This window comes from Actinomadura geliboluensis, from assembly GCF_043197915.1.
Taxonomy (GTDB): domain Bacteria; phylum Actinomycetota; class Actinomycetes; order Streptosporangiales; family Streptosporangiaceae; genus Spirillospora; species Spirillospora geliboluensis.
Map to the genome: position 1 here is coordinate 1 of NZ_JBICUA010000002.1, position 89,762 is coordinate 89,762.

General features: G+C 72.5%; 85 protein-coding genes and 2 rRNA genes. 53 read left to right on the top strand and 34 right to left on the bottom strand.

The genetic code is table 11. The annotated features are described in order from the left end of the window. Positions 1-200, top strand: a 23S ribosomal RNA gene (locus ACGFI1_RS05565); the annotation flags it as partial. 154 nt (positions 201-354) lie between these two features. Beyond that, positions 355-471 (top strand): 5S ribosomal RNA (gene rrf / locus ACGFI1_RS05570). A 76-nt stretch (positions 472-547) separates the two neighbouring features. On the opposite strand, the gene ACGFI1_RS05575 is transcribed toward rrf, so the two are convergent. Further along, positions 548-1,045: an FBP domain-containing protein gene (locus ACGFI1_RS05575; protein WP_392783368.1), complete on the bottom strand. Its 498-nt coding sequence runs from the start codon at positions 1,043-1,045 to the stop codon at positions 548-550. Positions 1,046-1,128: 83 nt separating this feature from the next. On the opposite strand from ACGFI1_RS05575, the gene ACGFI1_RS05580 reads away from it, so the two are divergent. Then, complete coding sequence (locus ACGFI1_RS05580; RefSeq protein WP_392783371.1) at positions 1,129-1,728, top strand: TetR/AcrR family transcriptional regulator; 600 nt, start codon at positions 1,129-1,131, stop codon at positions 1,726-1,728. Here the strand turns inward: ACGFI1_RS05580 and ACGFI1_RS05585 are convergent. The 4 genes from ACGFI1_RS05585 to ACGFI1_RS05600 form a co-directional block, all read right to left on the bottom strand. Further along, positions 1,725-3,377 carry a DNA repair helicase XPB gene (locus ACGFI1_RS05585; RefSeq protein WP_138638990.1) on the bottom strand — a complete coding sequence of 551 codons (1,653 nt, stop codon included), beginning with the start codon at positions 3,375-3,377 and terminating at the stop codon, positions 1,725-1,727. The genes ACGFI1_RS05580 and ACGFI1_RS05585 overlap by 4 nt on opposite strands. A 273-nt stretch (positions 3,378-3,650) precedes the next feature. Further along, positions 3,651-4,055, bottom strand: a complete 405-nt coding sequence (locus ACGFI1_RS05590; protein ID WP_392783374.1) for a hypothetical protein — start codon at positions 4,053-4,055, stop codon at positions 3,651-3,653. Between the two features lie 114 nt (positions 4,056-4,169). Further along, the gene (locus ACGFI1_RS05595) at positions 4,170-6,545 is read right to left on the bottom strand and encodes a helicase-associated domain-containing protein (RefSeq protein WP_392783377.1); all 2,376 of its coding nucleotides are present in this window, start codon (positions 6,543-6,545) and stop codon (positions 4,170-4,172) included. 106 nt (positions 6,546-6,651) lie between these two features. After that, positions 6,652-7,269 (bottom strand): TetR/AcrR family transcriptional regulator, encoded by a 618-nt coding sequence (locus tag ACGFI1_RS05600; RefSeq protein ID WP_171069226.1) that lies wholly within the window; start codon positions 7,267-7,269, stop codon positions 6,652-6,654. A gap of 236 nt (positions 7,270-7,505) precedes the next feature. Between ACGFI1_RS05600 and ACGFI1_RS05605 the strand changes: the two genes are divergently transcribed. After that, entirely contained in the window at positions 7,506-7,988 is a 483-nt protein-coding gene (locus ACGFI1_RS05605; RefSeq protein WP_240808174.1) for a GNAT family N-acetyltransferase, read from the top strand. A gap of 23 nt (positions 7,989-8,011) precedes the next feature. Here the strand turns inward: ACGFI1_RS05605 and ACGFI1_RS05610 are convergent, their stop codons facing one another. Beyond that, positions 8,012-8,389, bottom strand: coding sequence for a hypothetical protein (locus ACGFI1_RS05610; protein ID WP_387071273.1), 378 nt, complete (start codon positions 8,387-8,389; stop codon positions 8,012-8,014). A gap of 232 nt (positions 8,390-8,621) precedes the next feature. Between ACGFI1_RS05610 and ACGFI1_RS05615 the strand changes: the two genes are divergently transcribed. Together ACGFI1_RS05615 and ACGFI1_RS05620 are read left to right on the top strand one after the other, a co-directional pair. Further along, positions 8,622-9,263, top strand: a complete 642-nt coding sequence (locus ACGFI1_RS05615; protein ID WP_392733198.1) for an HAD family hydrolase — start codon at positions 8,622-8,624, stop codon at positions 9,261-9,263. 190 nt (positions 9,264-9,453) lie between these two features. Next, positions 9,454-9,849 (top strand): cold-shock protein, encoded by a 396-nt coding sequence (locus ACGFI1_RS05620; RefSeq protein ID WP_138638985.1) that lies wholly within the window; start codon positions 9,454-9,456, stop codon positions 9,847-9,849. Positions 9,850-9,870: 21 nt separating this feature from the next. Here ACGFI1_RS05620 and ACGFI1_RS05625 read toward each other — a convergent pair whose 3' ends face one another. Then, a complete protein-coding gene (locus tag ACGFI1_RS05625) occupies positions 9,871-11,280 on the bottom strand; it encodes an MFS transporter (RefSeq protein ID WP_392783380.1) in 1,410 nt (469 codons plus the stop codon). Positions 11,281-11,461: 181 nt separating this feature from the next. On the opposite strand from ACGFI1_RS05625, the gene ACGFI1_RS05630 reads away from it, so the two are divergent. After that, complete coding sequence (locus tag ACGFI1_RS05630; RefSeq protein WP_364554333.1) at positions 11,462-12,319, top strand: DUF3027 domain-containing protein; 858 nt, start codon at positions 11,462-11,464, stop codon at positions 12,317-12,319. A 2-nt stretch (positions 12,320-12,321) separates the two neighbouring features. Beyond that, positions 12,322-15,294 (top strand): sacsin N-terminal ATP-binding-like domain-containing protein, encoded by a 2,973-nt coding sequence (locus ACGFI1_RS05635; RefSeq protein ID WP_392783383.1) that lies wholly within the window; start codon positions 12,322-12,324, stop codon positions 15,292-15,294. Here ACGFI1_RS05635 and ACGFI1_RS05640 read toward each other — a convergent pair. Then, complete coding sequence (locus ACGFI1_RS05640) at positions 15,291-15,575, bottom strand: DUF2530 domain-containing protein (RefSeq protein WP_138638982.1); 285 nt, start codon at positions 15,573-15,575, stop codon at positions 15,291-15,293. The two genes, ACGFI1_RS05635 and ACGFI1_RS05640, sit on opposite strands and share 4 nt — an antisense overlap. Before the next feature lie 121 nt (positions 15,576-15,696). Here ACGFI1_RS05640 and ACGFI1_RS05645 point away from each other — a divergent pair, with 121 nt between their 5' ends. The 3 genes from ACGFI1_RS05645 (at position 15,697) to thpR (ending at position 18,515) form a co-directional block, all read left to right on the top strand. Further along, entirely contained in the window at positions 15,697-16,164 is a 468-nt protein-coding gene (locus tag ACGFI1_RS05645; protein WP_138638981.1) for a MarR family transcriptional regulator, read from the top strand. Positions 16,165-16,581: 417 nt separating this feature from the next. Continuing rightward, positions 16,582-17,814: an MFS transporter gene (locus ACGFI1_RS05650; protein ID WP_301175581.1), complete on the top strand. Its 1,233-nt coding sequence runs from the start codon at positions 16,582-16,584 to the stop codon at positions 17,812-17,814. A gap of 68 nt (positions 17,815-17,882) precedes the next feature. Further along, positions 17,883-18,515, top strand: coding sequence for an RNA 2',3'-cyclic phosphodiesterase (gene thpR, locus ACGFI1_RS05655; RefSeq protein ID WP_138641218.1), 633 nt, complete (start codon positions 17,883-17,885; stop codon positions 18,513-18,515). On the opposite strand, the gene ACGFI1_RS05660 is transcribed toward thpR, so the two are convergent. The 3 genes from ACGFI1_RS05660 to ACGFI1_RS05670 all read right to left on the bottom strand — a co-directional run bounded on the left by ACGFI1_RS05660 (position 18,452) and on the right by ACGFI1_RS05670 (position 21,980). Continuing rightward, positions 18,452-20,629 carry a hypothetical protein gene (locus tag ACGFI1_RS05660; RefSeq protein WP_301175549.1) on the bottom strand — a complete coding sequence of 726 codons (2,178 nt, stop codon included), beginning with the start codon at positions 20,627-20,629 and terminating at the stop codon, positions 18,452-18,454. The two genes, thpR and ACGFI1_RS05660, sit on opposite strands and share 64 nt — an antisense overlap. Positions 20,630-20,757: 128 nt before the next feature. Continuing rightward, positions 20,758-21,777: a hypothetical protein gene (locus ACGFI1_RS05665; protein ID WP_392783387.1), complete on the bottom strand. Its 1,020-nt coding sequence runs from the start codon at positions 21,775-21,777 to the stop codon at positions 20,758-20,760. A 50-nt stretch (positions 21,778-21,827) separates the two neighbouring features. Continuing rightward, complete coding sequence (locus tag ACGFI1_RS05670) at positions 21,828-21,980, bottom strand: hypothetical protein (RefSeq protein ID WP_171069412.1); 153 nt, start codon at positions 21,978-21,980, stop codon at positions 21,828-21,830. On the opposite strand from ACGFI1_RS05670, the gene ACGFI1_RS05675 reads away from it, so the two are divergent. Then, positions 21,979-22,929 (top strand): class II glutamine amidotransferase, encoded by a 951-nt coding sequence (locus tag ACGFI1_RS05675; RefSeq protein WP_392783390.1) that lies wholly within the window; start codon positions 21,979-21,981, stop codon positions 22,927-22,929. The genes ACGFI1_RS05670 and ACGFI1_RS05675 overlap by 2 nt on opposite strands. A gap of 147 nt (positions 22,930-23,076) precedes the next feature. On the opposite strand, the gene serC is transcribed toward ACGFI1_RS05675, so the two are convergent. Together serC and ACGFI1_RS05685 are read right to left on the bottom strand one after the other, a co-directional pair. After that, positions 23,077-24,213, bottom strand: coding sequence for a phosphoserine transaminase (gene serC, locus ACGFI1_RS05680; protein WP_392783393.1), 1,137 nt, complete (start codon positions 24,211-24,213; stop codon positions 23,077-23,079). Between the two features lie 44 nt (positions 24,214-24,257). Next, positions 24,258-24,620, bottom strand: a complete 363-nt coding sequence (locus ACGFI1_RS05685; RefSeq protein ID WP_364546828.1) for a hypothetical protein — start codon at positions 24,618-24,620, stop codon at positions 24,258-24,260. 162 nt (positions 24,621-24,782) lie between these two features. On the opposite strand from ACGFI1_RS05685, the gene ACGFI1_RS05690 reads away from it, so the two are divergent. Continuing rightward, positions 24,783-27,668, top strand: a complete 2,886-nt coding sequence (locus ACGFI1_RS05690; protein ID WP_392783396.1) for an ABC transporter substrate-binding protein — start codon at positions 24,783-24,785, stop codon at positions 27,666-27,668. A gap of 100 nt (positions 27,669-27,768) precedes the next feature. Here the strand turns inward: ACGFI1_RS05690 and ACGFI1_RS05695 are convergent, their stop codons facing one another. Then, positions 27,769-28,872, bottom strand: coding sequence for a citrate synthase 2 (locus ACGFI1_RS05695; RefSeq protein ID WP_301175555.1), 1,104 nt, complete (start codon positions 28,870-28,872; stop codon positions 27,769-27,771). A 183-nt stretch (positions 28,873-29,055) separates the two neighbouring features. Between ACGFI1_RS05695 and pdxH the strand changes: the two genes are divergently transcribed. Both pdxH and ACGFI1_RS05705 read left to right on the top strand, forming a co-directional pair. Continuing rightward, entirely contained in the window at positions 29,056-29,721 is a 666-nt protein-coding gene (gene pdxH, locus ACGFI1_RS05700; RefSeq protein WP_301175556.1) for a pyridoxamine 5'-phosphate oxidase, read from the top strand. Beyond that, positions 29,718-31,133, top strand: a complete 1,416-nt coding sequence (locus tag ACGFI1_RS05705; RefSeq protein WP_392783401.1) for an MFS transporter — start codon at positions 29,718-29,720, stop codon at positions 31,131-31,133. The genes pdxH and ACGFI1_RS05705 overlap by 4 nt, the downstream gene beginning before the upstream one ends. A 33-nt stretch (positions 31,134-31,166) precedes the next feature. On the opposite strand, the gene ACGFI1_RS05710 is transcribed toward ACGFI1_RS05705, so the two are convergent. Further along, positions 31,167-31,871 carry a UdgX family uracil-DNA binding protein gene (locus ACGFI1_RS05710; protein ID WP_392783405.1) on the bottom strand — a complete coding sequence of 235 codons (705 nt, stop codon included), beginning with the start codon at positions 31,869-31,871 and terminating at the stop codon, positions 31,167-31,169. 98 nt (positions 31,872-31,969) lie between these two features. Between ACGFI1_RS05710 and ACGFI1_RS05715 the strand changes: the two genes are divergently transcribed. The 3 genes from ACGFI1_RS05715 (at position 31,970) to ACGFI1_RS05725 (ending at position 36,189) form a co-directional block, all read left to right on the top strand. Continuing rightward, positions 31,970-32,671, top strand: coding sequence for a metal-dependent transcriptional regulator (locus tag ACGFI1_RS05715; protein WP_138640743.1), 702 nt, complete (start codon positions 31,970-31,972; stop codon positions 32,669-32,671). A 192-nt stretch (positions 32,672-32,863) separates the two neighbouring features. After that, a complete protein-coding gene (locus ACGFI1_RS05720; RefSeq protein ID WP_386875346.1) occupies positions 32,864-35,191 on the top strand; it encodes an ATP-binding SpoIIE family protein phosphatase in 2,328 nt (775 codons plus the stop codon). A gap of 2 nt (positions 35,192-35,193) precedes the next feature. After that, entirely contained in the window at positions 35,194-36,189 is a 996-nt protein-coding gene (locus ACGFI1_RS05725) for a zinc-dependent alcohol dehydrogenase family protein (protein WP_392783409.1), read from the top strand. A 19-nt stretch (positions 36,190-36,208) separates the two neighbouring features. On the opposite strand, the gene ACGFI1_RS05730 is transcribed toward ACGFI1_RS05725, so the two are convergent. Further along, positions 36,209-37,057 (bottom strand): methyltransferase domain-containing protein, encoded by an 849-nt coding sequence (locus tag ACGFI1_RS05730; RefSeq protein ID WP_392733187.1) that lies wholly within the window; start codon positions 37,055-37,057, stop codon positions 36,209-36,211. Positions 37,058-37,193: 136 nt separating this feature from the next. Further along, positions 37,194-37,355 (bottom strand): hypothetical protein, encoded by a 162-nt coding sequence (locus ACGFI1_RS05735; protein WP_171069007.1) that lies wholly within the window; start codon positions 37,353-37,355, stop codon positions 37,194-37,196. Positions 37,356-37,556: 201 nt separating this feature from the next. Here ACGFI1_RS05735 and ACGFI1_RS05740 point away from each other — a divergent pair, with 201 nt between their 5' ends. The 10 genes from ACGFI1_RS05740 (at position 37,557) to ACGFI1_RS05785 (ending at position 49,536) form a co-directional block, all read left to right on the top strand. After that, positions 37,557-37,955: a hypothetical protein gene (locus ACGFI1_RS05740; RefSeq protein WP_392783411.1), complete on the top strand. Its 399-nt coding sequence runs from the start codon at positions 37,557-37,559 to the stop codon at positions 37,953-37,955. A 119-nt stretch (positions 37,956-38,074) separates the two neighbouring features. After that, positions 38,075-40,114 carry a DHA2 family efflux MFS transporter permease subunit gene (locus tag ACGFI1_RS05745; RefSeq protein WP_392783414.1) on the top strand — a complete coding sequence of 680 codons (2,040 nt, stop codon included), beginning with the start codon at positions 38,075-38,077 and terminating at the stop codon, positions 40,112-40,114. A gap of 125 nt (positions 40,115-40,239) precedes the next feature. Further along, positions 40,240-41,373, top strand: a complete 1,134-nt coding sequence (locus tag ACGFI1_RS05750; RefSeq protein WP_138636580.1) for an acetyl-CoA C-acetyltransferase — start codon at positions 40,240-40,242, stop codon at positions 41,371-41,373. 95 nt (positions 41,374-41,468) lie between these two features. After that, positions 41,469-42,263, top strand: coding sequence for an enoyl-CoA hydratase/isomerase family protein (locus ACGFI1_RS05755; protein ID WP_392783418.1), 795 nt, complete (start codon positions 41,469-41,471; stop codon positions 42,261-42,263). Between the two features lie 57 nt (positions 42,264-42,320). After that, the gene (locus ACGFI1_RS05760; RefSeq protein WP_392783421.1) at positions 42,321-43,115 is read left to right on the top strand and encodes an SDR family NAD(P)-dependent oxidoreductase; all 795 of its coding nucleotides are present in this window, start codon (positions 42,321-42,323) and stop codon (positions 43,113-43,115) included. Between the two features lie 95 nt (positions 43,116-43,210). After that, positions 43,211-44,626 (top strand): hypothetical protein, encoded by a 1,416-nt coding sequence (locus tag ACGFI1_RS05765; protein ID WP_392783424.1) that lies wholly within the window; start codon positions 43,211-43,213, stop codon positions 44,624-44,626. Positions 44,627-44,648: 22 nt separating this feature from the next. Next, on the top strand, positions 44,649-45,524 hold the full coding sequence (locus ACGFI1_RS05770) for a glutamate ABC transporter substrate-binding protein (protein ID WP_392783427.1): 876 nt from the start codon (positions 44,649-44,651) through the stop codon (positions 45,522-45,524). A gap of 13 nt (positions 45,525-45,537) precedes the next feature. Then, positions 45,538-47,571 (top strand): hypothetical protein, encoded by a 2,034-nt coding sequence (locus tag ACGFI1_RS05775; RefSeq protein ID WP_392783430.1) that lies wholly within the window; start codon positions 45,538-45,540, stop codon positions 47,569-47,571. Between the two features lie 63 nt (positions 47,572-47,634). Beyond that, positions 47,635-48,462, top strand: coding sequence for a maleylpyruvate isomerase family mycothiol-dependent enzyme (locus ACGFI1_RS05780; protein WP_392783434.1), 828 nt, complete (start codon positions 47,635-47,637; stop codon positions 48,460-48,462). A gap of 18 nt (positions 48,463-48,480) precedes the next feature. Next, the gene (locus ACGFI1_RS05785) at positions 48,481-49,536 is read left to right on the top strand and encodes a Gfo/Idh/MocA family protein (protein ID WP_392783438.1); all 1,056 of its coding nucleotides are present in this window, start codon (positions 48,481-48,483) and stop codon (positions 49,534-49,536) included. A 261-nt stretch (positions 49,537-49,797) separates the two neighbouring features. Here the strand turns inward: ACGFI1_RS05785 and ACGFI1_RS05790 are convergent, their stop codons facing one another. Beyond that, positions 49,798-50,553: a CPBP family glutamic-type intramembrane protease gene (locus tag ACGFI1_RS05790; RefSeq protein ID WP_392783441.1), complete on the bottom strand. Its 756-nt coding sequence runs from the start codon at positions 50,551-50,553 to the stop codon at positions 49,798-49,800. Between ACGFI1_RS05790 and ACGFI1_RS05795 the strand changes: the two genes are divergently transcribed. Beyond that, a complete protein-coding gene (locus ACGFI1_RS05795) occupies positions 50,536-50,997 on the top strand; it encodes a TetR family transcriptional regulator C-terminal domain-containing protein (RefSeq protein WP_392783444.1) in 462 nt (153 codons plus the stop codon). The two genes, ACGFI1_RS05790 and ACGFI1_RS05795, sit on opposite strands and share 18 nt — an antisense overlap. Before the next feature lie 221 nt (positions 50,998-51,218). Here the strand turns inward: ACGFI1_RS05795 and ACGFI1_RS05800 are convergent, their stop codons facing one another. From ACGFI1_RS05800 to ACGFI1_RS05810, 3 genes are all read right to left on the bottom strand, one after another. Beyond that, entirely contained in the window at positions 51,219-51,347 is a 129-nt protein-coding gene (locus ACGFI1_RS05800; protein ID WP_392784543.1) for a DUF397 domain-containing protein, read from the bottom strand. Between the two features lie 169 nt (positions 51,348-51,516). Then, on the bottom strand, positions 51,517-51,984 hold the full coding sequence (locus tag ACGFI1_RS05805) for an NUDIX hydrolase (protein WP_364546785.1): 468 nt from the start codon (positions 51,982-51,984) through the stop codon (positions 51,517-51,519). A gap of 23 nt (positions 51,985-52,007) precedes the next feature. Then, positions 52,008-53,369, bottom strand: a complete 1,362-nt coding sequence (locus ACGFI1_RS05810; protein WP_392783447.1) for a helix-turn-helix domain-containing protein — start codon at positions 53,367-53,369, stop codon at positions 52,008-52,010. On the opposite strand from ACGFI1_RS05810, the gene ACGFI1_RS05815 reads away from it, so the two are divergent. Genes ACGFI1_RS05815 through ACGFI1_RS05850 form a run of 8 tightly spaced genes read left to right on the top strand, consistent with a single transcriptional unit; the run spans position 53,362 to position 61,837 of the window. Further along, complete coding sequence (locus ACGFI1_RS05815; RefSeq protein WP_392784545.1) at positions 53,362-54,510, top strand: glycosyltransferase family 2 protein; 1,149 nt, start codon at positions 53,362-53,364, stop codon at positions 54,508-54,510. The two genes, ACGFI1_RS05810 and ACGFI1_RS05815, sit on opposite strands and share 8 nt — an antisense overlap. Continuing rightward, entirely contained in the window at positions 54,507-55,742 is a 1,236-nt protein-coding gene (locus ACGFI1_RS05820) for a methionine adenosyltransferase (RefSeq protein ID WP_392733177.1), read from the top strand. Before ACGFI1_RS05815 ends, ACGFI1_RS05820 begins: the two co-directional genes overlap by 4 nt. A 17-nt stretch (positions 55,743-55,759) precedes the next feature. Next, on the top strand, positions 55,760-56,659 hold the full coding sequence (locus ACGFI1_RS05825; RefSeq protein WP_392783451.1) for a sugar phosphate isomerase/epimerase family protein: 900 nt from the start codon (positions 55,760-55,762) through the stop codon (positions 56,657-56,659). Beyond that, positions 56,656-57,771 carry a Gfo/Idh/MocA family protein gene (locus ACGFI1_RS05830; protein ID WP_392783454.1) on the top strand — a complete coding sequence of 372 codons (1,116 nt, stop codon included), beginning with the start codon at positions 56,656-56,658 and terminating at the stop codon, positions 57,769-57,771. The genes ACGFI1_RS05825 and ACGFI1_RS05830 overlap by 4 nt, the downstream gene beginning before the upstream one ends. Further along, a complete protein-coding gene (locus ACGFI1_RS05835; RefSeq protein ID WP_392733175.1) occupies positions 57,768-58,796 on the top strand; it encodes a Gfo/Idh/MocA family protein in 1,029 nt (342 codons plus the stop codon). The genes ACGFI1_RS05830 and ACGFI1_RS05835 overlap by 4 nt, the downstream gene beginning before the upstream one ends. Further along, on the top strand, positions 58,793-59,701 hold the full coding sequence (locus ACGFI1_RS05840; RefSeq protein WP_392783457.1) for a hypothetical protein: 909 nt from the start codon (positions 58,793-58,795) through the stop codon (positions 59,699-59,701). The genes ACGFI1_RS05835 and ACGFI1_RS05840 overlap by 4 nt, the downstream gene beginning before the upstream one ends. Beyond that, complete coding sequence (locus ACGFI1_RS05845; protein ID WP_392783460.1) at positions 59,698-61,323, top strand: carbamoyltransferase family protein; 1,626 nt, start codon at positions 59,698-59,700, stop codon at positions 61,321-61,323. Before ACGFI1_RS05840 ends, ACGFI1_RS05845 begins: the two co-directional genes overlap by 4 nt. A gap of 49 nt (positions 61,324-61,372) precedes the next feature. Then, positions 61,373-61,837, top strand: a complete 465-nt coding sequence (locus ACGFI1_RS05850) for an NUDIX hydrolase (protein ID WP_392783463.1) — start codon at positions 61,373-61,375, stop codon at positions 61,835-61,837. Positions 61,838-61,944: 107 nt separating this feature from the next. Here the strand turns inward: ACGFI1_RS05850 and ACGFI1_RS05855 are convergent, their stop codons facing one another. Both ACGFI1_RS05855 and ACGFI1_RS05860 read right to left on the bottom strand, forming a co-directional pair. Further along, positions 61,945-62,220: a DUF397 domain-containing protein gene (locus ACGFI1_RS05855; protein WP_392783465.1), complete on the bottom strand. Its 276-nt coding sequence runs from the start codon at positions 62,218-62,220 to the stop codon at positions 61,945-61,947. Beyond that, positions 62,142-62,951: a helix-turn-helix domain-containing protein gene (locus ACGFI1_RS05860; RefSeq protein ID WP_392783468.1), complete on the bottom strand. Its 810-nt coding sequence runs from the start codon at positions 62,949-62,951 to the stop codon at positions 62,142-62,144. The genes ACGFI1_RS05855 and ACGFI1_RS05860 overlap by 79 nt, the downstream gene beginning before the upstream one ends. Before the next feature lie 117 nt (positions 62,952-63,068). On the opposite strand from ACGFI1_RS05860, the gene ACGFI1_RS05865 reads away from it, so the two are divergent. Together ACGFI1_RS05865 and ACGFI1_RS05870 are read left to right on the top strand one after the other, a co-directional pair. Continuing rightward, positions 63,069-63,575 carry an ATP-binding protein gene (locus ACGFI1_RS05865; RefSeq protein ID WP_392783471.1) on the top strand — a complete coding sequence of 169 codons (507 nt, stop codon included), beginning with the start codon at positions 63,069-63,071 and terminating at the stop codon, positions 63,573-63,575. A 36-nt stretch (positions 63,576-63,611) separates the two neighbouring features. Beyond that, positions 63,612-64,352 (top strand): hypothetical protein, encoded by a 741-nt coding sequence (locus tag ACGFI1_RS05870; RefSeq protein WP_386875378.1) that lies wholly within the window; start codon positions 63,612-63,614, stop codon positions 64,350-64,352. A 1-nt stretch (position 64,353) separates the two neighbouring features. On the opposite strand, the gene ACGFI1_RS05875 is transcribed toward ACGFI1_RS05870, so the two are convergent. Both ACGFI1_RS05875 and tnpA read right to left on the bottom strand, forming a co-directional pair. Next, positions 64,354-65,328 (bottom strand): DUF1152 domain-containing protein, encoded by a 975-nt coding sequence (locus ACGFI1_RS05875; RefSeq protein WP_392783474.1) that lies wholly within the window; start codon positions 65,326-65,328, stop codon positions 64,354-64,356. Between the two features lie 222 nt (positions 65,329-65,550). After that, entirely contained in the window at positions 65,551-65,979 is a 429-nt protein-coding gene (tnpA, locus tag ACGFI1_RS05880; protein WP_392783477.1) for an IS200/IS605 family transposase, read from the bottom strand. Between the two features lie 23 nt (positions 65,980-66,002). On the opposite strand from tnpA, the gene ACGFI1_RS05885 reads away from it, so the two are divergent. Continuing rightward, positions 66,003-67,163 (top strand): RNA-guided endonuclease InsQ/TnpB family protein, encoded by a 1,161-nt coding sequence (locus ACGFI1_RS05885; protein ID WP_386875384.1) that lies wholly within the window; start codon positions 66,003-66,005, stop codon positions 67,161-67,163. A 115-nt stretch (positions 67,164-67,278) separates the two neighbouring features. Here ACGFI1_RS05885 and ACGFI1_RS05890 read toward each other — a convergent pair whose 3' ends face one another. After that, positions 67,279-68,961, bottom strand: coding sequence for an LLM class flavin-dependent oxidoreductase (locus ACGFI1_RS05890; RefSeq protein WP_392783481.1), 1,683 nt, complete (start codon positions 68,959-68,961; stop codon positions 67,279-67,281). A gap of 126 nt (positions 68,962-69,087) precedes the next feature. Here ACGFI1_RS05890 and ACGFI1_RS05895 point away from each other — a divergent pair, with 126 nt between their 5' ends. Both ACGFI1_RS05895 and ACGFI1_RS05900 read left to right on the top strand, forming a co-directional pair. Continuing rightward, positions 69,088-70,119 (top strand): CaiB/BaiF CoA transferase family protein, encoded by a 1,032-nt coding sequence (locus tag ACGFI1_RS05895; RefSeq protein WP_392783484.1) that lies wholly within the window; start codon positions 69,088-69,090, stop codon positions 70,117-70,119. A 42-nt stretch (positions 70,120-70,161) separates the two neighbouring features. Next, positions 70,162-73,056: a helix-turn-helix transcriptional regulator gene (locus ACGFI1_RS05900; protein WP_392783487.1), complete on the top strand. Its 2,895-nt coding sequence runs from the start codon at positions 70,162-70,164 to the stop codon at positions 73,054-73,056. 306 nt (positions 73,057-73,362) lie between these two features. On the opposite strand, the gene ACGFI1_RS05905 is transcribed toward ACGFI1_RS05900, so the two are convergent. Next, a complete protein-coding gene (locus ACGFI1_RS05905; RefSeq protein ID WP_138638801.1) occupies positions 73,363-74,196 on the bottom strand; it encodes a class I SAM-dependent methyltransferase in 834 nt (277 codons plus the stop codon). Positions 74,197-74,388: 192 nt separating this feature from the next. Further along, positions 74,389-76,323, bottom strand: coding sequence for an acyl-CoA dehydrogenase family protein (locus ACGFI1_RS05910; RefSeq protein ID WP_392783490.1), 1,935 nt, complete (start codon positions 76,321-76,323; stop codon positions 74,389-74,391). A 122-nt stretch (positions 76,324-76,445) separates the two neighbouring features. On the opposite strand from ACGFI1_RS05910, the gene ACGFI1_RS05915 reads away from it, so the two are divergent. After that, positions 76,446-76,769, top strand: coding sequence for a helix-turn-helix domain-containing protein (locus ACGFI1_RS05915; RefSeq protein WP_138638803.1), 324 nt, complete (start codon positions 76,446-76,448; stop codon positions 76,767-76,769). On the opposite strand, the gene ACGFI1_RS05920 is transcribed toward ACGFI1_RS05915, so the two are convergent. After that, a complete protein-coding gene (locus ACGFI1_RS05920; RefSeq protein ID WP_392783493.1) occupies positions 76,766-76,975 on the bottom strand; it encodes a DUF4287 domain-containing protein in 210 nt (69 codons plus the stop codon). The genes ACGFI1_RS05915 and ACGFI1_RS05920 overlap by 4 nt on opposite strands. A gap of 113 nt (positions 76,976-77,088) precedes the next feature. Between ACGFI1_RS05920 and ACGFI1_RS05925 the strand changes: the two genes are divergently transcribed. Continuing rightward, positions 77,089-77,736: a winged helix-turn-helix transcriptional regulator gene (locus ACGFI1_RS05925; protein ID WP_392733163.1), complete on the top strand. Its 648-nt coding sequence runs from the start codon at positions 77,089-77,091 to the stop codon at positions 77,734-77,736. Positions 77,737-77,762: 26 nt separating this feature from the next. Here ACGFI1_RS05925 and ACGFI1_RS05930 read toward each other — a convergent pair whose 3' ends face one another. The 3 genes from ACGFI1_RS05930 to ACGFI1_RS05940 are packed head-to-tail and all read right to left on the bottom strand — an operon-like array spanning position 77,763 to position 80,109. Further along, positions 77,763-78,836: an ABC transporter permease gene (locus ACGFI1_RS05930; protein WP_392783496.1), complete on the bottom strand. Its 1,074-nt coding sequence runs from the start codon at positions 78,834-78,836 to the stop codon at positions 77,763-77,765. Further along, a complete protein-coding gene (locus ACGFI1_RS05935; protein WP_386875399.1) occupies positions 78,833-79,708 on the bottom strand; it encodes an ABC transporter ATP-binding protein in 876 nt (291 codons plus the stop codon). The genes ACGFI1_RS05930 and ACGFI1_RS05935 overlap by 4 nt, the downstream gene beginning before the upstream one ends. Further along, on the bottom strand, positions 79,705-80,109 hold the full coding sequence (locus ACGFI1_RS05940; protein ID WP_171069207.1) for a GntR family transcriptional regulator: 405 nt from the start codon (positions 80,107-80,109) through the stop codon (positions 79,705-79,707). Before ACGFI1_RS05940 ends, ACGFI1_RS05935 begins: the two co-directional genes overlap by 4 nt. Positions 80,110-80,241: 132 nt before the next feature. Here ACGFI1_RS05940 and ACGFI1_RS05945 point away from each other — a divergent pair, with 132 nt between their 5' ends. Beyond that, the gene (locus ACGFI1_RS05945) at positions 80,242-80,613 is read left to right on the top strand and encodes a DUF2255 family protein (protein WP_392783499.1); all 372 of its coding nucleotides are present in this window, start codon (positions 80,242-80,244) and stop codon (positions 80,611-80,613) included. Positions 80,614-80,646: 33 nt separating this feature from the next. Here ACGFI1_RS05945 and ACGFI1_RS05950 read toward each other — a convergent pair whose 3' ends face one another. Then, a complete protein-coding gene (locus tag ACGFI1_RS05950; RefSeq protein WP_392783501.1) occupies positions 80,647-81,156 on the bottom strand; it encodes a TerD family protein in 510 nt (169 codons plus the stop codon). Then, complete coding sequence (locus ACGFI1_RS05955) at positions 81,123-82,493, bottom strand: hypothetical protein (RefSeq protein ID WP_392783503.1); 1,371 nt, start codon at positions 82,491-82,493, stop codon at positions 81,123-81,125. Before ACGFI1_RS05955 ends, ACGFI1_RS05950 begins: the two co-directional genes overlap by 34 nt. A gap of 128 nt (positions 82,494-82,621) precedes the next feature. Here ACGFI1_RS05955 and ACGFI1_RS05960 point away from each other — a divergent pair, with 128 nt between their 5' ends. From ACGFI1_RS05960 to ACGFI1_RS05995, 8 genes are all read left to right on the top strand, one after another. Next, on the top strand, positions 82,622-83,110 hold the full coding sequence (locus ACGFI1_RS05960; RefSeq protein WP_301177763.1) for a SigE family RNA polymerase sigma factor: 489 nt from the start codon (positions 82,622-82,624) through the stop codon (positions 83,108-83,110). Next, on the top strand, positions 83,107-84,165 hold the full coding sequence (locus ACGFI1_RS05965; protein ID WP_392783506.1) for a hypothetical protein: 1,059 nt from the start codon (positions 83,107-83,109) through the stop codon (positions 84,163-84,165). Before ACGFI1_RS05960 ends, ACGFI1_RS05965 begins: the two co-directional genes overlap by 4 nt. Before the next feature lie 44 nt (positions 84,166-84,209). Next, on the top strand, positions 84,210-85,139 hold the full coding sequence (gene deoC, locus ACGFI1_RS05970) for a deoxyribose-phosphate aldolase (protein ID WP_392783509.1): 930 nt from the start codon (positions 84,210-84,212) through the stop codon (positions 85,137-85,139). A 2-nt stretch (positions 85,140-85,141) separates the two neighbouring features. After that, complete coding sequence (locus ACGFI1_RS05975) at positions 85,142-86,572, top strand: aldehyde dehydrogenase family protein (RefSeq protein ID WP_364546740.1); 1,431 nt, start codon at positions 85,142-85,144, stop codon at positions 86,570-86,572. After that, positions 86,565-87,419 carry an aldehyde dehydrogenase family protein gene (locus ACGFI1_RS05980; protein ID WP_392783512.1) on the top strand — a complete coding sequence of 285 codons (855 nt, stop codon included), beginning with the start codon at positions 86,565-86,567 and terminating at the stop codon, positions 87,417-87,419. Before ACGFI1_RS05975 ends, ACGFI1_RS05980 begins: the two co-directional genes overlap by 8 nt. Positions 87,420-87,501: 82 nt before the next feature. Further along, on the top strand, positions 87,502-88,419 hold the full coding sequence (locus ACGFI1_RS05985) for a hypothetical protein (RefSeq protein WP_392783515.1): 918 nt from the start codon (positions 87,502-87,504) through the stop codon (positions 88,417-88,419). Positions 88,420-88,421: 2 nt separating this feature from the next. Next, the gene (locus tag ACGFI1_RS05990; RefSeq protein WP_138636501.1) at positions 88,422-88,667 is read left to right on the top strand and encodes a DUF2630 family protein; all 246 of its coding nucleotides are present in this window, start codon (positions 88,422-88,424) and stop codon (positions 88,665-88,667) included. Then, entirely contained in the window at positions 88,664-89,647 is a 984-nt protein-coding gene (locus ACGFI1_RS05995; RefSeq protein WP_392783518.1) for an LLM class flavin-dependent oxidoreductase, read from the top strand. The genes ACGFI1_RS05990 and ACGFI1_RS05995 overlap by 4 nt, the downstream gene beginning before the upstream one ends. Positions 89,648-89,762 lie beyond the last annotated feature (115 nt).

Sequence of the window (89,762 nt, forward strand, 5' to 3'; positions counted from 1 at the left end):
CCAGGGGCACGGCTGGTTGGCTACGTTCGGTCGGGATAACCGCTGAAAGCATCTAAGCGGGAAGCCTTCCTCGAGATGAGTTCTCCCACCCCTTTTGTGGGTGTAAGGCCCCCGGTAGACGACCGGGTTGATAGGCCGGAGATGGAAGCGCGGTAACGTGTGGAGTCGACCGGTACTAATAGGCCGAGTGGCTTGAACACACTGAACGTTCAAAGTGAGTCGCTGTGTGAGAGTTGTTCGCGTCCCTGTGTGGTTCTCAGGAAACAACCTGGAACCGCAGTAGATAAGTGAAGATTTCTGAGCCTGTCGGCTTGGACGTTGATTTGCCCACCTACTGGGTGGTGCGTTGAGACGTTCGGTGGTTTTGGCGAAGGGGAAACACCCGGTCCCATCCCGAACCCGGAAGTTAAGCCCTTCAGCGCCGATGGTACTGCATGGGAGACCGTGTGGGAGAGTAGGACGCCGCCGGACACATATTGCAGGAAGGCCCCGCCGTTTTCGGCGGGGCCTTTCTCATTTGTGCGAGGGCTCTCATTAGTGCGGCGGCTCACTGGGTCACCTTCTCCAAGAACTTGTCCAGGTTGGCATGGACCCGGGCGATCTTCTCGTCCAGAGTGAGCGACTCCTCCAGCCCGCCGCCCGCGACGGACTGCTTCTTGCCCCGGACGTACAGCGAGCAGTCGAGGTCGACGCACATGTACTGCCCAACGGAGTTGCCCTGGCGGCCGGCCTCACCGCTCCGGCGCGCGGTCATCAGCGCGACGCCGCCGCCGGTGCGCGTGGTCAGGCACAGCGAGCACATGCTGCGCGCAGTGAAGCCGCGGGTCGCGCTGGGAGCCACCCGGAACGAGATGCCGATCGGACGCTCGTCGCGTTCGGCGATGAGGTAGGCGCGCCCAGGGGCGCCGGGGTCCTGCCAGCCGAGGAAGTCCAGGTCGTCCCACGGCTGGTCGGCGAGGTCCTTGGGCAGGTCGAGGCGCTTCGCCTCGCCCTTGGAGGCGTTGACGAAGGACCTGCGGATGTCGTGTTCGGTCAGCGGTCTCATGGGCGGCGAGCGTAGTCTTCCTAAGACTATTAGGCAAATGCCTTGCTAGGGTAGGCTGGACGGACACACGGAGGAGGGGGCCCATGGTTCGCGCGGGAGTGACCGTCGAGCGGGTGACGCTGGCGGCGGCGGAGCTGGCCGACGAGGTCGGCTTCGACAAGGTGACCGTCGCCGCGGTCGCGCGCCGCTTCGGCGTGCGGGAGGCCAGCCTGTACTCGCACATCAAGAACGCCCACGACCTGAAGACCCGGGTCGCGCTGCTCGCGCTCGCCGAACTCGCCGACGACGTCGCGGCCGCGGTGGCCGGACGCGCCGGCAAGGACGCTCTGGTGGCCTTCGCGAGCGCCTACCGGAGCTACGCCAAGCGGCACCCCGGCAGGTACGCGGCGGCCAGGATGGAGCTCGACCCCGAGACGGCGGTCAAGAGCGCGGGCGTACGGCACGCGGAGATGACGCGCGCGATCCTGCGGGCCTACGCGCTGCCGGAACCCGACCAGACGGACGCCGTGCGGATGCTGGGCGCCGTGTTCCACGGCTACGTCAGCCTGGAGACCTCCGGCGCCTTCCAGCACACCCCGCGCGACGTGGACGCCTCCTGGGCCAGGACCTTGGACGCCCTCGACAGCGCCCTCCGGAACTGGCCCACGGCGCCAACAGCGCCCGATGCGCCCTCCGCCTCCTAGAAATCGTCCCCTGCGAGGACGGTGTCGGCGTCGACGATGCGGTACGCGTAGCCCTGCTCGGCCAGGAAGCGCTGCCGGTGGGCGGCGTAGTCCTGGTCGAGGGTGTCGCGGGCGACGACGGCGTAGAAGCGGGCCCCGGCCCCGGACGCCTTGGGGCGCAGCAGCCGTCCCAGCCGCTGAGCCTCCTCCTGGCGCGACCCGTAGGCACCCGACACCTGGACGGCGACGGACGCCTCCGGCAGGTCGATCGAGAAGTTCGCCACCTTCGACACGACCAGGACGTCGATCTCGCCCGAGCGGAACGCGTCGAAGAGCCGCTCCCGCTCGCGGACCCTGGTCTCGCCCTTGATGACGGGGGCGTCCAGCAGCGCGCCGAGCTCGTCCAGCTGGTCGATGTACTGGCCGATGACGAGCGTCTGCTCGCCGCGGTGCCGGTCGACGAGCGCCTGGATGAGCTTGGTCTTGGTGTCGGTCGTGGCGCAGTACCGGTACCGCTCCTCGGGCTCGGCGGTCGCGTAGGCGAGGCGCTCGGCGTCGGTGAGGGTGACGCGGACCTCGACGCAGTCGGCGGGCGCGATCCACCCCTGGGACTCCATGTCCTTCCAGGGCGCGTCGTAGCGCTTCGGCCCGATGAGGGAGAAGACGTCGCCCTCGCGGCCGTCCTCGCGGACGAGGGTGGCGGTGAGGCCGAGCCTGCGGCGGGCCTGCAGGTCGGCGGTCATCCGGAAGATCGGCGCGGGCAGCAGGTGCACCTCGTCGTAGACGACCAGGCCCCAGTCGCGGGCGTCGAAGAGCTCCAGGTGCGTGTAGACGCCCTTCCGGCGCGTCGTCATGATCTGGTAGGTGGCGATGGTGACCGGCCGGATCTCCTTCTTCGTGCCGGTGTACTCGCCGATCTCGTCCTCGGTGAGGGACGTGCGCCGCAGCAGCTCCTGCTTCCACTGGTGCGCCGACACGGTGTTGGTGACGAGGATGAGCGTGGTGGCCTGCGCGCGCGCCATGGCGGCGGCGCCGACGATGGTCTTTCCGGCGCCGCAGGGCAGGACGACGACGCCGGAGCCGCCGTGCCAGAACGCCGACGCGGCCTCCTCCTGGTAGGAGCGCAGCTGCCAGCCGTCCTCGGCGAGGGAGATCGCGTGGGCCTCGCCGTCCACGTAGCCGGCGAGGTCCTCGGCGGGCCAGCCGAGCTTGAGCAGGGCCTGCTTGAGGGCGCCGCGCTCGCTCGGGTGGACGGCGACGGCGTCGTCCCCGACCCGGTCGCCGATCATGCCCTTGATCTTCTTGGCCCGCAGGACCTCCTCCAGCACCGACCGGTCGGAGGACGACAGGACGAGCCCGTGCACGGGGTCCTTCTCCAGCCGGAGCCGCCCGTACCGCGCCATCGTGTCGGCGACGTCCACCAGGAGGGCGTGCGGGACGGGGTAGCGGGAGAAGCGCAGCAGCGTGTCGACGACCTGCTCGGCGTCGTGCCCGGCGGCGCGGGCGTTCCACAGCGCGAGCGGCGTCACCCGGTAGGTGTGGACGTGCTCGGGCGCCCGTTCCAGCTCGGCGAACGGGGCGATCTCCTTGCGGCAGGCGTCGGCCAGTTCGTGGTCGACCTCCAGCAGCAGCGTCTTGTCGGACTGGACGATGAGCGGACCGTCGGACAAAGCAGCAGCCCTTCGTCGGGGTTCGATGATCGGTGCTCCGCGTTCGACCGCCGGGGCGCCGCAGCCGCACGCTACCCGAGCCGCGCCCCAGGATGGCGCGTTCCGAACCGGACCGCAGACTCTAACAACCCCCGCCGCCGCGTTTATTGCCTCGGCGGACGCGGCGCGTGCGGGGCGCCTGCGGCCTGCCGGGCGCGCCGGGCGCCGTGCGGTGTCGCGATCATGCCGTCCACATGCGGACGTTCCGGACGTCGCCCCGGACGGGCCCTGCTCCTAGATGCCGCCGGAGTCGTAGCCGGAGTCGCTGTTGACCATGACGATGACGTAGATGATGCCGAGGACGATGCCGCAGACGATGGACAGGGCGAACAGGACCCAGCCCGCGATCGTCAGCTTGCGGGCCGACTCGGGGTCGGTGTGGACGCGGCCCATCGCGAGCGCGGCGACGATCGCGCCGGGGATGGCCAGCAGGCCGCAGCACAGCACGACGCTGACGATGTTGCAGACCAGGCAGGCGGTCGTGTTGGCGTTGCTCTGCCGCTGGACGGGCACGCCGGGGGGACCGTAGGCGTAGCCGGGAGGCGGCTGGGTGCCGGGATACGGGGAACCGCTCCAGCCCTGGGACCCGGACCCGTAGGGGTCCTGCCAGCCGGGCGGGGTGCCGCCGTATCCGCTCACAGACGGCCTCCTCAACTCGCCGATGGGGCTCCAGACTAGGACGTCCGGACCCCGGCACGGGTTCCTTTTCGCGGCCGTAACACCCTGTCCATCCGTCCCGTCAGGGAAAGGGTGCTATGTGCCGGTCTCGTCGTCCAGTTCTGAGACGCCGGTGATGCGGTGGAGCGCGAAGCGGTGCACGGCGGCGCGGGTCGCGTCGTAGCCGGTGAGAAAGCCGCCCTCGACCCGGACGGGCGCCACGATGCGGCTGGACGCCTGGCCCTGCTGGTCGAGGTAGCCGATCCAGACGCGGCCGCCGCGCTCGACGGCGGCGCGGAGCCGCTCGATGGTGGCCATCGCGGGGGAGCGGGGCGGTTCCCCACCGGGGGCCGCGGCCTGCCGGGCGGCCTGCTCGGCGCCGTGCCGGGACGCCTCGTCGCCCGCGCGCACCGCCCGCACGGCGGCGGCGATCATCGAGGCGTCGGTGCGGTCGTCGGGGCGCAGCCGGACGATCTCGGCGGTCGGCGGCGGGTCGGCGCGCTGCGCGTCCGGCCGGGTCACGATCACGCCGCCGCCGGGCGCCTCGGCGACCGGCGCGAGGCCCATCCCGCGCAGGCCGTCGAGCAGGTCGGCGCGCTGCAGCCCGGACGCGAGGACGGTCGGCGCGAGCCGGTGCAGCCGCAGCGGCTCGGCGCGCCGGTCGGCGAGGATCTCGTCGAGGGTGGCGGCGGAGTCGGTGCGGACGTAGGAGGACAGCGCCCCGACGCGCAGGTGCCCGTGCCGCCGCGCGACGTCGTCGATGAGGTAGGTGAGCGGCTGCGGCAGCGGCGTCGCCGAGTGCCGGGTCAGCAGGTCGGTGATGTCGGCGGCGGACCGGCCGGCGTCGAGGGCGCGGCGGATCGACTCGGGCGTGAACCGGTAGACGGTGGCGCCGCCGGTGGACTCGACGTCGGCGGCGAGCGCGAGCTCCCGGGCGAGGTCGGTGACGAGCGGGCCCGGCGCGATCGCGGTCAGGTCGGCCTGGATGAGGATCTCGTCGACGGGCTCGGGAAGGTACTTCTCCAGGGCGGGCTCGGGGTCGTCGCCGGCGAGGAGGTCGCGGGCGAACGCGACCAGCTCCCCGAAGCCGGTGAGGCCGAGCGCGGCGGCCTCGCGCAGCGTCCAGCCGAGGAGCCGCTCCCGGGTCGGGCCGCCGCGGCGGGGCCGCAGCCAGGCCAGCCGGGTGCGGAGCGCGTCCTCGTCGACGGCGGTGCCGCGCCCGGCGCCGGCGAGGACCTCCAGGATCTCGCGGCGGGTGGCGGGGGCGCTGCTGCGCACCATCGCCTCGCTGAGCGCGTTGATCAGCCGGTCGCGGTCGTCGCGCTCCCCGGCGAGCCCGGCGACGCGGTCGGACTTCAGCCAGCCGCGGGCCAGCTCCGTCCAGCGGCCGGCGGTGTCGCGCATGAGCCACAGGTCGTAGGCGGGGGTGGGCAGCCACTCGCCGTCGAGGTCGCCGCTGCGGGTGAGCAGCCCGGCGGCGTAGGCGATCTCGACGAGCAGCGCCGCCTTCCACTCGGGGACGTCCAGCAGCGCCGCGGCGGCGCGCAGGTCGCGGACGGCGAGGCCGCCGCTGCGCAGCACCGGCGGCGGCTCCAGGCCCCAGCGCTCCAGCAGCTCCTCGATGAGCCGGACGGCGCCCGCCGCCTCGCCCGCGGCGGCGCGGACCACGACGTCCTCGCCGCGCGGCTCGCGCGCCGCGGCGGGCAGCGGCGGCGGTTCGGCGGGGACGTCCCGGAACAGCCGGCCGCCGCGCAGGTGCAGCGCGACCTCGCGGGGGAGCGTGACGGTGCGGTCGTCCTCGGCGGCGAGGAGGCCGCGGGCGAGCAGCCGCTCGATCGGCGTCGCCGCGGTGTCGACGCGGAGGGGGCGGCGCGCGTCGGCGACCCGTCCGAACGGCGGCCCCCAGGCGAGCTGGTCGAGGGCGGCCCGCGCGTCGGGCCCGGCGTCCTCGATGAGCGCGGCGGGGTCGGCGAGCAGATCGGAGAGCCGGCGCAGCAGCCGGGCGGAGTCGGGGAAGCCGCGCGGAGCCGCGCCTTCGAGGTCGGTGATCAGGTCGGTGAGCCGCTCGGCCGGGTAGCCCGCGAAGACCTCCTGGACGGGCGGGCCGAGCCCCGCCGGGTGCGGCAGCCCCTGCCGGACGCCGGGCGCGGTGGCCGGTGCCTTCTCGCCCCAGACCAGCCCGTAGCGGCGCAGCGTGCCGAGGGCGCCCTCGACCTGCGGGGGCGTCGCGTCGAGGGCGGCCGCGAGCGCGTCCGCGTCCGGCTCGGGCAGGACGAGGAGGGCTTCGAGGACGGCGAGGGTGAACCGGTCGAGCCGGTCGAGGGCGCGGGTGACCGCGGCGGGCGTCGCGGCGCGGGCGGCGAGCGCGGTCAGGTCGGCGGGGACGGGGGCGAGCAGTTCCGGACGCGCGGACAGCAGCGCACGAAGCTCGTCATCGCCTCGCGCGCGCAACCAGTCCGCATACGTGTCCATGCCGTTCCCCAACCTTATGTCGCGTGCACGCCGCTGGTACGCGGGTCCACAGGGTAGGAGCCCGCGGGGCGTGCCCGAAGCCGGCGAGGAACCAGGATGGCGCAGGTCAGGTGGCGGGTGTGCGCTCCAGGTGCACCAGCCCGAGGCCGAGCCGCGCCCAGCTCTCCACGAACCGCTTCTCGTCGATGCGGGTCGGCGGCTCGTACATCGACTCGTTCGCCAGCCAGTAGTTCACCACGGCGCCGCCGAGGATCGAGGCGATCGCGGGCCAGTCCTCGCGCGCGCCCTCGAACTCGGGCTGCGCGGCCAGCCAGGTCGCGATCCCGTCGTAGAGCGGGTTGACGATGCCCTCGCGCATCTCCGCGACCAGGTTCGGGAACTGGTCGAGGTCGCGGAACAGCACCCGGATGAGGTCCTGCTCCTCGCGCATCTTCGCGAGCCCGGCCTGGCACGTCATCCGCAGCCGCACCTCCAGCGGCCGCTCCTCGTAGGCGGCGGCCTGGACGAGGACGTCGCTGATCTGGCGGCGGGTCCGCTCGATGTGCTCGCGGATGGCGGAGGCGAGCACCTCCTCCTTGGACCGGAAGTGCCGGTAGAGCCCGCCGGCGCCCGGGGACAGGCCCGCCGCGGCCTCGATCTCCGCGACCGACGTCGCCGTGTAGCCCCGGTCGGCGAACAACCGGAGCGACTCGGACACGATGCGCTCGCGCGTGGATGGCGTCATGGTGATGAATTCCTCCGCAAGAACACTAAGGCATGTTCGGCCCGCGGGCCGCCGCCTCCTCGCACGGCACGCCCGAACCGGTCGCGCCGCGCGCCCCGGCCGGTCGTGCGGCGGGCCCGAACCGGTCGTGCGGCGCGCCCGAATCCGCGATGCTCCGCCTCCGGGGGCCGGGAGGACTAGAGTTCGTTGGCGCACGCCCCGTCGCCGGAAGGGGCGTCGCCCAGGAAAGGTCGACGATGTTCAAGTCTCCGCGGAAGGCGGTGGGCGGGGCCTTCCTGCCCGAGGACTTCGTGGTGCCCACGCTGGTGGCGGGGCCCGACTTCCAGATCCGCCCGATCACCGTGCACGACGTGGTGAAGGACTACGGCGCCGTGATCGGCAGCCTCGACCGGCTGGCCGGCCGGTTCGGCCCCGAGTGGGGGTGGCCCGACCACGAGTTCACCTTCGAGCAGGCCCTGATCGACGTCGCCTGGCTGCAGAAGGAGGGGCAGCTGCGGCGCTCGTTCAGCTACGTGGTGATCACGCCGGACGGGGAGCGGCAGCTCGGCCGCATTCATGTCGCGCCGTCCGACGACCCCGCCGCGGACGCCGTCGTGGTGTTCTGGGTCCGCGCGGACGAGGAGAACTCCGTCCTGGAGAAGGAGCTGGAGACGTTCGTCCGCCGGTGGGTGACGACGGCCTGGCCGTTCGACGAGGTCCGCTTCCCCGGCCGCGACTAGCAGGGCGCGCTGGCCCGGCCTGGTCAGGCCAGGCGGCGGACGAGGCCGACCACGATCCGGCCGATCACCAGGTACACGGCGGCCGCCAGTCCGTAGTTGACCGCCACGTCCGCCTTGTGGTTCGCGGGCTGGAAGACGTCCTTGAACTGCCAGCACAGGTCGGTGGCCCGGTCGCCGAACCAGCGGACGATGTCGTTCGCCGTGTTGGCCTCGAACGCGACGAACACGATGTGCACGGCCAGGACCGCCACGACGACCGTGGTCACGACGGAGACGGCCGTGGCGAGCGCTCCGACGAGTCGGCGGCGGGCCCCGGCGGCGCGGGCCGTGATCGGGCGCCGCCGCGGCGGCGCGCGGTGCTCGCCGCCCGGCTCGGTGCGGGTGGTGGGGTCGTCTGCCATCTGCGGCCTCCTTCACCGGGGGGCTGTGCCGGGGGCGGCCGGCGGAGTGATCGTCCTTGGCGCCGGGGTGACGTGTTCGGGTGCTGCGTTTTCCCTGGTCAGCTGGTTTGTGGTCGGGGGGTCGGGTATATCGCCATCACGGTCCCGCGTTCTCCTACTCGGATCCCGTCGCATCGCCACTACCAGGAGAGCGCGGGTCCTCTCATGTGTCCAGCCCCTTACCCTGTGGGGCGTGCTCGATCTCGAACCTCCCGCTTCGTCCGGCGCGTCCTTCACCGTCGGTTTCGACCTCGATCTGACCCTGGCCGACACGCGGGCCGCCATCGGCGCCGTGTACGCCGCCCTCGCAGCGGAGACCGGCGTCCCCATCGACACCGAGCAGGTGGTCGGGCGGATCGGGCCGCCGCTGGAGGAGGAGCTGGCCTACTGGTTCCCGGCGGACGAGGTGCCCGCGATGGCGGCCCGGTACCGGGCGATCTACCCGGATGTCGCGATCCCGGCGACCGGCCTCATGCCGGGCGCCGTCGCCGCGCTGGACGCCGTGCGCGCCCGGGGCGGGCGGGTGGTCGTCGTGTCGGGCAAGAACCAGGCCGACACCGAGCGCACCGTCCGGTTCCTCGGGCTGCGGGCGGACGCCGTGGTCGGCGGCCTGTTCGGCGCCGACAAGGGCACGGCGCTGCGCGCGCACGGCGCCGGCGCCTACATCGGCGACCACACCGGTGACGTGGACGCGGCGCGGGCCGCGTCGGCGGTGGCGGTGGCCGTCGCGACCGGTCCGTTCGACTCGGCGGCCCTCACCGCGTACGGCGCCGACGTCGTCCTGCCGGATCTGCTGGCGTTCCCGGGGTGGCTCGGCGGGTTCCGGACGGTCTGACACGGTCCTGACCGGCCCTGACCGGGGGCTGCGCGCGGCCCGATATTCGGGTGCCGTCCGCGGAGGTCCGGGATAGCGTCGGAGGCGTTGCCCCGTAGGCCCTCTCCGGGGGTACCCGGCGTGTACACCGGCCCGCGGCGAGGCACTAATCTTGGGGGCGATTCAGGACGATTACCGAACGAGGTCTCCGGTGCCGACTGGCAAGGTCAAGTGGTACGACTCCGACAAGGGGTTCGGCTTCCTCACCCGCGACGACGGCGGGGAGGTCTTCGTGCACTCATCGGCGCTGCCGGGCGGCGTCACCACGCTCAGGCCGGGGCAGCGCATCGAGTTCGGCGTGGTCGAGGGGCGCCGCGGGCAGCAGGCCCTCCAGGTGCGGGTGCTGGAGTCGCTGCCGTCGGTGGAGAAGACCATCGCCAAGCAGCGGCGCAAGAAGCCGGACGAGATGGTCGTGATCACCGAGGACCTGATCAAGCTGCTGGACGGGATATCCAACACCTACCGGCGCGGCAAGCACCCGTCCCCGGCGGAGGCGAAGAAGATCGCCACCGTGCTGCGGGCGGTCGCCGACGACCTCTCTCCCTGAGGATGCCGGAAGGGCATGCGGTCAGGCGCGCATCTCCGGATGCGCGTCTTTGATCGTCGTGGTGGGCGCGGCCGCGTCCGGGCGGCGGCGGCCGCGGCGGTGCGCCCCGGCCTGCCGGGTCAGCAGCAGGCCGAAGGCCAGCGCGAGCGCCGCCGCGACGGTCGCGAGCGCGACCCGGCCGTCCGCGACGATCGACATGCCGAGGCCGAGCAGCCCGCCGAGCACCCAGCTGAGCTGGTGCAGCGTCTCCGACACCGCGAACGTGGACGAGCGCAGCTCCTCGCCGATCTCGCGCTGGACGACCGCGTCCATCGACAGCTTGCCGAGGACCTGGCCGAGACCGGCGGCGGTCGCCACGGCGAGGGCCGCCCACAGCCCGAAGAACGCGGCGCCCGCGGCGGTGACGCCGGTGACGGCGGCGAGCGTCGCCGACACGATGAGCCGGGGCGCCCGCGCCTTCATGTAGGCGCCGAGCGCGGTGCCGAGCAGCCCGCCGGCGCCCGCGCACGCGGCCAGCAGGCCGAGCGCGACATGGTGGGACACCGGGTCGAACCGCTCCTGCCGCAGCAGGAACGCCAGGTAGATGATCAGGAAGCCGGAGAAGGCGCGCAGCACCGCGTTCGCCTCCATCGCCTCCACGACGAGGGGCCCGACGCGGGGCAGCGCCCGCCAGCGCCGCGCGCCCTTTTCGGCCGGTTCCGGCCGCGGGGCCTCCTCGGGGACGTCGACGTGCCCCGGCAGCCGCATGGTGAACAGCACGCCGAGCAGGAACACGGCCGTGCCGATGCGCAGCACCCAGGCCGGCCCGATGAGCAGGGCGAGCCCCGCCGCGGCCGGCGCGGTCACCGACGCCGTGATCAGCCCGGCGAACGAGGCGCGCGCGTTCGCCGTCACCAGCGTGATCTCGTCCGGCAGGACGCGCGGGGTGACCGACGCGCGCAGCACCCCGAACGCCTTCGACAGCACCAGCACGCCGAACGCGGCGGGCAGGAAGGTGACCTGGTCGCCGTGCGGGAGCGCGCTCGCCATCGCCCAGCACAGCAGGGCCCGCATCACGAACGTGCTGGCGATCGCGTAGCGGCGGACGTGCCTGGCCCGGTCCAGCGCGGGGCCGATCAGCGGGGCGACGAGCGCGAACGGCGCCATCGTGACGACGAGGTAGAGGGCGATCTGGCCGCGCGCCTGGTTGACGTCCAGGCCGAAGAACAGCGTCCCCGCCAGCGCGACCGTGACCATGGCGTCGCCCGCGGAGTTGATCGCGGACGCCTCGATCAGGCTGCCGAGGCCGCTGCGCCCGGCGCCCTGCGCGTGGGTGACGCGGCGGGTGAGCCGGCCCGTGCCGAGGACGGCCGAGCGCACGCCGCGGCCGGCGCGCGCCGCACCCCCGGTGACGGCGCGCAGGCTCCGTCCGGCCCTCGTCCCGTCCGCCATGCGCCCTGATCTCTCCCAGCGGCCGCGCCGGCTCGGCACCGGGGACGGCCATCGGAGTCGTTCGATTGAGGGTACGTTCCCCGCTGGAATGCGGGCTCACCCCACCGATTCGGCGGGCCCGGGCCGCCGCCCGCCTCCGGACGGTGCCCGGCCACGTCCTCCCATGGGCGAGAATTGAGGTGTGAGCCCACAGCGCCAGACCAGCCCCGCGCGTCCCGCCGCCGCGCGCACCACGTCCGGGCCCGCCCGCCGGACCCGCACACCCGCCGTCGACACCGCCTGCGCCGAGGCCGTCGACCTCGCCCGCGAGGCCGCCGAGGACACCGCCGGCGCCGCGCAGGTCGGCGAGCACCTCGGCCTGCGCCCCGAGGCCGACCGGGTGGTCACGCACTACTTCACGTGCCTCGACCCCGCCTACCGGGGCTGGCGCTGGGCGGTCACCGTGGCCCGCGCGTCCCGCGCGAAGAACGTCACGGTCAGCGAGTGCGTGCTGCTGCCCGGCGACGACGCGCTGCTGGCGCCGCCGTGGGTGCCGTGGCTGGAGCGGCTGCGCCCCGGCGACCTCGGCCCCGGCGACCTGCTGCCGACGGCGCCCGACGACGTCCGGCTCGCGCCCGGGTTCACCCAGGTCGACGACTCCACCGACCGCGAGGCCCAGTGGGAGCTCGGCCTCGGCCGCGTCCGGGTGCTGTCGCGGGAGGGCCGGGACGAGGCCGCGACCCGCTGGTACGAGGGCGTCGCGGGGCCCCGCGCGCCCATCGCCGCGTCCGCGCCCGCGCAGTGCTCCACCTGCGGCTTCTTCGTCGGGCTCGCGGGCGAGCTGCGGCAGGTGTTCGGGGTCTGCGCGAACGAGTACGCGCCGGACGACGGCCGCGTGGTCTCCGCCGACCACGGCTGCGGCGCCCACTCCGAGGCGGTCTCCATCCCGGCGGCGTCCGAGCACAACCCGCCGGTGATCGACGAGCTCGGGTACGAGGTCATCCCCGCCGGTGACGAGGACACCGCCTCCCTGGACGACGAGGCCCTCGGCCACAGCTGACCATGCCGGACACTCCGGATGATCTCCACGCCCGGGCCCTTCGCGAACGTGTGCTGAGGGCCTGGGCGGAGTCCCCGGCGCGCTTCCGTGAGGACGCCAACGCCGAAGAGGACTACGCCCTGGGCGGCTACCGCGACCGCGCGGTCATCGAGCTCGCCCAGAACGCCGCCGACGCCGCGCTGCGCGCCGGCGTGCCCGGCCGTCTCCGGCTGGCCCTGCGGACATCGCCGTCCGGCGGCGTCCTGACCGCCGCCAACACGGGGGCGCCGCTGGACGCGGAGGGCGTCGAGGCGCTGTCCACGCTTCGCGCCTCGTCCAAGCGGGACGAGACGGCCGCGACGGGGCGCTTCGGTGTGGGGTTCGCCGCCGTGGTCGCCGTGTCGGACGCGCCGTCCATCGCCTCGGCGCGTCCCGTCCCGGCGGGGGTCGAATGGTCGCGGGAGCGGGCTCGGGCCCTGGTGGAGGCGGTGCCCGCGCTCGCCGAGGAGGCCGCGCGGCGGCGCGGGCATGTGCCGCTCCTGCGGCTGCCGTTCGCGCTGGACGAGGTGCCGGACGTCCCGGACGGGTTCGACACCCTGGTGCGGCTGCCGCTGCTGGAGGACGCGGTCGAGTCCGTCCGGCGCCAGCTGGAGCAGGTGGGGGCGGCGCTGATGCTGGCCTTGCCGACGCTGGCGCGCGTTGAGATCGACGTTGACGGTGATGTGCGGGAACTGGTCGCCGAGCGGCGTCCGGGTGGCGAGGTCGTCATCAACGGCGGCGTGTGGCGGACGGCCGAGGCGCATGGGGAGATCCCGGGCGAGCTTCTGGCGGACCGTCCCGTGGAGGAACGGGCGCGCCCGTTCTGGCAGGTGCGGTGGGCCCTGCCAGAGGACGGCCTGCCCGAGGGCATGCCGCCGGTGGTGCACGCCCCCACGCCCAGCGACGAGCGGCTGGATCTGCCCGCTCTGCTCATCGCGTCGTTCCCGCTCGCCCCTGACCGGCGGCACGTCGCGCCAGGGCCGCTGACCGAGTACCTCGCGGAGCGGACCGCCGAGACGTACGTGCGGCTCCTCACCGGCCTGCCCGTGTCGCCGGGCGTGCTCGACCTCGTGCCGGGGCCGGTGGGCGCCGGGGAGCTCGACGCGCGGATCCGGCGCGGGATCCGGGAGCGGCTGCCCGAGGCTCCCGTGCTGCCGCACGGGACGCGCGGCCGGGACGCGATCGCGATCGACGCGCCCGCGCCGTTCGTCGGGCTGCTCGCGGCGGACGCCGTGGTCGGCGGGCTGCTGCCGGCGGAGTGGCCGGCGCGGAGCCCGGCGCTGGCGGCGCTCGGGGTCCGCCGGGTCGAGCTGGCCGACGTGATCGATGAGCTGGCCGCTGTGGACCGGGAACCAGCGTGGTGGCACCGGGTGTACGAGGCGCTCGGCGGGGCCGCCAGGGACGCGCTGGGCGCCCTGCCGGTGCCGCTGGCGGGCGCGGAGCCCCGGCTGATGCGCGGGCCGCGCGGGCTGCTGATCGCGGACGGCGTCGACCCGGCGGGCCTGGACGCGCTCGGGCTGCGGTTCGTCCACCCGGAGGCCGTGCATCCGCTGCTGTCCCGGCTCGGGGCGGTCGAGGCGGGCCCGCGCGCGGTGCTGGGCGACCCGGCCGTCCGGGTGGCCGTCGAGGAGTCGTTCGACGCCGACGACCCGGACGCGGTCGCCGAGGCCGTGCTGGGGCTGGTGGGGCCCGCGCACATCGACCCCGGTGACGAGCCCTGGCTGGCCGAACTCGCCCTCCCGGGCGACGACGGCGACCTCTACCCGGCCGGTGAGCTCCTCCTGCCGGAGAGCCCGCTGCGCAGCCTCATGGCCGACGACGCGCCGTTCGGCGTCGTGGACGGCGACCTCCTGGAGAAGTGGGGCGCCGAGACCCTCACCGCCGTCGGCGTCTTGGACGGCTTCGCCCTCGCCAAGAGCGAGGACGTGAACCTCATGGGGCTCGCCGACGAGGCCGAGACCCTCCACCTGGACGACGAGGACCTGTGGGCCGACGACGCCCTGCGGCGCATCGGCCCGCAAGACCTCCCACCGCTCGTGCCGGAGTTCGCGGCCGTCCGCGACCTGGAACTCGTCGCCGACTGGGCGGCGGCGCTCAAGGTCTTGGCCGGGCCTCCGTGGCGGGCCGCAATCGTTGACCCCGCCCATGTCACCTTGCACAACGGCAGGCGCGTGGCCGTCCCGTCGTACACGGCGTGGTGGCTGGGACGGCACCCGGTCTTGGACGGCCGTAGACCCGGCGAGTTCCGCCTACGCGGCGACGACTCACTGACAGGGCTCTACGACGTCGCACCAGACGGCCTTGACGAGCGGCTGCTGCTCGCTCTGGGCGTCCGCACGTCACTGGAAGAGCTGCTAGAGGAGCCCGGCGGAGCCCAGGAGCTGCTCGACCGGCTCAGTGACCCCGACCGCTCTGTGACCCGCGCCCGTCTGTCCGTCCTCTGGACGACCCTGGCGGACACCCCCGAAGTGGACATCGAGCCACCCGACCGTCTACGCGCCATCGTGGACGGCGAGGTCGAGCTTGTGGACGCGGGCGATGCCCTCGTCCTGGACAGCCCCGACCTCCTGCCCCTCCTGCAGGGGCAGCCGCTCATCATCGCCGCCCAGGGACGCGACGCCGCGCTGGCCGAACTGCTGGACCTCCCGCTGGCGGGCGACGAGATCCCGGGCGAGGTCGAGTCGCACGGCGAGAAACGCCCCGTCCCGACCGCCGTCAGGGCCGTCCTACCGGACGCCCCGGCCGGTTACCTCGCGCATGACCACCTCACCGTGGACGGACAGGACGTCCCCTGGTGGACGCGAGACGGCGAGATCCATGCGAGCGACGTGCACGGCCTGGCGCGGGCGCTCGCCTGGTCCACCGGCAACTGGGCGGACCGGCTGCTGATCGAGGCCGTCCTGCGCGACCCCTCGGCGGTGCCTACCCTCCTGGCCGAGGCCGACCTGGAGCCCTAGCCGGCGCTCTCCCGCTCCTCGTCCGCCGCCGCGGCCCGCCGCTCGGCGCGCTCGGCCTCCTGCCGGGCGCGCCCCGCCTGCAGCCGGGGCGTGTACCACATGGCGAACAGGCCGATCCCGATGCCGGTGCAGCACACCCACAGCCACCACCGATCCTCGGACGGCAGCCCGACGATGAGCAGCACCACGAGCGCGATCGCCCAGGCGCCGGTGCCCGCCGCCGCGATCCGGACGTCGTTGGTCTGCATCGGCGGGGGATCCGGGAGGCGGGTGCGGCTCATGGGTTCAGGCTACTGGGTGCGGGCTTCGCGGCCCCGGCCGCGCCGTCCTCCGCCGACCGCGGTGATGTGGGCCGACCTGCGGCGTGGCAGCATGGGCAGCAGACCCGGGAGAGCGAACACGATGACAACCCCACCGATCCGGGGCCGCACGGCGTCCGCGCCGGGGCTGGCCGAGGAGCTGCGCATCTCGATCGCGCGGCTCACCCGCCGCCTGCGCACGCTGCGCCCGCCCGCGGCGGGCGACGGCGGCCGTCCGCTGTCGCTCACGCAGTTCGCCGCGCTCGCCGCCATCGAGCGGCACGGGTCGATGACGCCGCGCGAGCTGGCCGACCACGAGAAGGTCCAGCCGCCCTCGATGACCCGCGTGATCGCGTACCTGGAGGAGCGGGGGCTCGTCGCGCGCCGCCCGCACCCGACCGACGGCCGCCAGGTCGTGCTGAACGCCACCGAGGCGGGCGCCGCCCTCCTCGCCGACGAGCGCCGCCGCAAGGAGGCGTGGCTCGCCCGCCGCCTCGCGGAGCTGACCGACGAGGAGCGCGAGACCCTCCGCCGCGCCGCCCCGATCATCGACCGCCTCAGCCGCTCCTAGGCCGCCCCCGCGCCCGCCCTTGCCGGAATAACAACGCTGGGATTAACGTTAGCTTTGGTAATGACTTCTGCTAACGAAAGCCCCGATGAACCGGAGGGGACCGCGACGCGCGGCCCGCGCGGCCGCCGCCGCGCGCACCCCGCCCGCCCGGTGACCCCCGCGTCCCCCAAGACCGCGGCGCCGGCCCGCCCCCGGCGCCGCCACGCCGTGAGGGTCGGCGACGGTGTGCGGGTCGGTGAGGGCGCGCAGCTTGGCGAGTTCGTGCGGGACGGTGCGTCCGTGCGGGCTGGGGAGGCTGCGCGGCTCGCGGACGCCGGTGACGGTGGGCGTGGCGTGAAGGGGGACGGAACGTTCCAAGAGGGCGGTTCCGAGGCCCCCGGCGCGGAGGCGGCCGACGGGGAGGCGCGCAGCGGCGGGATGTTCCGGTCGCTGCGGATCCGCAACTACCGGCTCTACGCGGCCGGGCAGGTCGTGTCCAACACCGGGACGTGGATGCAGCGCGTCGCGCAGGACTGGCTCGTCCTCGAACTCGCGCACGGGAGCGGGACCGCGCTCGGCATCACCACCGGGCTGCAGTTCCTGCCGATGCTGCTGTTCGGGCTGTGGGGCGGCGTCATCGCCGACCGGTATCCGAAGCGGCGCGTCCTGGTGCTCACGCAGATCTCGATGGGCGTGCTCGCGCTCGTCCTGGGCCTGCTCACCGTGTCGGGGAACGCGCAGGTCTGGCACGTGTACGTGCTGGCGTTCGGGCTCGGTGTCGCGACGGTCGTCGACAACCCGACCCGCCAGTCGTTCGTGGTCGAGATGGTCGGCAGGCGCGACCTGCCGAACGCGATCGCGCTGAACAGCGCCACGTTCAACGGCGCGCGGCTGCTCGGCCCGGCGGTCGCCGGGGTGCTCATCGCGCTGATCGGCACCGGGCCGGTGTTCCTGGTGAACGCGGCGTCGTTCGGCGCCGTGCTGTTCAGCCTGTGGGCGATGCGGGCGGACGAGCTGCACGACGCGCCGGCGGTCAAGCGGGCGAAGGGGCAGCTCCGCGAAGGGCTCCGGTACGTGCGCGGGCGCCGCGACCTCATGCTCGTGCTGATCCTCATCGGGTTCCTCGCGATGTTCGGCATGAACTTCAACACGACGGTCGCGCTGGTCGCCAAGGAGGTCTTCCACACCGACGCGTCGGCGTTCGGGCTCGCGTCCAGCATGCTGGCGCTCGGGGCGCTCAGCGGCGCGCTGCTGGCCGCGCGGCGGGTCGCCAAGCCGCGGCTGCGGATGCTGGTCGGGATGGGCCTGGTGTTCGGGACGCTGGAGGCCGTCACCGGGCTGATGCCGACGTACTGGCTGTTCCTGGCGCTGCTCGTCCCGACGGGCATCGCGATGATGACGATCACGACGGCGGCGAACGCGACGATGCAGCTCGGCGTCGCGCCGGAGATGCGCGGCCGGGTGATGGCGCTCTACATGCTGGTGTTCCTCGGCACGAACCCGCTGGGCGCGCCCGCGATCGGCTGGCTGGCCGAGCACTTCGGCGCCCGGACGAGCCTCGTCCTCGGCGGGGTCGTCTCCGCGCTGGCCGCGGTCGTGGTCGGGGCGGTCGCCGCGCGGGGGTCGGCGGTCCGGCCCGCGCTGCGCAGGGCCCGTCCCGCGGAAGGATGACGGGCCCGTCCGCGTGACAACGGTGCCGTCGGCTGAAAGGCTGGCCGGGTGGCCGTTCGGACGCTCCCATGAGGCTTTTCGTGGCGCTCGTGCCGCCGCCGGACGTCCTGGACGAGCTCGACGAGGCCGTCCGCCCGCATCTGGACGCGGTGCCGGAGCTGCGCTGGGTCCGGCGCGATCTGCTGCACGTCACGCTGACGTTCCTCGGCGAGGTCGACGACCGCACCCTCGACCGGCTGCTGCCCCGGCTGGAGCGCGCCGTCGGGCGGCATGAGCGGATGGACCTGTCGCTCGCGGGCGCGGGCGCGTTCCCCGGCAGCGGCGCGCACGCCCGTGTCCTGTGGACGGGACTGTACGGCGACCGCCGCCGGCTCGCACGGCTCGCCGCGTCCACCACGGCCGCCGGGCGGCGCGTCGGGACGCTGCCGGACAAGCACCGCGGGTTCCGCCCCCATCTGACGCTGGCGCGGTCGCGGCGGCCGGTGGACGTCCGGTCGCTGATCGAGGAGCTGTCGGCGTTCGCCGGCACCCCGTGGACGGCCGACTCGATCCAGCTCGTGCGCAGCCGCCTGCCCGGCAAGGACTGCGACCAGGTCACCTACGAGTCGCTGAAGACGTGGTCGCTGCGGCCGGGCGGTCAGAGCTCCGGCGGGGGCGGCGCGGGACGGTCGGCGTCGGGCGGCCCCCACGGGACGCCGTAGCGCTCGCAGGCGCGGCGCAGCTCGTCCAGGTCCGGCGGGAAGGTGATCTGGCGCAGCACCCGCCCGGACGGCGCCCACACCACCAGCCGCGGCATCCGGTCGGTGGACTCGTCGATGCCGACGCCGCCGACGCGGTCGCGGGTGAGCTCCCATTCGACCTTGCCGCGCCGGGTGACGACCGCGAGCCCGGCGGACGACACGCGGAGCTGGGAGCGGTTCCGGTCGTACAGCCAGTAGCCGAGGAGGCCGATCACCAGCCCGGCGGGCATCGACCAGCTCGCCGTCGCGTTGAAGCCGCCGAGGTCGGGGCCGAGCCAGACCGCGCCCAGCAGCGCCACCGCCTCGCACAGCAGCACGCTCATCGCGTACGTGCCGATGCGGGAGCGGCGGGTCGCGTCCAGGAGCGTTCCGGGGGCCGTGACGGGGCCGAGCGGCGCGGAGACGGCGAACATGACGTCCTGCCCGCCGGGGCCGCCCGGCGGGGGCGCGGGGACGTCCTGGACGCCGCCGTCCGGGCCGGTGGCGGGCGCGGGGAGCGCGGCCGGCGCCCGGTCGGGCTCGGGCGCGGCGAGCGTGGACACGGCCGAATGGAACGCGGCGCTCATGTAGGCGTCGTACTCGGCGTCGTTGACCGGCAGGCCGGCGCGGCGGGCGGAGTCGCGCAGGTCGGTGCGGGAGATCCGCAGCGCCGACAGCGGCGCGGCGAAGAACTCGTCGCCGTCGGAGTCGTACAGCCGGACCCACGCGTGCCCGCCGATGGTCAGCAGCTCGATGCCGCCGATGCGGTCCTCGGGCATCTTCAGCACGACGTCGCCGGCGGCGTCCGCCCAGCCGAGCCCGCCGTCGGCGACGACGAGCCGCCCGCCGGGCACCTGCGCGAAGATCTCCGGCAGCCCTTCCAGGCCGTAGTCGGGACGGCGCGGCGCCCGCGCCCCCGGCGTGATCACCCGGTAGCCGTGGTCGTCAAGGGCGTGCGCGAGCTGGAAGCCGTCCAGGCCGTGCGCGGGCAGCCGGGCGACCAGCTCCAGCCGGTGCCCGAACGCGAGCGCGGCGAGGTCGGCGCGGCGCGGCTCGCCGCTGACCGGGTCGAGGCGCAGGCCGGGGCCGACCACGACCGCGGCGACGTCCCCGGCGCGCAGGTCCTGGACTTCGCGGCGGCGGCCGGGGCGGGCCCGCACCAGCAGCCGCTCGGCGGTGATCGTCCAGCGGACCTGCGCGGCGCGCAGCAGCCGGCGCCGGGCGGTGAGGACGCCGGCGATCGCGGCGAGCGCCCAGCAGCCCGCGGCGAGCCGGGCGCCGAACTCGCTCGTCCCGTCCAGCGCGATCCGGACGATCATCACGGCGCCGAGCAGCGCGGTCAGCGCGCCGAGCGCCATGATCCGGCGGCGGCTCGGCAGCGGCTCGGGCGTGGCCAGCCGCTGCTCCCCGGCGCGCCTGCCCCGGCCGCGGCCCGCGCGGCCCCCGGCGGCCCCGGTGGACGGTGCGGTGGACGGTTCGGTGGTCGGCTCCGCGGGCGGCTCGTACGCCGCCGCCAGCAGCGCGGCCTCCTGGTCGAGCAGGCGCTTCTCGACCGCGTGGTCGCGCGGCAGCGGGCCGCCGCCCGGGATGTCGTCCTCCAGGCCGGACGCGCGCAGCGCCTCGTCGAGCGCCGGATCGAGGAGGTCGGTGGCCTCGCCGTCCAGCACGTGCATCGGGATGCCGAGGCGGCGGGCCGTCACGAACACGGCCAGCGGCTCCAGGCCCATCGCCGTCATGCCGCCCACGGCCGTCCGCCCGAACCGGTGGAAGACGGTCAGCACGCCGTCGCCGGTGGTGATGGCGAGGCCGTCGATCCGGGACCGCTCGTAGGACACCATGACCAGCCCGCCCCGGCCGATCCGCTCCAGGCCCGCCGCCGACAGCCGCCAGTACGGGCGGGGGCGCCGCCGGCGCGCGTCGGGGACGGCGCCGAGCAGCCACGGGACCGCGGCGACGGCGCCGATCAGCGCGGCCCACAGCCACACCGGACGGATCGGCAGCAGCGCCAGCGCCACCGCGAGGACGGTGAACGGGCCGGCGGCGACGGGGCGCCACCGGCCACCCGACCCCGCGAGGCCCACCAGCTCATGCTCCACAGTCCGCATCCTCACACGGGTCCCCGCGGGACCGTCGCCCCCTTCCGGGATCCGGTCGTCCTCCGAAAGCCTTTTCCATCGTGCCGGTCAGGTCGGACGGCCGCCCGCCGCCCCCCGCGCCCCACCCGTCACCGCCGTCGCCGCGTCAGGCCGTAGCCGACCGCGGCCGCGATCGCCAGCGCGAGGAACAGGCCGGCCCGGGTGCCGGGGGAGTCCCTGGTGCCGTTCTCGGGGGAGTCGGCCGCGCCCGCGTTCTTCGCCGCGGGCGACGGCGACGGCAGCGCCTCCTCCGGCAGCGGCAGCCGGTAGACCGGCTGGTTCTTGCCCTCGGAGCCCACCAGCAGCGATCTGCCGTCGGCCGTGTAGGTCAGCGACTCGCCCTGCGCCTGCATGGGCAGGTTGATCGACTTCAGCGTCTTCCCGGGCCTGCCGTCCGGCCCGACCGAGTACAGCCGGGCGCCGAAGTACGTCCGGATCACGCAGGTGCGGCCGTCGGGGGCGAACGCGCCGTCGGTCGCGATGGCCGGGGCGTCGCCGACCTTGCGCATGACGTTGAACCCGCTCGTCCGCAGCTTCGCCGGGGCCTCGTAGATCTTGCCGCCGAACAGCTTGCTCGCGATGTAGAGCCGGTTGGTGCGCGGGTTGATCATGACCGTCTCGGCGTTGCGCGGCCCGTCCTCGTACTTGATCTTGAACGCGGTGGCCCGCAGCGTCCGGCTGACCAGCCGGGACGGCTCCGGGATCCGGTACACGGTCACGTACGGCCAGGCGCCGCCGAGGTTGTCGCCGATGTCCGCCACGAAGATCGCCGGACGGCCGCGGCCGTCCTTGCCGAGCGCCATGCCCTCCCAGTCGCGGGCGTTCGCGCCGCCGAGCGTCAGCTCGGCCCGCACCCGCCCGTCCGGGCCGAGCGCGTAGATCTTCGGGACGCCGCCGGAGTCGTTGTGGGTGTAGACGACGCCCGGATGCCGGGCGCTCGCCGCGAGGCCGCTGGACTCGGTGATCCGCGGGTCCTTGATGGTGAACGCGACGCGCTCGTCCTTAGCGGCGGCGGGGGCGGCGTGCGCGGCGGGGGCGTACACGGCCGCGGACGCGCCGGCCAGGGCCAGCGCGGCGGTGGAGCGGGCGGCGACGCGGCGTGCTGACATGGCCTGATCATCCCCGTTCCGCGCCCCGTCGATCATATGACCCGCGCCGGTCAGCTCAGCAGCGCACCGACGACCACGGCGAGCACGAGCGCGGTCAGCACGGTGGGAAGCAGCCATCGGGGCGCGCGGTTCACGGGTCTGAGCTTATTCGGCCCGGTGGACGACTCGAACCGTCCGCCCATGATCTGCATCTCATCTGACATGTGCGGATTGTTCGGGATGGTGCGGTCGCCGTTCGACGAGGACCCGGGGCGGGCCTCGGACGTGTTCGTCACGCTGGGCATGCTCGCGGAGGAACGCGGCACGGACTCGGCGGGCCTCGCGCTGCTCGGCGCGTGGCCGGGCCTCGGCGGCCGGCCGGGCATCGCCGGGCCCTCCGGCGGCTGCCGCGTGGTGAAGGGCCGCGGGCGGTTCGCCGAGATCTGGCGGCCGGCCTACGTCCCCGAGCTGGACCGCTCGCCCGTCGCGCTCGGCCACACCCGCTGGGCGACGCAGGGCTCGCCGCTGGAGCCGCGCAACGCGAGCCCGATGGCCGTCCGGGACCTCGTCGCCACGCACAACGGCGACATCGACACCGCCGACCTGCGGGCCCGGTTCGCGCTGCCGCCCGCGTACGGCACGACCGACAGCGAGCCGCTCGTCCAGCTGCTCGCCGGCTGCCGGGAACCGGCCGAGGTCACCGCCGTCCTCGAAGCGGTGGTCGGACGGGTCGCGCTGGCCTGGGTGCACCGCGACCGCCCGACGGAGGTGCACCTGGCCCGGGGCGCGCTCAGCCCGCTGACCGTCGCCGTCGACACCGAGCAGAACATCTACTGGGCGTCCAACCCGCGCTGGTTCCGGGACGCCGAGCGGCACACGCGGGTCCGGTTCGCGTCCGTCGTGATGGTGCGCGAGGGCACCTACGTGAAGATCGGCATGGAGCGCCGCCCCGGCCGCCGCGACCTGCCCGAGGTGCTGGCCACGTCCCGCTTCCTGCCCACGGCCCGAGACTCCGACATGGACCCCCGAGTCTGGCGCGGCTTCACCCACGCCGACCGGGAAACCGACCGCGCGGGCCTCCGCCACCGCGCCATTGTCTGCCCAGGGGGGCGACCCCCTGGAACCCCCGTCACGAGCCGGTCGATCCTCACGCCACGGTTTCTGTCGCTGTGACCGTGCAGGGCGGCGACGTGTCGCTGCGGTCGCCCGGCTCGACGGGCAGGCCCGCTGCGCTCGCCGGCGCTCGCTCCGCGTGCCTGCCCGTGACCGGTGCATGAGGTCAAACCCTCAAAAAGCGCCACAGCGTGGCGATTACCAGTACTACAAGCGCTCGACGACGTAATCGACGCAGGCCGTGAGGGCTTCGACGTCGTCGGGGTCGATGGCCGGGAACATGCCGATGCGCAGCTGGTTGCGGCCCAGCTTGCGGTACGGCTCGGTGTCGACGATGCCGTTGGCGCGCAGCGCCTTCGCGACGGCCGCGGCGTCCACGTCGTCGTTGAAGTCGATGGTGCCGACGACCTGGGAGCGCTGCGCCGGGTCGACCACGAACGGCGTCGTGTAGGACGTCTTCTCGGCCCAGGTGTAGAGCCGCTGGGACGAGTCGGCCGTCCGGGACGTGGTCCACGCCAGCCCGCCCTGGCCGTTCATCCACTCGATCTGCTCGGCGAGCAGCAGCAGCGTGGCCACGGCCGGGGTGTTGTAGGTCTGGTCCTTGGCGGAGTTGTCCACGACCGTCTTCAGGTTGAAGAACTCGGGGACGTACCGGTCGGACATGGCGATCTCGTCGATGCGCTCCAGCGCCGCCGGGGACGCCAGCGCCACCCAGAGGCCGCCGTCGGCGGCGAAGCACTTCTGCGGCGCGAAGTAGTAGACGTCGGTCTCGGCGACGTCCACGGGCAGGCCGCCCGCGCCGGACGTGGCGTCCACCAAGACGAGCCCCTCGCGCGCGGTGGTGCCCGCCGGGCGCTTGATCGGCATGGCGACGCCGGTCGAGGTCTCGTTGTGGGTGAGCGCGTAGACGTCGACGTCCTCCTCGGCGGACGCCTCCGGGTGGGTTCCGGGCGGGCCGGAGATGACGGTCGGGTCCCCCAGCCAGGGCGCGCCCGTGGTGACCTTGGCGAACTTGCTGGAGAACTCACCGAACGTCAGGTGCTGGGAGCGCTGCCGGACGAGCCCGAACGCGGCCGCGTCCCAGAACGCGGTGGTGCCGCCGTTGCTGAGCAGGACCTCGTAGCCCTCGGGCAGGGAGAACAGCTGGGACAGGCCCTCCCGGACGCGTCCGACGAGGGACTTCACCGGCTTCTGGCGGTGCGAGGTGCCCAGGTAGGTCGAACCGGACTCGGCGAGGGCGGCCAGCTGCTCGGGGCGGACCTTGGACGGACCGCATCCGAAACGGCCGTCGGCCGGCTTGAGATCGGCGGGGATGTCAATGGTTGGATTCGCGCTGTCGGTCACTCGTAGGAGGCTATCTGACCTGCGGCGAAGATCGCGGTTCGGGTTCACATGCCGAGACGGCGGCGCCGCCACGCCCAGGTGAGCAGGGCCACCAGCGCCAGGGCGCAGACGGCGGCGATCACGGCGGGCGGATAGACCCAGTCGTCGCCCCGCGAGCGCGCCTCGACCGCCGTGCGGGCGGAGTCGTAGGTCAGGAAGCCGAGGAACAGCGCGGCGAGCGCCACGGCGATCCGGCCGGACACGGCGTTGGTGTGCCGGCGGCGCTCCTCGCGCTCCGCCTCGTACTGCCGCAGCTCCTCGGTGGCATCGGCCTTCACCGCCCCGGCGTCGGCCCGCGCGGGCCCCGCCCCGGGCGCGGACGCGGGGCCGATGTCGCCGTCGAGTGGCTCGTCGGGCTCTTGGCTCATGCGTCCAATAATGGCAAAGTCGCCCGCTTACCTGCGGGGCCGCCCGAACCGGGAAAAGTTTCGATCCAATCCAAGATCCATCGCGTCTGAACGTGAGAGGGCGGCCGCGCGGCGGCCGGGGGAGCGGGCGAGGAGAGGCGACCGGGGAAGCGGGGCGTTGACATGGCGGGCGACGGCGACCGGATCCTGAGCGAGGATCGGCTGCGCGGCGTGCTCGACCTGTTCGAACGGCTGCGGGAGCGGCCGCCGTGGCGGTGGCGGGAGCGGCTCCGGCCGCTGCTCCTGCTGCTCGGCCCGGGCCGCGCCACCGCGCACGCCGCCGAGATCCTCAAGACCCGCTGCGAGGACGAGCGCGCCCCCGTCTCGCACATCGCGGCCGACACGCCCGCCACCGACGTCGCGGGGGTGCTGCGGGAGGCCAAGCGGGAGCTGTCCCAGCCGAGCAGCCGCGCCCGCGGCGAGCCGGGCCTGCGGTTCCCGCTGCTGGAGATGGCGCTGTGGCTGCGCGACCTGCGGGAGATCCGGCTCGCCGGGGACCGCCCGCCGCCGCGCGGCGCGTCGGCCGCCGAGCGGGAGAACCACCAGCTGATCCGGCGGCTGACGCATCCGCCGGCCGGCGACAACGAGAACGCGCGGCGCCGCGAGCTGAACCGGGTGATCCGCCGCCGCGGCCGGGACGTCCTGCGCGACCTGGAGGAGGTGCGCAGCCGCCCCGCCACGTTCCTGTCGTTCCTGGAGCAGATCGCCCCGATCGGGATCGCGGTCGTCGCGCTGGTCAGCGCCGGGACGGCGGCGGCGCTCGACCTCGCGTCCGCGGTGCTCGCGGCCGTGATCGGGCTGGCGTTCGTGACCGTGCAGATCGTCGCCCGGACGCGCGGCTGGTACGGGGTGCGCCGGTTCGGCTGGTTCCTCCGCCAGCCCTACGTCGACCGCGACTCCACCGGGTTCCTCGGCTTCGCGCTCGGCGTGTTCGACCCGCGCCCGGTCGAGCCGGACGACCACGGCGAGCAGCTCGACCTGCTGCTCGTCGCCGCGTTCCTGGAGGACCTGCGGCGCAACTACCGGCGCGACTACCGCCGGGCGGCGTGGGCGCGCGTCCGCTACCCGGTGCTGATCTTCGAGCACCTGTCCGCGCGGCATCCCGGCACGGCGTTCGTGGAGCTGGCCGAGCGGGTCCGCGCGGACGTGCAGGCCGCCGACCGGCTGAGCGGCTTCGACCCGCTCATCGTCGTCGCGGGCGTCGACCCGAACGCGCCCGCCGACGACGACCCGAACGCGCCGTCCGGGCCGCGGCTCATCGACCGGCTGGCGCAGGCCGTCCGGGTGGACCTGTCGTCCGGCGAGCCGCAGAGCGTGATCGCCGCGCGCGGCCTGTGGGACCGCTACACCCGCGAGCAGCGCCGCGTCGGCGCGCTCGGCTCCCGCCGCGAGTTGCGCGTCGACATCACCCGCGACCCGGGCGGCGACCTGCCGCCCGTCCGGCCGGTGCGGCGCCGCCCGCGGCTCGCGCACCCGGCGCTGCCGTGGATCGCGATGGTCGCGGTCGCGGCGGCGTCCGTCACGGTCATCTCGGTGCAGGTGGTGAAGTACTGCTCGCCGTTCGGGATCAGGCGGATGCCGAACGGCGAGTGCGTCGGCGTCACCGATGGCTCGTACCGCTTCGGCGAGGAGTCCGGCGGCCGGAACAACGACAACCGGCTGAACAGGGTGCTGGACCGGATCGAGGCGCTGAACGACCATGTCAAGGCGTCCGGCAAGCCGTACGCGACGGTCGTCTACCTCGGCCCGGTCACCGCCGATCCGTCGATCAAGAACCGGCGGATCGACCTGCTCGCCGGGGTGCAGGGCGAGCTGATCGGGCTGGCGATCGCGCAGAAGCGGTTCAACGACGCGGCCGAGGGCGAGGACCTGCGGCTGCGGGTGCTGATCGCCAACGCGGGTGCCAAGTTCCGCTACGCCGTGCACGTCGCCGAGCAGATCCGCGAGCGCGCCCTGGAGGACCGCTCCATCGTCGCGGTGGTCGGCTTCGAGCAGAGCCGCCGGCAGACGCAGGAGGCGATCAGGCTGCTGGCCAAGTCGGCGCTGCCGCTGGTCGGCACCGCCAACAGCTACGACAAGACGGCGCTGCTGGACGGCGACGCCGGCTACTCGCCCTACTACTTCCGGCTCGCGTCGCCGAACGCGCGCACCGCCGAGCACGCCGCGTACTGGGCGCGGCACGGCGACGTCGGCGGCCGCAAGGTGGACGACGCCGTCGTCATCTACGACGGCGACCCAGACGACCTCTACAGCCGGAACCTCGCCGCCGACTTCGAGAAGGCGTTCCGCCCCGCGAAGGCGCTCATGCGCCCGTACCGGAACCCCGGCGAGCTGAACAAGTCCGTCCGGGAGGCGTGCCAGGACCAGCCGGACATGTTCTACTACGCCGGACGTTCCGACGAGTTCCGCTCGTTCGTCAACGTCCTCGAACTGTCGTGCCCCAAGCGGCCGCTGGTGATGGCGGACGACGAGATCGCCAAGTACGTCAGCGACAACGCCGACGAGCTCGGCCGCAAGAACACCTTCGACCTGTACTTCACCCCGCTCGCCGCGCGGGAGGCGTGGACGTGGCGCTGGATCGGCGACCAGGCGCCGCAGACCTTCTACTCCGACTACGACCCGGCCGTCCGGGAGATGACCTCGGGGGACGACGCGTCCGGGCGGCGGCCGTCGATCACCCGCGCCGCGGTGAGCTACGACGCCGCCACCCTCGTCGCGACCGTGGCGAGCCGGGTGTACTGGCAGGAGAAGGCGCTGCCGTCCGCCGGGTCGGTGTTCGCGGCGCTGAACGACCCGGACCACGACGTCCTGCGCAACGGGGCGAGCGGCGTCATCCGGTTCGGCTCCCGCGCCGGCGGCCACCAGGTCGTCGACAAGCCGGTGCTGCTGGCGACGATCCAGCCGGACGGCACCACCGAGGTCAGGCAGATCTGCGGCCGCCTGATCGCGGGCGGGCAGGGCCGGGCGTCCTGCCCGCCCGGCGATGCCGGGACGGCGGCGGCCCAGTAGGGGCGAGGGGAAACCAGAGGCCCCCGGGATCGTCCGGGGGCCTCGGCGGCGTCGTTGCGGGGGGGATAGGGGGAATGGTGTATCAGGCCGTGCGGGTGCCTCAGCCCTTGAGGACCTCGGCCGCTCCCGTGACCTCGCTGATCGCGCGGGTGCCGGGGCCGGTGTACTTGGCGCTCGGCCGGACGAGGCGCCCGGTGCGCTTCTGCTCCAGGATGTGCGCCGCCCAGCCGGCGGTGCGGCCGCAGGTGAACATGGCGGGCATCATCGCGGTCGGGACCTCGGCGAAGTCCAGGATGACCGCGGCCCAGAACTCGACGTTGGTCTCGATCGGGCGGTCCGGACGGCGCTCGCGCAGCTCGGCGAGGGCGGCGTCCTCCAGGGCCTTGGCGGCCTCGAAGCGGGGGGCGTTCAGCTCCTTGGCGGTGCGGCGGAGCACGCGGGCGCGCGGGTCCTCGGCGCGGTACACGCGGTGGCCGAAGCCCATCAGCCGCTCGCCGGAGTCGAGGATGTCGGTGACGACCTTGCGGGCGTCGCCGAGCTGCTCGACCTTCTCGATCATCGGGAGCACGCGGGCCGGGGCGCCGCCGTGCAGCGGGCCCGACATGGCGCCGATGGCGCCGGACATGCTGGCCGCCACGTCCGCCCCGGTGGAGGCGATCACCCGCGCGGTGAAGGTGGAGGCGTTCATGCCGTGCTCGGCGGCGGAGACCCAGTAGGCGTCGATGGCCCGGACGTGCTGCGGGTCGGGCTCACCGCGCCAGCGGACCATGAACCGCTCGGTGATGGTCGCGGACTCGTCGATGCGGCGCTGCGGCACCATCGGCACGCCGACGCCGCGCGCGGACTGCGCGACGAACGACAGCGCCGTCACCGACACGCGGGCGAGGTCGGCGCGGGCCTCCTCGTCGGAGATGTCGAGCAGCGGCCGCATGCCGTAGGCGGTGGCGAGGGTGGGGAGGGCGCTCTGCACGTCCACCCGGACGTCGCCGGAGGTGACCGGGAGCAGGTGGGGGTCGGCGGGGGCCAGGCCGGGGGTGAAGCTGTCGTCCACCAGCAGGCCCCAGGCGTCGCCGAAGGAGACGCGGCCGACGAGTTCCTCGATGTCGACGCCCCGGTAGCGGAGGGCGCCGCCCTCCTTGTCCGGTTCGGCGATCTCGGTCTCGAAGGCCACGACCCCCTCGAGACCAGGTTTGAAGTCGGACATGTCGTCCTGCCTTTCGTCCCCAAGAGTGATAAGGCGGTGCCGTGCCATTGAACCCTGTCCGCCTTACTGACCAGTACCCAGGGGCCATGTGAGTTGCACAAGGCCCAGGTGAGAGGCTCTGACGCTGTGGATTCCGCAACGCCCGATCCCGCACGGCTCCGCAGATCCTACGAGGCGGGCGAATTGTCCGAGTCGGCGCTCCCCGCCGATCCGCTCGCGCTGTTCGCCGCGTGGTTCGCCGACGTGCACGCCGCCGGCCTCGCCGAGCCGAACGCGATGGTGCTCGCGACCGCGTCCGCCGACGCCGTCCCGAGCGCCCGGCTCGTGCTGCTCAAGGGGTACGGCCCGCAGGGTTTCCGGTTCTTCACGAACCTGATGTCCGACAAGGCGCGCGATCTCGCCGCGAACCCGCGCGCGGCGCTGGTGTTCCCCTGGCATCCGCTGTACCGGCAGGTGCGGGTCGCGGGTCCGGTGACCGAACTGTCGCGGGACGAGTCGGCCGCCTACTTCCGGACGCGCCCGTACGGGTCGCGGCTCGGCGCGTGGGCGAGCGAGCACCAGTCGGGCGTCATCCCCGGCCGGGAGGTGCTGGAGCGCGGCTACGCCGAGGCCGCCGCGCGCTGGCCGGATCCGGCCGCCGGGCAGCCGCCGGGGGCGCCGGACGGGGACGGCACCGACGTCGTCCCGCTGCCCGACTTCTGGGGCGGCTACCGCCTGGTCCCCGAGTCGATCGAGTTCTGGCAGGGCCGCCGGGACCGGCTGCACGACCGGATTCGTTACCGCCGCGAAGTATCTCCGGGGGGTGCGGAGGAGCCGGGGGAGTGGACGGCGGAGAGACTGTCCCCGTGACATCGGAACAGCAGCCACCCCCCGCCGACACTCCTGACACCGCCGAGCGCTCCGGCACGGGCGCGGCATCCGGAGAGGAGCCGGCGGAACCCGGGGAACCCGCGAAACCCGGCGAGCGGGCGGGGCCGGAGGAGCCCGCCGCGCCGCGGCCGGGCGCCCGCGGCAGGCTGCGGCGGCTGGCGATCGACGTCCGGCCGCTGCGGCGGCCGGAGTACCGGCGGCTGTGGCTCGGGCAGGGCGTGTCGTTCGTCGGGTTCCAGGTCACCGCCGTCGCCGTGCCCGTCCAGGTGTACGACATGACGCGGTCGTCGCTGTGGGTCGGCGTGCTCGGTTTCGTCAACCTCGTCCCGCTGATCGTGTTCGGGCTGTGGGGCGGCGCGATCGCCGACCACATGGACCGGCGCCGGCTGCTGTTCGCGTCGTCCTGCGTGATGTGGGCGGCGACGCTGCTGCTGCTCGTCCAGGCGCTGCTCGGCGTCGAGAGCCTCACCCTGATCATGGCGGTGGTGGCGGTCCAGGCGATGGGGTTCGCGGTGGCCTCGCCGACCCGCAGCGCGATCATCCCCCGGCTGGTGGACCGGGACCTCGTCCCGGCGGCCAACACCCTCAACTTCACCGCCAGCCAGTTCGGGATGCTGGCCGGGCCGCTGTTCGCCGGCGTGCTGCTCGCGCACTGGCACTACGCGGCGGCCTACGCGCTGGACGCCGTGCTGTTCACCGTCGTCCTCTACGCGGCGCTGCGGCTGCCGCCGATCCCGCCGCTCGGCGACGTCACCGGCTCGCCGGGCCTGCGGTCGGTGATCGACGGGCTGAGCTACCTGGCGACGCAGCCGGTGCTGCTGATGTCGTTCGTCGTGGACATCATCGCGATGGCGATCGCGATGCCGCGCGCCCTGTTCCCGGAGGTGGCGGAGACCCGGTTCGGTGGGGAGGGCGCGGTCGGCTGGCTGTTCGCCGCGATCGCGATCGGCGCGTTCCTCGGCGGGCTGTCGTCCGGCTGGATCGGGCGGGTGCACCGGCAGGGGTTCGCCCTCGTGGCCTCCATCGTGGTGTGGGGGCTGGCCGTGGCGGCGGCCGGGCTCGCCGGCTCGCTGTGGCTCGCGGTGGTGCTGCTCGCCGTGGGCGGCGCGGCCGACCTGGTGTCGGCGGTCTTCCGCCAGTCGATGCTCCAGACGTACGCGCCGGACAAGCTGCGCGGCCGGCTCCAGGGCGTGTTCACCGTGGTCGTCGCGGGCGGCCCCCGGCTCGGGGACGTGCGGGCGGGCGCGACCGCGAGCGTCGCCGGCGCCACGGCGTCCTGGGTGGGCGGCGGCCTGGCCTGCGCCGCGCTGGTGGTCGTCGCGGCGGTCGCCGTCCCGGCGCTCGTCCGCTACGACACCCGTACGGCCGAGGCGGTCACGGTCGAGCCCTGACCCCGCGGCCCGGCGGATGTGTGCGCTGCGGGCTCAGCCGAGCGCGGACGCGACGATCTTCAGATCGTCCAGGAGGCCCGCGTAGACGGCGTCGCGGTCCTCGGCGCGCAGCACGGCGGACGGGTGGATCGTCGCGAGCAGCCGCGTGTCGGCCTCCTCCGGCGGCGCCTCGCCGAGCTCGCGCCCGGCGGCCGGGGTGCCGATCGTCTCCAGGTCGGGCAGCGCCATCAGGCGCCCGCGCTGCTTCGTCACCCGGAACGACGAGCCGAGCAGCGCCTTGCCCGCCGTGGCGCCGAGCACGACGACGACGTCCGGTTCCAGGATCCGCAGCTCGGCCAGCAGCCAGGGGCGGCACGCGCGCATCTCCCCGGCGTTCGGCGTCTCGTGGATGCGCCGCTTCCCGGCCGCCTGCCGCTTGAACTTGAAGTGCTTGACGGCGTTGGTGACGTAGACGTCGCCGCGCTCGATCCCGGCCTCCTCCAGCGCCCGGTCGAGGACGCGTCCGGCGGGGCCGACGAACGGGCGGCCCTTGCGGTCCTCCTGGTCGCCGGGCTGCTCGCCGACGAGCACGACCCGCCCGCCCGGCGAGCCCTCGCCGAAGACGGTCCGAGTGGCGTCGGCGTAGAGGCCGCAGCCTCGGCAGCCGTCCGCCGCGCGGCGCAGGGCGCCGAGATCGCCGCGCTCCTCGGGCGTGCTGGGCAGGAACGGTTCCGCGTCCTGGGAAGGTTTCGCGTTCATCTTGCGTTCCCCTTACCCGGCTTCAGGGGGATATTCGCGGGGCCCGGCGGGGCCGTGCCCGAGCAAGTAGACTCCTGCCCATAAGACTGGAGGGAGCTGTGACCTCACACGGCCTTATCGATACCACGGAGATGTACCTCCGGACGGTTTTCGAGCTCGAAGAGGAGGGGATCATTCCCCTTCGCGCGCGCATCGCGGAGCGGCTCTCCCAGAGCGGCCCGACGGTGAGCCAGACGGTCGCGCGGATGGAGCGCGACGGCCTGCTCAGGGTCGAGGGCGATCGGCATCTCGCACTGACCGAAAGCGGTCGCGGTCTCGCCACGCGCGTCATGCGCAAGCACCGGCTGGCCGAGTGCCTGCTGGTCAACGTCATCGGCCTGCCCTGGGAGGACGTCCACATCGAGGCGTGCCGCTGGGAGCACGTGATGTCGGAGGACGTCGAGCGCCGCCTGGTCGCGCTGCTGGACAACCCGACCACCTGCCCGCACGGCAACCCGATCCCCGGTCTGGACGAACTCGGCGGCCACGGCGAGGACGGCGACCCCGCGCCGCTGTCGGTGATGACCGCCGTCGCGAGCCCCGGCGGCTCGGGCGCGGTGATCCGGCGGATCAGCGAGCAGGTGCAGAGCGACAGCGACCTGATGCTTAGACTCAAGCAGATAGGGATACAACCGGGACGAGAGGTGATTCTCCGGGCGACCGATGACGGGGTACGGGTGATCAGTGACGACGAGGACGAGGGGCCCGCGACAGAGCTGCCGCGCGACATCGCCGAACACGTCTTCGTCAGCAGGCGCTGACACGATCGGCGTGCGAGCACCGGTTCCGACGGTCTATACCGAAGATCTCCATACCATCGCGCCTTTCGGGCGTATCCCGGCGCCGGGTTCGTCGTTCAATACGACGAGACGAACTCATGCGCCGGCCGTACCGCCACGCCCGGTGAACAGCAGGCCGGGGACGGCGGCCGCCGGCAGGATCGGGATGGGGAGATGAACCACTGGGGGGAAGCGCCTGACGAGGCGCGTCTGCCACCCGAGACCGTCCTCGGCCAGATGGAGATGGCGGTCATCGTCTGCGACCGCTTCAGCAACGTCATCTACGGCAACGCGTTCGCGCGGCAGCTGTTCGGGTTCGGCGGCGACGAGATCATCGGGCACTCCATCCTGTCCCTGGGCATCGCCGAGGAGGACCACGAGCAGGCGACCGAGCTCGCCAAGCACGTCCTCAAGGGCGGCGTGTGGGAGGGCACCTTCTGCAACCTGCGCGCGGACGGCACCACCGTCTACACGCGGGCGCACGCGGTGCCGCTGCGGCACCCGTCCGGCGCGGTCGACGGCGTGGTCATCTTCGCGCGCGAGGCGCTCCGCTCCAACCAGCGCGAGCAGGAGCGCTACGGGCTGATGGAGCGGATCGGCGAGCGGCTCGCCGGGTCGCTGGAGCTGGAGAGCACCCTGCGCCGCGTCGCCGACACGCTCGTCCCGCAGTTCGCCGACCACTGCTTCATCGACCTCTACAGCGGCGACCGGCTGTACCGGCGGGTGTCGCGGCACGCCGGCGACTGGGAGCCGCCGCCCGGCACCTGGGCGGAGGTCGGCGAGCCGGTCTCCTACCCGCCCGGCCACTTCAGCGCCAAGGCGATGGACCGGCGCGACGCCGTCCTCGTCGAGGACATGATCCAGCACCGGTTCGCGGCGCCGACCGAGTCGTCCCGGCGGCTCGGCGTCGAGATGGGCATCACCTCGGTGATCTCCGCGCCGCTGCTGGTGCGCGGCGAGCTGCTCGGCGTGATGAGCCTCGCCTTGTCGAACCTGTCCAAGCGGCCCGACCCGCACTACGACGGTTTCGACCGCGACCTGCTCGGCGCGATCGCCAGCCGGGTCGCGCTGGCCGTCGACAACGCGCTGCTGTTCGAGGAGGAGCGCGACACCGCGCTCGCGTTCCAGAAGCACCTGCTGCCCGGCGACCGGCCGCCCCACTTGGACGGCCTGCAGATCGCCTGGCGGTACGAGCCGGCCCGGCCGCTGGAGTCGCACGGGCACGGCATCCAGACGCAGGTCGGCGGCGACTGGTACGACGTCATCCCGCTCTCGGCGGGTCGGGTCGGCCTCGTCATCGGCGACGTCGAGGGGCGCGGGGCGCGCGCCGCCGCCGTCATGGGCCAGCTGCGCGCCGCGCTGCGCGCCTTCGCGCAGGACGACAAGCCGCCCGCCGACATACTGCGCAAGCTGGACGAGTGGGTCCGCACGATGACGCGCCCGGAGCGGATGCGCTCGGGGTGGAACAGCGACGACCTCGTCCGGCCGCCGCTCGTGTCCTGCACCTACTTCGTGTACGACGCCTGGTCGCGGGTGCTGGAGTTCGCCAACGCCGGGCACGACCCGCCCCTGCTCGTCGTCGACGGCGAGGTCCGGGAGCTGGAGTTCGAGAGCGAGGGCGGCATGCTCGGCCTGCGCGCCCCCGGCATGGGCGGGGAGATCCTCTTCAACGAGGAGACGACCGAGCTGAAGCCGGGCTCGACGCTCGTGCTCTACACCGACGGCCTCATCGACCGGCGGCCCAAGGACGACGGCGACTACTACACCCGCGAGGAGTCGCGGGAGATGGTCCGCGCCGCCGTCGCGAAGGCCGCGGGCGGCGGCGTCGAGGCGGTCGCCAACGCCGCCTACGACGCGGTGCCCGGCGACATCGACGACGACGTCGCGATCGTGGTGATCCGCACCGCGGGCGACGAGCTGGGCGTGGCGGAGCGCAGCTTCACCGCCGAGCCGATCATGGTGTCGGAGGCGCGCCGGATGGCCGCCGACACCTTCGCGGACTGGGGGATGCTCGACGAGCAGGCCGAGCTCGCGTGCCTGCTGGTCTCCGAGGTCGTCACGAACGTCGTGCTGCACGCCACGACCACGCCGACGCCGCGCCGCGAGATGGTCGTCCCGGTCGCGGCCGGGCCGCCCGGCCGCGGCGGCGAGCCGCTCGGCGCGCCGCCGCCCGTCCAGTTCAACACCGAGTTCGGCGCCGGGCTGGAGGGCGACCCGTTCGAGGGCGGCGCGTTCGACGAGGACGACTGGAACCTCGGCGCCGACCTCGGCCGCCGCGAGCCGCCGACCAAGGAGTTCCGGCTCCGGCTGCGGCGCGGCCACGACATGGTGTGGGTCGAGGTGTTCGACTCCGACATGCGGCTGCCGCGCATCCGCAGCGCCGGCGAGACCGACGAGGGCGGCCGCGGCCTCTACCTGGTCGACCAGCTCGCCACCCGGTGGGGCGCCCGGCCCACGGCCGATGGCAAGGCCGTCTGGTTCGAGCTGCCGCTGACGCCGTAGCGATGCGCGCCTGGGTGGTGGAGCGGCCGTCCCCGATCGCGTCGGGGCCGCTGCACCGCGCCGACCGCGAGGTGCCCTCGCCCGGCCCGGGCGAGCTGCTGGTCCGGGTGCTGGCGTGCGGCGTCTGCCGCACCGACCTGCACGTCGCGGAGGGCGACCTGCCCGTCCACCTGCCGGGGGTGACGCCCGGCCACGAGATCGTCGGCGAGGTCGCCGACGCGGGCCCCGGCTGCCTGCACCGTCCCGGCGACCGGGTCGGGGTGGCGTGGCTGCGCGGGACGTGCGGCGCCTGCCGGTTCTGCCGCCGCGGCGCCGAGAACCTGTGCCCGGCGTCGGTCTACACCGGCTGGGACGCGCACGGCGGCTACGCCGAGTACGCGACGGCCGTCGACGCCTACACCTACGCGCTGCCGCCCGAGCTGGACGACGTCCGTGCCGCGCCGCTGCTGTGCGCGGGCATCATCGGCTACCGGGCGCTGCGCCGCGCGGCCCTGCCGCCGGGCGGGCGGCTCGGCATCTGGGGGTTCGGCGGCTCCGCGCACCTGGCCGCGCAGGTCGCCCTCGCCGAGGGTGCCGACGTGCAGGTCTTCACCCGCAGCCCGGCCGCGCGGGAGCTGGCCCGCGAGCTCGGGGCGTCCTGGGCGGGCGACTCCTTCGACACGGCGCCCGCTCTGCTCGACGCGGCGATCGTCTTCGCGCCGGCGGGGGAACTGGTGCCCGCCGCGCTGGAGCGCCTCGACCGGGGCGGGACGTGCGCGGTCGCCGGCATCCACCTCAGCGACATCCCGGTGCTCGACTACCAGCGGCACCTGTTCCAGGAGCGGCAGGTCCGGTCGGTGACGGCGAACACGCGCGCGGACGGGGAGGAGTTCCTGACGCTGGCCGCGCGGCTGGACGTCGCCGTCACGACGCACGCCTACGGGCTGGACGAGGCCGACCGTGCGCTGGCCGACCTCGCCGCCGACCGGTTCACGGGAGCGGCCGTCCTCGTTCCGTAGGGCTCAGACGCCGGCGGGGTCAGCGGATCGGTTCGGCGGCGACGTGCGCCCAGGTCTGGGTGAACCACAGCTCGCCGCCGATGACGCGCGGCTTCGCGCCGGTCTTGGGGCCGCCGTCCACCTCGTCGAGCAGGGCTTCGCGGATGCGGTCGGCCGCCGCTTCGTCGCGGGCGCCGGCGAGCCACGGCTCGATGGGGCGCTCCACGGTGAACACGTCCAGCCGGCGGATGCTGCCGCCCGCCGAGGTGATCATCTCGGTGAGCCGGGCGATGGACGGGGTGCCGGGGTGGTCGGGGTCGCGGAGCCGCTCGATGCGGTCGCGCTCGGGGCCGGCGAGGTTGCCGCGGACGAGGTCGGCGACGACGACCCGCCCGTCCGGGCTGCAGACCCGCAGCAGCTCGCGCAGCACGCCGTCGGGGTCGCCCAGGGTGTAGAGCGAGAACCGGGCGGTGACGAGGGAGAACGCGTTGTCGCGGTAGGGCAGCGCGGTGGCGTCCGCCTTGATCGTCGGACGGTCGGGGCCGGTCGGGTGGGGCCGGCGGTCCTCACGGGTCGCGGCGGCGGGGAGCGGGGCGCCGTCCGGCCGGTCGTCCGGGCCGCCGTCGCCGGTGATGCGGACGGGGCCGGTGCCGAACTCGACCGTGGACATCCGCCCGGACGAGCCGGGGCGCGCCGGGGGCTCGGGCATCGCGTCGACCGCGGTGACGTGCGCCACCCGGGGGGCGAGCGCGGCGGGCATCGGGCCGCGGCCCCGCGCGACGTCCAGGCAGACGTCGTCGCGGCCGGGTTCGACGAACTCCAGCAGGCGCCTCAGATGCGGGGCGATCGTGCCGCCGCTGCGCTGGACGGCGGGCGCCGGTTGCGGCACTGGTGCACTCCCTCGGCTCGGGCCGGCTCCCCTGGTCGGGTTTCGCCGGGCGGGGCGTGAAGCCGGGTTTCGTCAGATATGACTCACCGCCGGGGGTGGAAGTTCGCACCGCCGCCGGAGATTTCCGCGCCCCGGATCATCCGCGCAGGTGCTGCCCGTACAGCGAGAGCACGACCAGGACGAACACGATGATCACGGAGACGCGGGTGGGCATGGGGACGCGCATCCGCACCGCGGCCCAGCGCACGCAGAACGCGGCGAGCAGCGACACGACGACGAGGGCGATGATGCCTTCCATGGGTCACCTTCCAAGCGCGGGGGAGTGCCGCCTCACAGCACGATAGACGTGTAAGGAACTGCTTACCCGGCTGATCGGCGACCGGAGCGGAGCGCCAGCGGAGTGGAGGGCGCTGATCAGCCGATTTTCGGGGGGTTGGGGGGTCGTCCCCCCAGTGGGTGTTCAGTTCTGCCGCGTGCTGGTACCGCTAATCTCGCCTTTGTGGCAGATGTGAAGGAAGTAGACGGCCGGGAGAAGCTCGACGCCATGGCGACCAACCTGGCGCGCGGGCGGGTCGCCCTCGGGATCGCGGCGTTCGCCGCGCCGAAACTGACCGTGAAGCTGATGGGCATGGGCGGCGGCGCCGACCCGGGCCGCGACTACATGGTGCGGATGTTCGCCGCGCGGGAGATCGCCCTCGGCGCCGGCTACCTGCTCAGCGACGACTCCGGGCGCAGGCTGTGGGCGCGGCTCGGGCTCGCGGTCGACTCGCTCGACGTCGTCAACGGGCTGAAGACGCGCAAGGCGCTCCCGCTGTGGGTCACCGCGGGGGCCGTGGGCGTCGCCGGCGCCGCCGCCGGGATCGGCGCCGCGAAGGTCGGCACCGACCTGGTGCGCTGAACCGGTGCGCTGAGATCGTGCGCCGATAGCACGCGCTGACGTTCGGTCCGGGGCCGGGTGATCCTGTCCGGCCCCTGGGTAGATGTCCCCCGCACGCGGATCTCGGCGGGGGGCGGGGCATGACGACGGCGGCGGAAGAGGCGCGGGACGAGCGGGCCATGCCCAAGGGCCGCGACCTCTATGTGATCCTCGGCGCCCTCATGCTCGCCATGCTGCTCGCGGCGCTCGACCAGACGATCGTGTCGACGGCGCTGCCGACGATCGTCAGCGACCTCGGCGGGCTCAACCACCTGTCCTGGGTCGTGACGGCGTACCTGCTCGCCTCGACGGCCTCGACGCCGCTGTGGGGCAAGCTCGGCGACCAGTACGGGCGCAAGCGGCTGTTCCAGACGTCCATCGTCATCTTCCTGATCGGCTCGGCGCTGTGCGGCCTGTCCCGGGACATGTTCGAGCTGATCGTGTTCCGCGCCATCCAGGGGCTCGGCGGCGGCGGGCTGATGGTGCTCGTCGTCGCGATCGTCGGGGACGTGGTGCCGCCCCGCGAGCGCGGCCGGTACCAGGGGCTGTTCGGCGCTGTCTTCGGCGTGTCCAGCGTGTGCGGGCCGCTGCTCGGCGGCTGGTTCGTCGACAACCTGTCGTGGCGCTGGGTGTTCTACATCAACATCCCCATCGGCATTGTCGCGCTGATCGTGATCGCCGCCGTCCTGCACGCGACGGGGGAGCGGGAGCGGCACCGCATCGACTACCTCGGGACGCTGCTCATCGTCGGCTGGGCGGTCGGGCTCGTGCTGATGACCACCTGGGGCGGCACGCAGTACGCCTGGTCGTCCGCACCGATCATCGGCCTCGCCGTCGGGTCGGTGGCGCTGATCGTGGTGTGGCTGCTGGTGGAGCGGCGCGCCGCCGAGCCGATCATGCCGCCGGCGCTGCTGGCGAACCCGGTGTTCGCCCTGGGCGCGGCGATCAGCTTCGCGGTCGGCTTCGCCATGTTCGGCGCGCTGACGTTCCTGCCGATCTTCCTGCAGGTGGTGCACGGGGTGTCGCCGACGCTGTCGGGGGTCTACCTGCTGCCGATGATGCTCGGCATGCTGGTCAGCTCGATCGGCTCCGGGCAGCTGATCACCCACTTCGGCCGCTACAAGATCTATCCGGTGGTCGGCACGCCGCTCATCGCGCTGGCGCTGTGGCTGTGCTCGGGGCTGAGCGAGACCTCGTCCACGCTGTCGATGAGCCTGCGGTTCGCGCTGCTCGGCTTCGGGCTGGGCCTGGTGCTGCAGGTGCTCGTCATCGCCGTCCAGAACGCGGTGTCTTACCAGGACCTGGGGTCGGCCACGTCCGGGGTCACGTTCTTCCGGCAGATCGGCGGGTCGTTCGGCGTCGCGGTGTTCGGGTCGATCTTCAGCAACCAGCTCGCCACGCACGTCGGCGGCCTGGCGCGGATCCTGCCGCCGGGGTTCGACCCTGCGGCCGTGCAGGGGAACCCCCAGCTGCTCGACCGGTTCCCAGGCGAGGTCAAGCAGGCCGTCCTGCACGCCTACGCGCAGTCGATCGACTCGGTGTTCCTTTGGGCCGTGCCCGTGGCGTCTGTCGCGTTCGTGCTGACGTGGTTCTTGCGCGAGGTCCCGCTGCGGGCGACGTCGCAGACGCGCGACTACGGCGAAGGGTTCGGTGCGGCGCCGACCGTCCGTTCGTCCAGGCACGAGATAGAGCGCGCCTTGAGCGAACTCATGCGCAAGGACCCGAAGGCTGCCGAACTCTACGACCGGCTGGCCCTGCTCTGCGGGGTGGACCTGCCGGCGGGCAGCGTATGGGCGCTGTGCCGCATCGCCAAGGACGGCACCGTCGGACGGCAGGAGCTCGCGGAGCGCGCCGGGGTCACCATCGAGCTCGGACGCCCGTACGTCGACCGGCTGGTCGCCGCCGGGTACGTCGAGCGGAGCGACACGACCCTCTCCATCACCACATCCGGCCAGGCCGTCGCCGAGCGCCTCTTCGACGCCCGCCGCGCCGGCCTCGCCCGGCACGTGGACGGCTGGGAGCCCGAGGAGCATCCGGAGCTGGCCGACCTGCTGACGAGGCTGGCTCACGCGTCCGTCGGCGACGACGAGGACGGCGAGATCCTGCGCCGCCCGCCCGCCGCCGCCGTCCGCGAGAGCTAGCCCAGCGGCGGCGCGGGGGCCGGAGACTCAGCTCACATGGCGTTGCGCCATGATGGATGTAATCTCATACTGACTAACCGAATCTCACTCGGTTTCGGGACGGAACCCCACAACTTGGAGGCGCAGTGGCCGAGGCGTACATCGTCGGCGCGGTCCGTACCCCCGTCGGTACCAAGAAGGGCGCCCTGAAGGACGTCCACCCCGCCGACCTCGGGGCCCACGTGCTCAAGGAGCTCGTGAACCGCACCGGCGTCGACCCTTCCGCGGTCGAGGACAACATCATGGGCTGCGTCATGCAGGTCGGCCCGCAGGCCCTCGACGTCGCGCGCACCGCGTGGCTGTCGGCCGGGCTGCCGGACACCGTGCCCGGCGTGACCATCGACCGCCAGTGCGGGTCGTCCCAGCAGGCGATCCACTTCGCCGCGCAGGGCGTCCTGTCCGGCACCCAGGACCTGGTCGTCGCCTCCGGCGTCGAGCAGATGGCCAAGGTGCCGATGGGCTCCAGCATCGTCCAGGGGATGGACTTCCCGTACGGCGAGGGCTGGGCCGAGCGGTACGGCATGCAGGAGATCTCCCAGTTCCGCGGCGCGGAGCTGATGTCGGAGAAGTGGGGCTTCACCCGCGAGGACCTGGAGAAGTTCGCGCTGGAGAGCCACCAGCGCGCCGCCAAGGCCATCGAGGCCGGCTACTTCGACCGGGAGATCGCGCCGCTCGCCGGCCTGTCCAAGGACGAGGGCGCCCGCCCCGACACCACGCTGGAGAAGATGGCGGGCCTGAAGGTCCTGCGCGAGGGCGGCGTCATCACCGCGGCCGTCGCCTCGCAGATCTCCATCGGCGCGTCCGCGCTGCTCATCGCGTCCGAGGAGGCCGTCAAGCGGCACAACCTGACGCCGCGCGCCCGCATCCACACCCTCGCGGTGTGCGGCTCCGACCCGGTCTACATGCTGACCGGCCCGATCCCGGCGACCGAGAAGGCCCTCGCCAAGTCCGGCCTGAAGATCGACGACATCGACGTCTTCGAGGTCAACGAGGCGTTCGCCCCGGTCCCGATGGCGTGGGCGGCCGACACCGGCGCCTCGCTGGAGAAGACCAACCCCAACGGCGGCGCCATCGCGCTCGGCCACCCGCTCGGCGCCACCGGCGGCGTGCTGATGACCAAGCTCCTGCACGAGCTGGAGCGCACCGGCGGCCGCTACGGCCTGCAGACCATGTGCGAGGGCGGCGGCCAGGCCAACGCCACGATCATCGAGCGTCTCTGACGCCACCGCCGAGCGTCCGCGACGATCTCGCCGCATAGTCTGCCCCTGGAGCCCCGCTCCGGGGGCGGACGCCGTTTCCGACCGGGATGAGGGGCATGTACGAGACGATCATCTACACGGTGGACGAGCGGATCGCACGGATCACGCTGAACCGGCCGGAGGCGCGCAACTCGCTCAGCGATCAGATGATCGACGAGCTGCTCGACGCGTTCGACCGGGCCAAGGCGGACTCCGGCGTCCGGGTGATCGTCCTCACGGGCGCCGGCGACCGGGCCTTCTGCGCGGGCGCCGACCTCGGCGGCCTCGGGCGGGCCCAGGCGGACGGCCGCTCGGTCGCCGACGCCTCCGCCGTGCGCGAGAGCGCCCCGTTCCGGCTGTTCACGGCGTTCCCGAAGCTCGGCAAGCCGATCATCGCGCGGCTCGCCGGGCACGCCGTCGCGGGCGGCCTCGGCCTCGCCGCCGCCTGCGACCTGGTGATCGCCGCCGACGACGTGAAGCTCGCCACCCCCGAGGTCAACGTCGGGCTCTGGCCCATGATGATCATGGCGATCATCAACCGGAACGTCGCGCCCAAGCACGCGTTCAAGCTCTATTACACCGGCGCCCGCGTCACCGCCGCCGAGGGCCGCGAGATCGGCCTGGTCACCGAGGTCGTCCCGCGCGCCGAACTGGACGCCCGGGTGGACGAGCTGGCCCGCACCATCGCGTCCAAGAGCCCCCTCGGCCTGCGCCGCGGCCGCGACGCCTTCTTCGCGATCGAAGGCCGCCCGCTGGAGGACCAGGTGGCCCACCTGCTGGGCGAGCTGGTCGAGCTGGCCGCCACGGAGGACGCCAAGGAGGGCATCACGGCCTTCCTGGAGAACCGCTCCCCGGACTTCCAGGGCCGCTGACCGCCCGGAACACCGGAGACCGCCGACTGTCGGAGGCGGTGCCTAGGGTCGCCTCCCATGGATCTTCGACTTTCGGGACGGCGGGCACTGGTCACGGCGAGCAGCGGCGGCATCGGGGCGGCGGTGGCCGGGCGGCTGGCCGCCGAGGGCTGCGCGGTGCTGGTGCACGGCCGGGACGAGGCGCGCGCGACGGAGGTCGCGGACGCCGTGCGCGCCGCCGGCGGCGAGGCCGGGGTGGCGCTGGGCGACCTCACCGACGACGCGGCCGCCGCCGAGGTGGCCGAGAAGGCCCGGCAGTGGGGCGCGGACATCCTCGTCAACAACGCCGGGCCGGTCGCCGAGCACGACTGGGACACCGCCGACCCCGCGGTCTGGCTCGACACCGTCAACGGCAACGTCGTCTCGGCGGTGCGGCTGATCCGCGTCCTCACGCCGCCGATGCGCGAGCGCGGCTGGGGGCGCGTGATCAACGTCGGGAGCCGCCTGGCGACCGCGCCGCAGCCGAACCTGGTCGACTACTCCGCCGCGAAGGCCGCCGTGGTCAACATGACCGCCAGCCTCGCCAAGCATCTCGCCGGGTCCGGCGTCACGGCGAACACCGTCAGCCCCGGCGTGGTCGTCACCGCGGGCATGCGGCGGCTGTTCGAGGACCGGGCGGCGGCGCAGGGCCGTCCCGCGCCGTGGGAGGAGCTGGAGCCGGAGATCCTCGCCGGCTATGCGGCCAACCCCAGCGGGCGGTTCGGCACCGAGGACGATATCGCCGCAGCCGTCGCCTTCCTCGCCAGCCCGCTGGCCGGCTACGTCAACGGCATCGACCTGCGCGTGGACGGCGGTATCACCGGCGTCCCGTAGGCGCCGCCGGCTGTCCGGGTGTGGCAGCGAGCTTGCCCCGCTCTTGATCACTCCCCGAGACTGGGAGACCGCCCCCCGAAGGAGAGCGTCCGAGCGTGCGTCGTCCCAAGCTTCCCGGCCTCCGCACCGTCGCGGGCCGAGTCCTGGCCCTGTCCGCCCTGGCGCTGGTGGCGCTCGGCGTCCTGGTCGCCGTGCTGACCGCCGGGGCCGGGCACGCCCGCGACGGGCTCCAGGCGCTCGGCCACCGGGAGGGCCCCATGGTCGTCGCCACCAGCGACATGTACCTCGCCCTCAGCGACATGGACGCGCACGTCACGAACGTGCTGCTGACCGGCGGCGAGGACGGCTGGCTGTGCGACCCCGAGGACGCGGCCGCCGCCTGCGAGCGGAGCGGGGAGCGGCAGGCGTACGACATCCGCCGCGAGGACGCGCAGCGGGCCGCGCTGCAGGCGGCCCTGCTCGCGCGGGACGAGCCGGGGCGGCAGCAGACCGTCCAGTCGGTGCTGGACGGCCTGCACACCTACGACCAGCACGTCCGGGCGGCGATGGAGGCCGGGCGGCGGCGGGCGGCCCCGACCGCCGCGCTGCCGCCGGACGGCGTCCGGCAGTACCGGGCGGCGACCGAGCTGATGACGCGGGACCTGCTGCCGAAGGCGTACAACCTCACGCTGGACGGCGCGGCGGACGTCGACACCGCCTACCGGGACGAGCACGCCGCCGTCGGCGCGGGCCGGTACCTGGTCCTCGGCGCCGGGGTCGCGCTGCTCGCCGCGCTGGGCGCCCTCCAGGTGTACTTGGCGCGGCGGTTCCGGCGGCTGCTGAGCCTGCCGCTCGCCGCCGCGCTCGCCGGGGCGCTGGTGCTGACGGTGTCGGGCGCGTCCTTGATGGCCACGGAGGCCGACCACCTGCGGGCGGCGAAGACGGCGGGCTTCGACCCCGTCCTCACCCTCACGCGCGCCCGTGCGATCGGGAAGGGCCTCGACACCGACCGGGCCCGCCAGCTCCTGGACCCGGACCAGGCCGACCGCTACGACCAGATGTACCTGGAGAAGTCCCAGACGATCCTCTACATCGGCGGCGCGACGAGCCTCGCCGCCTACTACCGCGAACTGGACGAACGCCTGGCCGGCACCAAGCGGACCGTCGACTTCGGCGGGTTCTACGGCACCCGCGCACGCACCGCCGCCGACACCCGCGCGCTCCTGGACAGCTACCGCAAGTACCAGGACCACGACCGGACCGTCCGGACCCTCGCCGAGAGTGGGCAGCGCGCCGCCGCCGTCCGCGCGCACCTGGACCCGCGGTGGACGCCCCTGCCCCACCCCGTGTTCCGGGCGCACGACCAGGAGCTGGACGCCCGGATCAGCCACCACGACTTCCTCCGCACCCGCCGTGTGGCCGACGGCGACCGGGCCGTGGAGCCGTGGGACTGGCTGCCGCCCATCGCGGCGCTGGCCCTCGCCGCCCTGATCGCGGCCGGCGTCTGGCCGCGCCTGTCGGAATACCGCTGACACCGAGAGACGGGAGCCCTCCGTGCACGCCGCCCGCAGCACGCTCACCCTCGCCGCCACGACCGCCCTGGCCGGGCTGGCCGTGCTGATCCTGGCGGCGACCGTGGTGGCGGCGCCGCTGGTGGGCGGCGCCGACGAGCAGCCGTCCATCACCGACCGGGACACCCTGGTCATCGGGGTCAACGACGACCGGCCCGGCCTTTCCCTGAGGGCCGGCGACGGCACGCTGAAGGGCTTCGACATCGATGTCGCGACCTACGTGGCCGGACGGCTGGGCGTCGCGCCGAAGGACCTGACCTTCAAGCCGCTGTCCTCCCAGCGGAACGAGCGGGAGAGAGCGCTGAGCGACGGCAAGGTCGACATGGTGATCGCGACGTACTCCATCACGCCCGAACGCAAGGCCGAGGTCACCTTCGCCGGGCCGTACTACGTCGCGCACCAGGACATCCTCGTCCGGCAGGGGGACCGCTCCATCAGCGGCGTGCGCGACCTGCGCGGCAAGCGGCTCTGCTGGGTCGATGGGTCCAACTCCTGGCGCCGGGTGACCGAGGAGCGCAAGGTTCCCGCCGTGCTCGATCCGAAGCCCGCGCCCTCCTACGCCAAGTGCGTCGAACAGTTGGCGGACGGAAAGCTGGACGCCGTCTCCACCGACGACCTGATCCTCGCCGGGTACGCGGCCGTGCCCGGCTCCGGCGTCACCGTGGTCAATGCGCCGTTCTCCGACGAGCGCTACGGCATCGGCCTGCGCAAGGGCGACGTGAACGGCTGCCGCGAGGTCAATCGGATCCTGACCGGCATGTACCAGAACGGCGCCGCCGAGACCCTCCTCGACCAGTGGTTCTCCACCTCCGGCCTCGACATCGCCATCACCGTCCCCCAGTTCGAGGGCTGCTCCTGAGAGCGCCGTCGCGATGACCGATCCCGGCCCCGACCCGCGGTTCGGGGAGCTGAGCGAGGCCGAGCGAGGGCTTCTTGAAGCCGTCGCCACCGGCGCGTGGGCCGACGTCCGAGACGGCGGGACGGACGCCGACCGGCGGGTGCGCGCCGCCCTGCTGGCCGAGCTGCTGACGGGCGAGCGGGCACCGGAGGGACGGCGGCCGAGGGCCCTGAAGCTGCGCGGCGCGCGCATCGCCGGTGCGCTCGACCTGGAGGCGACCGAGCTGAGGTGCCCGCTGCTGCTGGACGACTGCCGCTTCGACGAGCCGCTCGTCCTCAGTGAGGCGACCGCGCCGTCCGTGCGGCTGCCCGGATGCCGCGTCCCCGCGCTCCTCGCCGACCAACTGCGGACCGCCGGGAACCTGGAGCTGAACCGAGGCTTCACGGCCGAGCGGATCCATATCGCGGGCGCCGACATCGGTGGGACGCTCGATCTGAGCGATGCCGTCCTGCGCGCCCCAGGCACCCCTGCCCTGGCCGCCGATGGGCTCACGGTCGCGCGAGACATGGCCTGCCGGGGCCTCACCGTCCATGGCGAGGTGCACCTGCGCGGGGCCGCGATCGACGGCACCTTGTCCTTGGACGGAGCCCACTTGGACGCGCCCGGCGCCGCCGCGCTGGCCGCCGCCCGCCTCACGGTCGGCCACGACGCCTTCTGCAGCGACCTGTCCGCGAACGGGGAAGTGAGGCTCCCCGGGGCGCGCATCGGCGGCAGGCTCGATCTGACCCGCGCGCGCCTGGCCAATCCGGGTGCCGCCGCGCTCACCGCCGACCGCCTCGCCGTCGATGACGGTGTGCTGGCCGAGGGCCTGACGTCCGACGGGGAGATCCGGCTCACCGGCGCCCGCGTCGGCGGGACGCTGGTCCTGGCCGCCGCCCACCTGTCCAACCCGGGCGCGCGGGCGCTGAACGGCGAAGGGCTCGTCGTCGACCAGGACGTCCACGCGACCGGCGGCTTCCGGGCCGAGGGCGAGGTCCAGCTCGTCCGCGCCCGGATCGGCGGCGCGCTGAACCTCGACGACGCCGTCCTCGCCAACCCCGGCGACCAGGCGCTGACCGCCGACGCGCTCACCATCGAGCAGTCCGTGTACGGCCGGCGCTTGTCGGCCGAGGGGGAGGTCCGCCTCGTCGGGGCCAGGGTCGGCGGAGTGGCCGACTTCGGCGGAGCGCGGCTCAGCAACCCGGAACGCCGCGCGCTGTACGCGGTGCGGCTCAGCGTCGACGGTGACCTGATGTGCCGCAGAGGGTTCACCGCCGAAGGCGGGCTCCAGCTCTCCGGCGCGCGCGTGGGCGGCCACATCGAACTGACCGACGCCGTCCTCACCAGGCCCCGCCGCCAGGCGCTCGACCTGGGCTTCGCGACGGCGCAGGCGCTCATCCTCCTGCCCCGGCAGGCCCCCGAGGGGCTCATCAACCTCACCGGCACCCAGGTCGGAATCTACGAGGACGACCACCGGACATGGCCCGCCACCCTCCTGCTGCAGGGCTTCACCTACGACACCCTGACCGGCGACGCGGACGTCCGGTCGCGGCTGCGCTGGGCGTCCCGCCACCGCGGCGGCTACACCCCGGAGATCTACGACCAGCTCGCCGCCGCCTACCGGCGCACCGGCCACGAGGCGTCCGCCCGGCAGGTCGCCATCGCCAAGCAGTGGCAGCGCCGCACGGTGCTGAGGGCGCCCGGCAAGCTGGCGAACTGGCTGCTGTACCTGACCGTCGGCTACGGCTACCGGACCTGGCTCGCCGCCGTCTGGCTGGCCGCCCTCCTCGTGCTCGGCACCCAGGTCTTCGCCCCCGACCAGATGACGAAGACCGCGACGACCGCGCCGTCCTTCAGCGCCCTCGGCTACACCCTCGACGTGCTGCTGCCCATCGGAGACCTCGGCCAGCAGAAGGCATGGCAGCCCGGCGGTGCCGCCCAGTACTGGTCGTGGGCCTTCATCGCGGCCGGCTGGATCCTGGGCACCGCCGTGGTCGCGGGCCTGACCGGCGTCCTCAAACGCAACTGACGCGGAAGGCCCGCCCGGAAAAGCACAGGAAAGACGGGACCGGCCGTGGGTAGGGTCGCGTTCATGATCTTCGGACCGGCCGTGGACGTCCGCCCCCTGTTCCCGCGCGAGCGGCAGGCCATGCTCGACCTGCTCCGGGCCCTGACCCCGGCCGAGTGGGCCGCGCCGACGGTGTGCCCCGGCTGGGACGTCCATGACGTCGTCGGCCATGTCCTCAACGACTACATGCGCCGCCTGTCGGGCAGCCGCGACGGGTACGGCGGCGCGGTGTTCGCCGACGACGAGACGCTTCCCTCCCACCTGGCGCGCACCAACGACGAGTTCGTCCGGGCGTCCCGGCAGCTGAGCCCGCAGCTGATGATCGAGCTGCTGGACCACCTCGGACCGCGGCTCGACGCCATGTGGGCGACCCGAGACCTCCAGGCCGCCGCCGACCTGAACGTCTCCTGGGCCGCCGACGACGTCGGCAGCCCCGCCTGGCTGGACATCGGCCGCGAGTACACCGAGTTCTGGGTCCACCAGCAGCAGGTGCGCGACGCCGTCTCCGCTCCGGGCGCCGTAGAACCCGACCTCATGGCCCCGGTGCTGGACATATTCGCGCGGGGCCTGCCGCACGCCCTGCGAATGCACGACCGCCCCGAAGGCTGCACGGCTCACCTGGAAGTGACCGGCCCGGCGGGCGGACGGTGGACCGCGGCCCGGCAGGACGGACGATGGCGGATGGCCGAGCCCCACGGTGAGCCGTCCGCACACGTCTCCATGGACCAGGACGCCTTCTGGCGCCTGGCGACCCGAGGCATCACCGTGGAGCAGGCTCGCGAGCGCTCGACGGCGTCCGGCGACGCCGACCTCACCGCGTCCATCACGGCCCTGCTCGCGGTCATCGCCTAACCGGCCTTGGGGGTACGCATGCGCATCGGTGTGATCGGGCTGAGCAGAGGGCTGCACCTGGCGGGCTGGGCCCGGCGGCTCGGCATGGACGTGGTGGCCGCCTGCGACCGCGACGCCGCAAAGCGGGAGGCGGCCCGCCCAGACCTGCCCGGTGCGGTCCTCACCGAGCACTGGGAGGAACTGCTGGAGCATCGGGTGGACGGGATCGTCCTGGCCAACGACTTCGACGAGCACGCGCCGCTGGCCATCGCGTTCCTGGAGCGGGACGTGCACGTGCTGTCCGAGTGCGCGGCCTGCGTGAGCGAGGACGAGGGGCGGCGCCTTGTCGCGGCGGCCGAGCGGTCGGCGGCCACCTACTCCTTCGCCGAGAACTTCGTCGAGCACCCGCATGTCCGCCTGATCCGGCAGGCCGTCGAGGGCGGGGAACTGGGCCGGGTCAGCCTGATCGAGGCCGACTACCTGCACGGCATGGCGCCGGACGCCGTCACCGGGCTCATCGGCGATCCCGCGAGCTGGCGCAGCCGCATCGCCGCGACGGCGTACTGCACGCACACCGTGTCACCGGTGCTGGCCGTCACGGACGCCTGGCCCGTGGAGGTGGCGGCGTTCTCCGCGGACGAGGCCAACCCGCGCGACGCCGTCGTCATGACCGTCCGGCTGTCGACCGGTGCGCTGGCCATCACCCGCCACGGCTTCCTCCAGGGCGAGCCCGACAGCCACTGGAGCTGGTTGTCCGTCCGGGGCACGCGGGCGTTGGCCGAGTCCGTGCGGTCGGCGGGTGAACGCTCGTGGTCCGTCCGCGTCCGCGCGGAGGGCTGGACCAGAGGCACCGCCGCCGCGCACGAAGAGGAGCGGGTGCCGCAGCCCTTCGTCCTGAACGGCCAAGAGGTAGAGCGGCACGACGAGGGGACGGTACGCATCCTCCAGGGCTTCAAGGCGACCGTGGAGCGCGGTGAGCCCCCGCTGGTCCCCGTGCGGCCCGCAGTTGCCGCCTCCCTGGTCGGCGTCGCCGGCGCGGAGTCCCTGAAGAACGGCTCGCGACCGATGCCGGTCCCGGACTTCTCCCCGGAGTGACGACCGCGCTGAACGAAACCGCTACGCCTCGTCCTGCACTGGGTAACAGAAATCGCCGCTCTTGATGGACAGGACCAGCCGCTACAGAGCGGCCCGTCCGAACAAGAGGACGCGCCCGTCGGTCGTACTCCCGCGGTGACGTGGCAAGCCTCGGACCCGACGCTCCACGGCAGCGCCCATCCGGGCTCGACCAGACCGTATCCGGCGGCCGTGGTGCGGATCACTCGGGCGCGCGTTCGCGCCAGCCGATCCGCCGGCCGGTCAGCCGGAACAACGCGGTGGCCAGGAGCAGGTAGCCCGGACGAGCAGGACGGCGTCCGGCGTGGTCCGTTCGGCCGACCACCCCGCGTCGCGATCCTCTCCGAACAGCGTCACGCGGTTGACGGTCAGGAACGTCAGGTGCAGACCGATCGCACTCCACAGCGAGCCCGTGGTGATCCTGGCGGTGAGCAGCGCGGTCCCGAAGAACGTCAGCAGGATCAGGTACGACACGGCGTCCTCGCCGGGCGGAGCCAGCCCCGGCCGAGCGACCGGCCCCCCGAGCAACGCCGACACAGCCGCCTGAACGACGCCGGCGGCCCCGGGCGTGACCAGAAACAGTGCCAGCGTGCCGAAGAACGCCGCCCTCCGCCGGAACCGCGCGTTGAGGGTGCGGTACGCGTAGCCACGCAGGGTCAGCTCCTCCGGTAGCGCCTCCAACGCCAGCGCGATCACCGCGTTCAACGCGATGTAGGCGACAAGCCGGGGCCAGTCGAGCGCCCCCCAGCGAACCCAGCCCGTGACGGTGCCCAGCCCGAACATCACCGCGGCCGACCCCGCGCTGATCAACACGCCGGAGGTGAACGCGCGCATGCTCTCGGCGCGACCGGTCAGGCCCAGCCCGGCCAGGGGGAGCCGGTCGACGCGGCACCGCAGGAACACGATCAGCGGCACGGCGATGGCGCAGCACACCACGGCGGTCAGCACCTGCCGCCCGGTGCCGTCGAGCGCCAGACGCTCGTGTGCGATGTCACCCATCGCGCCCGCCGGGCCCAGTGCCAGGGCCTTCACGAGCATGCCGAGCACGGCCCGTCCGATCACACCGGGGGCGGAGCGCAGGGGGACGGGCTGCTGCTGCCGCTGGACGCCCAGACCCGCACGGCCAACGAGGTATGGGTCGCGTTCCTGTCAAGGTCGCTGGTGGACGCGGGCGCACGCCAACTCAGCGCCGAGGGCGACCGGTACTTGGCCGACCTGTTCCGCACCACCCTGCGCCACCTCGCCGAGGCGGGCCACCTCGCCCCCGCCGCCGACGTCGACCTGGAGGCCGACCGCCTGCGCGCCCTGTTCGACGGCCTCTGCCTGCAATCCGTCACCGCGCCCGACCGAATGCCTCCCGACCGCGTCCGCGCAATCTACGAACAGCACCTGAGCACCCTGATCCACCCCACCGCGCAGGGGAACGCCCCTAGGGGTTGCTGAATCTCATCAACACGACAGCCCGACGATCAGGGGCGTCGCCCGAACTCATCGACAAACGCTGCCGCTACAGGCGTACGAAACCACCCTCCTGCAGGGGCGAGGTTGGTCCGCATGTAGATGTTGTTTTGGGGGGACGGATGGCGAGGTTCGCTGCGGCAGTGAGCGGCCGAAAAAGCGGAAAAGCCTCCTCCGGAGAGGGGGCTTGCTTGCCGGGGGGACGGCTAGCGGTCGAGTTCGCCGGTCTTGATGCGGCCAAGGAGCCCGGCCATGGCGTCCCGTCCGAACTGGAGGACGGGGCCGTGGGGTTCGGTGCTGTCGCGGACGCCCACCATGGGGTTCAGGTCGGCCAGTTCGACGCAGGTGCCGCCCTCCTGGCTGCTGTAGCTGCTCTTGCGCCAGGTGGGGTGTGGTTCGTTGCCAGCCCGCGTCCGCCAAGACCCACGCCCCCTCGCATACCAATAACAAGATCCTTCTCAAACACGCACTGAAGGGGCCGGTGTTCGGTGTCGATCGCAGCGTCTAGTTTTCTTGCCCGTGCTCGAGGTAGCGGGTGGTGCTGTCGTGGTGGGCAGCGTGGGCATGGACGAGGCGGCGGGCCAGGCGGGGGATCGTCAGGTCGTGGATCTGGGTGATGTCGTGGAAGCGGTAGCCGACGAGTTCGTCCGGGTCGAGGCGGATGGCGTTGAGGTGCTCAGGGGTAAGGGTGCCGCCGTCGAAGAGGAAGAGGACCTTGTCGCCTTCGCTGTCGTTCGGGGCCCAGTCGGCGACCAGGAGCCGGCCGATCGGTGGACTGATGCCGAGTTCTTCGGTGACTTCGCGCGCCGCGGCTTGGCGGGGAGTCTCGCCGTGTTCGACGTAGCCGCCGGGGATGTCGCGGTAGTCCTTGTACGAGGGGTCGACCAGCATGACGCGGTCGTGGTCGTCGAAGAAGAGGACACCTGCTGCCGCGCGGGCGCGGGTGAAACTCGCTGCCGGGTCATCAGTCACAGCAGTGAGGGTAGGAGATCGAGCTAGATGATGTTCATGCGGCGGGCGAGATCAGCCAGAGGGCGGCTGCGTCGGCCGGTGGTGGTGTCGCGGAGCTGGTGGACGAGCTGGCGGCTCATGACGTGGGCGTGGACCTGTTCGGCGGCGCGGCGTTCGGCGATGAGGAGTTCGCCAATGGCCTCGTCGATCTTGTTGCGGGCGCGGTAGGCGTTGACGACTTCGAGGCTGTGCCGGACGGCGCGCTCGGCGGGCAGGCCCGCGGTGTCGATCCCTGGGATGAGGTCGAGTGCGGTGGGGACGTCGCCGAGCGCCATGGCGGTGGTGACGCGGTGGATGCGCACGTTGGTGGGGCCGAAGGCGGTCCACAGGTGGTTGGCGTCGGCACCGAGCTCTTCGGCGATCCGTTCGGCACGAGCGAGGTAGTCACTGGCGACGGAGCGGTTGCCGGCTCGGGCGGCTGCGACGGCGCCGGGGAGCAGCAGAGTGCCGTGGATTGACAGCAGTGTGGGTGAGCGGTGCGCGTGCTGGCGTTCGAGGTATCCGGATGCGGTCTGGGCCATGGCGGCGGCTTCGTCGAGGCGGCCCTGGGACTGCAGGGCATGGATGACCGAGCGGAACAGGGATCCGATGACGGTGGGATCGGCGGTGCGTTCGGCCACAGTGAGTCCGCGTTGGGCGGCGATCCAGGCGAGGTCGGTCTCGCCGAGTTTGGTGAGGATCATCGCCGCGGATTGGTTGGCCAGCGCGGCGAGCCGGTCCGCTTCGGGCTGATGCTGAGCCTCTGCCTCTCGGGTGGCGAGGTGGGTTTGGGCGAGCAGTGCCGGCAATCGGCCCAGCATCTGTGCGTAGCGCGATTGCTGGTAGGCGGTCATTACCTCGGCGACGTCCCGGCGAAGGAAGTCCAGGCGAGGCGCCTCTGGCTCCGCGTCCAGGGCGGCCAGCAGCGGCGATAGCTGCCGGTAGTCGGTGAGCGCGGAGCGGACCGGACCGACGTCGAGGGCGGACGGCTCTGCGCGGGGTGGCCTGCTCGGCTGTGGACCGATGATGTCGAAGACCGAGATGCGCAGGGCGTCGGCGAGGGCTCGTATGACCGAGAGCCGGTCCAGTGGTGCGCGGTCGTTCTCGATCTTGCTGAGCCAGTCCTCGGTGCGTCCGACCAGGCCGGCCAGGACCTCTTGCGGGATGCCGCGGCGGACGCGGTGCCAGGCCACGCGTTGCCCGGGTGACAGGTCTTGCCAGTGATCGCTCATCACGGATCTCCGCCGAGTGACCCCGGATTTTCTTTCCGGGTGGTGGCCCTTCAGCGGTTCTAACTTCTTGGCGATCGTGCCGCAACAGGTTCGGCCAAGGGCGACTTCGGAGGTGGGCACCGTGACGATGACCATGCTGTGGCCCGCCATCACATCGGTTGGTGATGCTGCCCGTCTGGTGCACACGGCCGGGAAGTACGTCGGCGATGTCCTACGTAAACGAGCGCAGAGATCGTTCAGTCGGCCCCTTGCGGCTCACCGCGCTGAGGGCTCGGTGCCAGAGCTTGCCGACGGTGAGAAGCCGTTGGTGTCGGTGGTCGTCTCGGTGCGCGGGAACGCGAACGCGCTGCAAGGCTTGTTGACCGCACTGGCACAACAGAGCTTCGTCGGAAGCAGGTCTGCCGGCCTCGAAGTAGTCGTCGTGGACAACAGCCAGCGGGGCCATTGCGAGGGCCCCGCGTTGGCGGCCTGCTCGTGGCCGTTCCCTGTGCGGGTGTTCCACGAACCGCGGCCGGGTTTGAGCCGGGGACGCAACCGCGGCATCCAGGCTTCGCGGGGCCGTTACGTGGTGCTGACCGATGCCGACATCCGTCCGCGCCCAGGCTGGCTGCAGGCGCTTGTGGCGGCGGCCGGCCAGCATGACGCCGCAGTCGTGGGCGGTCGGACGGTGACGTCCTATCCCGAGGGGACGGCGCTCACGATGGGCTGGGTTGCGGCCCGTCCGCTTGCCGAATGCCACGGCCCGCTGGACTGGCCCGAGAAGCCGAGCGACTACGGCTGGCCGTATTGGATCGTCGGCGCGAACCTCCTCGTCAACCGGCACGTATTTGCCCAGCTCGGGCTCCTGCGTACCGACCTGGGGCGTCGCGGTCGGCTGCCACTCGATTGCGAGGACCTGGAGTTCGCCGATCGGGTGTGGCAGGCGGGCCTTCGCGTGGTGATCGAGCCGAAGGCGGTTGTGGACCACCCGGTGGGCCGCGCACAGACACGTCCGGGGTGGTTCGTCCTTCAGGGCGCCTGCCACGGGCTCTGTGTTGCCCGCATGCGCACGACCGTGCGTGTCCCAGCGCCCGCTATCCGTGCGGGGTTCTCCGACATCGTCGACGTCCTGGCGCTGCTTGCAGCTGCCTGGGCCTTCCTGGACGACGTGCAGCTTGTGGTGGCGCTTCGCGACGCCGCCCGGATCTGCACCTATCACCTCGAACGCGTCCGGCTCGGACTTACCAGCCGGACGCTGCTCCCACTCAGCTCCACCGATCCGGAGGGATGCACATGAACGTGATCATCGGCACCGGCCTGCCGCCCGCCGACCATGCGCTCGAAGTGGTCGAGCGCAAAGGCGCTGGGCACCCCGACACGCTGGCCGATGGCGTGGCCGAAGCTGTCTCGCGATCCTACAGCCGCTACTGCCTGGACGAGTTCGGCGCGATCTTGCACCACAACGCCGACAAGACCGCGCTGCTCGGCGGCGCCGCGGACGTCCGGTTCGGCCACGGCGAACTGACAGCGCCGATCACCGCGCTGGTCAACGGCCGCTTCACCGCAGCGCTCGGCGACGCCGCCATTCCGGTTGAGGCGATCATTGAGGCGGCGGTCCGCGAGTACCTGGCGGACGCGCTCCCGCGTTTGGACGTCACCCGTGACCTGGTGTTGCGGCCCCGAGTGACCCAGGCGTCCAGCCCGGGCGCGGTGCTGGGCGAGACCGACGCCCAGCAGGCAGGGCGGCGGTTCTGGTTCGCGCCCAGGAGCCTAGACGACCTCGCTGAGCGGACGAGGTTGTTCGCCAACGACACCTCCGCCGGCGTCGGCTACGCACCGTCCGGGATCGCCGAGCAGGTCGCGATCGCCGTCGAGGCGGAGCTGACCGGCTCCCAGCAGGCCTGTCCGCAGCCGTGGCTGGGGACCGACGTCAAGATCATGGTGGTGCGGCACGGCAACCAGGTTCATGTGACTGCGTGCGTGCCGCAGATCGCCGAGTACACCCCTGATCTGTCTACCTACGTCGGACGGCGCGCGCGGCTACGCGAGTTGATCGCCGAGATCGCGGAGGAGACCGCCCCGCACTGCGTTATCGAGGCTGCCGTCAACACCCGCGACAACGATGAGCGGCAGGAGCTGTACCTGACGGCGATCGGCTCGTCGCTGGAATCGGGTGACGAGGGCGTGGTCGGCCGCGGCAACCGGACCAACGGAGTGATCTCGATGCTGCGCCCTTGGTCCGCCGAAGGGGTGTCGGGCAAAAACCCCGTCTATCACGTCGGCAAGCTCTACAACCTCGCTGCCCAGCAGGCCGCCGAACGCCTCCACGCCGAAACCGGCCGAACGGTCGCGGTGGCCCTGGTATCGCAGTCCGGCCGCGATCTCGACGACCCATGGCAAACGGTCGTGCAGACCTCCAGCGAGGAGCCGCTGAGCGAACCGCTCGTCCGCAAAGTGATCGCCGAAGTCGTGACCGACCTGGACTCGCTGCGTGCCCGGCTGCTGGTCGGCGACCTCGCGACGGCTTGAGCGGAGGCAGGCCAACCATGCTCATCCACAATGCAGAACCACTCACTTTCCCGGCGTGCCTGAACCCGGCGACCGTGAGCGGCCTTTCGTTCGAGCAGGTCGCTCGGCTGGCCGCCGCTAGCGGGATCACTATGATCGAGGCATCGATCCAGCAGGTCGTGGCGTACGGGCCGACCCGGGCCGCCGACCTGCTCGACGAACTCGGCATCCGGGTCGCAGCCGCGTGCGGACTTCTGCCGGACGGTCCCGTGCTGCCCCATCCGCTTCTCATCAACTCACCCACCTTTGTGGACGCGGTGGACGGTCTGGAGACCCGGCTGGAAGTGTTTGGTGCGATCGGCTGCCGGGTTGCCACGATCGTGCTCAACCCGCGGACCGACCTGGACGGCCCTTTCGCCCACGACCTCGCCGTCGAACGGCTTGGGATGCTCGGTGCTGCCTGCGCGGAGCACGGGCTGACGCTCGCCGTCGAGTTGGTCGGCGTCCAGGCCGGCCTCCCGCCATCCCTGGACGGGCGTAGTCCGTTCATCACCGGCCTACAGGGGCTCGTGCAGCTTCTCGACGCCGTGGGCGGCGGCACTGCGGCGGCACTGGGGGTGTGCGTGGATTCGTTCCACTGGGCGGCGGCTGGCGCCGACTCCGTGCAGCTGACCGGCCTCGTGCCGTCGAGAATCGCGCACGTCCAGGTCGCCGACACGCCCGCCGCCGTGACGCCCGAATGCTGGACCGACGAGATGCGGCTGTTCCCCGGCGACGGCGCCCTGCCCTGGCCGGAATTCCTTCACGCACTGACCGACGCCGGATACGCCGGGCCGTTGTCGGTTGAGCTGTTCAACCCCTCGCTGCGCCGGCTGCCGGATCACCTGATCGCTCAGCGTGCCCTGAGTGCGGTCACTGACGTTCAGGGCAGGCCATGAAACCCACGCCGGACGGACACCGGGACGCCACTGTGAAGCGGCGGGCGTGGCGGGTCGCGGTGGTCGGATGCGGCGGCGCCGCGTACGGCATTCACCTGCCCGTCCTATCCGCCCTTCCGGCCGTGGAGATCGCGGCCGTCTACGACCGGGAGATCGGACGCGCCGAACAGGCCGTCTCCCAATTCGGGGGTCGAGTGGCTGCGAGCACCGCCGAGCTGATCGAGGGCGCCGATCTGCTCGCCGTACTCACCGGTGTCCACGAACCCTGGATCGAGCTGGCTCTCGCCGTCGGCGTCCATGTGTTCACCGAGAAGCCGGTGAGCCTGGACCTCGACTGCACGCGCCAGCTCCGCCGCCAGGCCGACGCCGCCGGTCTGCTGCTGGAAGTGGGCGTCGTCCGGGCATTCGACAGCGCTGTTGCGGAGCTCAGGCGCGAGCTACCCGAGCACGAGCTTCGAGGCGGCTGGATGGTCAAGGCCGACGGGCACGACGCGGCCGCACGCCGACCCTTTCTCCCACCGGGCGTGTCGCCCTACACCTTCGGCACCGACCGGGAACCGCAGACTCCCGCGGTACTCGGTCCAGCCGGTGGACGCGCCTTGAAGATCTTGCTGTGGCAGGGATACCACCTCCTGACCACCATGGCGCTGACCGTCCCGAACGCCCGGCCTGTCTCCTGCACCCTCAGCCAGGACCGCACCACCGTCCACGGCATCGTCCGTGCGCCGAACGAGGCAACGATCGCGTGCACGATCGGGTCGGCTTCTTCCGGCGTCCACCTCGATCACGTAACGCTCACCGGCTCGGACACGACCCTCACTGCCGAATTCCCGCCCCCATACGGGCCAGCAGATAGAGGAACCTTGTTCGCCCACGGTGCGCGGCGACGACTGCTCCCTGCCCGAGGCGACGACCTCCCCGCACGGCAAATGTGGTCGGCCATCGTCGACCGCCTCACCGCGCATAGCCGACAACGAGCAATTCCCACAGGCACGGGTCACATCGCCGAGGCCGTCGAACAGCTCGCCTACGGCCTGGCCCGCTTCACCACCGTGAACGGACCCGCATCGAGCACCGGAGAGTCCGTCCCCCTGAACTCGGAGCAACCATGAACGACACCAAACCATGGCGTGTGGGGATCGTCGGAGCCGGTCGAATCGTCCGCACCGGGCATCTACCGGCCTACGCCCAAGGCCGTGTCCCAGTCAGGGCGATCTGCAGCCAGACCCGGACTACGGCCACCCACCTGGCCCAGCAGTTCAGAACCGAGTTTCCCGGCCTCCGCGTGCACGACAGCGTGCGGGAGTTGGCCGCCGACCCGGACGTCGAGCTGATCGACATCGCTACCCGGCCCGACGGCCGCCTGGACCTGATCCGCGAGCTACTGCCCTACGGCAAACCGCTCCTGGTGCAGAAGCCGATCGCCTACAACCCCGACGAGGCGAACACCATTGCCCGAGAGGCGGCCGACGCAGGCGTCCAAATCGCGGTCAACCAGAACCTGCGCTGGGCGCCGGCCCATCGTCGGCTCCTCAGCTGGATCCGCGCCGGCGAACTCGGAAACCTGGCTCACCTGGCGCACGTCCACCACTTCAACGAGGACATCGACACCTGGTTCACGCGCCACCCCGGCTACCTGTTTCTCGACCACGGACTGCACTACCTCGATCTCGCACGCCAGATCGCTGGCACAGAGCCGGTCGCCGTCTCCGCCCGAGCTGGCTGCCTTCCCCGCCAGACCGCCCAGTGTCCGCTCTCCTACAGCATCATGCTCGCGTTCGACAGCCCGTTGGTCGCCTCGCTCACCCTGCACAACCAGACACGCGCTCCGCAGGCCTGGTCGAGCTCCTGGTACGTCAACGGAGACAAGGCCGACGCCACTGCTACCTACGCCACCGCAACCCTGCACACCGCCTCCGGCTCCGTCACCCATGCCCCCAGCGGCGAGTGGGTACCCGATGGCGTCCTCGGTGCCTACACCGCCTTCACCGCGGCTTTGGACGACGCAACGCTGCCCGAGCACGACCTGGCGGACCATCTGCGGACGCTCGCCCTGGCTTCCGCCGCGCTCGTATCGGCGAACGACCAAGGTGCCTGGCAGGACGTCCCTCCGACGTATGTGAGGAGCGGGCGATGACAGGACCGACGATCCTCGCGATCGAGGGGCCTCCCGGCGCTGGCAAGACGACACTGCTCGGCGCCCTCGTCCCCGCCCTCCTGGACCGAGCCCTGTTCTTCCCGGAGCCCAACATCAAGGCCCGCCCCGTAGGTTCCACCAGACCGCAGATAACCACCGCGTCCGAAACGCTCTGGTACCTACGGCAGGAGAAGTGCCGCGCCCAGGCCCTACGCCGAACCGGCAGCACGGCGCAGCACGCCGACCCGCTCACGGACGCCCATATGGTCGTGTGCGACCGCAATCACCTGGGGGTCCTGGCCTACACCTGGGCCGCGCGCAGAAGCGACGGCCTCCCCTACGCCAAAGCCGTCGCCTACTACCAGCGACACATCGCCCCGCTCTACACCGAAGCCGACCAGCGAACGGTGATCCTCCAGGTGAGCGTCGGCGCAAGCCTCGAACGCCGCGGCGGCCTCCCAAGCCACCCACGTTGGCGGCAGTGGTACGACCGCGGCCTGCTGGAGCGACTGGCCGAGTTCTACATCGACAAAGCGCCTGCGCTGTGCCCGCACCCGCCACTCATCATCCAGACCGATCCACTCACTCCGGAAACCGTTCTCTCCCTCGTCGCTGAAGAACTCAGCACTCACGGAGCCACTCTTCACGTCACCCCGACCGCCGCTCCACCTCAGCCGGCTGTGGATGACCGATTCACCGATCAGCACGCCGCGCTCGGCGGCACCGCTGCGCTCGGCGAGCCCATCACCGCCGCCTTCGCCTACCGCGGCGGCCTCATGCAGATGTTCCAGCTCGCCAGCCTCTTCCGCTCCGACGGCCACACCCGCCTGTGGGACCCCTACCAGGTCCTCGAATCCCACACCGCCGACCTCCACGAACACCGACTCATGGGAGTGCCCTCATGACCAGCAGCCGCCCATGCGTGCTCGGCATCAACTTCGGCCACGACGGCGGCGCGGCACTCCTCACCCCTGACTGCATGGTGGCCATCGGCGAGGAACGGCTGAACCGCCACCGCTACAGCAACGGATGGCTCAACGCCGTCATGTACTGCCTGCGCGCCACCAACCTCGCTCTGGCCGACGTCGACCTCATCGTCGCCAGCTCCTACGGCCGCACTCCCGCCAAGCCGGCCGACACCGGATTCGACCTCCTCGGCATCCCCCTGGGACGAATCACCACCGTCGACCACCACCTGTCACACGCCTACACCGCCTTCTGCCTCAGCCCCTACCAGCGGGCCACGATCCTGGTCACCGACGGCGGCGGCAACAACACCGACACCGAAACCTTCTACATCGCCGACTCCGACGGCATCACCCGGCTCGGCGGCAACGACACCGGCCGCCCCAGAGCAGGCGGGATCGGCCCCACCTACGAGGCCTTCACTGAATACCTGGGCTGGTCACCCCAAGAAGCCGGGAAGACGATGGCGCTTGCCTCCTACGGAGATCCACGCACGTACACGGTCCCGCTGTTCGACCTCGACGGCACCCAGGTCCACAGCCGGCTCACCTCCACCCACGCCACCGGCGTCGCCGACCTAGCCGCGCGCACGAACTCCGACTTCGGCCCACCAGACAGCAAGGGACACGACCAGCGAGGCATCAACGCCGCCGCCTACCTCCAACACCACACAGAACAGGTCCTCACCGAACTGGCGGAGAAGCTCATCGCCACAACGGGCATCGGCAACCTCTGCCTCGCCGGCGGCGTCGCCCTGAACTGCGTCGCCAACGACCGCCTCCGCCGCCTACCTTCCGTCACCGGCCTCTTCATCCCGCCGCCGGCGTCCGACCGCGGCCAAGCCCTCGGCTGCGCCCTGTACGGACTGCACCGCCTCACCGGCGAACTCCCACGCTGCCCCTTGACCGACGACTCATTCGGACGCACCTACGACGACTACGACATCGAGCTCGCCCTCAAACGCGACCCACGCTCCGGCCTCGTCGAGCGAACCGTCGCTCCCTTCACCTGGCGGCGCGACGATGACATTGCCGCCACTGCGGCCCAGCTGCTCGCCGACGGCAAACTCATCGGCTGGTTTCAAGGTGGCAGCGAACTCGGGCCCCGCGCGCTCGGCCACCGGTCCATCCTCGCCGACCCTCGCAGCACGCAGGGCCGAGACGCGCTCAACCATCGCATCAAGCACCGCGAGCCCTTCCGTCCGTTCGCCCCGGCGATCCTCGAAGACGATGGCTCCGACTGGTTCGACCTCGACGGCACCCGATCGCCGTTCATGCTTCTCGCCCCGACCGTCCAACCGGAGCACGCCAAGCTCATTCCAGGAGTCGTACACATCGACGGCACCGCACGTGTTCAAACCGTCGATTCGAACGCCAATCAGCGCTTCGCATCCCTGATCGACAACTTCGGGACGATCACCGGAGTGCCCATCGTACTGAACACCTCCTTCAACGACCGCGAACCCATCGTCGAAACCCCGGCCGACGCCCTAGCCACCTTCCAAGACACCGACCTGGACGCCCTGTGCATCGGCGACTTCCTCGTCGAAAAGCTGCGCTGACCAGCCGTAAGAGGGAGTCGATCGCCGAGGGTCTGCCACCATGGAATCCATGACGGAAGCCCGGACACGCGACGCTGCCCGCGTGATCGTCATCGACGAGGACGACCGCGTACTCCTCTTGCGCTACGACGAAGGCCACATCTTCTGGGCTGTCCCCGGAGGGGCTCTGGAGCCCGGCGAGACCCACGCCGCCGCGGCCGTCCGGGAGATGCACGAGGAACTCGGCCTTGAGCAAGCCCCCATCGGACCCCAACTCGCCACCCGCACGTCGACTCACCTGGTCTTCGGCGAGCAGGTCAAGCAGGTCGAAAAGTACTTCATCGTCCGCGTCCATTCACAGCATGTCCGCCCAGCCGAAGCCACCCAGACCGACAACATCCGCGCCTGGCGGTGGTGGGAGCTGGACGAGCTCACCCATACCGAGCAGACCGTCTACCCGATCGGCCTTGCCGCTCTCATCGCTCGCTATCTAACGGAAGGAACACCGGTTGATCCGGTCTCGCTTCCGGCTTAGATGTTGTGCTTTCGGGGGACGGATGGCGAGGGTTCGCTGTGCCACTGAGCGGCCGAAAAAGCGGAAAAGCCCCCTCCGGAGAGGGGGCTTGCTTGCCGGGGGGACGGCTAGCGGTCGAGTTCGCCGGTCTTGATGCGGTTGAGCAGCCCAGCTATGGCGTCCCGTCCGAACTGGAGGACGGGGCCGTGTGGGTCGGTGCTGTCGCGGATGCCGAGAGCGGCTTCCAGATCGGCCATCTCGACGCACTGACCGCCCTCTTGAGTGCTGTGGCTGCTCTTGCGCCAGGTTGCGCGCCTCGTGTCGTTCACAAGCCCTCCATCACCTCGCGGATCAGAGCTTCCGAGGCCGTGTCGGTCAAGGCGACGTTGCTGATCATGTCCCACAGCCGCCGGATCTGCTCAACTTTTGAGCTTAGTTCGAACACGTGCCCGTTGCCCCCCGCCCCCTCCACGTAGGCGAGATCGGCACAATCTTTGCTGCTCAAGAGGGTGAAGCCGCTCGCAGGGTAGACGGGTGAATTGAGGGGTGCGATCAGAATGCTGATGTTGGGCTCCTGGCGTAGTTCCAAGAGCCGGCTGAGCTGGTCCTTCGTTATGTCTCTGGTACCTACCACGTTCCTGATCGCAGTTTCCATGAGCAGGACGACGACCCACGGTGGGTCCTTCCTCGCCAGTACTTCTTGGCGGGCCATGCGACTTGCTACAGCCCGGTCCAAATCATGAGCCTGTTGCCCCGGACGTAGAACTTCGCGCGCGTAGTCCTCCGTCTGCAGAAGGCCGGAGACCACGAGGTGGTCATAGACGCGGACGGCGTTGGCGGTGCTCTCCAGGTCGGCGTAGGGGCGGAAGAAGACGGGGATGCCCTCCTTGGCGGCGAGGGGCTGGAGCTCCCGGAAGGTCTCGTCGGTGCCGAAGTGGGCGTCGAGGAGTTCGGCGAGCTGCGGGGACGGGGCCTGGGCGGCGGTCTCGACCTTCGAGATCGTGTCGTGGGAGTAGCCGACCGCCTCCGCGAGCTGGGCTTGGGAAAGTCCGGCTTTGTCCCGAAACTTGCGGAGCTTTGCCCCGAAAAGTGCGGCCGTCGACTCGGTCGGGTCGAGTCGCTTCCGATTCACCATGAGTTGACCTCCGGAAGTATCGAGTGGGGTAAAGCTCGTCCCACTTCCGACCATAACCAGAAGCTCCCACGATGTGTAGCAGATTGCACACATCGAGTGATGGGAGTGGTGGGGGAAATGATCTTCGGGCGGGCGCGGCGGAGAGGCGGGTTCGACGAAACGGTCTGTTCAGTTCGAGTGGAAAGGACGGCGGTCGGGCCGTGGGCGATGCGGCGGGGGTTCCTGGCCGAGCCGGAGGTCGTCCAGGAGGGGCGGCTGATCGTCGAGTCGCAGGCGCTCCAGTGGGGGGTGGCGGAGGAGACCGTACAGAACGCCGTCCTGGTGGCTTCTGAGCTGCTCACCAACGCCGTGCGCGCCACGCGCCACCGGCCGGTGTCGTTGCGGCTGGCGCTGGCCGAGGACGGCCTTCGGGTGGAGGTCTGGGACACGTCGCCGGTTCATCCAAAAGGGGCCGTGCCGGACCTCTCGATGCCGGAAACGCCGGTGCCGGACGATGCTCCCGACCCGGGCGGCTGGGGTTTGGGCATTGTCGAATTCCTCTCCGAGGAGCACGGGGTCCGCGCGGAGTTCGAGGGGAAGACCGTGTGGGCGCGCCTGAAAACGGAGTTCCGCCCGCCGGTGTGAAGGTGAGCTTCGCCCGGACCGGGGAAGGGGGCCGGTGTGGGGGACTGGTATACGCGGGAGATCGCGGACACCGGGCGGCTCCGGCTGGCCTGTTTCCTGGTGGCGTTCATCGCCGGATTCCTGTTCATCCGGTTCAGCGTGCGGATGATCCGGCGGCAGGTGCGGTGGTGGCCGGGCAACGTCACGCCGGGCGGGCGGCATATCCACCATGTCGTCTTCGGCCTGGTTTTCATGTGTGTGGGTGGTGTGGGCGGGCTCGCCGTCAAGGACGGATCATCCGGGTGGGCGGCGGCGGCCGCCGCCGTGTTCGGGGTCGGGACGGCGCTGGTGCTGGACGAGTTCGCGCTCGTCCTGCACCTGGAGGACGTCTACTGGAGCGAGCAGGGCCGCCTGTCGGTCGAGGTCGTGTTCATCACGATCGCGCTGTGCGGGCTGATGCTGCTGGGCCTGCGGCCCCTCGGCCTGGACGACGTGGCGGGCGACGGCCTGTGGGCGATCGCGGCCATCATCGTGTTCGACATGCTGGTGGCCTTGGTCGCCCTCCTCAAGGGCAAGGTCTGGACGGGCTTGATCGGGCTGTTCATCGGCGTGGTCGCGCTGGTCGGGGCCGTCCGGCTGGCCCGTCCCGACTCGCCGTGGGCGCGGCGGAGGTACCGGCCGGGGTCGCGCAAGGAGCGGCGCGCCGTCAAGCGCGAGCGCCGGTACCGGCGGCCCGTGCAGCGGCTCGGCGACCGGCTCAGCGACCTGATCGCCGGTCGCCCGTCGATCAGGTCGTAGCTCAGTGCGGGTACTGGCGGGGCGGGCGGGAGCGGACCTCGTCCCGGAAGTCTTTGATGATCGAGGCGATCTGGCGCATGAGCCGGGTGCCCTCAAGACGGTCGAGGTAGAGGGAGCGGCGGGCCAGGCCGTCGAGGTCAACGGCGTAGTACATCGCCATGAGCGGGTTGATGAACAGTTCGCTGCCGCGCGTCCTGGTCGTGACGTGGACGTCGCCGAACCGGCCCTGGACGGCGGCGGCGATCGAGCCGTTCACGATGCTCGGGTGGGCGGGCGTCGCCGCCTGCGCGTACTCGACCGCGTCCAGGTAGAGCGCCGCCTCGCGGCTGTCGCGGGGGATGGACAGGGCGCCCAGGTAGGAGCCGTCGGCGGTCAGGGCGGCCAGGTTCTCCAGCACGAGCGCGTGGCTGACGCCGTGGTAGGCGTCGACGCCGAAGCCCAGGGACACGACGATCTTCTCGGGGACGTCCAGGCCGTGGACGGCGGCGAGGCTCGCCATGTCCTCCTCCGGGGTGCCGAGGCCGGCCTCGTCGCCGCGCATGAAGATGTCGGTGCCGCCGTCCACGAGGACGATCGCGTCCAGGCCGAGGTGGTCGACCAGGTACCGGTACGCCGCGCGGAGCGGTTCGACGCCGACCTTCGGGAACGCGTAGACGGTGGACGGCAGGCCGTGGAGGGCGAGCCACCGCGCGAGCGCGCCCTCGGGGAAGTAGTCGTCGCGGCCGGGGGTCTCGGGGGTCACGGCGGCGACGTCCACCTCCAGCCAGGTGTCGGACGGAAGGCCGTACAGCGCGCTGAACGAGAGGTTGGCCAGGTGGACGTCCTTCCCGTCCTGCATGAGGGCGAGGGCCAAGGGGAGACCCGCGTAGACGTCGAAGCCGCCGCCCGCGCCCGCGACGAGGACGCTGCGGGCCTTCTTCAGGCGTGCGAACAGCGGGGGTTCCTGGAGGGAGAACACCAGGCGACGGTAAGGCATCGCGGTGGAAGATGATCGAGGTTTTTCGCCGGATCGCGAACTCTCGCGGGGGGTGTGGACGTCTGACCATGTGGTGGCCGTGGTCATCGGGGGACTACGGCCACCACCAAGCGCCCCGGGGTTCAGCAGTTTTCTAGCGAGGAACCCCGGCCCTTCAGGGCCGGGAGGAAAGCTTCCCTCGTGTGCGGCGCGTTAGCGCCGACTGGTCTAGCCAGTGGATGGCTAGACCAGTCGTTGCTGGTTCTCGATGTATTCGGCGATGACCGACAGTGGTGCGCCGCCGCAGGACGCGGCGAAGTAGGACGGGGACCAGAAATGGTCGCCCCACAGGTATTTGCGGATGTGGCCGGGGAACTCCTGGCGGAGCCTGCGGGCCGACACGCCCTTGAGCGAGCCGACCAGTCGGGACAGGGCGATCTTGGGCGGGTAGTGCACGAGCAGGTGCACGTGGTCGGTCTCGCCGTTGAACTCGCACAGTTCGGCACCGAAGTCGCCGCACACGTCCCGCATGATCTCCTCGCAGCGGCACAGGATCTCGTCGGTGAACGGTCCACGCCGGCACTTCGGTGTGAAGACCAAGTGCGCATGCAGGGTGCAGACGACGCTGCGGCCCCTGCGGACATCGGGATTCGGCTCCCAGCGAGGTGACATAGACCAATGATACGGTCACGGGCGTGAAGATTGTTGTGCAGGTCAAGCTGCTGCCGGACGCCGCACAGGCCCCGGCACTCGAGCGCACCCTGCGCACGGTCAACGAATGCGCGAACCGGGTCTCGGCCGCCTCATTCGAGACCTACGGGCTCAAGGGATCGGTCAAGGCCCTGCGGTCGATGACCTACGGCGATCTCAAGGCCGACGGCCTGGGCGCGCAGGCCGCGCAGCACGTCATCAAACGCGTGGCCGACGCCTACACCACGCTGCGGGCCGGCATCCGGGCAGGCAACCTCGGCGGCGAGAGCTCCAGACGACGCCGTAAAGCCGTGTCGAAGCCGATCACCTTTCGCGCCGGCGCCGCGCACACCTACGACGACCGCTGCCTGTCGTGGAACTACGACGCCCAGACCGTGTCCATCTGGACGATGGACGGGCGTCTAAAGCACGTCCGCTTCGCCTGCTCGCCCACAGCGCTCAAGCGGCTCACCCAATGCCGCCAAGGCGAATCGGACCTGGTGCTGCGGGACGGCAGGTGGTTCCTGATCGCCACATGCGATGTCCCCGAGGACGAGCAATACGAACCCAAAGACTGGATCGGGGTGGACCGGGGCATCAACAACCTGGCCACCACCAGCGACGGTGACAACCACTCCGGGCGGCGCCTGGACCGCTACCGGCGCTGGCAGGCCCGCAAGAAAGCCGAGATCCAAGCCAAGAAGACGCGCTCGGCCAAGCAACTGCTTAAAAAGCGCGCACGCCGGGAATCCCGGCACGCCGCCCACACCAACCACAAGGTCTCCAAGACTGTCGTTGCTGTCGCCCAACGCACCGGACGCGGCATCGCCCTGGAACAGCTTCAGGGCATCCGCGAGCGGGTCACGGTTCGACGCGACCAGCGAGCGCGGCAGTCCTCCTGGCCCTTCCACCAACTCGGCGAATTCATCGCCTACAAGGCCCGCCGCGCCGGTGTGCCCTTCATCGAGGTGGACCCGGCCTACACCTCGCAGCGCTGCCCGCGCTGCGGGCACACCGCGAGGAACAACCGGCCCTCGCGAGACCACTTCCAATGTCGTCGGTGCGGCCTCGCTGGGCCGGCCGACCACGTCGCCGGGGTCAACGTGCGCGACCGCGCACGCTCGGCGTGGGTATTCGTCAACATGCCCCCACCGATCCCCGCCTGAGCAGGGACCGGCGATGTGACCCGTGACCGCCCCGCCGTACAGGGCAGTCGGGAGCATAAGCGGAGCCTTTCTGGACTGAGTCAACAAGCTCGGTCCTTCAGGGCCGAGTAGTTGACTACGGGGACGGGCCGCCGAACATCTCGCTGAGGCGCGGCGCCAGGTCGTGGTCGCCGCGCAGTTCGAGGCGGCCGTCCATGAGGAGCGTCGCCGGGTTGGCGTCGCCGGCGAGGATCCGCAGGAAGTCCGCCGTCTTCACCGTGAGGGTGAGGGCCGGGTCGTCGGCCGGGCCGGGACGAGCGCGGGCCCTGGACTTGCCGAGCACGAGCGTCCAGGTGGTGCGGGTCAGGCGGAACTCCAGCTCTCCCGTGAAGCCGCCTGCCGCGGACGGGTCGTAGGCGCGTGCCATGCCCGCGAAGAAGAGGCGCTGCGCGCTCGGGCCGAAGCGGCGCTCGATCTGCTCGTCGGTCCGGCCGTGGACGAGCCGGTAGAAGCCCTGGCGGAACCGGCGGCGGCTCGCGGCGCGGATGTCCTCGCGGACCGGGCGGCGGGAGCGGTCGGCGCGAGCGACCTCCGCGTCCTCGTCGATGCGGTAGCCGGCCGGCGCCGTCCGGGCCGGGGCGCGGCGGGCGAGCGCGGCCTCGACGGCGGGGGCGAGGCGTTCGGCCTTGGCGGCCTCGCGCTCCTCGCGGCCCTCGGTGAAGTGCGGCAGGACGGCCGTCCCGAACAGTTCGAGCGACTCGCAGATGTGCTCGTGCTCGTTCGGCCCCGACTGCAGGACGAACGCGATCTGGTCGACGCCCGCCGCCTCGTACCGCCGGATCAGGTCGATGACCTGCTCGGGCGTGCCGACGGCGCCGCGCAGCGAGCCGATGTTGACGTTGAGGTTCCCGGCGCCGGCGAGGACCCGCTCGCGGGAGAGGCCGCGGGCGTCGCGGTGGGCCTGGAACTCCTCCCACACGTTCGTCCGGCCCGGGTCGTGCGGTGTGGGGCCGTAGTAGTGCGCGAGGGCGTACGCGAAGAAGTGCGCGCCGTCGATGCCGCGGTCGATCGCGGTGGCCTCGTCCTCGTGCAGCATCATCGGCAGGACGACGGTCACGTTCGGGTTCACCGCGAAGCCCGCCGGGACGCACTCCTCGGACGCGATGATGCGGTAGTACTCGTCCACCCACTTGCCCGCGTCCTCGGGCTCCACGAAGGAGAACGACAGGGCGCCGATGCCGTTGCGGGCCGCGAACTGGATCGTCTCCCGGCGCGAGCACGCCACCCACAGCGGGGGGTGCGGCTTCTGTACCGGTTTCGGCAGCACGTTGCGCGGCGGCATCCGGACGTGGTCGGACGACCAGCCCGCGAAGGGCTCCTCGACGAACATCCGGGTGATGGCGTCGATGGCGTCCTGCCACTGGGCGCGCTTCTCGGTGCGCCGCACCCCGAAGCCGCCGAGTTCGGCGCTTGAACTGGACTCGCCCGTCCCGAAGTCGACCCGGCCGTTGGAGACGAGGTCGAGCGTCGCGATGCGCTCGGCGATCCGCGCCGGATGGTTCACGGCGGGCGGCAGCTGGACGATCCCGTGCCCGAGCCTGATCCGCTTCGTCCGCTGCGACGCGGCGGCGAGGAACACCTCCGGCGCGGACGAATGGGAGTACTCCTCCAGGAAGTGGTGCTCGACCTCCCAGACGCAGTCGAAGCCGACCCGGTCGGCGATCTCCACCTGGTCGAGCGCGTCCTGGTAGAGCTTCTGCTCCTGGCCGTCGTGCCAGGGCCGCGGCAGCTGGTGCTCGTAGAAGAGTGAGAACCGCATCGGTGACCACCTCCCGGCCAGCCTTACCCCGATTGGACTCCGCGTCAACAACGACCAAGCGCTCGCTTGACGGCGGGCGGCGGCACCCGGCACCGTGAGCGCGACGACCCCCGCGAGAGGAGCCCCATGGCGCCGCTGGACGGACTGCGCGTCCTCGATCTGACGATGTGGCGGCCCGGCCCGTACGCCACGCTGCTGCTCGCCCAGCTCGGCGCCGACGTGATCAAGGTGGAGCCGCCCGGCGGGGAGCCGATGCGGATGTTCCGCGACCACTTCGACGTTCTCAACCGGCACAAGCGCAGCATCGTCCTCGACCTGAAGTCGGCGGACGGCCTCGCGGAGCTGAGGCGGCTGGCGGCGGACGCCGAGGTCTTCGTCGAGGGGTTCCGGCCCGGCGTGGCCGACCGCCTGGGCGCCGGCCACGCGGCGCTCCGCGGGCTCAACCCGCGGCTCGTCTACTGCTCGATCTCCGGGTACGGGGCGGAAGGACCGTTGCGCGACGTCCCCGGCCACGACATCAACTACCGGGCCTATGCCGCCGCGCTGCCCCCGGACGCCGTCTCCCCGGAGGCCGACGACCTCCCGCTCGCGGACATGGCCGCCGCCACGATGGCCGCGTTCGCGATCACCGCTGCCGTGCTCAAGGCCCGCGCCACCGGGACCGGCGACCGCGTCGACCTCGGCATGGCGGACGTCCTCGCGCACTGGACCGGCACCGTCCCGGCGGCGACGCGCAGCTCGGGCGCCGGGCCCGTCCCCGGCTACGGCGTCTACCCGACCAAGGACGGCCGCAAGATCACGCTCGGGGTGGTGTCGGAGGAGCGGCTGTGGGCCGCGACCTGCCGCGCGCTTGGCATCGAGGAGCACGCCGGCGTCCCGTTCGCCGAGCGGCTGGGCCGCATCGCCGAACTGGACGGGGCCGTCACGGCGGCCGTGGCGAAGCTCACGCTGGACGAGGCCGTCGAGCGGCTGACCGAGGCCGGCGCCCCCGTCGCACCCCTCCTCTCCCACGCCGAGATGCTCGCCCTCGACCACTTCGCGCACCGGAAAGTGCAGGACGAAGGGCCCGTCCGGACCACCGTCCACCCGCCGGTCGAGGGTGGCACGGCGCCCGAGGCGGACGAGCACCGAGGCCAGGGCTGGCGTCTCACGGAATGAAATTCGGGTGGGATTGTCCTACCCGTTTGGCATGCTGGGGACGTGAACGCGCGTGCGGTGAGTCCTGCTCTGGTCGGCCGGGCGGCGGAGCTGGGGCAGCTGCGGGACGCCCTCGCCGCCGCGCCCGGGGCCGTCCTCGTCGGCGGTGACGCCGGGCTCGGCAAGACGCGCCTCATCAAGGAGTTCGCCCGGTCCGTCGAAGGGGAGGCCAACGTCCTCGTCGGCGGCTGCCTGGAGCTCGGCTCCGACGGCCTGCCGTTCGCGCCGTTCACCACCGTGCTGCGCGGCCTCGTCCGGGAGATCGGCATCGACGGCGTCGCGGCGCTCGTCCCGCGCGGCGACACCGGCGGCCTCGCCCGGCTGCTGCCGGAGTTCGGCGAGCCGGAGTCCGACGCCGCGTCCGGGGAGGAGCGCGCCCGGCTGTTCGAGGTCGTGCTGTCGCTGCTGGAGCGGCTCGCCGAGCGCGGCCCCGTCGTGCTCGTCATCGAGGACGCCCACTGGGCCGACCGCTCCACCCGCGACCTGCTGGCCTTCCTCGTGCGCAACCTCGGCCGGGGGCCCGTGCTGGTCGTCCTGACCTACCGGACGGACGAGCTGCACCGCACCCATCCGCTGCGCCAGCTCCTCGCCGGGCTGGAACGGCTGGAACGGGTGCGCCGCACCGACCTCGGCAAGCTGACCCGCGCCGACGTGTCCGCGCTCGTCGCCCAGCTGCTCGGCCAGAACCCGCCGCCCGGCCTCGTCGAGCGGATCGAGGCGCGCAGCGAGGGCAACCCGCTGTTCATCGAGGCGCTGCTCGACGACGACGGAGGGCTGGCCTGCGAGCTGCCCGAGTCGCTGCGCGACCTGCTGCTCGCCGGCGTGCAGCGGCTCCCCGACGAGACGCAGGACGTCCTGCGCGACGCGAGCGGCAGCAGCACCCGGATCGAGCACGCGCTGCTCTCCGCCGTGTCCGGGCTCGGCGACGCCGCGCTGACCCGCGTGCTGCGGCCCGCCGTCGCCGCCAACGTCCTGGTCGTGGACGGCGACGGGTACGCGTTCCGGCACGCGCTGATCCGCGAGGCCATCCACGACGACCTGCTGCCGGGCGAGCACACCCGCCTCCACAAGCGCTACGCCGAGACCCTGGAGGAGAACCCGTCGCTGGTCTCCGCCGGGCGGCTGTGGGTCGAGCTGAGCTACCACTGGAAGCAGGCCCACGACAGCACGTGGGCGCTGGTCGCGGCGTGGCGCGCCGCAGGCGAGGCGCGCAAGGCGCTCGCCCATGCCGAGTGCCTGGCGATGCTCGAACGCGTCCTGCAGCTGTGGGACCTCGTCCCCGACGCGGCGGAGCGCATCGACGCCGGCTTCGTCAAGGTGCTCATGGACGCCGCGACCGCCGCCGACCTCGCCGGCGAGTACGACCGCGGCATCAAGCTCGTCACCGCCGCGCTCAAGGAGGTCGAGGCCGCCGACGGCGCGCGCGACACCGAGTGCTGGGCGACGCTGCTGGTGCTGCGCGCCAGGATGCGGTACCAGATGGCGCGCCCCGGCTTCGTCGAGGACCTGCGCGCCGCCGTCAAGGCGCTGCCCGCCGAACCGCCGACCGTGCTGCGCGCGCGGGCGCTGTCGATGCTCGGCAACTACGTGCGCGTCACCACCGAGATCGGCGCGGCGCGCGACGCGGCCGAGGAGTCGCTGGCGGTCGCGCGCCGGCTCGGCGACCCGCTCGCGGAGGCGGAGGCGCTCATCACGCGGTACTGCGCCGACACCGACTACGAGAACGACGCCGGCCTCGCCGAGATCGAGGCGACCGCCGAGCGCGCCCGCAACCACCAGGTGCTGCTGCGCTACTACGTCATCAAGTCGCACTTCCTGGAGGGCGCCGGCCGGCACGCCGAGGCCGCCGCGGTCGCGGCGCACGGCAAGGAGCTGGCCCGCGAGTACGGGGTGGCCCGCACCCAGGGCACGTTCCTGTGCATCAACCAGGCCGAGCCGCTGGTCTCGCTCGGCCGGTGGGACGAGGCCATGGCCGTGATGAACCACGCGCTCGCGCAGGACCCGGCCATCACCACCCGGACGTCGCTGCTCGTCCTGACCGGCTGGGTGGCGCTGGCGCGCGGCGACCTCGCGACCGCGCGGGAGCGGCTCGCCACGTCCCGCGACATCAAGAAGCTGAAGGCGGAGTGGCTGAAGACGCAGGACTACTTCGGCACGCTGTGGCTGGAGGCGAACATCGCGCTGGCCGAGGGCCGCCCCGCCGCCGCGCTGGAGGCGGTCCGGCCCGTCGTCGACCAGGCGGGCATGCCGGACGACGCGCGCTACGCGTGGCCGGTGCTCATCGCGGGCGCCGCGGCCTGCGCCGAGCTCGGCGACGGCGCGGCGGGCGAGCTCGCCCGGATCGAGGAGCGGGCCGCCGGGCTGGAGTCGAGCGGGCCGCTGCAGCGCGCGCACTGCCTCACGTTCGCCGCCGAGCTGGCCCGCGCCCGCGGCGTCCTCGACCAGGCCGCCTGGGCGGAGGCCGCCGCCACGTGGGAGACGCTCGCCAACCCCTACGCCCGCGCCCGCTCCCTGCTCCGGTCCGCGGAGGCGTTGCTCGCGGGCGGCGACCACGACGCGGCCTCGGACGCGCTGCGCACCGCCGGCGACCTCGCCGCGGAGCTGCGGGCGCCGCTGCTCGCCGCGGACGTCGCCGGCCTGCTGCGCCGGGTCCGGTCGCCGCGCCGCGGCGACGCGTCAGCGCCGCTCGGGCTGACGCCCCGCGAGTTCGAGGTGCTGCGCCTGGTGGCGGAGGGGCGCAGCAACCGCGACATCGCCGAGGCGCTGTTCATCTCCGTGAAGACGGCGAGCGTCCACGTGTCGAACATCCTCGGCAAGCTGGAGGTGGCGAGCCGGGGCGAGGCCGCCGCGACCGCGCACCGGCTGCGGCTGTTCGCCGCCCCGAAGGCCCGCGTCTGACCTGCTGCGGAGCGTGCTCGATTCGGCGGCGGGGGACCTCCCCTCCCGGATCCCCCGCCCCGAACCGTCGGACCACACGGGAACATCGTGGCCGGCCGGCCGGGGCACGGCCCGCGGAAGCAGGCGGTGCTTCGCCGTCCGGAGAGACGGCCCGTGACCCGTCCGGCCACTGCCCAGTCTTGTGGTCCGGAGGCCCCGACGGCGCGCGAGACATACCGTTCGGGGCGAGAGAAAAAAGCGACGGTGCCGAGCCGCGTTCCGTGACCCGGCACCATCGCCCTCCGGCACGTGCCCTGTGGCGCGCGGTCAGCGTGGGACGCGCGCCACGCAGAACACCGTCTGCCCGAACGGCGGGCGGACGAAGCGCTCGATGGCGCGCGTGGTCGGCACCACCGTCCGGTCGTAGATCTTGACGAGCCGCGGGTCGGGGTAGCCGGCGCCGCCGCGGCGGACCGCGAACCACCAGGCGATGCCGCCGAGGAAGTTCATCGGCTTGAGCACCTCGGGGACGAGCCCCGCCTCCCGGACGGACGCCTCCATCGTCTGCGGCGTGTACCGGGTGACATGCCCGACCTTGCGGTCGAAGTCGCCGTAGAGCTGCATGTAGCCGGGCACCCAGATGACGATGCGGCCGCCGGGCTCGGTGACGGCGGCGAGGTCGCGGAGCGCCTGCACATCGTCCTTGATGTGCTCCAGCACGTTCATCATCACGACGGTGTCGACCTTCTGCCGGATCTTGATGTCGTCCGGCAGGGCCAGGTCGATGACCTCGACGTCGTCGTTGCCGTCGTAGCGGCTGCGCAGCTCGCCGACGCAGTACGGGTCGTTGTCGCTGACGACGAGGTAGTCGAGCCGCCCCGCGAACTGCTCGGAGAAGTGCCCGAGGCCGGAGCCGACCTCCAGCATCGACCGGCCCACGTACGGGGCGACGGTCTCGTACTCGTACTTGCGGTAGTTGCGGGCCTCGTCGCCGCCGAGGTGGTTCTCCAGCGCGCCCTCACCGGCGGCGGGCTGGACGACGTCACCGTCGGCGTTCACGTGCGGCGCGGGCCCGGTGCCCGGACCGCCCTTCTTCGGGTCGCTGCCGAGCAGGCCGAGGAGGCTGCCCGCGATGGACTTCTTCTGACCAAGTGACTGCATACTTCCCGCTCGCTGGGTGCGTTGGCGTTCGGCTTCTCGTTCGCCGGATCCGTGGCCCGGCCCGCACGGGGCCGGTCGATCTCTGGCGCGAAGGTCGGGACAGTCTACCCATGCGTGCACGCCGGGCGTCCGTCAGTGACCGCGTCGGCGGGCGCCCGGACGGCGTGTCGCCTGCTCGGAGCGGGCGCCGGATCAGCCGATCGTCCGGTGCACGGTCTCCCGCTCGCTCGGTCCCGGCTCGGACGGCGCGATCCACGGGCCCGGGATCGACGGGTCGAGCACGCCCTCCTCGATCCAGGCGAAGTCGCCGGCGAGGACGGCCCGTGCCAGCTTCGCGTCCATCGCGTCGGTGTTGCGCCACAGCCCGTCGAACAGCTCGTCCACGCGGACGCGCGCCTGCTTGCAGAACGCGTCGGCGAGCAGCAGCGCCGACTTGCCGGGCGCCCCGTCCGAGAGCCCGCTCTGACCGGACGCGTCGGCGTGGGCGCGGACGCACACCGCGCTCATCGCGAACAGCTCGGCGCCGATGTCGACCATCCGGCCGAGGAACCCCTGCTTGCGCTCCAGCCCGCCCTGCCAGCGCCCCGCCGCGTAGAAGACCGACCGGGCCAGCTTGCGGGACGCCCGCTCCACGAACCGCAGGTGCCGCGCGAGCACCCCGAACTCGGCGTAGGAGTTCGGCCGCTGCCCGGCGCCGGTGACGAGCGTCGGCAGCCAGCGCGCGTAGAACCCGCCGGCCTTCGCCGCCGCCCGCGCCTTGCGCGCGGGGGAGGCGTCCGGGTCGATGACCTCGCCGGCCGCCGACAGGTGCGCGTCCACCGCCTCGCGGGCGATGAGCAGGTGCATGATCTCGGTGGAGCCCTCGAAGATCCGGTTGATGCGCAGGTCGCGCACCACCTGCTCCACCGGGACGCCGCGCTCGCCGCGCGCCGCGAGCGACGCCGCGGTCTCGTAGCCGCGCCCGCCGCGCAGCTGCATCAGGTCGTCCGCGGCGCGGCACGCCATCTCCGACGACCACAGCTTCGCCAGCGCCGCCTCGATCCGGATGTCGCCCCGCTCGTCGTCGGCGAGCTGGCTCGACAGGTCGTGCATCGCCTCCATCGCGTACGCGGTCGCCGCGATGAACGCGATCTTGCGGGACACGGCCTCGTGCTCGCCGACCGGCCGGCCCCACTGCACCCGCTCCCGCGACCACTCGCGGGCGATCCGGGCCGCCCACTTGCCGCTCGCCGCGCACATCGCGGGCAGCGACAGCCGCCCGGTGTTCAGCGTGGTCAGCGCGATCTTCAGGCCGGCGCCCTCCGCGCCGATCAGGTTCGCCTTCGGGACGCGCACGTCGTGGAACCGGGTCACGCCGTTCTCGATGCCGCGCAGCCCCATGAACGCGTTGCGGTTCTCGACCGTGATGCCGGGCGTGTCCATGTCCACGATGAACGCGGAGATGCCGCCGCGGTGCCCGGCCGACTTCGGCACGCGCGCCATCACCACGACGAGGTCGGCGACGACGCCGTTCGTCGTCCACAGCTTGACGCCGTTGAGGACGTAGTCGTCGCCGTCGGGGACGGCGGTGGCGCGCAGCCGGGCCGGGTCGGAGCCGACGTCGGGCTCGGTCAGCAGGAACGCGCTGACCTGCCGGGCGCAGCGCGGCAGCCACTCCTCCTTCTGCTCCCGGGTGCCGAACATCTTGACCGGCTGCGGGACGCCGATGGACTGGTGCGCCGACAGCAGCGCCCCGAGCGCCCCGCACACCGATCCGACGACCATCAGCGCGCGGCCGTAGTAGTACTGGCTGAGCCCGAGCCCGCCGTACTTCTCCGGGACCTTCATGCCGAGCGCGCCGAGGTCGCGCAGCCCGGCGATGACCTCGTCGGGGATGCGCGCCTCCCGCTCGATCAGCGCCGAGTCGACCCGGGTGGCGCAGAACTCGGTGAGCCGGGCGAGGAACGCCTCGCCCTTGCGCCGCTGCTCGGCATCCGGACGCGGATGCGGGTGGATCAGGTCCAGCCGGAAATCGCCGAGGAACAGCTGCTTGCCGAAGCTCGGCAGCCGCCATTCGGTCTCCCGTGCCTCTTCGGCGACCTTCCGGGCCGTCCGCTCGTCGACATGCGCATACGTCTGCTGACTCATGGTGACCGCATTTCCCGTGACCGGATCGGGAAACCCCGGGCGTCCCCCGACGGGAGGTGATCCAATGGACGGACCGGCGCCGGAGGCTCGACCGGCTCGGACCAGAGGGGTGCACCGCGCGCATGAGCGAGTCACGCAAACCCACTCTCATCGCCTCGGTGCAGCGCGCCCTGCACCTCATGGAGGCGGTGGCGTCGCATCCCGGCGGCGCGCCCGCCAAGCAGCTCGCCCGGGAGGCGCGGCTCCCGCTCGCCACCACCTACCACCTGCTGCGCACCCTCGCCCACGAGGGCTACGCGACCCGGCTGCCGGACGGCGTCTGGGTGCTCGGCGAGCGGGTCGAGACGCTGTACGAGCAGGGCCGGGCGCAGCGGCTGCCCGCCCGGCTCCGGCCCGCCGTCGCGGTGACGGACGCGGCGGGCGCGGTGGCCGGCGGGCCGCGCTAGCTCCTCGCGGCGAGGGTGTGGGCGACCACCGCGAACGCGTGGCCGTGCCCGAACCCGTGCTCGGCCTTCAGCCAGCCCACGAGCTCCATGTGCTTGGTCAAAGGTGAGGACTCAATGAGGTCGATCCACTCCTGGATCGGACGTCCGTACTTCTTCTCGATCGCGGGGAAGTAGCTGGCGGGGTTGCCCTTGGACGGTGTGCTCATGCGCTGGTGCTCCATTCCGTCGACGCGTCGGCGCCGCCACGACGCCGTTGGAGTGCAAGCTTGTCTTTTGCAAGCACGCTTTGTCAATCGAAGTGCGCGCTAGGATGTGCAGCATGGCGGCTCGTGAGTACGGACAGTTCTGCGGCCTGGCCCGCGCGATGGAGATGGTCGGTGAGCGCTGGACGCTGCTGATCGTCCGCAACCTGCTGTCGGGGCCCCAGCGCTACACCGACCTGCGCAAGGGCCTGCCCGCCATCCCGACCAACATCCTGTCGGCCCGCCTCAAGCAGCTCGAAGAGGCCGGACTCGCCACCCGGCGGGCGCTGCCGCACCCGGAACGCGCCGTCGTCTACGAGCTCACCGACTACGGGCGCGACCTCGAACCGGCGCTGGTCGCGTTCGGCCGCTGGGGCGCGCGGACCATGACCGCCCCCCGCCCCGGCGAGGCCGTCACGGCCGAGTCGGTGGCGATGGCCTTCCGCACCACCTACCGGCCGGAGGCCGCCCGGGGCGCCACGGTCGGCTACGAGGTCCGCATGGGCGACTTCACGCTCCGCCTGCAGATCACCGGCGGGGTCCTCGCGGTCGGCGTCGGCCCGCACCCGGCCCCGGACCTGGTCATCGAGCGGCTCGCCGACCAGGGCGTCCATGCTCTGATGACCGGTGCGAAGACCCCTGACCAGGCGCTGGCCGACGGCACCGTCCGCGTCGAAGGCGACCCCGGCCTCCTCCACCGCTTCGTCGAGACCTTCCGCTTCTGAGGCGTGGCCGCGGCGTCGGACGGCCTTCAGGAGAGGCGGCGGCGCGTCCAGTGGAAGCAGACGCCGCAGAGCCCCAGGGTGAGGACGGCGAACAGCCCCGTCTCCACCCACTGCAGCGGCCAGAAGCGGTCGGCGGGCTGGTAGACCACCTTCTGCTTGTAGCCGAGCCGCGCGATCTCGGTGAAGCACTTCTCGGCGGGCCCGTCGGGCGGGTCCGGCGGCCCCGCCTCCGGCGCGCCCGCCTTCGGCGCGGGCATCGGAGGCGGCCCCGGCGGGGCGCACGCTCCCGTGATCAGGGCGCCGGGCAGGGCGGCCGCGCGCCCGGACGCGTCGACCGTGTGGTTCGCGAGCGTCCACGCCCCCGGCGCCGCGTCCGTCTGCACCGTCATGGCCTCGGAACCCTGGTCCAGCGTCATCTGCGACATGTTCTTCGACGTGATCGCCACGGTCGCGGTCTCCGGCGGGACGAGATGGGCGCGGATCCACACCGGCATCGCGACCTGGACGCCGACGAAGACGGCGAGGGTGATCGCCATCGCCGGCACGGTGCGCCGGGTGAGGACGCCCGCCGTCACGCCGAGCGCGAAGGCGAAGGCCGCGTACCCGATCGGGACGATGCCGTGCGCGCCGAACGCGAGCGGCGCGATCCGCGGGAAGCGTTCGGCCGCGGCCCTGTCCAGCGGGCCCGCCCACCAGTTGGCGGCGCGGACGGCGATCCCGGCGGCGACCATCGCGGCCAGCCCGACGAGGCCGAGCTTGACGGCCAGCCAGCGGCTGCGCGTGATGCTCTGGTTCCACACGAGCCGGTGCGTGCCGCTCTCCAGCTCGCGGGCGACGAGCGGCGCCCCCCAGAAGATCCCGATGAGCGCGGGCAGGGCCGTCACGATCACGACCAGCGCGCCGTACTCCACCTGGTGGTCGGTGAAGAACCGCCTGGCGAAGTGCGCGCAGGCGTTCTCCGTGCCGCAGGACGTGAGCCCTCTGTCGTAGGTATCGGCCAGGCCGGGCCCGCTGACGGCGAGGGCCGCGCCGAGGACGGCGAGCCCGCCGAACACCACCGCGGCCTGGACGCGGAACTGCCGGAACGTCAACCAGATCATCGGATCGCCTCCAGCGTGGGACGGCTCGGCGCCTGGGCCATGTAGGCGAGGACGAGGTCCTCAACGCCGATCTGCCCGACCGTCCAGGCCGGGTCGTGGATCGGGCCGTCCGTCCGGACGACTAACGTGCTCTGCCGGTCGGTGTGGCTCTCGGACACGACGTGCTGGTCCGCCGGCAGCTTCTCCTTGCGCGGCCCCGTCAGCCGGTGATGGGTCGCGAGCAGGTCGTCGATGTCCCCGGCGACCCGGACGTGCGACTCCACGAGCACGATGAGGTAGTCGCAGGTCCGCTCCACGTCCGACACCAGGTGGGATGACAGGACGACGCTGAGCGAATGCTCGGCGACGGCCTCCATCAGCCCCTGGAGGAACTCGCGCCGGGCCAGCGGGTCGAGCGCCGCGACGGGCTCGTCCAGGATCAGCAGCTCCGGCCGCTTGGCGATGCCCAGCGTCAGCGCCAGCTGGGCGCGCTGCCCGCCGGACAGCTTCCCGGCCTTGTGCCGCAGGCCGAGCCCGAGCCGCCCGATCCGCTCGCGTGCGAGGGCGTCGTCCCACCGCGGGTTGAGCCGGGCGCCGAGCGCCAGGTGGTCGCCGACGCTGAGCCCGGAGTACGTCGGCGTGTCCTGCGCGACGTACCCGACCCTGGCCAGCTGCTCCGGCCCCGCGGCCGGCCGCTCGCCGAGCACCCGGATGCTCCCGGCCGTCGGCGCCAGCTGGCCGACCGCGAGGTTCAGCAGCGTGCTCTTGCCCGCCCCGTTCGGCCCGACGAGCCCCACGACCCGTCCGGCCGGAATGTCCAGCGTGCAGTCGGACAGCGCCCACCGCTGCCCGTACCTCTTGCCCAGCCCCCGGGCCTCCAGAACGGCGGTCACGCTATGTCCTCCTCGCGGGCGGACCGAAACGTGGTCATGAACAGCGCCTCGATGCTCTCGTCGTCCAGCCCGGCCAGCCGCGCCTTGGCGAGCCAGCGCTCCAGGTCCTTGCGCAGCGGCCCGTGCGCGGCGAGCGACTCGCCGGCCAGCGACCGCGTCACGAACGTCCCGACCCCCGGCCGCGGCGCGACGAGCCCCTCGTGCTCCAGCTCCCGGTACGCCTTGAGCACGGTGTTCGGGTTGATCGCCAGCTGCGCCACCACGTCCTTGACCGTGGGCAGCTGGTCACCGACCCGCAGCAGGTCGAGCCGCAGCGCGTGCCGCACCTGCCGGACGAGCTGCATGTACGGCGACACCCCCGACCCGGAGTCCAGATGGAACTCGATCACCGCCACCTCCATTTAACTAGGATGCTAGTACTTTAGAGGTGTAGTCTTTCCCGATGTCAATGCGCGGGAACGAAGACCCTCAGAACATCGCCAAATTCGGGCAATACGGGCCGCATCGAACGGCCGGCCGGGCATGACCCCGACATGTCCACTTGGAGCAATGACGACCTGACCCGCCTCGGCGGCGCCGCCGAGATCCAGATCGCGCCCGAGAAGAGCGACGGCACGCTGCGCGACCCGACCACGATCTGGATCGTCCGCAGCGGCGAAGAGATGTACGTACGCTCGGTCAACGGCCCCGACGGCCACTGGTACCAGACCGCCGAGAACACCCACCGAGGCCAGATCAAGGCCGACGGCACGACCGTGGACGTGGCGTTCATCGACGAGCCCGACCCGACCGTCAACGAGCAGGTAGACGCCGCCAATATGACCAAGTACGGCAGCACGCCCTACGCCGAGCCGATGACCCGCCCCGGCCCCAGAGACACCACCCTCAGACTCACCCCCCGCTGACCACGAGGGGAATCGCGCCGACCGCCCTGACGGTCACTCGACGTCGACGCCATGGTCGCGGGCAAGGCCGCCGAGGCCGTCCGCCCAGCCCTGGCCGAGCGCGCGCAGTTTCCACACGGTTCGTCCGTTGACGGTGCGGCGGTAGAACTCGGCCATCACCATGGCGCGCACGGCGGGGTCCGACGGCGGGCGGAACGTCCACGTCATGCCGGTGACACAGCGCAGGTCGAGTGCCGCATGGGCGAGGGCGGCGCAGGTCAGGCCGGTGTCGACGTCCATGTTGATCGACACGGCCACCCGGTGGACGTCCGCGGGCAGCGCGGACAGGTGCAGCCCGGCGCGCTCGGTCACGACCTGTGCTTCGGGCTGCTTCCCCAGCAGGCGCGCCGCGCCACCTGCCGCCGCCGGTTGGTGGTAGAAGACGAAGTCCTCGTCGCCCCGCACCTTGCCGGACGCGTCGAGCAGGAGGAGCGTCAGGTCGGCGTCCGCTCCGGTGAACGCGAACGTGATCAGCAGCCCCTGCAGCGCCTCCTCGGGCAGCACGAGTGTCTGCCCCGGCGCGAGCTCAACGGGCGCGGCGTGCTGCGGTGGCGCGGGGTGGGGCGCCGGGGGTTGAGACCAGGGCGGCGGTGGAGCCTGAAGCGGTGGTGCGGGTGCGGTCGCCTGCTTCCACTCGGTGAACGGGCGAATGGCGTAGGGGTCGGACGGCGGGGGCGCGGCGGGCTCTGGTGGCGCTTCGGGGACGTCCTCGATCCGGGCCAGGAGAGCCTCCAGGCCCGGGATCTTCGTGGTGTCGAGGGGCTTGACAGAGGTGGAGAGGTTGCCGGACGCGGTGGTTCGGACTGAGCAGTCGACGTCCTCGGCGACGTCGAGGAAGCGCAGCGCGTCTTCCGGGCGGCGCCACGGCGCGGATGCCACGGCCTGGCGCGTCCAGCGGCCGTAGGCGACGATGCCGAGACGCTGCGTGTCGGACATGCGGGGGTCAGGACGGCAAGGCCGATCGCGGTGACGCCGGGCGCGGTCGTGAACGCCTCCTTGAGCGTGGCGACGATGTTGGAGCCCATCGACGTGAGCCACCACAGCAGCCGGTCGCGCTTCGTCATCGTCTTCAACGTGGGACGGCCGGCGGTGGTCAGGCCCGGTGCCTGGGTCGGGAGCGCGTCCAGGTCGGGCTGGCGCATCACGATCGACAGGACCGCCCCGTCAAGACCGACCGCGCTCCCGGCGGCCGGGTTGTCGGAGAACGCGGTGTTGACCGCTTCGCAGACGGTGTCCTCGTCGTTGTCGTTGAGGGCTCGCCACCACTCGCCGGCGGCCGCGCGGAACTGCCGGTAGAGGTCGTTGAGGCGGGCCTGCTCGGCGGCCAGGTAGACGGGCGCGTCCTGCTCGGCGGCGTGGCGGGCCGCGGCGCGGTCCGCGCGGGCGAAGCGGCCGATGCCCGCGAGGTGGAACGCCTGGGCCTCCGCCAGGGCCCAGGGGAGTGCCAGCTGCGGCGGGGGCGGCACGAAGGGCGGTTGCGCCTGCGGGAACGTCTGGAGGTGGACGCTGGTCGTCTGGCGCCGCAGTTCCTCCAGGTGCGCGATCGCGGCGTCCCGCTGCGCTTCTTGCTCGGCGCGTTCGGCTTGGCGGCGGGCCCGTTCGAGCTGGGCCGGAGTGGGCCCGGTGTTGCGGGGGCGCGCCGGGCGCTTCGCGGTGGAACGACGCCGCGCCCCGCCCACCGAGGTCGAGGCGAAGAACGGCCCCATGCCGCTGGAGACGGTCGTCCTGCGCCCGCCGCCGACATGGACGCGTGCCGCGCGGGGCCCGACGGACGTCCGCACGCCCCGGCTCGACACCCGCACGCTCATCCCCGGCACGCCCACACGGAACCCGAAACCCATCGTTCCACCTCCGTCGTCCCTGGTGGGACGCCCGACGGATCAGGTCGGTGTACTGGGTGGCCGATGCGTGCAACCTTTTGTGGGGGTTGGTGCATCAGGGGGGTGTGGGGCAGGGGAGGGGTGGGCGGATGGCGGGGCGGGACGAGGAGTTCACCGCTTACGTGACGGCGCGGATGGGGTGGTTACGGCGGGTCGCCTACCTGCTGTGCCAGGACTGGCACCGGGCGGACGACCTGGTGCAGTCCGCGATCACGCGGTTGTACGTGCACTGGCGGCGGGCGGCGGCGGCCGACAACGTGGACGGGTACGCGCGGACGGTGCTGGTCCGGGTGTTCCTGGCCGAGCAGCGGGGCGGGTGGCGGCAGCGGGTGCGGGTCGTCGAGCGGCCGCCCGATGCGGCCGTCGAGCCCGCCGACCACGCGGGCGGCGTGGATCTGCGGGCGGCGCTCGCGGTGCTGCCGCCTCGGCAGCGGGCGGTCGTGGTGCTGCGGTTCTACTGCGACCTCTCGGTCGAGCAGACCGCCGGTGTGCTGGGGTGCTCCGCCGGGACGGTCAAGAGCCAGACCGCGCGCGGCCTGGACGCGTTGCGGCGGGTGCTGGAGGGGGAACCGGCATGAACGGTCTCAGGGGTGAGCTGGAGCGTCTCGCCGGGGAGCCCGCTCCGGCGTCCGGGGTGGACGTCGCGGCGGCGGTGGTCGCCGGGCGGCGTGTGAAGCGGAGGCGGCGGGTGGGGGTCCTCGCGGTGGTGGTCGGGGTCGCGGCGGTCGCGGTGGGGGTGGTGGTGCTGCCGTCGCCGCAGGAGGAGCGTGTCCCGAAGGTCGTGGAGCCGGCGAAGTACCCGAGTCCGCTGATCGAGAAGGCGCGGTTCGGGTGGCTGCCCGCGGGGTTCGCGCGGACGCGGGTCACGCAGGACGGCGGGCGCGTCCCCGCCTTCAAGGTGAGCGCGGGGCGCGGGCCAGGGAGCCAGTCGATTGAGCTGACCGTGCTGCCGCTGGGGACGCGGCCGGCGATCCCGCTGCTGCCGGGTGCGCGGAAGGGGTGGCTGACGAAGGCGGCGCCGGTGAACGGGCGGCCCGCGTACTGGTCGATCAGGCCGGGCGGTCCCGGGTCGGCGCAGGTGGCGGCGGAGTTCCGGTGGGAGTACCGGCCGAAGACGTGGGCGCTGCTGTCGGTCAACGACCGTGGTGTTGCGACGGAGGAGACCGTCCACCGGATCGCGGCTGGGGTGCGATTCGGCGGGGGCGGGCCGGTGGCGTTTCCGGTGCGGGTGGGCGGTCTTCCGGACGGGCTCAAGGTCGGACGGGTGTGGCTCGGTGCCGGGCCGGACGTCATGTTCTCGCTCGGCGGGCCCGGCGCGGGCGACGAGCTGATGATCTCGGTGAGTCCGGCGAGTCGGGTCGCCAGGGCGCGGTCAGCGGCGAACACGGTGATCGACGGGCATCCCGCCTTCGACACCCGGCTGCCGCATGCCGGGCCGACGGCCGGGCGGGTGCCCGCGTCGAAGGCGCAGATCCTCCGCGTGTTCGGGGTGCGCGGGTTCGACATCGGCATCGACGCGCGGGGCGAGCCGCTGCGGCGGCTCCAGGCGGGCGGGGGACTGACGGGCCTGTTCCGGCGGATCGAACCGCTCGGCTCCGACCCCGAAGGGTGGACGGCGACACCGCTTCGTTAGTCGTCCGTTTTGTGCCGGGGACGTAGTTCGGCGATGCTTGGGGAGTGTCAACGGAGACTCTGAACGGCGCCGCCGAGCTGCGCGCCTTCCTGCACGGCCTGCCGGGCGTGGACCGGGTGGGCGCCGAGGAGCGGGCCGCGCGGCTGGCCACCAGGTCGATCAAGACGACGGCGAAGGCCGCGGCGATCGACCTGGCGATCTCGATGGTGGACCTGACCACGCTGGAAGGCGCGGACACGCCCGGGAAGGTGCGGGCGCTGTGCGCCAAGGCCGCCCACCCGGACCCGGCGGACGCGTCGGTGCCGAAGGTCGCGGCGGTGTGCGTCTACTCGGACCTGGTGGACGTCGCCGTCCAGTCCCTGGCGGGGACGGGCATCGGCGTCGCCAGCGTGGCGACGGCGTTCCCGGCGGGCCGGGCGCCGCTGGAGGCCAAGCTCGCCGACACGCGGGCCGCGGTCGCGGCGGGCGCGGCGGAGATCGACATGGTGATCGACCGCGGCGCGTTCCTGGCCGGCGACTACGCCAAGGTGTTCGACGAGATCACCGCCGTGAAGGGCGCCTGCGGGGACGCCCACCTGAAGGTGATCCTGGAGACCGGCGAGCTCGCCACCTACGACAACGTGCGGCGGGCGTCGTGGCTGGCGATGCGGGCCGGGGCCGACTTCATCAAGACCTCCACCGGCAAGGTGGCGCCGGCGGCGACGCTGCCGGTCACGCTGGTGATGCTGGAGGCCGTCCGCGACTACCGCGCGGCCACCGGGCGGCAGGTCGGCGTGAAGCCGGCCGGCGGCATCAAGACCACCAAGGACGCGATCAAGTACCTGGTGCTGGTGAACGAGACCGCCGGCCCGGACTGGCTCACCCCCGAGTGGTTCCGGCTCGGCGCGTCCAGCGTGCTGAACGATCTGCTCATGCAGCGCCGCAAGCTGGCCACCGGCGTCTATTCCGGTCCCGACTACTTCACGCTGGACTGACCATGGTTTTCGAGTACGCGCCGGCGCCCGAGTCGCGGGCTGTCGTCGACATCCGCGCCTCCTACGGGCTGTTCATCGGCGGCGAGTTCACCGACGGGCACGGCGAGCCGTTCAAGTCGATCAACCCAGCGGACGAGAGCGTCCTGGCCGACATCGCGTGCGCCGACGAGGGCGACGTCGACCGCGCCGTGAAGGCCGCGCGCACGGCCTTCGACAAGGTGTGGGGGCCGATGCCCGGCCGCGAGCGCGCCAAGTACCTGTACCGGATCGCCCGGATCATCCAGGAGCGGTCGCGGGAACTGGCGGTGCTGGAGTCGATCGACAACGGCAAGCCGATCCGCGAGTCCCGGGACGTGGACGTCCCGCTGGTCGCGGCCTGGTTCTTCTACTACGCCGGATGGGCCGACAAGCTCCCGTACGCCGGGTTCGGCCCGGATCCGCGGCCGGTGGGCGTCGCGGGCCAGGTGATCCCGTGGAACTTCCCGCTGCTGATGCTGGCCTGGAAGATCGCGCCCGCGCTGGCCTGCGGCAACACGGTGGTGCTCAAGCCCGCCGAGACGACGCCGCTGACCGCGCTGCTGTTCGCCGACATCTGCCGGCAGGCCGAACTGCCGCCGGGCGTCGTCAACATCGTCACCGGCGCCGGGGAGACGGGCCGCGCGCTGGTCGAGCACGAGGGCGTCGACAAGGTCGCCTTCACCGGCTCCACCGAGGTGGGACGGCAGATCGCCCGCTCCCTGGCGGGGACCGGCAAGAAGCTCACCCTCGAACTCGGCGGCAAGGCCGCCAACATCGTCTACGCGGACGCGGCGCTCGACCAGGCCGTCGAGGGCATCGTCAACGGGATCTTCTTCAACCAGGGGCACGTGTGCTGCGCCGGGTCGCGGCTGCTCGTCCAGGAGTCGGTCGCCGACGAGGTGCTGGAGCGGCTGAAGGCGCGAATGGCGACGCTGCGCGTCGGCGACCCGCTCGACAAGAACACCGACGTCGGCGCGATCAACTCGGCCGCGCAGCTCGCGAAGATCAAGGAGCTGTCGGAGGCCGGGGAGAGCGAGGGCGCCGAGCGGTGGTCGCCGCCGTGCGAACTGCCGTCCCAGGGCTTCTGGTTCGCGCCGACGATCTTCACCGGCGTCGCGCAGTCGCACCGGATCGCCCGCGAGGAGATCTTCGGGCCGGTGCTGTCGGTGCTGACGTTCCGCACCCCGGACGAGGCCGTCACCAAGGCCAACAACAGCCCCTACGGGCTGTCGGCCGGCATCTGGACCGAGAAGGGCTCGCAGATCCTCTGGACGGCGCAGCGGCTGCGCGCCGGGGTGGTGTGGGCCAACACGTTCAACAAGTTCGACCCGGCCTCACCGTTCGGCGGCTACAAGGAATCGGGGTTCGGCCGCGAGGGCGGACGCCACGGACTGGAGGCCTACCTCAATGCCTGACCGTCTCGCCGTCCGCAAGACCTACAAGCTGTTCATCGGCGGCGCGTTCCCCCGATCGGAGTCCGGCAGGTCGTACGTGGTCACCGACGCCAAGGGCCGTTTCGTCGCCAACGCCTCGCAGGCGTCCCGCAAGGACGCCCGGGACGCGGTCGTCGCCGCGCGGAAGGCGTTCCCCGGCTGGTCCGGGCGCACCGCCTACAACCGCGGCCAGATCCTGTACCGGGTCGCCGAGATGCTGGAGGGCCGCCGCGACCAGTTCGTGGACGAGCTGCGCCAGACCGGCGCCTCCAAGGGCGCCGCGGGCGCCGAGGTGGACGCCGCCGTCGACCGGTGGGTCTGGTACGCGGGCTGGGCCGACAAGCTGAGCGCCGTCGCCGGCGCCGCCAACCCCGTGTCCGGGCCGTTCTTCAACTTCTCCACGCCCGAGCCCACCGGGGTCGTCGCCGTCGTCGCGCCCGACTCGCCGCTGCTCGGGCTGGTGTCGGTGGTCGCGCCCGCGATCGTGTCCGGCAACACCGCCGTGGTGGTCGCCTCCGAGCCGGCGCCGCTGCCGTCCATCACCCTCGCCGAGGTGCTGGCCACGTCCGACCTGCCGGGCGGCGTCGTCAACGTCCTCACCGGCCGCCGCGCGGAGATCGCGCCCTGGCTCGCGACCCACATGGACGTCAACGCCATCGACCTCGCCGGCGTCCCGGACGACCAGGTCGGCGGCCTGGAGGAGAAGGCCGCCGAGAACCTGAAACGCGTCCTGCGCCCCGCGGAGACCGACTGGACCGAGGAGCCGGGAACCGCCCGTATGACGGCATTTCTGGAGACGAAGACCGTCTGGCACCCGGTGGGCGTCTAATTCGATTTGACGCTCCGCGTGTAGAGGGTCACAAAGTGTGGAATAGATCTCCCCGTAACTGATCATTTCGGGGGGGAGATCAGTGGCAACGAAAACCGCATCGCGCACGACCGCGAGCCGAGGGACGGCCGGTCGCGCGAAGAGCACAGCCAGCAAGTCCACCACCGCCAAGAAGCCGGCGGCCAAGCGCACGTCGGCGGCGAGTTCGTCGTCCCGGTCGACCACAACCAGGTCGACCGGGACCAAGAGCGGCACGGCGAAGAAGTCGACCGCGTCCAGCCGGACGTCGTCGACCGCCGCGACCCGCGTCACCAAGGCCGCGAGCCAGGCCAAGACCGCCGCGACGCAGATGAAGTCGGTGGCGACCAAGGCGTCCTCGTCGGCCAAGGCCATGACGGCGATGACCAAGGCGATGACCAGCGCCACCAAGGCGATGTCCGACGCCGCCAAGGCGATGGACGCGGCCGCGAAGGTCATCACCACCACCGCCAAGTCGAGCACGGCGAAGAAGAGCACGCCCGCGAGCAGGAGCACGTCGTCCAAGGCGAGCACCTCGAAGGCGAGCACCTCGAAGTCGGGGACGTCCAGGGCGAAGGCGGGCACGTCCAAGTCGAGCTCGTCCCGCAAGACGACCTCGGCGGCGTCCAGCCGGTCACGTCCGACCACCTCGGCCCGGACCAGCTCGTCGAAGTCGAGCACGGCGAAGTCGAAGCCGTCGAGCACGGCCAAGAAGGCGTCCACGCCCAAGTCGCGGACGTCGGCGGCCCGCAAGACGACCTCGTCCAAGACCGCCACGAGCACCAGGTCGGGGACGTCATCGCGGTCCAGTACGGCCCGCAAGACGCCCGCCCGCCGCGCGATGGAGGCGGCCGGGACCACCGCCGCGGCCGCGCAGTCCGCGTCCGCGATGGTCGAGCCGAAGACCGGCCCGTTCCAGCACTCGACACGGAGCGAAGGCGGGTTCCTCAGCGGGCTCACCAACGCCGGCCGCGAGCGCTGAGGATGGACGAGAAGGACATCCTCGCGCGCATCGACGAGTACGTCGGCGAGGAGCAGCGGCTCCGCGAGCGCTACCAGCGCGACGAGCTGGGGCGCGAGGAGGAGCACCGGCGGCTGGAGCAGCTGGAGGTCGCCCTCGACCAGTGCTGGGACCTGCTGCGCCGCCGCAGGGCCCGGTTGGACGCCGGCCAGGACCCGGACGCCGCCGGCGTCCGGCCGCCGGACGAGGTCGAGGGCTACCTCCAGTGACGCCGCCGCACCCACCACGCCGGCGGCTGCGGTTCGGCGCCTGCCTCGACCCGGCCGCCGCCGCCCCGCTGCTCCGCACCGCGCAGGACGCGGACCGCTACGGCCTCGACCTGCTCGGCGTCCGCGACCTGCCGCACCGGCGCGGCACCGCCGACGCGCTCACCCTGCTGGCCGCCGTGCTGACCGGCACGTCCCGGATCCGGGCGCTGCCCGCGGTGGCGTGCCTGCCGCTGCGCCCGCCCGCCGCGCTCGCCAAGGCGATCGCGACCATGGACCTGCTCAGCGGCGGCCGCGTCGAACTCGGCCTCGGCGCGGGCGCCGACCCGGCCGGCATCGAATCCTACGGCGGCACCCGGCCCGGCGGCGCGGCGGCGCTCCGCGCCCTGGAGGAGGCGGTGCGGCTCATCCGGCTGCACTGGAGCGACCAGCCCGGACTCCGCTTCGACGGCGACCACTACCGGTTCGCCGCCGCGGACGCCGGTCCGGCACCGCGGCGGCAGATCGGCGTCTGGCTCGGCGTCACCGGCCCGCGCGGCATCGACCTCGCCGGCCGGATCGCCGACGGCTGGATCGTGCCCTCGTCCCACGTCCCGCCGAAACGCCTCGCGGACGGCCGCCGCCGCCTCGACGACGCCGCCGCCCGGGCCGGCCGCGACCCGGCCGCCATCCGCCGCGTCTACATCCTCGAAGGCGCCCTGGACGGACGGGACTCCCACGGCTTCCTGCACGGCCCGCCCCGCCAGTGGGTCTACGAACTCACCGAACTGGCCATCGGCCACGGCGTCGACTCATTCCTCTACGCCGGCGACCCGGCGAACCTCCCGGTCTTCGCCCTGGAGGTCGTCCCCGAAGTCCGAGAGAAGATGGCCCAGGAACGAGTCGTCCTGAAAGACGGAGCCGGGTTCACCCAGGGAGGCGACCCCCTGGAACCCCCGTCACGAGCCGGCCAATCCTCACCCCACGGTTCGGGAGTTCCGTGACCCTGTGTTCGCCCAGGGGGGCGACCCCCTGGAACCCCCGTCACGGGCGGGGGGGGGGGGGGGGGGGGGGGGGGGGGGGGGGGGGGGGGGCGCGCGCGCCCCCCGGGCCGGGGGC

What these genes read in the sequence shown, in the direction of transcription:
- ACGFI1_RS05575 (WP_392783368.1), bottom strand. Translation starts at nt 1,045, where the DNA reads ATGAGACCGCTGACCGAACACGACATCCGCAGGTCCTTCGTCAACGCC.
- ACGFI1_RS05580 (WP_392783371.1), top strand. Translation starts at nt 1,129, where the DNA reads ATGGTTCGCGCGGGAGTGACCGTCGAGCGGGTGACGCTGGCGGCGGCG.
- ACGFI1_RS05595 (WP_392783377.1), bottom strand. Translation starts at nt 6,545, where the DNA reads ATGGACACGTATGCGGACTGGTTGCGCGCGCGAGGCGATGACGAGCTT.
- ACGFI1_RS05600 (WP_171069226.1), bottom strand. Translation starts at nt 7,269, where the DNA reads ATGACGCCATCCACGCGCGAGCGCATCGTGTCCGAGTCGCTCCGGTTG.
- ACGFI1_RS05605 (WP_240808174.1), top strand. Translation starts at nt 7,506, where the DNA reads ATGTTCAAGTCTCCGCGGAAGGCGGTGGGCGGGGCCTTCCTGCCCGAG.
- ACGFI1_RS05610 (WP_387071273.1), bottom strand. Translation starts at nt 8,389, where the DNA reads ATGGCAGACGACCCCACCACCCGCACCGAGCCGGGCGGCGAGCACCGC.
- ACGFI1_RS05625 (WP_392783380.1), bottom strand. Translation starts at nt 11,280, where the DNA reads ATGGCGGACGGGACGAGGGCCGGACGGAGCCTGCGCGCCGTCACCGGG.
- ACGFI1_RS05635 (WP_392783383.1), top strand. Translation starts at nt 12,322, where the DNA reads ATGCCGGACACTCCGGATGATCTCCACGCCCGGGCCCTTCGCGAACGT.
- ACGFI1_RS05640 (WP_138638982.1), bottom strand. Translation starts at nt 15,575, where the DNA reads ATGAGCCGCACCCGCCTCCCGGATCCCCCGCCGATGCAGACCAACGAC.
- ACGFI1_RS05645 (WP_138638981.1), top strand. Translation starts at nt 15,697, where the DNA reads ATGACAACCCCACCGATCCGGGGCCGCACGGCGTCCGCGCCGGGGCTG.
- ACGFI1_RS05650 (WP_301175581.1), top strand. Translation starts at nt 16,582, where the DNA reads ATGTTCCGGTCGCTGCGGATCCGCAACTACCGGCTCTACGCGGCCGGG.
- thpR (WP_138641218.1), top strand. Translation starts at nt 17,883, where the DNA reads ATGAGGCTTTTCGTGGCGCTCGTGCCGCCGCCGGACGTCCTGGACGAG.
- ACGFI1_RS05665 (WP_392783387.1), bottom strand. Translation starts at nt 21,777, where the DNA reads ATGTCAGCACGCCGCGTCGCCGCCCGCTCCACCGCCGCGCTGGCCCTG.
- ACGFI1_RS05675 (WP_392783390.1), top strand. Translation starts at nt 21,979, where the DNA reads ATGTGCGGATTGTTCGGGATGGTGCGGTCGCCGTTCGACGAGGACCCG.
- ACGFI1_RS05670 (WP_171069412.1), bottom strand. Translation starts at nt 21,980, where the DNA reads ATGTCAGATGAGATGCAGATCATGGGCGGACGGTTCGAGTCGTCCACC.
- ACGFI1_RS05685 (WP_364546828.1), bottom strand. Translation starts at nt 24,620, where the DNA reads ATGAGCCAAGAGCCCGACGAGCCACTCGACGGCGACATCGGCCCCGCG.
- ACGFI1_RS05690 (WP_392783396.1), top strand. Translation starts at nt 24,783, where the DNA reads ATGGCGGGCGACGGCGACCGGATCCTGAGCGAGGATCGGCTGCGCGGC.
- ACGFI1_RS05695 (WP_301175555.1), bottom strand. Translation starts at nt 28,872, where the DNA reads ATGTCCGACTTCAAACCTGGTCTCGAGGGGGTCGTGGCCTTCGAGACC.
- ACGFI1_RS05710 (WP_392783405.1), bottom strand. Translation starts at nt 31,871, where the DNA reads ATGAACGCGAAACCTTCCCAGGACGCGGAACCGTTCCTGCCCAGCACG.
- ACGFI1_RS05720 (WP_386875346.1), top strand. Translation starts at nt 32,864, where the DNA reads ATGAACCACTGGGGGGAAGCGCCTGACGAGGCGCGTCTGCCACCCGAG.
- ACGFI1_RS05725 (WP_392783409.1), top strand. Translation starts at nt 35,194, where the DNA reads ATGCGCGCCTGGGTGGTGGAGCGGCCGTCCCCGATCGCGTCGGGGCCG.
- ACGFI1_RS05735 (WP_171069007.1), bottom strand. Translation starts at nt 37,355, where the DNA reads ATGGAAGGCATCATCGCCCTCGTCGTCGTGTCGCTGCTCGCCGCGTTC.
- ACGFI1_RS05745 (WP_392783414.1), top strand. Translation starts at nt 38,075, where the DNA reads ATGACGACGGCGGCGGAAGAGGCGCGGGACGAGCGGGCCATGCCCAAG.
- ACGFI1_RS05755 (WP_392783418.1), top strand. Translation starts at nt 41,469, where the DNA reads ATGTACGAGACGATCATCTACACGGTGGACGAGCGGATCGCACGGATC.
- ACGFI1_RS05760 (WP_392783421.1), top strand. Translation starts at nt 42,321, where the DNA reads ATGGATCTTCGACTTTCGGGACGGCGGGCACTGGTCACGGCGAGCAGC.
- ACGFI1_RS05775 (WP_392783430.1), top strand. Translation starts at nt 45,538, where the DNA reads ATGACCGATCCCGGCCCCGACCCGCGGTTCGGGGAGCTGAGCGAGGCC.
- ACGFI1_RS05780 (WP_392783434.1), top strand. Translation starts at nt 47,635, where the DNA reads ATGATCTTCGGACCGGCCGTGGACGTCCGCCCCCTGTTCCCGCGCGAG.
- ACGFI1_RS05785 (WP_392783438.1), top strand. Translation starts at nt 48,481, where the DNA reads ATGCGCATCGGTGTGATCGGGCTGAGCAGAGGGCTGCACCTGGCGGGC.
- ACGFI1_RS05790 (WP_392783441.1), bottom strand. Translation starts at nt 50,553, where the DNA reads ATGGGTGACATCGCACACGAGCGTCTGGCGCTCGACGGCACCGGGCGG.
- ACGFI1_RS05815 (WP_392784545.1), top strand. Translation starts at nt 53,362, where the DNA reads ATGACCATGCTGTGGCCCGCCATCACATCGGTTGGTGATGCTGCCCGT.
- ACGFI1_RS05810 (WP_392783447.1), bottom strand. Translation starts at nt 53,369, where the DNA reads ATGGTCATCGTCACGGTGCCCACCTCCGAAGTCGCCCTTGGCCGAACC.
- ACGFI1_RS05820 (WP_392733177.1), top strand. Translation starts at nt 54,507, where the DNA reads ATGAACGTGATCATCGGCACCGGCCTGCCGCCCGCCGACCATGCGCTC.
- ACGFI1_RS05825 (WP_392783451.1), top strand. Translation starts at nt 55,760, where the DNA reads ATGCTCATCCACAATGCAGAACCACTCACTTTCCCGGCGTGCCTGAAC.
- ACGFI1_RS05830 (WP_392783454.1), top strand. Translation starts at nt 56,656, where the DNA reads ATGAAACCCACGCCGGACGGACACCGGGACGCCACTGTGAAGCGGCGG.
- ACGFI1_RS05835 (WP_392733175.1), top strand. Translation starts at nt 57,768, where the DNA reads ATGAACGACACCAAACCATGGCGTGTGGGGATCGTCGGAGCCGGTCGA.
- ACGFI1_RS05840 (WP_392783457.1), top strand. Translation starts at nt 58,793, where the DNA reads ATGACAGGACCGACGATCCTCGCGATCGAGGGGCCTCCCGGCGCTGGC.
- ACGFI1_RS05845 (WP_392783460.1), top strand. Translation starts at nt 59,698, where the DNA reads ATGACCAGCAGCCGCCCATGCGTGCTCGGCATCAACTTCGGCCACGAC.
- ACGFI1_RS05850 (WP_392783463.1), top strand. Translation starts at nt 61,373, where the DNA reads ATGACGGAAGCCCGGACACGCGACGCTGCCCGCGTGATCGTCATCGAC.
- ACGFI1_RS05860 (WP_392783468.1), bottom strand. Translation starts at nt 62,951, where the DNA reads ATGGTGAATCGGAAGCGACTCGACCCGACCGAGTCGACGGCCGCACTT.
- ACGFI1_RS05865 (WP_392783471.1), top strand. Translation starts at nt 63,069, where the DNA reads ATGATCTTCGGGCGGGCGCGGCGGAGAGGCGGGTTCGACGAAACGGTC.
- ACGFI1_RS05875 (WP_392783474.1), bottom strand. Translation starts at nt 65,328, where the DNA reads ATGCCTTACCGTCGCCTGGTGTTCTCCCTCCAGGAACCCCCGCTGTTC.
- tnpA (WP_392783477.1), bottom strand. Translation starts at nt 65,979, where the DNA reads ATGTCACCTCGCTGGGAGCCGAATCCCGATGTCCGCAGGGGCCGCAGC.
- ACGFI1_RS05890 (WP_392783481.1), bottom strand. Translation starts at nt 68,961, where the DNA reads ATGCGGTTCTCACTCTTCTACGAGCACCAGCTGCCGCGGCCCTGGCAC.
- ACGFI1_RS05895 (WP_392783484.1), top strand. Translation starts at nt 69,088, where the DNA reads ATGGCGCCGCTGGACGGACTGCGCGTCCTCGATCTGACGATGTGGCGG.
- ACGFI1_RS05905 (WP_138638801.1), bottom strand. Translation starts at nt 74,196, where the DNA reads ATGCAGTCACTTGGTCAGAAGAAGTCCATCGCGGGCAGCCTCCTCGGC.
- ACGFI1_RS05910 (WP_392783490.1), bottom strand. Translation starts at nt 76,323, where the DNA reads ATGAGTCAGCAGACGTATGCGCATGTCGACGAGCGGACGGCCCGGAAG.
- ACGFI1_RS05915 (WP_138638803.1), top strand. Translation starts at nt 76,446, where the DNA reads ATGAGCGAGTCACGCAAACCCACTCTCATCGCCTCGGTGCAGCGCGCC.
- ACGFI1_RS05920 (WP_392783493.1), bottom strand. Translation starts at nt 76,975, where the DNA reads ATGAGCACACCGTCCAAGGGCAACCCCGCCAGCTACTTCCCCGCGATC.
- ACGFI1_RS05925 (WP_392733163.1), top strand. Translation starts at nt 77,089, where the DNA reads ATGGCGGCTCGTGAGTACGGACAGTTCTGCGGCCTGGCCCGCGCGATG.
- ACGFI1_RS05930 (WP_392783496.1), bottom strand. Translation starts at nt 78,836, where the DNA reads ATGATCTGGTTGACGTTCCGGCAGTTCCGCGTCCAGGCCGCGGTGGTG.
- ACGFI1_RS05940 (WP_171069207.1), bottom strand. Translation starts at nt 80,109, where the DNA reads ATGGAGGTGGCGGTGATCGAGTTCCATCTGGACTCCGGGTCGGGGGTG.
- ACGFI1_RS05945 (WP_392783499.1), top strand. Translation starts at nt 80,242, where the DNA reads ATGTCCACTTGGAGCAATGACGACCTGACCCGCCTCGGCGGCGCCGCC.
- ACGFI1_RS05955 (WP_392783503.1), bottom strand. Translation starts at nt 82,493, where the DNA reads ATGGGTTTCGGGTTCCGTGTGGGCGTGCCGGGGATGAGCGTGCGGGTG.
- ACGFI1_RS05960 (WP_301177763.1), top strand. Translation starts at nt 82,622, where the DNA reads ATGGCGGGGCGGGACGAGGAGTTCACCGCTTACGTGACGGCGCGGATG.
- ACGFI1_RS05965 (WP_392783506.1), top strand. Translation starts at nt 83,107, where the DNA reads ATGAACGGTCTCAGGGGTGAGCTGGAGCGTCTCGCCGGGGAGCCCGCT.
- ACGFI1_RS05975 (WP_364546740.1), top strand. Translation starts at nt 85,142, where the DNA reads ATGGTTTTCGAGTACGCGCCGGCGCCCGAGTCGCGGGCTGTCGTCGAC.
- ACGFI1_RS05980 (WP_392783512.1), top strand. Translation starts at nt 86,565, where the DNA reads ATGCCTGACCGTCTCGCCGTCCGCAAGACCTACAAGCTGTTCATCGGC.
- ACGFI1_RS05990 (WP_138636501.1), top strand. Translation starts at nt 88,422, where the DNA reads ATGGACGAGAAGGACATCCTCGCGCGCATCGACGAGTACGTCGGCGAG.